Genomic DNA, 114,262 nt, shown 5'->3' with positions numbered 1-114,262 from the left:
CAGCAGTCCTTCCACATATCCTCTGCGCACGCCCTCATTCACTGCCTGCTCAAAAGAACCGCCTGTCAGGTGAACCTCTTGCCCAATTTCAGCGAACACCACCGCCATGCCGGTGTCTTGGCAGATGGGAAGATTCAGCTGACGGGCAGCATCCAGATTTTCGCAGATATCCTGCAAAATGGATTTTCCCAGGGGATTGCTCTCTTGCTGGGGGGATCGGCGGATGCACTGCTCCAAATCCTCAGACAACTCCCGGTTGGCTTCAATAAACATTTGGCAAAGCGCTTCGCTGATGCGGGATACGGAAACCTCTCTCATCGAATTCCACACTCCTTCTGTATCATACCTGTCTTTTTTGGGAACAGGCCTTTAAACCATCCGGCGTCCGGATACGAACACCATGTCCGGCTTGGCGCTGATTTGCAGCGGATCTGTAGAAAACACCACAAAATCCGCATCTTTTCCCGGCTCCAAAGATCCCACCCTGTCCTCAATATGGCAAATCTGGGCCGGATAAATGGTAATTGCCCGAAGAGCCTGTTCCCTCTCCAATCCTTCCCGCACGGCCAGCGCCGCACACACCGGCAGATACTGAATGGGAATCACCGGATGATCGGTAACAATGGCAATGCGCACCCCATTGCGGAATAGAATACCGGGGCTGGCGGGGGTCAGATTTTTCATTTCCGGCTTGGCACGATCGCATAAAATAGGGCCGGAAAGCACCGGAACATCTTCTTCTGCCAGTTCATCGGCAATCAGGTGCCCTTCTGTGCCGTGAATAATGACATAATCCAAATCAAATTCTTTGCCCAAACGCATAGCGGTGAAAATATCGTCCGCCCGGTGAGCGTGAAAATGCACGGGAAGCTGCCGGTTCAGCACCGGCAGCAGCGCTTCACATTTCATATCGTATTCCGGCGGATCAATCTCTTCGTCTTTCTTAGAAAGCTCCAGCTCTTCCAAATATCGCCGGGTTTTGTACAGTTCTTCCCGAATCAATGCGGCCGTGGCCATGCGGGTAGAAGGAGCCTGACCTTTTCCGTGATAGATAGATTTTGGGTTTTCCCCCAGCGCCATCTTCATGGCAATCGGAGCCCTAATAATCATTTTATCAATTCGGCGCCCTGCCGTTTTTAATGCAGCCAACTGGCCGCCAATGGGGTTGGCGCTGCCCGGCCCGGTTACCACAGTGGTGATGCCCGCAGCATAAGCTTCTTCAAAGCAGCGATCCAAAGGGTTCACCGCATCAATCCCCCGCAGATGCGGCGTCACGGGATCGGTATCTTCGTTGCCGTCATCCCCTTCAAAGGTCAGGCCATCTTCCCACATTCCAAGGTGGGTATGGACATCAATGAATCCGGGATACACCTGGGCGCCCTTTAAGTCCAGCACCTCTTCTCCCTCAGCAGATGGTGCCGGCATGGGGCCTATCTGCTGGATTTTCCCATCCTTCACCAACAGATAACCGCTGTCAATCGGGTCACCCGCCATGGTGTAAATTTTTGCGTTTTGTATCAGCATATATTCCCTCCGAAAAAGCGGAGCCATAACTCCGCGAGCCTGAATGGCATTTGCATATGTTCCTTTGACGTTGCCATATCAACAATAAAACAACAAAAGAAAAGCGGAGTGTATCCACTCCGCCTGCTTTATTTAGATGGGCCGCCGTGCTTCGTAAAGCCGCCGCGTTTGGAATCAATGCACCTTTTGAGGTCGGACATTTTTTCATCGCTGGACTGCTTAAACCGGGACATCATCTCTTCAAAACTGGCAGCCTCCGGTTTTCTGCTGGCCTGCCACTCGTAATTACCCGGCCGTGCAGGGCGTGGGTTGCCGGCAGGACGTGGCCCCCCCGCAGAACGCGGGCCACCAGCAAAACGCGGGCCTCCGGCGGGGCGCGAAGGATACCGCGCAGGTGAACCGCCTTCCCGTGGCGGGGGCGGAACGGCCTTTTTCATAGAAAGGCTTACCTTGCCGTCATCACTAATGCTAAGCACCTTAACCTTGACCATCTGATTTTCCGTAACATAATCGCGGATTTCCTTGACAAAGGTTGGGGCTACCTCCGAAATATGCACCATTCCGGTTTTGCCCTCAGGAAGTTCCACAAAAGCACCAAACTTTGTGATCCCCGTGACCTTCCCCTCAAGAATCGTTCCTACCTCAAGTTGCATACAGTAAAAATATCCTCCTCTTAATTTTAGAGCCGTTTAATTACCCGCAATATTAACAAAAACACGTTCGCCGGGCTTCGCGTAATCCAAGCCTTCTCGCGCAACACGCTCTATATACTCTTCATCTACGGTGTCACCCGACGCCAAACTATGTTTTAAGTCCTCGTTCTTGATTTCTTGAATTTGAATCTGCTGTTTTAATTCTTCCAGCTGCCGCTTTTTTTCGCTGATTTGAATCTGCTGATTAATCAAAGCAACTGTAATGTAAGCCGCAAAGGAAAAAATGGCAAATCGAAGCAAAAAACTCTTTTTTTGCTTTTTGGTTTTCAAAACTTTCATAAAACCAAACCGCTCTCCCTTCCGCAGCCCCACATCTTTTGGCAGCATTCAGAATCTATATAGTTGATTATACACTATCGGGAGGGGTGGTTTCAAGCTGTTTTTTGCTTTTATTCTTATTTTTTACGGTATTTTTCACGGTTCTTCCCATTTTTTGGCCAATTGCCTTCCCTACATGCCAGATCTTGCGGGCCAGCCATTTTATGGGACGCATAACCCAGCGCATGAAAAACCGTTTCAGCGCGGCAAGCAGACGCAAAATCCAACGGGACAGGCACAACGTAACCTCACCCAACGTCAGAAAATAAGCGCACAGGCCGATGCCTTCTCCCGCCAGCAAATAAAAGCGGATTTCTCCCCAATTAATTGCCAAAGCCAAAAGAAAGCTGGCAACCGCCGCGATAAAGCAGAAAAAGATATCCTGGCAAATCACCTGACGTTTTTCGCTGCGGACAAACACCCGCCAGATACGAAAAATATCATAAAATGCGCCCAATGCAAAACCGGTGGCCAAGGCGTATAAAAAGCCCTGGCCTTGCTCCGCCAGAGTCAGATCCAAAAAACATCACCCCGCTATCGGAACAGTTTGGAGAACATTCCGCCGCTGCTTTGCTTTTGGTCCGTATAAGACATAGAGCAGATTTCCCCCGAAATGGTCAACTCACCGGTTTCCGTATTCAGCTTTCCGATTTGCAGATTTTTGCCGCGGATCACCAGTTCCCCTAAGTCGGTATAAGCCACCACCGTCTGATCGTCAAAGCTATCCACATTGGACACACCGGTGGCCGTCACTGCTTTTCGATTATCCACAATCAGGCTGTGCGGTGCCTTGATGGTTTTCGTTGTTTTCTTTTCTTCCGCCATACCGTTCCCCCCTGAAATATAGTTATTACACTATATGCGCCACAGAGAGGACATATTCAAAATGCCGCTTAGGAAACCACCTCATACAGCTGGGATGCGTCCCCTTTTGCGGTATGTTCGCTGATTTGAACCACCTTCACCTTCAGGGTGCGTGCGCCCAGAGTAAGCTCGAGCACATCCCCTTCCTTCACCTCATAAGAAGCTCTGGCCACTTTGCCGTTTACCGTAACACGCCCGGCGTCACAGGCTTCGTTGGCTATGGTGCGCCGCTTAATCAGGCGGGAAACTTTCAGGTATTTGTCCAATCTCATCGCTATGCTCTCCTTTCGATAATACAAAAGGCCGCGGCAAACGCAAAACGCCTGTCCGCAGCCTTTAATCATCGGTAAAAATTTATTTATCCGTTGCGTCCTTAAACGCCTTACCGGCCTTGAACGCCGGAATCTTAGACGCAGGAATGGTGATGGGAGAATTGGTTCTGGGATCACGGCCCTGTCTTTCATTGCGATAGCGAACTTCAAAAGTACCAAAGCCAACCAGCTGGACCTTTTCTTCTTTCGCAACTGTTTCAATAATAACATCAATAATAGCATTTACTGCGCTATCAGCATCTTTCTTGGAAATAGCAGCTTTCTCCGCCACCGCAGAAATTAATTCTGTTTTGTTCATAAGATTTTTACCTCCAAAATTTTTATTCTTCAGTCTGGTTTTCCAGCTGGGGAACGTAACACTGTTTGGCCTCATTCCAAAGCCTGTCCAATTCCTCAGGCGACAAGGCGCTCAGCTTCTGTCCCCGCTCCTGGGCCAAATTTTCCGCAGCGGAAAACCGCCCGATAAACTTGTTGCAGGAAACCGTCAGCGCCTGTTCCGGCTCTGTTTTTAAATGTCGGGCCACATTGACCACCGAAAACAGAAGATCTCCAACCTCCTGCCGGCAGTTTTCAGCCTCGCCCTTCCGGATCGCCTCCTTCAGTTCCGCGGTTTCTTCTTCCACCTTTTGCAATGCCTGCCAGACATCCGCAAAATCATATCCCGATTTGGCCGCTTTCTGCTGCACCTTGGCGCTTCGCATCAGCGCCGGCAACGCCGGGGACACGCTTTCGAGCACCTGTGTCTGAGTGGACTGATGCTTGGTGCGTTTTTTAATCGCGTCCCAGTTTTTGAGTACCTCTTCGGAATTTTGAACCTCAACATCCCCAAATACATGCGGATGCCGTATGATCAGTTTTTTGCAAATGCCGTCGGCAACCTGTTCAAAATCAAACCTGCCTGCTTCTTCTTCCAGATTCGCATGGAATACCACCTGAAGCAGTACATCCCCAAGCTCTTCTTTTAGCAATTCCACGTTCCCGGTGTCAATGGCCTCGATTGCCTCATAGGTTTCTTCTATCAGACAGGCCCGAATGCTCCGGTGGGTTTGTTCCCGATCCCAAGGGCAACCGCCCGGGGAACGCAGAATATTCACGATTTGAAGCAGATCCTGAATCGTATATTTTTCTTTTCTTTCAAAATCCAACCTCTACAGGTCCTTTCCTGGAATATATCCGGCGAAAACTAGTACTATATTACCCTATCCAGCCATGTTTTTCAAGTATTTTTGCAATTTTTTGCCCCTTAGGCAGCATCAAAATATCATCGCGGCAAATTGCCCGCAAACACAGCAAAGAAAGCGCATACACCAGCATTGCACCAGCCACGGCGCAAACGGTGGAAAGGTTCTCTGAAATGGTTCGGGAAAGCAGGCCGTACAACGCCCAGGCAGCGGTACAGCACAGAATAGACGCCAACAGGGGTTTTCCGAAAATCGACAGAAAATCAGGGACAATTTTGGTTTGTTTGCAAAGGCAGAACAGCGCCGCTACTGTCAGAAACAAATAACAGACAACCGTGCCCGCACCGGCTCCCAGTACATTGATTTGAGGGATTCCCACCAAATAATAATTAAGGGTTACTTTAATGGTCAGCCCCACCGCCAGCAGTTTTACCGGCAGATCCACCCGACCCACTGCCTGCAGCATACTGTTGACCGGTGTGCTGAAGGAAGCAAAAATCGCGCCTATCCCCATGATGACCAGCACCCGAGAGGTAATGGGCAGCGAGGGGCGCACACCGAACACAAGCCGCGCCACCGGGCCAGACATAACCGCCAGCCCCATGCCGGCAGGAATGCTAAAGAGTGCGGTCACACGCAAAACTGCTTCTATGCTGCGTTTCAGGTGTGATTTTTCCCCTCTGGTCCAGGCGGCTGTCACATTGGGCAGCGCACTGATGCCAAAGGCCTGGGTAATGGCGGGAACCAACATAAACAGGGTCAAAGCCATCGAGAAACATCCAAACAGAAAATTAGGGACCGTGTCTGTTTCGATGTTTATCTGTGGTATCATTCCCTGATACATGGAAAGTAATACCTCTGGTTCTTTCTCCATTACCTTATGAATTCGTGTTTGCAAAAAGGTGGTATCCACCATGGCTGCCACATTGACTGCCATTGCTCCCACACCGATGGGAATCGCCGTTTTAACCAGCCGCGAAACGGTTTTGCGCATAGTGCGGGGCGGCGGCGAATTCTTCAGATTTTCTTTCGTGATTCCATCGCCCACCACTTTATGGCGCAAAAACAAAAATACAAAGCTGAAAAGAGAACCCACGGTAACGCCAAAAATCGCCCCTGCGGCAGCATAGGGCAAAATGGCGCTTCGGGCATAATCCCGAGAAGCAACAGCTATGCCGAATACAGTTCCCAGACTTTCGTATTCCTTCATTCCGTAATTTAAGATCAAACAGGCGCCTGTCAGGCCAACCACCAGTTTGCACAACGCTTCAATAATCTCAGATATGGCAGTGGGATACATGTTGCGCAGCCCTTCATAGTATCCCCGATAAATGGCGGTTAAACAGCTGAATAAAATCGCCGGAGCCAGCGCGTACAGCGCAGGAAGGGCGTTTTCGTTTCCGATAATTTTGGCATAGGTGGCCGCACCGGCCACCATCAGCACAAATCCAACCGTGCCGGTTCCCACAAAAATGGGGGCGCTGGCTCGATGAATGCGCCGGATATCCCGATAGGCCCCTCGGGTATAACTTTCAGATACTAGCCGTGAAATCGCAATGGGGAATCCGGCTGTGGCCAAACTGTAAATCGGCCCATAGAAATTATAAGCCGTATTAAAATAACCCAAACCATCTTCGGTAATGATCCAGGTAAGCGGCACCTTAAACAGCGCACCAATCAACTTTACCACTAAAATACTTGCCGTTAAAATCAAAGCGCCATGCAAAAAGCTTTGACTCTTTCGCGGGGAAGCTTTACCCATATCAGCACATCCATTCCCTTCACAAAATCCATCCCTATGAATGAATTATATTAACCCCCGGGAATGGTTATGCCCACACAAAACGTGAGAGAAAAGAAAGGCCCCTCCCCCAAAATGCCCCCAAAGCAAAAAAAGCCCGAATCCGGCTTTAAACCGGATTCGAGCTTTTCATCATCGAAAAAGAAATCAAACGGATTACAACTGGGTGGAAGCGTCTTTGATCTGTTCGTTAAGCGCATCAAGCTGCTCTTGCAGTTCATCAATGGCTACCATTGCCTCCGCCACCAAATCCGCCGGATCGCTGTCTGCTTTTTTGGCATCATAAACCGCTTTACCCAAAGCTTCGTACTTTTTGTTGATTTCGATATTCAGCTCAGCCGCACTGATTTTCAGTTTGGACACATCAACAAGCTGGCCTGCTTTTTTTCCAACAGCATTCGCTGCCGTCTTTGCATTAATGACAACATCTTCAAAAAGGCCCATCGTAGACACGCTCCTTCGGTAGTTAGTTTCTTAAATTATACCATTAATTTATCAAACAATGCAAGAATATGACCCATGAACAAATTATAAATTATTTATACTCTTCTTCCAGTGGATCCATTTCCTCGTGGTAAACACTGCCGCCCACAAATTCACGCAAAATTGAATTGTGGGGAACCAGTGTTTCTTCCATGGGAACAAAACGCTCGAGCTGTGAAATCAGCCAGCAGGCATAATTGTAATGGGGGCTTTCGGGCGGAATCTGCCGGAGCAGGGGAATCGCTTTTCCGCGCAGAACACAAGGCTCATACATATGAATGGAGTTGATGGTAATATTGCTGACGCTTTTAAAAGGACGAATGTATTTGTTTTCGCCGTCCAGCACATTCTTCCACATATCGAAGGTGCGCTCCGGCCCGGTTCCGCGAAAGCTGTAATCACGAACCACACGGCGAACAAAACGCAGATCATTGTGAGACAGCACAACCCCCGCACTGTCTTTAATATCCTGCTTCACACTGATATAAAGCTTTAAAAGACGATCTTTCGGCAGATGGGCGCTGACACGGGGGTTCAGCCCGTGAATCCCCTCAAAAATAGCAACTCCCTTTTCCGGCAGAGCCACCGGCAGTGTTTGGCTGGAGGGCCGGCGATTCATGAAGTCAAACACCGGAATTTCACAGTGCCCCTTGCCGATAAGATCTAACAGGCACCCTTCCAAAACAGGAAGATTCAGCGCATCCACAGATTCATAATCCCGTTCGCCGCTTTCCAAAAGAGGCGCCTGGTTTTCTCCCCGATAAAAATTATCCAGAGAAATGGTTGCACAGCGCACACCCTGACGCTCCAGCATTTCCTTTAAAATTTCCATGGTGGTGGTCTTGCCGCTGCTGGAAGGCCCCGCCAGCAAGATGATTTTATACCGCTCGGGATTTTCCGTAATTGTCATGGCAATGGAGCTCAAATACCGGCGATAAGCAGATTCGATTTGCTCTACCATGCCGACGGGATCGGTCTTTGCCGCTTCGTTGATTTGTTCCATATGATCCACATATTTCACATAGCTATTCGCGAAATAGTTCATAAAGCTCTTTCACCTGCTTCTTTCTTAAAATCATTTCCTCATGTCTGCTGACATATTCATAGGGAAATTTAAAGTTAAAAATACGCCGCAGAGTATCGGAATTCGGATCCTTTATTTTAGACACAGCGCCTGCACCGCAGGCCAGAATCGTATGGGTTTCATCCATAATATAAACATTATAGTCACTGTAATAGCCGGGCTTCGCCCAGCCGGTGTTCTCCAGATTGCCTACCATACGGCTTTGGCGATACAGGTAATAGGGCTCAAAACCTGCCGCAAACAGCTTTTCTGCAGTTTCGTCCAGCATTTGAGAAGCCCCGCCGGCATCGGGAGAAAAACCGTCCCGCTCCGATTGATTTAACCGGGATGAGCGCTTTAAGGCCAATGTATGCACCGTCACACTCTCCGGATCCAATAAAAGCACCTGTTTTAGTGTATTCCGGTAACTGCTTACCGTGTCACCGGGCAGCCCCGCAATCAAGTCCATATTAATATTGTCAAAGCCCATACTGCGAGCCAGCCGGAAGGCAGAAATCGTCTGTTCGGTGGTATGCCGCCGGCCTATGTTTTCCAGAACATTGTCGTTCATGGTTTGGGGATTGATGCTGATTCGCGTTACCCCGAATTCTTTCAGCACCTGCAAACGCTCCGGCGTTACCGTGTCCGGACGGCCCGCTTCTACGGTAAATTCCCGGCAGGAAAGCACCGGAAAATATGTGCAAACGGTTGAAAGCAGCTGCCGAAGCTGCTCTGGGGAAAGAGTGGTGGGTGTGCCGCCGCCAATGTAAACCGATTCCAGATTCAAGCCTAATTCTTCAGCCACCTGTGCGGTGCAAATCAGCTCTTTACAAAGCAAGTCCACATATTCCGGCATCAGCCGCACCGCCTTGTCCACCGACTGGGACACAAAGGAACAGTAGGCGCACCGGGTGGGACAAAAGGGAATGGACACATAAAGGCTATAGGACTCCGCACGGGAACGACACAAAATCGTCTGCTCATTGTCCATAGTAATAGCGCTGAGCTTTGTTTTCTGGGGCGTAACCAAAAAGCCGGACTGAAAATGCTGGATGGCCTGCTCCAGCCCCATCTGCTCCGCCAGACGGCGCAAAAGCTTAATGGGGCGCACCCCGGTTAAAATCCCCCACTTGGGACGGTACCCGCACCGCTGGGCAAACAATTCAAACAGCATCACCGCCAAAAGGCGCTCGGCTTCCTTTTCCTCATCCAGCACTGAAAGAGGAACCGTCTGCTCGCTTTTTTCCATTTGTCCGCCCATATGCAGGCGGACAGACAGCCGAAGCTGACCGTCCTGCTGCTCGATTCCGGTGTATACAACGGTTTCTGATTCCGGGGTATCCGCCTTTTTCTCATATACAGTTTTGATTTCTTCATAGGGCAAAAACACCCGGCACAGGTTTTCCATTTCATAGTGATACGGGTGTCCGTCAACCAGCAGAATCATTAATAAAATCCCTCGTCATTCAAAAACGGATTAAAACGCCGTTCTTTTTCTAAAGTGGTCGCATCGCCGTGTCCAGGCAGCACATGATAATCGCCGGGCAATTCCTTTAAAAGCTTTAAGGATCGTTCCATGGCCCGCATATCCCCAGTGGGAAGATCCGTGCGGCCAATGGTTCCCTGCATTAGCGTATCACCGCTGAAAATCACATCCTCCACAATCAGGCAGCTGCTGCCGGCCGTATGGCCCGGAGTATACATCACCCGGATTTTCAGGCTGCCCAGCTCCACCACTTCCCCGTCCTCCAAAAACCGATCTGCCTCAAAGGCTGTGTCTTTCGAAGAATACATTTTTTCCATGGGGCTAAGATTGGTTTTAAGCGTATAGTGGGCGTCCGGTTTCGGGATGCAGATGGGTGCTCCCGTCAGTTCCTTAATGCGGGGCGCTCCGTCAATGTGGTCGAAATGCCCGTGGGTCAAAAGGCACAGTGCCACCTTTTGTGCGGGCAGCTCCTGAATCAGGCTGTCCAGCTGGGGGGACGAAAAGCCGGGATCGATAACAGCAGACAAGCCGGTTTCTTCGTCGGTCAGAATATAGCAGTTGGTCCCCAGCATTCCGCCGGGAATTGCAGTGATTTTCATAGCCATCCTCCTAAAAAGCCGTCAGGAACGGCGAATTGAAATAATTCCTTCAATACTGTTAAGCCTTCCGATTACTCCGGTTAAATGGTCGATGCCATTAACGGTGATCGTCGCAGAGATAATCGTTTTTCCATCCTTGGTTTCTCTGGAATTCAAAGAGTGGATAAACAGGCGCATAGTAAACATCTGTTGGGTCAAATCTGCCAAAAGACCCGGACGGGCCTCGGCAATAATTTCTAAAGTAGATTTGAATTCCTCTTTGACTTCGCCCTCCCAATGGGCATTGACCCAGCGTTCCGGCTCGGCAGAATCCGCCACATTCACCGGCACATTGGGGCAGGAACGCTTGTGGACAGACACGCCGAATCCCCTGGTAATAAAGCCGATAACCTCATCGCCGGGCAATGGATTGCAGCAGCGGGAAAATTTAATCAGGCAGTTATCCATTCCCTCAATCAGCACACCGCCGGCAGCTCGTTTCAAGGTTGTTTGCGGCTGCTTCCGCTCTGTGATTTGAACCTGTTTTTTGTTTTTCAGGTATTCTTCACGCAAGCGGGGCATGCTCTTCCAAAGCTGAATTCCGCCGTAGCCGATAGCGGCATACACATCATCCGACGTGGAACAGCTGATTTTGCGGCCAATGCTGAACAAGAAGTTTTTCAGTTCCTCATCGGTCAGCACAATCCCATTGCGTTTGAGCTCCCGCTCCACTTCGGCGCGGCCTTCCACAATGTTTTCTTCCCGGCGTTCCTTTTTGAACCACTGGCGAATTTTATTGCGGGCTTCACTGGTCTTAACGATTTTCAGCCAGTCACGGCTGGGGCCGTGGCTTGTTTCTTTGGTCGTTAAAATCTCGATAATTTCGCCGTTTTTCACCTTGTAATCAATGGGAACAATGCGGCGATCCACCTTGGCGCCGATCATCCGATTGCCAACCGCACTGTGAATGGCATAGGCAAAGTCAATGACGGTGGAGCCCATGGGCAAATTGATAACCTCACCCTTCGGCGTAAAGACAAAGACTTCTTCCGGCACCAAGTCAGATTTAATATTGCGAACAATATCGGTGGCGTCTTCGCTGTCTTTCTGGTTTTCCAGCATCTGGCGAATCCAGGCCAAGCGAGTTTCGAGCGAATCGCCTTTGCCGCCAAGACCCAGCTTGTATTTCCAGTGAGCCGCGATACCATATTCGGCAGTATGGTGCATTTCCCAAGTGCGGATCTGTACTTCAAACGGAATTCCCTCTTTGCCGATCACCGTGGAGTGAAGGGACTGATACATATTCGGCTTGGGAGTGGAAATATAATCTTTAAACCGGTTGGGAAGCGGGCGGAACATGTCATGAATGATACCCAGCACATTATAGCAATCATTGACTGTATCCACGATAACCCGAACGGCATAAATGTCATAGATTTCATCCATATTGCGTCCCTGCATAAATACCTTGCGGTAAATGCCGTGGATGCTTTTCACCCGGCCCTGCAAAAACACATTGGGAATCATTTGGGAAACCCTGTCATACACCAGCTTTTTGGTGGAGTCAATGAAATGATCCCGGTCTTTTTTGCGCAGTTCCAACGTGTCTTCAATTTCCTGATACGCAATGGGATCCAAGTAGCGAAGGGACAGATCCTCCAGCTCTTCTTTGATGGCCCGGATACCAAGGCGGTGCGCAATGGGGGCATAAACCTCCATATTCTCCAGCGCCTTGTCGCGCTGTTTTTGCGGTGTCATATATTCCAGCGTTCGCATGTTATGCAGGCGATCCGCCAATTTGATAATAATAACCCGAATGTCTTCCGCCATAGCGATCAGCATTTTGCGAATGTTTTCTGCCTGCTGTTCTTCGCGGGAAGAGAAGGGAATTCGGCCCAGCTTAGTAACGCCGTCTATCAGGTTGGCAATCCCCACGCCAAACTGCTTTTTAATTTGATCCAGTTCTACCGAGGTATCTTCCACCACGTCATGCAGCAGCCCGGCGGCCACAGATTCGGAATCCATGCCCAATTCCACCAGAATATACGCCACAGAAACCGGGTGAATGATATAGGGTTGGCCAGACAGACGTTTCTGCCCGGTATGTGAGCTTTCTGCAAGCAGATAAGCCCGCTCAATTAAATTCAGGTCAAATTCATGCCCGCTGGCTTTCATTGCCTGTAATAAGTCTTCATAAGTTTTAGAAGTTGAAGTTTCAGTCATGTGCAGCACCATCTTCTTTGATTTGGTTAATATGACATAATATTTGCGATTCAAACAAATTGACCTTTTCTGCGGTCTCGCAAAGCCGTATGTTCACAAGTTCTCCGTCCCAATTCATTGTCAAAAGCCCCCGTTCCGCAAACACATCCAAAGCGGTTAAAAGGCGGGCATACCCCATAACGCCGCCATCGAGCCGATACAGCAAAAGCACCGGGCTTTTTGACCAGCCGCCTCTTTCCCGCAGGAACCGATAAATGCGCGCAAAATCCTCATAACCGGGTAAAAGGCCTTCCGCTTCTGCCAAAGTCAGGCTTTCTCCCCGTTTGTACTTCTCATAAGTTAGCTTGCCCCAAAGGAATGCCTCGGTATCCAGTTTTGACAGTTTCATCTCCCGGATAAACACCGACAGCTGATTTTCCCCTTTATATTCCTTGGCATCCAGCGTCACCGCCAAATCCAGTTCATCGCCCACTTCATAGGGAAATTCCTGGGGTGTGGTGCGAAATTGCATGCAAACCGTGTGGGTTCCCTCCCGGGAAAACAGCAGGCGCAGATGCTTCCCTTCCCCCACGGGAGTGATTTTTTCCAGGCGCATCTGATATAGCCCGAACAGCGGCGCCGGATTGTCCGTTCCGAAAGGCTCCAGTGCCTGCAAAAGCCCCGGCAGATCCGGGGTCAGCGTAGCCGGCCGCAGCTTGCAGTCCAAGCGCAGCACCGGCACCGGATCGGGCACACTGGCCGCATAGCGGTTGATTGCCTCACGAAATGCCTCAATGCGCTCCGTGGACAACGCAATTCCTGCCGCCATGGGGTGTCCGCCGAATTTGGTAAACAGCTCAGAACAAGAACAAAGGGCATCAAATAAAGAAAACCCTTCCACACTTCGCCCGGAGCCCTTGGCTTCTTCGCCGGAATAAGAAATCACCACGCAAGGCTTGCCGAAATGATCCACCAAACGCGCCGCCACAATGCCAATGACCCCGTGATGCCAGTCCTGCCCAGCCACCACCAACACCCGGTCATAGCGCCACTGCGGATTTTCCTGAATATCCTGCAAGGCGCTTTGATATAATTCCGCTTCAATCTGTCTGCGGTAGTCGTTGTCGTCGCAGATATCCTCGGCCAGCGCACCGGCTTCTTCCGGATCTTCACTGACCAAAAGCCGAACCGCTCGATCCGGCACGCCGATTCGCCCAGTGGCGTTGATGCGGGGCACAACGGTAAAGGCCACATTCCCGGCGTTCAGCTGTCGCCCCAACACCCCGGCATGCTCCAGCAGTTCCCGAAGCCCCAGCCGATCCGTGCGGGACAACAGCCGAAGCCCGGCTTTGACCAAAGCCCGGTTTTCGCCGGTTAACGGAACCACATCGCCGATGGTTCCCACCGCTACCAAATCCGCATAGTTTTCCAGCAGGCCTTCAGTGTCGCGCTCCTCGCCTTCCAAAGCCATAATCAGTTTAAAAGCAACACCTACTCCGGCAAACTGCTTATAAGGGGATGTATCGTCTGCCCGGTGGGGATCAATCACCGCCACTGCCTGAGGAAGCTGCTCTTGGGGACGGTGATGATCGGTTACAATCAAGTCCATTCCCAGTTCTTTGACATATTCGGCTTCTTTCACCGACGCAATTCCGTTGTCTACGGTGATGATCAGTTTTACCTGCTGATTATGCAAAAATTCCACTGCCGTCAGGTTCAGGCCATAGCCCTCCCCCTCCCGCTCCGGAATGTAATACATCACATTGCCGCCGCAAGACTCCAGATAAGAATACAATATGGCCGTGGCCGTCACTCCGTCCGCGTCATAGTCCCCGTATACCGCAATTTTTTCAAAAGAATCCAGGGCTTTATGGATCCGCTCCACCGCCAGGTGCATATCTGCTATTAAAAATGGGTCGGACAGCTCCGACCTTTCCTCCAATAACTCTTCGATCTGTTCCCGTTCCCGAATGCCCCGAATTTCCAGCATCATCGCCAAAAAAAACGGAAGGCCGTATTCTTCCGCAATTTGTGCCGCATGTTCCTTATTCAGGGAGGAAACCAACCACTGTTTCAGCTTCAAGCCGTTCACCTGCCTCATGAAGATTAATTGTATCATTTTGCGGCGCAATATTCAATCTTTTGACAGAAAATCTGCGACGGATTCTTAGGAATGACTACGTAAGATCCAAAAGCATTTCAAAATGAACTATGTGCCACAATGCACTCTTCGATTTCAGGGAAGAAACGCACCTTGTTTTTTCTGTAACGCTGTACAAAGAAAAACTCAAATGTTATGATAAAGAAAATGAAGAAGCAGAAATGGAGGAAGCAGCATGAATCCATTGTTATTCAAATGGCAGGAAGTTTATTTCTGTACGGATTTGACCCAGTTGTATCAGGCACAGAATCGTTTGCAGGAACAAGGCATTCCCTTTAAAACCAAGACAGAGAATAATTCCATCCGGCTTTCCATGAATAATCTGGATGGCCGCAATGCGACTTTGTCCCGAACACAAGTCGGCTCTGTGCCCAAAGATTCTTACCGGATTTTGGTTCGCAAAGACGATGCCCATGCAGCAGAATTCCTTTTGCGGCAAAACGGGTAAGTCTTTGATTTTTTCTCATCCCTTTTCTGATCTTTTTGAAAGCAAGCAGGCCCGAAACCGGAAAATGCTATCCGGTTTCGGGCCTGCTTCTTGCTCTTTTTTCTCTATGGAATATCGCCTGTTTCCAAACACGATGAGCCATAAAATCATTCCTTAAAATGAACTTTTGTCGCATCGTAAATCACAAGCAAGCCAAGAACAAAAGAACTCGACCGTATTACTAGGTTTGCGGTTAGAAAAGGGTCTAAATCCGCACGGTCGTACATCTCGCCTGTAATGATGCTTGGTGCAAACATAATGCACATGCCCAATGCAATGCTAATTAGCAGCGAAATTATTTTTTGCTTTTTTGATTCCATCAGAATTCTTTCGATACATTTTAGAACGCTGTGAAAGCTCCTATCAAAAGCACACCACATTTTTATTCCTTTAAAAGAATCTCTCGCGTTATTGTATTATGCAGATAAGTTTTTAAAATAGAATGCGGCCATCCTTATAACAATACGCATAAAAATTAGTTGCATTTGACGCATGGAATTCCGCCGAGGAACCTTCTCCAACACCAATTTTGATACTTCCACCACCCATGGTTGTACCATTATTATAAAAATCCCCTTCCACTATATAATAGATTCGATTAGAATCTTCTAAATTGGTATAGACAGTACCACCGAATTGCTTAGATATTCCTTTATAATTCCGATCCATACTAACATTTAATATTTTTACAATTGCATGGAAATAACCGCCCTCTTCCGTTTGGCAGTAGAAACTAAGTTTTGGTTTATATGCTGATGTAACTGTAATGATAGTGCTTATAGTTCTATATGTGGCCGATGCCGCAGCTATTCTTGCGTCCTATATAATTTGTGTTAATTGTGTGGATTTAACAGTAAGAAAAGATTTATCAGAATCATCAATGAAGCTAGAAACAACTTGATTAGCAGCCTGCTGTTTCGAGATATTGTTGTCTTTCGCAATCGCTTCGACAACCTCATCAAAGGTTAAAACTTCGCTGACGACAGTCTGGGAATCTTCCACATCAACCAAATCACTAATAGCGGCAGTTGATGTTTTTTGTATAGCAAAGGTCGGTACACTTGCTACCAGATTTTCAAAGAGCAGCTTCCGCACCGCTGTTGAAATGGATATGCTCATACGAATGGTCGCATCCGTTCTCCACATTTCCAAAAATGATTATGATAAGCTGCGGGTTAAGGCGATTCGTAATGTGAAAGAGACAAACGGTTCAATTAATATCATGGAAGCAATCAATGAAGCTGAGGATAATTTAATTCCACTATTTTGTGATTTTTATCCATATATAAGAAAAAACTAATTTAATTTTCTGCACATATTGTGGAATATCAAATATGTTTTTATACTTCTTTATTAAAAATATAAAAAATTACCATATATTATAATTAATTTATACAAAATTCAAGGAGGTGATTCCAATGTGGGATTGAGTTAATGTTATCATTAAGTTTAGATTTATAATTTGATTAACAGGAGATGTGTAAATTGAACAGAAACGTCAAGATCTCACGCAAATTCGGATAAGTTTTTAGTCTGTTTTTAGCAATTTTGATGATAGTAAACTCTTCATCAATAGTTTTTGCATCAAGTCCACACCTCAAGAGTAAAAAAGACACTATAAGTTATTCCGAAAAAAAGATAAACGGTAAGTTGATCGACAGTCAAACTGATTGTTACACTATTGATCGCAATGGTAATATTAACCCACTGACGGATGGTATAAGGTCACGTAATTGGACTAATACTCTCACAGTAGTCTATAACTTTTATGACATGGGAGAATGGGATAATAGATATCATTACGAGGTACAAATGACAGCATCCTCAAGCGACCCTACAGCCTATTTTACTTACCACACAATGAAAATCCAGGCAAGTGGAAATTCGGAATGGTGGCCGCATAATATACCACATGATGCCTACTTGCGTAAAACTGTAATTGATGATACCTTTCAATATGACTATAGCGAAAAACAATCAAATCCTAAAGTGAAAGTAAAGTTGTCTGTTATGACTTCATTTGGAGGTAAAACTTTTCCGCAAAAAACTCTAAGTAAACCCATAGAAATTTAAAAAATCTAAGAACTTGTATTCAACCTACAATTAAGATAAAATGAACATATGGAAAATAAAGAATTTAACCCAACAAACTACCCGAGTGACCTGACAGACACACAATGGGAGAAAATAGCGGAATACTTTCCGCAGGGGCCGAACAGCACACATCACAAGCGGTCATTGGTGAATGCTGTGCTGTACCTTGTAAATAACGGTTGCAAATGGCGGGCTCTGCCTCACGATTTTCCACCGTATTCCACGGTACACAGCTTCTACCGGCGTGCACGACGGAGTGGGCTATGGGAAAAGGTGCTTGACGCGGTTGTGCAAAAGACGCGTCTTGCGGCAGAACGAGACGCCACACCCAGCTACGGCATTATTGACTCGCAAAGTGTGAAAACAGTGTATGCAAGCGAGGAACATGGTATTGACGGTGGGAAAAAACGAAAGGGCGAAAACGTCATATAGTTGTTGACACAATGGGCAATATGCTCGCAGTTGTAGTCCATACCGCCAATATTCACGATACAAAGTCGGGGATACATCCTGCGACCAAAGCTTTTGAAAAATCCCCGTCCATCAAGAGATTCTGTGCCGATGCGGGGTATCGTAAAGCCTTTGAGGAGGATGTTTGAGAAGTACTTGGGCTGGGCGTGGATATTTCTGAGAAAATCAAGCCTCACGAATGGGAAAAGCTCCCCTGGCGGTGGATCGTGGAACGTACCTTGGCCTGGCTCGGAAATTCTCGCTGCCTTTCCAAGGACTATGAATTATGCGTTGCTTCCGCGGAAACTATGGTGCGAATTTCTCATTTACATACACTTTTGCGTAGGTGGTAGTTATAGGTTGAATACAGCTTCTAAATGGATTGGTGTTAGTATATAATGCCAATCCATTTAAAAATGATAAGGGAGTATTACAATGGAATTAACAAAAACAAATCGAGAAGCTATATTTCTATTTGAATCCGAATCTGTACTTAATGATTGTGGTGAAAATATCGATCATTCGTCGAGAAGAGTATATTCAAAAAAATTTCAAGGAAAAGACTTGGCTTCTATTCCACTAAACAAGGTTTTATCTAATAACCCTTTAATGCAAATAATTTTACTAATTAGATTTGCATCACCAAAGGATGAAGGACTTTCCTATCCGATTTTTTCACCTATTCAGATTTCTAATTTATTAAATAATCCAATTTTACAATTACTTAATGATATATTTTCTTATGTAAATATCAGTGCCGACACAAAAAAAAAATTGGTCTATGATATAACTTGTGGTCCATTGAAACCCGAAATTCGAAAAGAATTATCTCTATTACTAAACTCCGACTTCTTTAATCCTGATCTAAAATCATTTTTTCCTGAATATAACTTTTCAAACTTATCAGTAGAAGATAGATATCAAGAAATATTTGAAATTCACTCAGTACCACAAAAACAAGATCACAACTTGGACATTTCATCACATCCTTTATTATACTATATTGCATGGACTTTGTCTTGTTTTAAAATTCCAATTTGTGAAATGCCCTACTATGGTAGAACTATAACCCAAATTCAAAATGATTCTTTGCTGCAAAAAATTATTAATATTTCCAAAACGTGTTATATAAGTGGTAATACAGATAAAGGTGAATGGTTAAGTTGTAATTTAATCATAAAGCAATTATCACCTAAGGCTTTGGAAAACTTCGAACGAAGGCTTTGGATCTGATTTATGGCTCAAAAACTTACTAGTCAGAAACAAAAGAAGAAGCGGGGATCACAAGTGATCCCCGCTTCTTCTTTTGTTAAATGGCCACGCTATTCTGCTGCGTGCCACGATTCAGTTTTCGTTTAAGAAACCTTTACCACACCGAAGGAGGTAGTTTCTCCATTTACATCCCACTCGGCGGTAAAGCCGTCGATTTCACCCAAATGGATTTCGTCGGCCAAAACCTCACTGCTGATTTCTTCTCGGTTATTCCACAGCAAATCGGCAATCTTTTCGCTGCCGGTCTGATAAATCACAATGCGATCGGTCACCTCAAAGCCGGCGTCTTTGCGCATGGACTGGATTTTGCTGACGATTTCGCGCACAAAGCCTTCTTCAATCAGTTCCGGAGTCAAGGTGGTATCCAAAACGATGGTAACCCCTTTGTCAGACAAAGACTCAAAGCCTTCCTTCTGGGCGGTTTCAATCAAAAGCTCTTCCGCAGTCAGCTGAATTTCCCCGGTGGAAATGGTCAGAGCAATGGAACCGTTTTTGTCCAGTTCTTTCTTCGCGACGGAACCGTTCAGGGCAGCCAAAGCCTCGCGCACTTCGTTAATCTGCTTGCCGTACTTTTTGCCAAGCAGTTTGAGCTGCGGCTTAAAGCGGTAATCAGAGAAATCGGAAGCATCCGATACAAAGTGAACGGTTTTAATGTTGAGCTCTTGGCGAATGATCTCGCGGTAAGCTTCGCCCAAGTCCCGCTCTGCATGGATAAACAGATTCGCCAAAGGCTGGCGATTCTTGATGCTGACGGCGTTTCTGGCCGCACGGCCCAAGGTCACAATCTGCATCGCCTGCTTCATATCTTCTTCCATCGCAGAATCAATTAAAGCTTCCTCCACCTGAGGGAACTCGCAGAGATGCACGCTTTCCGGCGCGCTGGAATCCACACTGCAAACCAGATTGCGGTAAATTTGCTCGGTCATGAAAGGAATCATGGGTGCGGCTGCCTTTGCCACAGTCACCAAAGCGGTGTACAAAGTCAGGTAAGCACAAACCTTATCCTGAGGCATGCCCTCCACCCAAAAACGTTCGCGGCTGCAGCGCACATACCAGTTGCTCATGTCGTCCACAAACTCCTGAAGCACCCGGGCGGCTTCCGGAATCCGATAATGAGCCAGATGATCGTCCACATCCCGCACCATGGAATTCAGGCGGGACAAAAGCCATTTATCCAGCAAAGTCAGGTGATCGGTTTCCAACTGATACTGGGTGGCATCAAACTCGTCAATGTTGGCATACAGCACAAAGAACGCATAGGTATTCCACAAAGTGGAAAGGAACTTGCGCTGGCCTTCCACCACTGCTTTGCCATGGAAGCGATTGGGCAGCCAAGGCGCGGAATTGCTATAAAAATACCAGCGAATGGCGTCTGCGCCATAGGTTTCCAATGCATCAAAAGGATCCACGGCGTTACCCTTGGATTTAGACATCTTCTGTCCATTTTCATCCTGCACGTGGCCCAGCACAATAACATTCTTAAAGGGGGCCTTGTCAAAAAGCAAAGTGGAAATCGCAAGCAGCGAATAGAACCAGCCGCGGGTCTGATCCACTGCCTCTGAGATAAAGTCCGCCGGGAACTGCTGATGGAACAGATCGTGATTTTCAAAAGGATAGTGATGCTGGGCAAACGGCATAGCGCCGGAATCGAACCAGCAGTCGATTACTTCTGGAACACGGTGCATCTGTTTTTCACATTCGGGGCAGGTGATGGTTACCTCATCCACATAGGGGCGGTGCAATTCAATATTTTCCGGGCAGTTGGGTGACATTTCTTTCAGTTCCTCAATGCTGCCGACAGCGTGGCGGTGTCCACATTCGCACTCCCAAATATTCAGCGGAGTCCCCCAGTAACGATTGCGGCTGATGCCCCAATCCTGCACGTTTTCCAGCCAGTCGCCAAAGCGGCCTTTGCCAATGCTTTGGGGAATCCAGTTTACAGTGTTATTATTTTTAATCAGATTCTCCCGCATGGCGGTCATCTTGATAAACCAAGATTCTCTTGCGTAATACAAAAGAGGAGTATCACAGCGCCAGCAGAAAGGATAGCTGTGTTCAAAACTGGGCGCTGCAAACAGCAGGCCGTTGTCTTTGAGTTCTTTTAAAATCTGCGGATCCGCATCCTTACAGAACACGCCGGGCCACAGGGTTTCTTTGGTCATTTCGCCCTTGCTGTCCACCAGCTGAACAAAAGGCAGGCCATAAGTGCGCCCCACGCGGGCATCATCCTCGCCGAAAGCAGGGGCAATGTGAACCACGCCGGTGCCGTCAGACAAAGTAACATACCGGTCACAGGTGATAAACCAGCATTTTTCTTTGGGCTGCACAAAGCGGAACAGCGGCTCGTATTCCTTATATTCCAAATCGGTACCCACATAGCTTTCCAGAATCTCGGTGCCCTCGCCCAAAACGGATTCCACCAATTCCGCCGCCATATAATAAACGGTGCCGTCTTTTTTCACTTTCACATACTTTTCATCGGGGTTCACGCACAAGCCCACGTTGGACGGCAAAGTCCAGGGGGTTGTGGTCCAAGCCAAGATATAAGCAACCTCATCTTTTACCTTAAACTTTACCACTGCAGACTTTTCTTTTACATCCTTATAGCCCTGAGCCACCTCATGGCTGGAAAGGGGGGTTCCGCAGCGGGGGCAGTAAGGCACAATTTTAAAGCCTTTATACAGCAGATCTTTTTCCCAAATCTGCTTTAAGGCCCACCATTCCGATTCAATAAAGTTATTGTCATAGGTCACATAAGGGTTGTCCATGTCTACCCAGAAACCTACCGTACGGGAGAAATCCTCCCACATTTCTTTATACTTCCAAACGCTTTCCTTGCACTGGCCAATAAAAGGTTCCAGTCCATAGGCTTCGATTTGATCTTTCCCGTTAATGTTCAGCAACTTTTCCACTTCCAGCTCTACCGGCAGGCCGTGGGTATCCCAGCCGGCTTTACGCGGAACCTGGCAGCCTTTCATTGTCTGATAGCGGGGCAGCAAATCTTTAATCACGCGGGTCAGCACATGGCCGATGTGCGGTTTGCCGTTGGCCGTGGGCGGGCCGTCATAAAAAATATAAGGTTTGCCTTTCTGACGGGTTTCCACGCTCTTTTCAAACACCTGGTTTTCCTGCCAAAATGCTTCCACTTCTTTTTCCCTGTCCACAAAATGAAGATCTGTGGATACTTTTTGATACATATTCTGTACCTCCTACCATATTACAGCTCAATGAAATAAAAAACCTCCGTCCCGAATCAGGACGAAGGAAAAGACTTCGTTATACCACCCTACCATACTAACATATGAGGTCCCTGTAACGGAGGACTCCCGGCGCGGCTTACTCAAATAACTTTCAGCCTGCGGCTCCAGAGTGATTTTCTGTCTTCTCTACTTTGACCGGGCTTGCACTGTCCCCGGCTCGCTTTGCATTTGGAAGAAGACCTACTCTCTCTATCGTAGCCTTTTCTATATTTTATTCTGCTTTAAGGCTACCACCAAACAGGCATTTTGTCAAGAATTCATCGGGTCTTTTCCCGCCTTGCTTTTCTTGACAATCATCTGGCATTTAGTATACTATTTGTATAATATATTCAAACAATTCAATTTGTATTGTAAAAATCATTTGGCAAATTGAAAATAAAAATGTCTGCCAATGGGATGCTTAAAAACCGCCGAACATGTACGCTTTCTATTTTTTAGATGCCTTGGCGCAAAGCCGTCTGCTTTTTATTCCAGAAAAACCATTGTTACCTAAAGAAAGGGAACTCTACAAACCGTAGATTGCTCTTTCTTAGCCCATGCGCTATCCTTAAAAATAGAAAACAGAAAGGAAGGAAACGTAACATGACAAATTATGTTACCGGAAGCACCATTAAACAACTCCGGGAGAAAAAAGGCTATACCCAGAAGCAGCTGGCAGATTTGCTTTTGGTCAGCGACAAAGCGGTTTCCAAATGGGAAACCCAAAAGGGGCTCCCAGACATTTCACTGCTGGAACCGCTGGCCAAGGTTCTTTCTGTGTCGGTGGCAGAGCTTTTGTCCGGCGAATACGTCACAAACCGCAACCGGGCCGGCAACATGATGCGAACCAAATTCTATGTATGCCCGGTTTGTGGGAACGTGATCCATTCTATGGGAGAAGGCTCCTTTAGCTGCTGCGGCATCCTTTTGCCGGTGCTGGAAGCAGAAACAACAGATGAAACTCATTCCATCTGTGTGGAGTGCATCGAAAATGATTATTACGTCACCATGAATCATCCGATGAGAAAAGATCACTTTCTCTCATTTTTCGCCTATATCACACCCAATCAGGTTCAGCTGAAAAAACTGTATCCGGAGCAAAATCCGGAAGCCCGTTTCTTCAGAACAGGACAAGGAATTTTATACGCATACTGCAATCAGCACGGCCTGTTTCAAATTAATACAGCAGAGTCCCAGAAAAACGGCTAATAGATCTATCAAAAAACAAAGCACTAATCTCAACCCACCTATTTTTCAAAAAACAATATGCAACAAAGCGTAACCTGCTTTGTTGCATATTGTTTTGCTATTCTGTGCAGCCACGGATGAATTGATCCCCCACTCCCCCAAATAATCAGGCTTTAAAACGGCTTTCTAGAAAAAATAAAATCCTGGAAAATCTTAAAATTCCTTCTTGTCATCTGCATTAGAATCTGGTATAATTCGTTTGTTAGTTTCTTCTAACCTATTTGGGTTAGATTCTTAAATGAAATCATTTTGGTATCAGCACAAGTTAGCAATAACTAACTGTTCCAAATATGATGAAACAAGTAAAGGAGAAAACAAGAATGGCAACAAGAAGAGGCCCACGTTTCAAAGAATGCAGACGGTTGGGGGTTAATGTTTGCGGACACCCCAAAGCAATGAACCGGGCAGGTGCTCCGGCATTTAACAAAAGAAGAAAAGTTTCAGAGTATGGTCTGCAGCTGACCGAAAAGCAAAAGGTAAAAGCATATTACGGTATTTTGGAAAAGCAGATGCTCCGATATTACCGTGCAGCCGAAAAAGCACCGGGTAAAACCGGCGATGCTTTGATGCAGTCTCTGGAATGCCGTCTGGACAACATGGTTTATCGGATTGGATTTGCCAATTCCATCCGTCTGGCTCGCCAGCAGGTAACCCATGGCCACATTCGGGTAAACGGCCAAAAAATCACCATCCCTTCCTATGCTTTGCGTGCGGGTGATGTGATTTCTTTGTGCGAAAAATCCAGAAGCAACGAGGCCTTCCGCACTAATTTCTTAGACGGCAAGGGCTTCCCTGTTCCTTATGTAGAAAGAAATTTTGAGGCCTTCAGCGGCACATTGATTCGTCTGCCCCTGCGTGAAGAAATTCCGGTAGAGATTGATGATCAGCTGGTCGTTGAGCATTATTCGAGGTAATTACTATGAACAGCCCGGCCTGCAAATACAGTCAGCTTGGATATTGGGAATGGACACTTGAAAAACAAGATGTGTGGAACAATCTGTTTGTTCCGCCGGAACAGCTTAGTTCCCCTGTTTTCGTCAACGCCTGCGTGATTGACGACCGACGTGTTCTTCTTGACAGCAATTGGGCATGTTACCCCGATTCCGAATCGGTGCTGGGGTTTGTGCAATATATTTTTCTTCCCACTGTTTTTTACTATGCAATGAATCCGGAAACCGATCATCTGGTGACGCCGATTGTTTCAACTCCTGAATTTTTAGAGTTGATTCAAAAGACCGACACGCCTCACCGGCTGGCCATGAGCGGATTTGTTTATGAACTGTGCGCCGTTTGGAAGCACACGGGGCAAAAACAATGGGATGCTCTTTTGCGGTTCTGCACCCGCTTTAACCAATATTGGAAGGAACAGGGGTTTCTTTTCTGCCTGAACATGTTTTCTGGTGCAGAAGAGGTTGCTTCCTATTTGAAAGAACTGGTGTGGTGCGAAGAACTGTTTGAGGAAGAATTTGGATATTCCTTTCAGCAGCTGGATGAATTATGCCAACGCTTTGAAGAAGAGCCTTTTGCCAAACACCTGCTGCTGCATTGGCTAAATACCCGGGTAGGTACTTTAGAGTAATTAAAAAAGCTTATAACGAAAAGAAATGATAAAAAGCTGAAAAACACCGCCTGGCAATCTAAATTGTCGGGCGGTGTTTTTATTTTGATAAAAGAGTCTATCAGGGGCTTGTTTTCCCTTTGGTTCTCTTCCATTTGGACATTTTTCCTTTGAGCCAATACCAGGCATCCTCTTTTTGGTATTCTATCATCTGGACTCTGGCATCACACACTTTATCCTTTTCTGACAAAGCTGGTTTTCCGCAAAACAGCCGCCATTCTCTTTTGGCCCACCGGAATACATCAGACAACATTATGATAAGCAGCGGAACAAAAAAGGTAGAGAAATATGGCAGATCAGAAATCCAGCCAATCCAGCGAAACACAACGTTCAGCACGATTAAAAAGATACAATCAAAAAAATATTTTTTCAGCTGATTTTTCATGCGGATTTGCCTCCCCAAAGCATCGATTGTTCTATCCTATGAACGCTGATTTTCAAAAATAAAATCGATTTTTTACTTCTTGATTTACCTTACCGCTTTACGGCCGAATTGTCAACTATTCCCTGTTCTTTGCTAAATGCTCCAGATAAAATACAAGGCCTGCCCTTGTTTATGTTGCCTTTATCATATCTTAATGAGTCAACAACTTCAGCCCTACGATCCCGCTGACGATCAAGGCCACGCAAAAAATTTGAGGAAGAGCGATGGCTTCCCGAAACCAAATCACTCCGAAAATTAAGGTTCCCACCGTTCCGATTCCCGTCCAGATGGCATACGCTGTGCCCAGCGGCAGTTCTTTCAGCGCCAAAGATAGAAAATAAAAGCTTAAAATCATGCCCACAATCGTTACCCCGCTGGGGATTAGCCGGCTAAAGCCCTCTGACATTTTAAGCCCCACAGCCCACACAACTTCCAGCAGTCCGGCAATGAGTAAAAAGCACCATTTCATAAAAAAACACTCTCCTTTTTGAATATAAAACGTCAAAAAAGCCTGAGAAATCACAATTGATCTCCCAGGCTTTTATCCTTCCGTGAACACAGTATCCTGTGCGTTTTATCTTGGTCCAGTCCGGCACTGCCGCGGAACCCTATAAAACTATATTGTCAGTATAGCAAAGGGGTGTTTCTTTGTCAAACATCCTTTTCTTACTTGTTTTTCTCATACAGAATCCGCAAACCTTCCAACAAAAGGTTGCAGCTATAAATAATATCGCGCTTGCAATAAGCAACAATCTCCCGAGCCAAACCGCCGGTTGCAATCACCTTGCAGCGAACACCCAGTTCTTCTTCGATTCGGTCACACATCCCGTCTATCATGCAGGCTTGTCCATAAATTAAGCCTGAGCGCATACAATCCACCGTATTTGTTCCAATCACCCGTTCCGGAGCCTCCATGCTGATAGCCGGCAGCTGCGCTGTTCGGGTGGTAAGCGCCTCCATACTGATTCCCACACCGGGAATAATACATCCACCGCGCATACTGCCCTGACTGTCGATGACAGAAACAGTGGTTGCAGTGCCCATGTCCCAAATAATGCAAGGGCCGTCATACAGTTCAAGAGCTGCCACGCAGCCCGCAATCAAGTCTGCGCCCAAAGCCTCCGGCGGGTTCAGCAAAACATTTAAATCAGACACCGTTTTGCTGTCCACAACCAAGGGTTCCAACCCCGTTATTTTTTTAATCGCCTTTGTAATATAGGTGGTCACCGGCGGAACCACAGAACCAATGATAGTTCCTGTGACATCCTCCGCCCGAAGGCCATATATATCCAAAATATCCCGCAGTTCAATGGCATACTGATCTTCCATACGAGATCGGTCTGTTGCCATGCGGGATACGAAGCTCAGCCTTTTTCCTTCATAGCAGCCTATCGTGATATTGGTATTCCCAATATCCAGCGTCAAAAGCATGAATTTTCTTCCCCCCTCTACGTTTTTCACGAACGTTATTATACCCAAATACCGACTAATGCGCAATACCTTTGCTGTTTAATTTCGACACAAAGTCTGTTTTTTTATAAAAAAGGGGTATTTCCAGTGAATTTTTCATTATTTGCTGTCTTTTTTCACTTTAAAAAATAAAAATCGGCAGAACCCCGCTTTTTCAGGTCTGCCGTTTTCTTTCTGATTTCATTGTATTTTGCGGCCGGTATTTTTATAAAAACAGGATTCGCACTGCCCACACAGACGCCACATACCCTGCCAAATCTGCCGTCAGTGCTGCGGGAATGGTGTGCCTTGTCTTTTTAATTCCCACTGCCCCAAAATAGACAGCAATTGCGTAAAAAGTGGTTTCTGTGGAGCCGTTCATGACCGAGGCCACACGGCCGATAAAACTGTCGGGGCCATAGGTTTCAAACAGCTGAAGCAAAAGCGCGTTGGATCCGCTTCCCGAAACAGGACGCATCATGGCCAGGGGCATCACCTCAGACGGAAGCCCCAAAAGTTCGGCCATGGGCTTTAAAAAGGAAGAAAGCAGATCCAGTGCGCCAGATGCACTGAGCATATTAACGGCAAGCATCAATCCCACCAAAGACGGCAGAACCTCAAAACAGGAAATTGCCCCTTCTTTCGCCCCCATGACAAAGGTGTCAAACACCGGTACTTTTCGGACAAATCCGAACACAATAATAAAGAATACGGTGGCGGGAACGATCACCACCCCAAACTCAGCCAAGCTTTTCACGCCCTTCCAGCACTTTTGCAGCCAGAATCCCCAGCCCAAGCGATAAAATCGAGGCCAGCCACACAGCCGGCACAATATCAAACGGGTTTGCGGAACCGTACTGCGCCCGCAGCGTCCCCATAAATGTGGGAATCAGCTGAATAGAAGCCGTGTTGATGACCACAAACATTACCATATTATTATCCGCTTCGGGCTTTCCCCCATTTACCTTACTCATTTCTTTCATGGCGGCAATTCCCAATGGGGTGGCTGCATTGCCCAGCCCCAGCAGGTTGGCGGTAATATTCATGCAAATTGCTTTCATGGCCGGGCTGTCTTTGGAATAACGCGGGAACAACCGTTTCATAACCGGATAAAACAATCGGCTTAACAGGCTGGTCATTCCGCCGGCATCGGCAATCTTCATCAGCCCTGTCCAAACACACATCATCCCCAACAACACAATAACCAGCTGCACTGCTCCCGCAGCCCCCGACAAAACGGCATCTGAAAGTTCCGGAAGCCGTCCCGTCAAAAGTGCGCAAACACAGCTGAAAAGAATCATACCTGCCCAAATGTAATTCATCATTTTTCTCACCCATACTATACATATGTACGGACTTTCGGTTCCATTCCTACGGGGATTCTGTCGAAAATAGTAGGCAAAATTTGGTAAAATTAGTATGTTTTTACAAACAGTTCCGCCGAAATTTAAAAATTATTCACTTATTATCAATTGACAGAAATGCCAAAAAAAGGTATTATAGAAGCATAATACAACGGTATTTGACATCTTTACTTGTATTATTTAGGAGGAATGACGATGAAGTCTACGGGAATTGTTCGGCCGGTCGATATGTTCGGACGTATCGTTCTGCCGAAGGAACTGAGGTCCACTTTAAGCATCACAGAAAAGGATTCGTTGGAAATTTTTGTGGAGGATAACGCGATTGTACTGAAAAAGTACCAACCTTCCTGCATCTTCTGTGGCAGCATGGACCGCATCAACAAATTTAAGGAACATAACGTCTGTCACAAATGCATGGAAAGACTAGCAAAAAGGTTAGAGGAAGAAACAGAATAATCTGTGTTCTCTGCAAGCAGCATTAACAGATTGTAAAATCCTCCGACCTAGGCCATTTCGGAGGATTTTTCCTAACTTAATGTTTTTAGCCCAAGGTATATTGCAAGAAACGGCATGTTTGGTCGTTTTTTTTTTGCGCCTCAAGTCATCTCTGTCGTATTTTGATGGGATTTTTTGTGCTTCGGGTGCTGTCAGCATCCGAAATATTCCCATCCTCTTCGGGATTTCGCAGCCAATTGATAAAATTACCCTTGCGAGTTTGTCCCTTTTATGCTACAATGGAACGACATTTTTCATGAGGGAGTAGTTAGCGCAGATTCTGCGTGGCAAATCAACACACTGACCAAGATTTTGGTCTGGTTTGTCTTTAATAACGAGACTCATGTATGGCGATACGGCTGTACATGCGTCTATTCTTCCAAAACAGAGTAGGTATGGCGTCAGCCGTATCTACTATTTTTTTGGAGGTAAAAAGAATGAGTTTGCAAGAATTGTTTTTGGTCGCCATAGGACTTTCGATGGATGCCTTTGCGGTGGCGTTATGTAAGGGGCTGTCCATGAAAACACTAAGCTATCGAAAAGCAACGATCATTGCGGTGTTCTTTGGCGGATTCCAAGCCTTAATGCCCTTTGTGGGGTGGCTGGTGGGCCGTCAGTTTCAACACTTGATTGTACAGGTAGATCATTGGATCGCTTTCTTTCTTTTGGCAGTAATCGGCGGCAAAATGCTGTATGATGCTTTTCAGAAAGAGGACGTGGAAAACTGTCCACAGGATTTGCCTTTATGGGAACTGCTGGTGCTGGCAATTGCCACTAGCATTGACGCTTTGGCCGTTGGAATTACCTTTGCATTTTTGCAGGTAGATATTGCTGTCTCTGTATTTTTAATCGGAATCATTACATTGACCATTTCGTTTGCCGGAGTCCTTCTGGGGAATCGCTTCGGTGCCGCAGCCAGAAACAAAGCACAGCTGCTGGGCGGGTGCACTCTGGTTTTAATTGGAACCAAAATTCTTTTAGAGCACCTAAACGTTATTTAAGAAAAACATTTCATCAAGAGAGCGAAAAAAAGCATCCTTTTCTGATAAGATTCTTAAGATCCACCATAAAATAACCACTTTTTATTGATTTTTATAGTGCAAACTGTTATGCTGAAACTATATTAATGTGGTAAAGGAAAGTACATTGGATTTCTTTTTGTGAAACTGAGGCTCGGTTAAGGGGGATTTGATCATGGGAAACCGGAACTTGCCGCAATGGGACGGTACCCTGCCAATCCGCTTTCAGCTGGAACAGCTGGCGGACGAGCCTTACCGGGAATTTATCGCAAAGCTTTTGCCTGGAACCCCCAATCTGTTAGGGGTGCGGCTTCCTCTGCTTCGGCAGCTGGCACGGCAAATCGCAAAAGAAGACTGGCGCACTTATCTGGCGAATGCAGCAGACGATACTTTTGAGGAAACCATGCTTCAGGGGCTGGTGATCAGCTATGCCAAAGCAGATCCTTTCGAGCTGCTTGCCCATACCGCGGATTTTGTTCCTAAAATTAACAATTGGTCGGTATGCGACAGTTTCTGTGCCGGATTCCGTCTGGCAAAGCGCGAGCCGGAACTTGTCTGGGATTTTTTACAGCCGTATCTGGCCAGTGAACAGGAATTTCACTGCCGATTTGGGGTTGTAATGCTGCTGGATCACTATTGCAGCGAACAAAACCTGGAACGTATTTTTCTGAAAATGAACCAAGTTCGGTCCACAGGGTATTATGCCAAAATGGCGGTGGCATGGAATCTTTCCATGTGCTGCGCAGTCAATCCGGAGCTTGCCCTTCGTTACTTCAAACAAAATACTCTGGACGATTTTACCCATAATAAAGCACTGCAAAAGATTGTGGAGTCTCGTCAAATTGATGAAAATGTAAAGTCGGTGATTCGGACATTAAAACGTCCGTCCGATTTTTCCCGGTAAAGTTACCGGTTTTTTCACCGCTTTCTTTTTACACCTCATTTTGTGGTTCCTTCGGCTGGAGCAATCGGCGGCCATGCCCAAGGAAGCAATTGATAGGATCATGGTGAATTGCATAACAGGAAAAAGGGAAAAGGAGGTTTTTTATGGAACCGCAGCTGGATCTAGCGATTGACTGCACATACGCTGATTCTGACATGCCCATTCAGCAGCTGTATTTTAATGTTTACCGCCAGATTTATATTAAGCGGGGGAAAATTCGGCTGACCGTAAATGGAGTAAATTATATTGTGAGCGAAGGATATATGTTATTTCTCAGCAACCTGGATGAGTGTTCTCTGGAAGTATTGGAGCTTCCTTATCAAAGGTATCTGGTGACAATTCAGCCGTCAAAAATTCACGATATTTTGCCGGACAGCCCTTTTATGTCGGTATTCCAGCACCATTCCCCAGAAAGCTTTACTGCCTTTAACTTGAATGACTGCCGGCAGGATGCTGAGATCCTCTTTGCAGGAATGGAAAGGGAAAGTTCTCGTTTTCGCCCCTATCGGGGGGATTATATGATTTCTTTTCTTCAGCAATCTCTCATTTTGGCTTACCGCCGTTCGGCAAGCCAGTTTGCTTCTCACGAAGGCAGACATTCCTCTCATATTTATGAAGTGAAAAAATATTTAGAGGAACACTATTTGGAAGATATCCAAATCAAAGATTTAGCGGAACAGTTTTACATCAGTGTATTTTATTTGTCCCACAGCTTTAAAGCGCTAACCGGCTACAGCCCCAAGCAGTTTTTGCTTATGAACCGCCTTTCCTATGCCAAAGATCTGTTGTGGAACACCAATAAGCCCATTGCAGAAATCGCTGTGGAATGTGGGTTTGGCAACTCCAATAATTTCATTCGTGCGTTTAAAAAACATACCGGCGTTGCTCCCGGAAAGTTTCGTTCTTCCACAGCCAATGTGAATCGGCTGTAAGCTGTAATTAAATTAAATACAGAAAAAAGTCCCGGAATCACATCCGGGACTTTTTTATTTTATTTAAGATTCCGTTAATTTCCCATTACTTTAAAAAATAAGCCACAATCACAGCACCGGGGCCTGCGTGGGTTCCAACCACACTTCCCATCTCAAAGGTTTCCCCTTCGCCCAACGCTTGTTTTAAAAAGGCAATATCCTGCAAATTAAAGCTGTGAGCATAAGCAATGGGCATCGAATTCTCCAGATTCTCCATCCGGCCAAGCCGTTCCACAACAAAGTCGCATGCTTTTTTCATGCCGCGTTCTTTGCCAATCGGTTCCAACACTCCGTCTTTCACCTGAATAATCGGCTTGATTCCAAGCAGGTTGCCCAGCACTCCTTTGGTGCTGGAAATCCGGCCGCCCTTCACCAGATATTTCATGGTGTTAAATACAGCCATCATTTCCACTTTTTGAGTCAAAGCAGTAATTTTTTCGCTGATCTCTTTGCCGCTGAGGCCCTCATCCCGCAGGCGCACCGCTTCGCGCACCAACAAAGCCATGCCGGCAGTAACCGTTGCGGAATCAATGGGATAAATATTATCCCGGCCGCATTCTTCTTTTGCAATCACAGCCGATTGATAGGTTCCGCTAAGCTTTTGAGAAATAAAAATCCCCACAATATCGTCATCGGGATATTCCGCATAAACGTCCAAAAAGCTTTGGGGGCTCACCTGTGTGGTGGTGGGCATCACATCTCCATTGAGCTTTTCATAAAATTCCTCATTGGTAATGGTGAACTTATCCACATACTGTTCGTCGCCAAAATGAACTGTCAGCGGAACAATTTGTATCCCGGCCTTTTGGGCCTCTTCCACCGAAATATCTGCCGTGCTGTCCGTAATGATTTTTACGCTCATGCTGTGTCTCCGCCTTCCTTTTTCTGATCAAAAAAATGACTCAAAATTTTCAGGGATTCCAGCAAAGAGTTCAGCCGCTCTTCTGAAAGGGAATTCCCTATCATCTGAACCATCTCTTGATGAAATCTGCGATGCTGACGCTCCGCTCTTTTTCCCTTTTCTGTCAGAACCACCTGCACTACCCGCCTGTCATCGGGACAGCTTCGACGTTCCAAACATCCTTTTCCCACCAAAACACCCACGGCTGTGGTCAGTGCGCCCACACTGATGGCCAGCCGCGCAGCAATTTTAGACATGGTGTTTTCATTTTTTTCCTGCAAATGTGCCACAGCTTCCAATGTATGCAGTTCCTTTACGCTCAGACCTGCCGCATCCCCATAAGAAAGTGCTGCTTCCTCATATTGCAAAATTTTATTAAACGTTTCTGCAAAAAAGTAATTCAGCTCTTCTTGCTGAAGAGAATTCATTTTTCATACTCCTAAAAAAGTTTTAAGTTAAAAGTATTTTACTTTAAAACAAAAGAAATTGTCAAGTTTTTAAAAATTACTTTACTTGTCGTAGTAGTTGTGTTATAGTGTAATTACTTCATCAGACGTAGTAGTGAAGGGAGAGCGAATAGTGTTGATTGGCAGCGATGTCATGCGCGGCTATAACGATATCATCATCCTGTTTTTGCTGCTGGAGCATGATTCTTATGGATATGAAATTTCAAAAGAAATTCAAACGCGTACTAAGGGAAATTACAGCATGAAAGAAACCACCTTGTATTCCGCCATTAACCGATTAGAAAAAAATGGTTATATTGCCAGCTACCATGGATCCGAATCCTTTGGAAAGCCCCGAACGTATTTTACGATTACCGCTGCGGGCCGGGCCTATTATCAAGAAAAATGCGCCGAATGGCAGCTGACAAAGCAAGTGGTTGATTATTTTACATCTGAGAAAGAGGAGAAAAGCCATGAGTAAAATCCGAATTTATGTAGAAAATTCTTTTTCCTCTCTGCCTCGTACCAAAGAAGTGGTTGAAATGAAACTGCACATTATCGAGAGCATGGAGGAAGCATATGAGAATTTGATCCGGGAAGGAAAAAATGAAAACGAAGCCTTTGGCCTGGTCATAGCAGAATTTGGAAGCATCGAAGAAATTCGCCGAGAGTTGGGAATCCCGGAAGGCTCGGAATTTGTCCCACCCTCCTATCCGGCGGTTCCCGAAGATTTTCGTATTCGGTATGAACAGTTCAACCGTATTTTTGCCGTTGCAGTGACCGTGGGGGTTCTATGCTGTATTCTGGCCATTATTTTTCAGCAGGCTTTTGAAGCTATGTTTGGCGACGGCTACCTTTCTACCATTGCATTTTTCATCATGATCGCCATCGGCGTTGGCATTTTTGTATTTTTCGGGATTCAGAAAAATCATCTGGATGAACAAATGGAATCATATACCCGCTCTTCTGCCACTTTTGGGGACTCCCCCAAAAACAGCCCCCAAAACGAACTGGTCGGGCGGCTCAGCGGAGCCATTATGCTGACAGCAACCGCCGTATATTTGATTTTAGGTTTTCTGTTCCAATTGTGGCATCCGGGATGGGTTGTATTCCCCATCGGTGGAATCCTGTGCGGAATTCTCTCTGTTATTTTAGGTGATCGGTAATTGCCGTTTTGCCCAAAAACGGCAGAAAATTGCTGAACGGTATTTTGCTTTTAAACAATTTTTCTTTTTCTGTTTCGCTTTGCTTGACAAATTACGGCACAGCGCATATGATTGTTAATAATAAAAAATTGCTTTGAAAGGGACACGAATGCAAAGTACCGTCCTTCCAGAGAGCTGTCGGTTGGTGCGAGACAGCGGGGCGTTTGCAGGACATCACCCTGGAGCAGGCAGCTGAACCCTTTGGGTAGTAAGTGTTGCCCGGCCTCCCTCCGTTACCGGGGAGCATATTGTTGGATATGCAGCGAGTGACTGCCAAATGGCAGTAATACAGAGTGGTACCGCGGGAGCTTTCAGCCCTCGCCTCTGGTTTTCCAGAGGCGAGGGCTTTTTTCGTTTTTAAAAGTTTCCTGACCCTATAATCGCCGAATCAGAAAAAACGCTACAGGAGGAAAAAACATGCTGTTAACCGGTGCGCAAATCATTATGGAATGCTTGTTGGAACAGGACGCCACCACCGTATTTGGATATCCCGGTGGAGCCGTGCTAAACATTTACGACGCCCTGTACGAATACCAGGGCCGGATTACTCATGTGGAAACCGCCCACGAACAAGGCGCGGCACATGCCGCCGACGGTTATGCCAGAGCCAGCGGAAAAACCGGAGTGTGCATTGCCACTTCCGGCCCGGGCGCCACTAATCTGGTCACCGGGCTGGCCACCGCCTATATGGATTCGGTACCCGTGGTGGCAATTACCGGCAATGTAAACCGGAATTTGTTGGGGCTGGACAGTTTTCAGGAAGTGGATATCACCGGAATTACCATGCCAATTACCAAACACAATTTTATTGTAAAAGACGTAGAAAATCTGGCCCACACGATTCGGGAAGCCTTCCGCATTGCAGGCAGCGGACGCAAAGGCCCGGTTTTGGTAGATATTCCCAAAGACATTACCACACACCGCTGCGAATTCACCGCTGCGCCTAACCCCATAATAGAAATCCCCTTGGCTCCGCCGGAATCTCGGCTCAATCAGGCTCTGAAGCTGCTTACAGAAAGCCGGCGCCCCTTTGTGTATGCCGGCGGCGGTGTGATTGCCTCTGATGCTTCTGAAGCGCTTGATGCCTTTCTTCGTAAGCTGGACGCCCCTGTTTCCTGCTCCCTCATGTGCCAGGGCGGATTTGACCAAACCGATTCCCGGTATTTGGGCATGCTGGGGATGCACGGAACCATCCCCTCTGCCATGGCGCTGAAACACTGCGATTTGCTGGTGGCGGTGGGAACCCGTTTTTCTGACCGTGTGATCTGCAATTCCGATTTATTTGCCCGGGGCTGCCGTATTATCCACATCGACATTGATTCCGCAGAGTTTAATAAAAACATTACGGCCGATGTCAAACTAAAAGGGGATGCCCGCACTGTTTTGGAACAACTGAATCAACATTTAGAGCAATCCGCACATCCGGGCTGGATGGAGCAGGTTAGGGCATGGCAGCAGGAATACCCCTTAATCCAAACAGCGGCGTGTGACGAGGGAGTAACGCCCCAATATCTGTTCCAAACTTTGCACCGGCTGGCAGGTGAAGATTTGATTCTTACCACCGAGGTGGGTCAGCATCAAATGTGGGCCGCACAGTTTTACCCTTTTCAGCATCCCCGCAGAATGGTTACCTCTGGCGGGCTGGGAACCATGGGTTTTGGTCTGGGCGCCGCACTGGGAGCCCAGCTGGCAAAGCCGGGGCTTCGCGTGGTAAACGCGGCCGGCGACGGAAGCTTTCATATGAACTGCAATGAACTTTCCACTGCTGCCAAATATAACATTCCGATTATCGAGCTGATTTTAAATAACAATGTGCTGGGCATGGTGCGGCAATGGCAAAAGCTTTTCTATGACAGCCGCTTTTCCCAAACCACCTTGGATAAGTCCACCAATTATGAACTGCTGGCACAGGCTTTCGGCATCAAAGCATTTACCATCCGCACCTGTGATGAAGTGGAGCCTGTCCTGCGTCAGGCGCTGGATTACAAAGGGCCGTCGCTGATCAACTGCCTGATTCACAGCGACCTGAATGTACTGCCCATGGTTCCTGCGGGAGCCGCAGCAGAAGATGCCATTATCGAAATTCCGGAAAAGGAGCAAAAATGATGAGTGTGACAAAAGAAAGCGAATACATCCTGTCCGTTCGTGCCCGGAACACCCCGGGGGTGCTTCTGCGCATCGCGGGACTGTTCAGCCGCCGCTGCTATAATATCCTCAGCATTGTGGCTTCTCAAACAGAAGACGAACAGTATTCTGAAATGATAATCGTGGTGCAGGGGGATGACCGAATTGTGCGTCAGGTGGATAAACAGCTGAGCAAGCTTCAAGAAATCGAACAGGTGAATGTGCTGTCCCAAGAGAAGGCAGTGGTAAGGGAGCACCTGTTGCTGCGAGTGAAAAGAACCCCGGAAAACAGCGAATTTCTGGTCACGCTGGCCAATGCATTTCACGCTTCGATTTTGCAGGTTTCCCCCAACCGCATGATTTTAGAACTGGTGGGCGACGCCGCCGCGCTGAACAGCTTGATTGAATTGTGCAGGCCCTATCAGATTGAACAGATTCTTCGCACCGGTGCTATGGCCATGAGCACACAGGAGGAAGAAGTATGCTGACTTTGGATAAAATCTATCATGCCGCCTTTGTCTTAAAAGACGTGATTCGCCAAACAGATTTGATCTATGCCCCCAAAATTCGTTCGGACTGTGAAGTGTACCTAAAAACAGAGAATCTTCAAATTACCGGATCTTTTAAGGTGCGGGGTGCCTATTATAAAATGTCACGCCTGAGCCAGCAGGAACGGGCAAAAGGAGTCCTTGCCTGCTCTGCGGGTAACCATGCCCAGGGCGTGGCTCTGGCTGCCGCCCGCAGCGGCATCCCGGCGCTGATCTGTATTCCAGACACTGCCCCCATCTCTAAGGTGGAATCCACCCGGGCTTATGGTGCGCAGGTGGAACTGGTCAGCGGCGTATATGATGATGCCTATCAGCGGGCCCTTCAAATTCAGCAGGAAACCGGGCGATCCTTTCTCCATCCCTTCGATGACGAAGATGTAATAGCGGGCCAAGGCACGATTGGGCTGGAAATTTTGACCCAACTGCCCGACGTGGACGCCGTGATTGTTCCGGTTGGCGGCGGCGGGCTGATTTCCGGCGTGGCATTTGCTATAAAATCCTTGAATCCCAACTGTAAAGTCTATGGCGTTCAGGCCTGCGGTGCCCCTTCTATGGTGCAGTCTTTATCAGGACACAAGGTGGAATGTCTTGGCGGCGTGTCCACCATCGCTGACGGAATCGCCGTCAAACAGCCCGGCGAACTCACCTATGAACTGTGCCATCAATATGTGGATAAAGTGGTCACCGTAACCGACGACGAAATTTCCACTGCCATTCTGACGTTGATTGAACAGCAAAAACTGATTGCCGAGGGAGCCGGGGCTGTTTCTGTTGCCGCCGCTTTGTTTGACAAACTGGATCTGAAAGGCAAAAAAGTAGTGTGTCTGCTATCCGGCGGCAATATTGACGTCACCATTCTGTCCCGTATTATCAGCCGGGGCCTGCTCAAAGCAGGCCGGTCTGCCGATATGACACTGGAACTTCTCGACAAACCGGGGCAGCTCAAAGAAGTGGCCGGCATCATCGCCGATTTGGGAGGAAATGTGGTGGCAGTCCGCCACGATCATTCCGGTGAAGGCAGTGATATTAACGGCTGCACCCTGCGAATTGTGATGGAAACCCGCAACCACCAGCACATCGAAGAAATTCGAAATGCGCTTTTAAATGCCGGGTATCATATGATAGAGCATTCGTAAGGAAGAATACAAAAAACGGCGGCTCCCTTTTCTGGCTGGAAGAAAAGGGAGCTGCCGGTCTTTTTTCGGTACACTCTGTCCGGGCGGTCCGGACCTTGGAATTACACAGCCATCTCAATCCTTTTTGTATTTCATTCTGGTTGCCATGCCGCCGCGAATATGACGCTGCGCCTTGTTGATTTCCAGTACATTCTTGACTTCTTTGTACAGCTGCGGATCGACATACTTCAGCCGTTCGGCCACATCTTTATGTACTGTGGATTTGCTGACGCCGAATTTTTTTGCAGCTTTACGCACGGTTGCGTTATTTTCTATGATGTATTCTCCCAGCTCTACGGCTCGCTCTTCTACTATGCCTTTCACAGCTCTGCCTCCCAAACTAAATCTGATTAGTTCATAGATATGCGCTTAGAAATGAGAATATGAAAAAAGCGGGAAAGAATCCGGGCTTTTCCCAAAAGAGCGAAATCCATATCAGCAATTGCAATCCCCTTTCTTGTATGTTATAACTAACATAACAGAAGCCGATTCTGGCAACAGGAATACACGACAAATACAGTCCGGGAGGGATTGCAATGAAAGTCAGCCATATGATTTTAAAAACAAAGGATTTGAAGCAGGCAGTAAATGAGTACCGCGAAAAGGGGTTTGAGGTGGAGTACGGCTCCGCAAAAAATCCGTACAATGCCATCATCTATTTTTCTGAAGGGCCGTATTTGGAGCTGCTGGCCTCCACCGGTATGCCGGGCTTTGTTAAAAAGCTGCTGCGGCTGGCGGGAAAGGGCAAATTTGTGGATCGAATGGACTTTTGGGAAAACCACCCCGGCGGGCTTTGCGGCCTTGCTTTAGAAACTTATGAACCCACATTAGAAAAGGAACAAAAGTTGTTGGAACAGGAAAATCAGGGGTATTTTATGACCAATTCCCGAAGGGATGACACCAAGGGCAGAAAGCTGCGCTTTACCTGCCTGTTCCCCTATGACCTGCAGATTCCGTTCCTGATGACTTATTTTAATATTGATCCCAAACCCAAAAACTTTGTTCACCCCAACGGGGCAAAAAAGATTACCAGCGTTGCATTCGGCACAAAAAAGGAATACATCCCTTTCATTCAATCTTTGTGTGACGACCCCACTCTGGCGTTATTTGTGGGGGATGGAATTCGGGATATGGAAATCGAATATGAAACGAAAAGTAAAGAAAACGAAAACAATTTCTAAATAAAAAAATCCGGAACCAGGCATCTATGCCCCGTTCCGGATTTTATTTTCTTTTATTCGCCCATTTTAATATCAAGATAGGCTTTAACCAGCTGAACACACTGTTCCCAGCTTAGTTCACTGCTGTTAAAACTCAAATCATAATTGTCTGCATCTTTCCAGTTGCGCCCGGTGAAATACTGGTAATATTCCGCGCGGCGCTTATCGATCTTTTGAATCAAACGGCGCAGCTCATCATCGGACAAATGCGGGTGAAATTCCCGAGCCCGTTCCATACAGGATTCCATCGGTGCATGAACATAAAGGCTCAGCACATGATCCATATCCCTCAAAATATAATCTGCACAGCGCCCGATAATCACGCAGGATTCTTCCGCAGCGAGTTCGCGGATCACCTTTGCCTGAAACTGGAACAGGTTTTGGTTCGATACAAAATCCTCACTGTCCGGGGGAATCAATTCCCCAGAATACGATTTACGAAATGCCCGCCACAACAAAGTACCCTTTATTTTTTCATCGGCCTTTGCAAATAATGTTTCACTGATACCGCTTTCGTCTGATGCCAGCCGCATCAGTTCTCTATCATAAAAGGGAACCCCCAGTTCTTCTGCCAGCATTCTGCCAACTGTTCTTCCTCCGCTGCCATATTCGCGAGCGATTGTAATCACAAATTTTTTCATTGTATCACTCTCCTGCCTGTTTCGTGTGATGGATGGTATTCCCAGTATAAAACATTCCTCTGTCCGGGTCAACAGAAAAAAGGGTTCTTTCAGTCTTGTTACTTTTCTTGCATAATTTACCAACCCGTGTTAAATTATAAATGTATTGATTTGCTTTATAATTCTTTATAGAATAAATAAATAAGGGAGCGTGTTTCTATGAAAAAATACAAGCTGCTGACCCTGGTCATCGGTTTTGTATTGGCCGCCGTGGCTTTTGCGCCAGCGTCCGTTTTCGCTGCCAGCAGCGATTTTAAAATGTCAGGCAGTACTTTGGTAAAGTACTCCGGAACCGATACGTCTATTAAAATTCCCAACACCGTCCGTTACATAGGGGATGGGGCTTTTCAGGGAAACAACCGAATTATTTCTGTCACCATTCCCGATTCGGTAGAATCCATCGGCAGCAAAGCCTTTTATGACTGCGGGCGCCTTGCCTCGGTTTCTATTCCGAATTCCGTCACCGAAATCGGCTCCAGAGCCTTTGCAGAAAGCCCCAAGCTTTCTCGTGTGACTCTTCCCAAAAAACTGACTGTGGTTAACGAGGGGATGTTCAGCGGCTGCACCGGCCTGCACGAAGTTTCTCTTCCCACCGATCTGGAAGTTATCGAGGAAGCAGCGTTTTATAACTCCGGTTTGACCAGTGTTTCCATTCCGCCTTCTGTCAAAACCATTGAGAAAAAAGCGTTCAGTTACAGCGGAAAACTGGCCAGCGTTACCTTCCGAAATGGACTTACCACTTTAGAAGAAGAAGCCTTTAGCTATTGTAAAGCTTTAACCTCGGCTTCTCTTCCCCGCACCATTTCACACATGGGCAGTTCGGTCTTTTACAGCTGTACCGCACTGAAAAGTGCCAGCCTGCCAGACGGCATGGAAGTCTTGCCGCCGAAAACTTTCTTTAACTGCACCGCGCTGACCAGTGTGAGTCTGCCCCGTTCTCTTTATTCGATTGAAGAAAGAGCCTTTTACAACTGCCGGGCGCTGACCACCATTAATTTGCCTTCCATGCTGGATGAAATCAAATCCGAAGCTTTTGCTTATTGTGTAAACCTGGTTTCGGTTCACCTTCCGGAATATCTTTCGCGTTTGGGCGAAGCCGCCTTTTCTTATTGTTCCCGTTTGCAGCAGGTAAATATTCCCTCAGAACTGGGAACCTTGGAAGACGATATGTTTGCCTATAATCAGCAGCTGACCACCGTTACCATCCAAAACGGGTTAAAAGGCTTAGGTGACGGCGTATTCTATGACTGCCCGCGCCTATATACTCTGGTCGTTCCGGACAGTGTGGATGACATTGGACGCAATACGTTCTCTGACAACACAACGCTGAGAGGCACTTCTAACTCTTATGTTCGTTTTTATGCGGAAAGCAAGGGTTATAAATTCAAGCTGACCAGTGATCCTTCTTCCGATATTCCTGCCGGCGTAACGCCGCCAACTACCAATCCAACAAATCCCACCAATCCTGTGAACACCGATTTAATTTATAACGGAATTCAGTACGCCGGTTCCGTCATGATTGATACCAACGCTTACACCATGGCGCCTAATAATATTTATGACATCGGTGTATCGTTGGCCGGAAATGCATATACTAAGACCATCAACGTTTATTCCAGCCGAACCGGAATTGCAACTGTTCAGCGGCTGGCAAACGGCAATTACCGCGTAACCGGCAAGTCCCCGGGCACCTGTTATGTGGTGGTGGAGGTTCTGGATGGCTCAAGGGTTCTCAATCATGTCTCCATTCGTTTTGATGTGGCTTACAATGTTGTTCAGCATGGCCAGGCGGCAAGAAATCGCAGCTATTTTAACTGACAATTTGCCGTAAGTACAAAACCATGCAAAACGGACAATCCAATGACTGAATCTAAAAAGCTTCCGGTTTTCCGGAAGCTTTTTTTGTTTCTTTTTTAAAAAGTCTTCACTTTTTAACATCAAATGGGAAAGCTAAAAAACAACTGGTTGAGATTTTGGATTTTTTATGACAGAAACCCAGAATAAGAAATTTGATTTTAAATTGGAAGGATTGTTACAATGAAAAAATTACTGTCTTTGGTTCTGGCCTGCCTGTTGTGTTTTGGAATCACCGCCTGTAATCAGGGCAACCATTCATCTTCTTCAGGAACAGAAACCGATGAATCCTGGAAGAAGATAGAACAATCCGGAACGCTGATTGTTGGCACGGATGGGACTTTCCCCCCTATGGGATATACTGACGAAAACGGTGAATTGGTTGGATTTGATATTGATGTAGCCAAAGAAGCTGGAAAATACCTGGGAGTGGATATCAAATTTCAAATAATTGACTGGGCAAAAAAAGAGGAAGTTCTGGATAATTACGAGGTGGATGTTCTGTGGAATGGTTTTAGTAAAACACCGGAAAGCGCCCGAAATTTTTCGATGAGTATCCCTTATTTAAGCAGCAATCAAGCCATTTTAGTCAAAGGTAACTCTACCTATTATTCCCTAAAAGATTTAAGCGGAGCAACAATTGGTGTGCAAAATAATTCCTCTGCCAAATATGCACTGAATTCCACACAAAACCGTGATTTTAAACATTCCTTAAAAAAGATTGTAGAAATCGAAAGTTACCCGGAAGCCACAACCCAAGTTGAAAAAGGTATGATTGATGCAATTGCCATCGACGAAGTCTCTGCCCGCTTTTTTATGAATAATCAGCCGGGCACCTTTCGCATGTTAGATGAAGGCGGAACCCCCATTTCACTGGCCGATGAAGATTATGTAATTGGAATGCGTAAAAACGACGAGGCTTTAACTGAAAAAATGAATGAAGTGCTAATGAAATTAGAAAAAAATGGGACTTTAAAGGATATCTCATACAAGTGGTTTGGCGAAGATATTACGACTGTAGAAAGAAGTTAAGAACATTTAATATCAGACCCAAACAAACCGATAGTTTATCGGCAACTACACAAAAAGCAGAGCCATCCCTCTTAAAAGTGTTTTTACCGGTTCTTTGCGTTCTGATTAGGGCTAATGTACGCCAAAATAATACTTTAGAATAAAACAAAACCGAAAAGATTTGCCACCTGACAGATACAGGCAAACAATTCCTTTCGGTTTTAAAACGAAACAAATTAAAGATAATCCAAGGATGATTTTAGAATGTTTTAATTGTATGTCAGAACAAAAAACTAATTTTTTTCATCTCTGTTCTGTTCATGTAATACCCGCCGCAGCCAATGGCTGTGGGGTTGGGCTTTTATAATTCACAGGATAAATATTATATACGATCTCCTCTTTCGACACCATGGAAATCGGAATCCTGGGGACTAGACTATGCAATACTTCAATGAATCCGGTATAAGGAACTCCTGCCATACCAGTTACAACATGAACTGCCCCAATCTGACGAATAAATCCGGCTGCAATCAAAGGGCTGTCATCGTGAAAAATCACTGTCATTTCTGCTGCGGCCTCTCGTGCTGTCTGGTATAGATATTCCAATTCGTCACCACAAGCGCTGTATCCTGCGGCCTCCGGTTGCACACACAGAACCTGCATTGGCAAATTTCGTTCTTCGGCCAACCGTTTTCCCGCCCGAATCAGACGATCGCAGTCACGCTGCCCGGTCACACATACAAGAAGAGCAGCCTTCTTTTTGGTCACCATTTTACCTCCTTTCAACTCTGGCTTTTGCTCTTGGAACCATCTTTAGTATAATGCTTTTTTACAAATTATCAATGGATAAATTATGAACTCAATGTAAAATTCATTGTTGATTGTCCACAAAATACCAGCTGATTCAAGCAAGCGTTCTTGATATAATGACAGCAAAAAGGGCATTTCACTGCGTGAAATGCCCTTTTTTTCAAGAAAGATTCAAATGTATTTCAGTAAACCGGTGTGCATACAGCCTTTATAAAATCAAAGAAAATACAAAAGAGAAACACCAAAATCCGGTTCCTTTTCAGAAGCGAAAATCAAGCGATTTGCTTCATTCAAAAATCTTTAAGAAAGATTCGCCTTCCAAAGGCCATGCAGATTGCAGTACTCATAAACCGCCACAGGCTTTTCGCCCTCTGTCAGCGCAAATACCGCTGTGGGGGCCTGACCCGGCTCCAATGCTTTGCGGTGGCCGCCATCTTCTGTCTGCAAATAAATCCACTGAATGTAATGCTCCGGCAGCATCGGGTGATCCACACTGCCAACGGTTACCGTCACCAGATTCCCTTCCACTGTGACTACGGGGACGTGTTTTTCCTTTGCGGCATCGGTGGTGTTGGCAACCAGCTCTGTCATTTTTTCGCCACAGCAAACGGTGGGAACCCCAGAACTAAACACCATTCCAACCAGATTTCCGCAATGCTTACAGATGAAAAATTTTTGTTCTTTATTCATTTTTCTACTCCTTTCAAAATGTCCTTTTCTGGTAAAAACCGGTAAAGGACTGCCTTCCTGTTGATTATAGCGCAACGCCTCATCAAAATCCATAGAAAGCCAAGAAAAGGAAAAAGAAAAATCGGAAAGCTTCTCATCTTACATCCTGAGCATTTAACTGCTTTGCCACAATCAACAGCCGGCCATCCTCCCGGGAATATTCACAAGTGGATAAAATCAGCAGACGGTCACCAAATTGGGCTGTTTCTCCGGTTTCATACAGCGCTCCCTTTTTGCAGGCATTTTGAAATTCCTCATATTCCTGTTGATTCGCAAAGGAAGCAGAACGCGTATAATCAAAAGCATCGGAATCCCCAACGGCCACATTGATTTTCGATACCATCACAATTTGATAGCGGCCAAACTGGTCCAACGTATCAAACTGAATCACAGGATGTTCCCGGTAATAAGATTCCTCTTCATAAGAAGTCAACGCACCAAACATTCCCTTGCCCTTGGTGTGGTGCCCATACACAATCACATTGCCGCCACCGGCGGATAAATCACAGCTTGCATCTGCATAAGGAACACCGAATGAGCTGTGTTTTTTATGAAATCCATGGTTTAAATAATAGTTTGGATCCAGAGGTGTCTGCATGACCGGGTAATCAATGGCAGTGCCCTCAATGCGAATCCAGCCCGCCATATCCGGATTCTGAGAAATCAAATCCCCATACACCTGCCGGGGTGTTTGGGGCCGATCTGCTGCTGCCGGGAAAGAAGCTTCCCCGGCAGCCTGCGGTAAAACAGAAGATAACTGCATACGCAGATCCTGAAAATTCTGGTCGGCTGTTTTTTGTTCCAAATGATCCCGAAGCAACAGCCCCCCCGAAAGGAGAATCAGCATGCTGAAAAAGATACATCCGGCAACAGCCATTCTGCGCTTTGTAAAAGGGTTATTTGCGGACATGCCGGCCTTCTGAACGATTTGTCACCAGCAGGTTCACGCAAAATCCCAATCCGGCTAAGGACAGAACCAACACAAACGCCCACATGGGGGAAATTCCCATATAACCGGTTTTGGGTCCGTACACTTCTTTGCCGGGTCCGGCAGGGGGATTCTCGTCGTCGATCTGCTCGGTATTTTCGGGCTCAGGAGCTGTGGGAGTGCCGGGTGAAACGGGCACTTCCTCAGGCGGAATCCACTCAGTGGCCAGTTCGTTATAGAAACTTACTTTTACTCCACTGCCTGACAAGGACACCGTCTGTTCGCCGGGCAGCTGATAACGCCCATTGGTCAAAGCCGTTCCCTTTTCACGAATGGTATACCTGCCCCTGGGCAGATTATCAATCATAATGCGGCCATCCTGATCCGTTACAAATTCTTGGCTATAGCTCATGCCATCGCTTACCACAAAGGTAAAGCCTTCCAGACGGCCGTCTTCTGAGCTTTTCTGAATCGCAATAAATCCGGTGTCAGAAGGATTGCCGGGCTTTCCGCCTCCGCCGCCTCCGCCGGGCTTACCGGGCTTACCCGGTGTAACAGGAGGAGTAACGGGTATCTTTTCATTTTTAATGAGAATTTCAGTTACCTCTGCCGGGTGAATCACCGTCATTTTTCCATCTTCTGCAACATTCACCGTAAAAATAGCTTCTGTATTTTTCTCATAACCGGAAGGTGCAGAAATCTCAGCGATGAGATACGAACCGGGCGCTTCCTTAAATTCAAAGGAACCATCATTGTTGCTCAGCATCATCTGCTTTGCATTTTCTTTGGTGAACTCTGTCGTTCCTTCTTCAAACAAACCAATCAGCGCGCCGGGCAAAGCCCGGTTTAAAGTATCTGTTTTCTTTCCGGTAATGGTTCCGGAAGTTTTACTGTTTTCCACTTCGATAATCGGGAAGTTTCCGGAATCCAACTTCATTTCTTTGGTTCCCTGCGGATAATCCGCCAAAGTGGTTGTGGCTAGGAATACAAAATACTGGGGTCTGCCGTCTAAAGCATAGCCTTCGGGCGCCTTGGTTTCTTTGATCTGATAAAGCGTATCTCGTTTCAGAAACAAGAAGTTCGCATTGCCGGTTTCTTGCGATGTGGTTTTCACCTTGCTGTTGCCGACAACCCATTGCTCACCAGATTTTGTCATGGTACTAAGGGTAAAGGCCGCGCCTCCCAACGGCGTTTTTCCATTGGAATCTATTTTCTTTACCTGCACATAAGGTGTTTTTGCTCCGGTCGCATAGTTAGAAAGATCAAAATCTTCCGTCGCCCCGGGGTTCGATCCACCTGTATTCGTGCTGTCGTCTTTATTCCATTTCAAGGAAACGGTATTGATCATATCATCCTTGCTGACATTGTCGACTAAAACCGTATCAAATGTGACAATCAGCGGGGTTATGGCATATTGTTTCGGAATCGTAAAGCTAAATTTGTTATCGAGCTTTACCATATTCAAAGTCTGATCCGAAATGGATTCTCCCTCGGGCTCCACCTTTGTACCATCCTGAGAAACCGTTGCTTTGTGTACTTTCAAAGATTCCGGAACCAGTTGGAAGAAAGATTTGAGATCATCCACCAGCTGTGCGCCTTCCATATTGACCCCATCCCGATTCAGTACAATTGTCCAATGAGCGTAAGACACCGTTCCATAATCGGGGTAATCCTTCATATGAAAATATTCACCGGTTTTGGTGATAGAAGGAAGATTCACATCATGTGTGACCGAAGCAGAAGCTTCAATCGCAACACCAGGGCCATCCTTATCCGTGGGATCCTGAACAAATCCATTCAATTTTACTTCGTTCGTAAAGGAATACCACGGGTTTAATACTCCGGATTCGTCCTTCTGCTTCGCAATTTTTTCCCGAAGCGCGTCATCTACAACGGTAGTAAATAAGAATTCAAAGGTATCATCAAATTCTTTATCAACCGTAAATGTCACTTTGCCCTTGGCAGGATCCGCATTCTTTACCGTAACTTTCTGTCCATTTTCAAATGTTACGGTAGTGCCATGAATCGTTCCTTTTTGGGATACTCCTGTACTGGAAATTCTGGTTACTTCCTTTAACTCGCCAAAGGTCGTCTCGTCAGGCAAAGTATCCGTCAGCACCGCACCGGCAAGAATGGACGCATGACTGCGGTTCATTTTCACCTTCCAATAGAGCTGATGATTTTCATAATCATAATAATTGCCTTGTTTTCCCTCAGAATCCACATTCTCTTTTTCCAGAATCGTGTTGGGAATCTTTTTTTCTGCTTTTCCCTTACCCGTTACTGGCTTTTCTTTAATCTCTCCTGTAAATGTGGCTTCATTTTCTAGAACCTTACTGCCATTTTGATTTAAAATGGAAGGGTCAACAACGCGAGTGATGAATTGCAGTTCATAAACCTGGCTTTCTAAAATCTTATCCAGATGAATTTGATATGTGGTCGTATCATCATTTTTATTCTTTGTTTCCGTATAATAAGGTTTTTCGCTGGTATCGGTATCTGCTTTTATTTCTATCCATCCAGAACCGTACTTCCGATTTTTCAAATCAGTTGTTCTGGTCAGTATCCGGTAATTAATGCTTTCCAGCTGCTGTTCCTTATTGTTCAGAATATCGGTAATGACCGCATCGGTAATTTCCTGACTGCTCATATTCACTGTGAAATTCCAAGTCAGCAGTCTGGCATCCTCGTGATGCTTGCCATCCTCATTCTCTTGGTAGCTGCCTTTTGATTTTTGGAACAGGCTGTAATCCAAGGTGCCTTCCTTAGAAATATTAAATGCGAAATCATCAGACCATTCATTTCCTGGCCCCGGGCCATATTCGACAGTGCCAGACTTCCACAGCATTGTGGCTTCATTCTGCAGCTGTACATTTTTGGTATCCTCTGTAATAGCCTTTTTAACCTCGGTTCGGTAGGTTACGATAAGGGGTTTATTCAAATCATCCTTCTTTAAAGGAATGATCATAACAGCTTCGTTCTTGTCGTCATTGACATAATAAACCGCTTTCGCGCCATCATTTGTCAACTGATCTAAACTTTCAAAAACTGTCTCTCTTTGTTCTTTCGTCAACTCCATTAACTTAGAAAGATCAGAATAAGGAATATATTTGGAAGATTTTGTTTCTTTGGTTGCTTCACCAGAGGTTCCATTGACTGTGAATGGAACTTTGCCGGATACTTCTTCATACATATGGGTATCCTTGACCCCTTGTATGGAATCTATCAGATATACCGTGCCATTGATTCCGGTAAAATAGGTGTTGGCCTGAATCGTCCAATTATAATACGGGCTGTTCAGTTCACCACGCTTGCCTTCCTTCGTCATAAAAGAACCGGAAAGCTTTGAGGTAACCTTATTCGATACCGCATCGGGATCCGTAGAGTTTTCACCCCATAATTCGGCCTGATTGGTAAAGGTAAAGGAAGGACTTTTTTCAGCTAAATACTTTTGATACATTTCAGCCGTCATCATTGTGGTGACGACGAAAGTAGCTTCGGTAAGATCCTTTGCCTCTTCGCCGAAGGTGTATTTCAACACATTGGAAGAATTCTCTTCTTCACCAGAAGCCGCCGGATAACTATATTTACCGTTTCCTGTTTCAGCATCTTTTTCTAATGGCACTTCATTTAACTCGACAGCGGTTACCATTAACCCCTCCGGAATGGGGTCTACCAACGTCATTCCCTCCAGTGTTTTCTCTTTGGGTGCAGTCGCTTTGATGGTATAAGTCAAAAAGTGATCCGAATCTGCTTCTGTAATCGCAGAAGCTTCTTTTGTCAGCTGATATTTGTCCTTTTCCCCGCCGCCGGGTTCACTGCCGCCAGAAAAGGTCACGTTAACGCTGATAATGCCATCCTCTAAATCTAAATTTGGCTGTGTTTCACCATCTCCCTCTTTGGTAATGGTGACATTTAATTCTCCACCAGCAGCAACTTCATCTCGATTATAAATAATCTTATTTAAACTGCCTTTTATTGTAAGAGTATCCTCACCGTCTGCCTGAATCGTATATTCTCCGATTTTCAATTTACCCTTAGGAGCATTCGCCTCATCAAATTCCAACGGAAAGGTCCCTTTTAGTTGTTCCAGAGAACCAAAAGTATCTTTATCGAATTTCAAAGAAAACTCAAAGGTAATTGGGGGGAAGTTTTCATCATCTTCCGCCAGTGCCCCCTTTGTCAGTAAATCATCTACAGCCTTTCGAAAGTCATCTGCCTCTTCTATTGGATCTGGCAGTTTCAGCTCTTCTAAATAAGACTCTAAATATTCCCCTACTGATGCTTTCACTTCAGAATCATCATTCAGTTTCATATCAAAATTAAGCGTTAGCTTTTTGTCTGTTACCGAAGCGATTAAGTCGAATGCCTCAAACATTTCTGGGGTTGTAAATTTGCCGCCTTCGACAAGTAAATTCACTTCTTTATTTCCAGTGTCGCCTTCCTCTTCTCCCTCTGCACCTAACGCCGTTAGCGGCAGCAATTGAAAAGACAGCAAAAAGCATAAAAATAGGGCTATTGCTCTTTTCCCTGTCCAATTTTTCATCAAAAATCCTCCTCATCCTAATCGGTTGTGCTTATAAAACAATTGATTTCTTTTGCCATTTTTACGTTTCTTTTCCCTTGAAAAGAACCTAAGACGTAATTCTGTTTTCTATTCTAAATCATACGCAAAATTATTGTAATTGATAATCATTCTTTTTATCGTAATCACCATTTTGCTGGTAACAAATTGATTTTTCTTCCAATACAAATTAGTCGATTCTCTAACTTTGGAAGAAAACTAACCAATTTTTATTTTGTTATTTATTTCCATTTATTTTGTTTTTTGTTTATTCTTATATTTAAACCGATTTTTTCAATTCAAAATTTTCGAAATAGCCTGACTGGTCTTTCAATCCGGCCATTTTGTAAACAAGTAAAACAAAGGGCTTCCTCACCAGTCCTTTGTTGCTGTCACAACGCAGCAATAACCCCGTCATTCGATTGGACTGTACAGTAAAAAAACGGGGCGCAAAGCGCTTTGCACATCCCATTCATTTGAGATTCGCTTCTTTGGGATTCAAATTCAAGTCACTATATGCCATTCCACTGAACTGAGCAATGGATTTTCACTATTTTTTCGATGGATTCCTTCTATCATGAAACATATCCCAAGAGAAATGACTCACAATAAAAAAAAACGGTTTGTGTCAAAGATCTTGACACAAACCGTTTTTGTGAATAATCGGCTCTGTTTTTTAAAATAGAAAGTGAACATCAATTGCGCAACATTGGATGCCCACCCAACAAGAAGCATCCTCAGTTCAAAATCAGCCACCAGCACTGTGTTTTTCGGCCAGTCGAAGAAGCGGTTTTTCATGCCCTTTTGGCCATCTTGTTCCGGTAATTCGCATGCGGTAACAATTCATCACATTATCTTTCAGCCGGTTCATTAAATTATAGTTGGCAGCACCCCCGGCCACACTTCCAATCACCGGCATCAACTGCAAAAGCTTTGCCAAATCCAGATAATCCCGGTATTCCATCTGGAATTTTTCCCAATCCACTGAAGGAGTCGGCCTGAATTCCCAATCCTGCAAAACCCGAAAAGCACGCAGCCGGTGCTTTCTGCTGGAAAAAGCCAGTTGAAAGATATAAAGAAGGTACAAGCGTTCTTCCTGCCGGCTGGTATCAAAGCCATACAATCGGGCGCAGTCAAACAAAAACTTTATCTTAATGCTCATCAGCACCGGCAAATCGGCCAAGCCTATCAAAACACCGCCTGCCCCCAAAGCAACCCCTTCGGTAACCGCTGTTTTTTGATAAGTTTGAAACAGATTCTGAACTAAAAAATCCCGTTCTGCCAGTGATAGGTCTGAGGTATCTTCCTCAATCGAAAGCATAACCGAACCGGACAAAACTGCCTGCACCATCTTTTCCACCGAAACAGTAATGGCGTCCTGCACTTTTTGGGGAATCAGTTTGTTTGCCTGCCTTTGAATCTCTTTCGAGGTTTTTTCAAACATTCCGGCACTCTTTACAATGTCGCTGTGCCAGCGTTCCAGTTCTTCCTGAACATGTTTTTCATATAGATTCATTTGTGTATTTCTCCATAAATCACGTTGCGGTTCTTGCCGAAACAAAAAGCTGTTTTCATAAAACCTTTTGCCGTCAGGCTTTTTTATCCGCAGATTGTCCGGGGGCTTTCTGCCAGCTTCTGCTGTTTTATATTAATTTTATTCTATTACAGAAGAAATATTCTGTCAAATTACAGCCGTGTCACTTCCTGCTCTTTCGCCTCTTTTCAAAAGACCGGATATCCCTTATAATAAGGGTATTACAATGCAGGAAAGGTCTGGTGTGAAACAATGTTCCTGATTATGGGAGTAACCCCCGGGGAAAAAAAGCTAAATTTTGAGCAGAAAATAACTTGCCCCTGCTGTGGCCGATATGGAAGCCTGGAAGCAACAATGACCTATCAAAGCCTGCATGTGTTTTTTCTTCCGCTTCTGAAATGGGAGAAGCGATATTTTATCAAAACCACCTGTTGCCAATCTGTCAGCGAAATCAACCCCGATTTGGGAACTCAAATTGCCAAGGGCTATGTAACAGAGCTAAACCCCAGCTATCTTCAATTTTTTCATGGCCAGCCCATGGGAAAACGATGTGCATACTGTGGGTATTCGACAGAGCAAAATTTTTCTTACTGCCCCAAGTGCGGCCGGCCTTTTTAAATTCGGCTGAGAAACCAATCGAATCGTCCATGCCCCATAAAGAAACTACACTTGTTTGTAACAACAGGATTTGAATGATAAAAATGCCAAAGGAACGGCTCTGCCCTAAAATTACATATGTAAATAAGGCCACCCCAAAATGGGGTGGCCTTATTACACGAATTTCATTTATTTCTCAAAACGCAAATGAACAAACTTCATCATCTTCGTCCAGTCAAACAGTTTTACAATCAGCCGCATTTTCATACCCAATTGTTTGCTCAAAGGAACCCCTTCAAATCCGCCTTCACAGGCAACCAAATGGATCCGCGGCGACCATGACTCCAACATCTTGGCATCATTAACGTAGAAATACATCATAGCGCCCATATTCCCCGTTTTTTGTACCATAGCGTTAGATTTCTTTACCGCCCCTTTGGATTCCGCATCAAAATACAGCTCTCCGCCGGGGAAGCGCTTTGCCATAGCGCTGAAGATTTCACGCAGCTGTTCTTCTTTAAAATAAAAGAATACACCCCCGGAAACAAAAAAGATTCCATCTTCCGGTGAGAAAATCACATCATCAAACCAACTGGTATCCATCAGTGATTTGGCAACACTCACATTGCGCTCCGAATCCGGCAGAAAGCGGCGACGAAACGCAATGGAATCGGGTAAATCCAGGTTATACCAACGAATGCTTCCATTATCTATTCGGGAAAAAGCCGTATCCAGACCTGCACCGATATTGACAATGGTAGCCCGCGGATGCATTTGAATAAAACGGCGAACCGCATCTTCTATTTTTCGAGCACGCACCACATAACAAAGTCCGCTGAATTCACCGAACGTACTGGCAATGCTGCTAAAATCGAAATCATAGTTGTCAATGATTTCAATGGCTTGTTCATCATACAAAATATCCGAATGCCTTTTACTGGCTGTCGCACGGCCCCAAAGGGGCAACAGCATGGTGCTTTGCACCGTTTGGCTTTCCAAGTTCGGTTTTTGCTCCATAAATTTGGGCTCCTTTCTTATGACACAACGCTGTCACACCAAGTTCTCTCCCTTTTAAAAAGGCATTTCATGTGTTAACTTAAACTAACAAAAATAGTATAACAGATAAACTTCTGAATGAAAAGAGCCATAAAAAAATAAAAATAGATCCCCGAAAGCTCTATTTGCTATATTTTTATGATAAAAAATCTTTCTGATCCGTTGATTTTTACTCTGTCACTGGCTGAATTTTTTCATAAAATTGGACATTCTAAAGTTGAGGTGATTTTTATGGCATATATTGACCCGAAGATACGGAGCCGTTTTGATTCTTTGCCAATCGATTTAAAAGATGAAATTATGAAACGTGAGGTAAAGCTTTATACACTAAACGACTTAATGCGATGTCTGCAAAATATTGTAGATGGGAAATAAATTCTGCGGCTCTTGTCAAATGGCAAGGGCCGTTTTTCCTGTATGTTTACAGAATCCCAGGCATTACACTCTCATAAAACAAGGGATGATCTACCAGCACAAATCAGCAATGGCTAAAAAGCACACATATTTATGCTGCTCTGTCCACTGTGACAGGAATTTCGTTTTTGGCTCTTAAAAATTCCCCTTCCAGCCGCTGAACATACTCATTATTCCGCTGGAAATCATGCAGAATATGTGTTATAATTCTCACAGTTAGAATCCGCTAACTAATGCGGAAGATTGGATTACAGTCCAAGGTAACACAAGAAAGGAGCTTGTCCATGGAAATAGAGTTCCACATCCATTCAAAAAACGGATATGATGCCATGCTGGAGCAATATACCGCCATGCATGAGCAAATTGGGGATGCTCGTTTCTTGCCCAATCATCATTTAAGCAAAGGAACAGTTTACGACATCAAACCCGAATACGGAACCGGCACAATACAGATTTATAATTTGCTGGGTAACGTGATGCTGCTACTGTTTGATTTTGTGTTTTCCAAAGATATCGTAACCGTGTTCGATTTGACAGAAGACTATTTTGAAATCGAATACTGCATGGACGGGTGGATGGATATTACAGAAGAAAAAGCCGGTGACACTCGCTTTGGCCCCAACCATTTGTCTGTGTCTTTATCGCAGGATATGAAGGGAACCATCAAACGCCGGGCCGGCCAAAAATATCAGGGCGTTTCGATTACAGCCAATAAACAGGCTCTGCCATTCTATTTTGGAAGCGCCGGCATCGACGTGTGGAATGACACAATAGAAGCCTTGGAAGAGCGGCTTCGTTCGGAATATTATCTGGGCCTGAACACTCCGCCGGAGATCGCCAATATTTTTCTTCAAATATACAATTGCCGCCTGCCTGTAAAATCCCGCACTCTGTTTTATGAAAGCAAGGTCATGGAAGTGCTGTCTTTAATCGTATCAGATGAAGTGATGAAATACGAAACCGTTCAAATGACGGCACTCAGTCCTTATGAATTGCAAAAAATCAAAGAGATCCCTCAAATCCTGTTGGAACAGCCGTTTGAATTGCCCAGCATTCCCGCTTTGTCAGAAATGCTGGTGATGAACCCCAAAAAGCTGACCAAAGGATTTAAACTGGTTTATGGCGATACCATATTCAGCTATCACCGAAAACTGGCCTTACAGCGTGCCGCTACCATGCTGTTAAGCACCGAAAAAACCATCCATGAAATCGCTTATGACAGCGGCTATTCCACCCCCAGTAATTTCTGCGCTGCCTTTAAACGGCAGTATCAGGTTACTCCGCTCAAATACCGCGAAGCTTCTCTGCTGCGCAATCCGGAATAAAATTCAAATTCACTTTTTCACCACAGGCTTTTGGCCTGTGGTTTTTTTATGAATCCGATGCGGGATTTCTCTCAACATAAATCGGCATGGCAAGAAGTATAGCCCGAAGGCCCCTGTGCGGTACAATATCCTACGCATGATAAGCGGACATGTTTTCGCATAAGGTTAGCCAACCCTAACCAATAGGATAGAGGAGGAGTATACATGTTTAAAAAGACGGCATCAGTTTTATTGGCAATCGCCCTTTGCTTCCCTGCATTGGCAGCTTGTTCCCAACCGATTCAGACCGAACAGAAGGCTTCGGTTTCTCAAAGCCAAACCCAGCAGGATAGTCAATACCCAAGGGAATTAACCATTTATGATGATAAGGGAAAACTCATCGAGCAAACCATTCCCAAAGAGCCGGAGCGGATTGTGGTAATCGGGCAGGGCCTTGCGGAGCTTATGATTCATTTTGAAGAACAAGACCGAATTGTGGGTCTGGCGTATCTGGACAAATCCTATTCCAAATATGAGGAATCGATTCATCAGCTTCCTCTTCTTACGGATATGTGGCCTTCCAAAGAATCGATTCTTGCCCTAAATCCGGATTTAATTGTCGCCATGTCCTCAGCGTTTACCGACGAACGCCTGGGAAGTATTGCTTTCTGGAATGACCGGGGAATTCCCGTTCTGACCGGCATTAATTATACGGTGGGACGTACCATAGGCAGTTTTTTTGATGACATCAGCAATCTGGGAACAGCACTGAATATGGAAGACAAAACAAATGCTTTTATCCGGGATCAGGAAACACGCATTGAGGCAATCAAAAGCCAAGCGGCACAAGCCAGCCAAAAGCCGCGGGTTCTGCTGTTTGCCGGTGGCCAGAACGACACCTATTACTATTACGGGCCCAGTCTCTGCATCATAGATGAAATGGTGGAAGATGCGGGCGGTGAGTACATAAAAGTGTCCGAAGACACCTATGTGGAAATGTCTGCCGAATCAATTCTCTCGGTAAATCCCGATAAAATCATTATTACGGAATTTCAAAAGTCAGACAGCAGCGCCGCAAAGGATTTGCTGATGCAGAATCCCAGCTTAAAAAATGTTACGGCAATTCAAACAGGGAATGTCATGGTGGCGGATTATACCAATGCAATCCGGGGGAGCCTTGACCTCTCAGATTTATACGAGGATGTTGCCGCATTTATCCACCCCGAATTGTTTCAGGGAGAGTAAGGCATGAATTCATCGCAACAAAGAAAAAATCAACCTGTCCCAAACCGCTGTGACAGCATCCTGCAAAAGCAGTCTGTCTTTTCTGTGATTTGTATTCTGTTACTGGCCGCTGTTTTTGTGTCGATTGTGCTTTCCGTATCCATCGGACAAGTTTCGATTCCGTTTCAGCAGTCCCTGCAAATATTGATTCACCAGCTAACCGGAGGACAAATTGGATTCCCCGGGGAACTGTCAGAGGGAATGTTTACCGATATTATCTGGCAAATCCGATTCCCCAGGGTATTGCTGGCAATGGTGATGGGGGCCGGACTGGCACTTTGCGGAGCAGTGATGCAGGCCTCGGTTCAAAATCCTTTGGCAGACCCTTATATTTTGGGAATTTCGTCCGGTGCCGCTTTGGGGGCAACCTTTTCCATTATGCTGGGTTTTGGCGTAGGTGGTCTGCTGGGGGAATTCGGCGTGGCTTCTTGGGCATTTATCGGCGCGCTGGGTGCAGCGGCTTTGGTGTTAGGGCTGGCCAGCATGGGTGGAAAAACATCTTCGGTCAAGCTGGTGTTAGCCGGAACGGTAATCAATGCCCTTTGCAATGCCTTTTCTAATTTTATTATTTACTTCGCAAAAAATTCAGACGGAATCCGCTCAGTGTCCTTCTGGACCATGGGAAGCCTGGCTTCGGCAGAATGGGGCACATTGCCCCTTGTGTCAGTTACGGTCATTGCAGCATATGTATTTTTTCTGTTTCAGTTCCGGGTGATGAACATCATGCTCATGGGGGAAGAAACGGCCATTACCCTGGGCGTAGATTTGAATTTCCACCGGCGGTTATACATGGTGATTTCCTCTGTGGTGACAGGCGTTTTGGTTTCTACCTGTGGAATCATTGGGTTTGTAGGGCTCATTATTCCTCATATTGTACGAAGTGTTGTGGGATCGGATCATAAAAGGCTCATTCCCGCGGCGGCTTTGTTCGGTTCCCTGTTCATGATATGGACAGATGTGTTTGCCCGAACGATTGTCCCGAACGGAGAACTGCCCATCGGCACCGTCACCTCCCTGCTCGGCGCGCCTGTATTTATGTACATGTTGATTCGCAAAAGCTACGGGTTTGGAGGAAAATAAGTTGAACTTAACAGCAGAACACCTATCGGTATCCCTCACCGGCACCGATATCGTAAAGGACATCAGTCTTCAGGTGAAAGAAAAACAGTTTGTTGGAATTATCGGGCCAAACGGTTGCGGAAAGTCCACTTTGCTGAAAAGCATCTATAAAGTAATTCATCCGCAGAAAGGCACTGTTTTTTTAGGCCAGAAAGATGTGCTGAAATCATCTGCCCGAATGATTGCAAAAGATTTGGGGGTGGTGGGGCAATTCAATGATTTAAGCTTTGATTTTACCGTTCATGAAATGGTGATGATGGGCAGGGCGCCCCACAAACGCCGCATGGAATCAGATTATGTTGAGGATTACAAAATTGTGGCAGAAGCTTTGGAACGGGTAAACCTGACCGAATATGCAAACAGAAGCTATCTGACCTTGTCCGGCGGAGAAAAACAACGAGTCATACTGGCACGGGCAATTGCACAAGAACCGAAGTTCCTTATTTTGGATGAACCCACAAACCATTTGGACATGAAGTATCAATTGCAGATTTTATCTGTTGTGAAATCTTTAAACATCGGGGTTCTTGCAGCCTTGCACGATCTTCCCATGGCTTCACTGTACTGCGATGTTCTTTATGTTATGAAAAATGGCAGAATTTTCGCTTCGGGAACGCCAAAAGAAGTATTGACCAAAGAACTCATCCGGCAGGTGTATGAAATAGATTGTGAAGTTTACAGTAATCCAGTCACAGGCGATTTAGCCATCGCATATCTGCCTTTTGAATCAGAAGGAGATAAAAAATATGGAACTTGATATGACACAAGGAAACCCCTCACGGGTGATCCTAAAGTTTTTTATTCCGTTATTTATCGGAGATTTGTTTCAACAGCTCTATAGCATTATTGACGCGGTTGTTGTGGGAAAATTTGTTGGAATGGATGCATTCGCGGCAGTTGGCTCTTCCAGCGCCGTCACGGTATTTATCACCTCGATTATGATTGGCCTGGCCATGGGTGCCTCTGCCATCTTTTCTCAGCTTTATGGTGCCAAACGGTACGACGAACTAAAGCAAACCATTTCTACCGCACTGATTTTTCTATTTAGCGTCAGTGTTCTCATTACCATTGTGACCTTGGTGTTTTTGCCGCAGATTATCATTTTCTACCAGATGCCAAAAGAAACAGCCGTATATGCCACACAGTTTTTAACGTTTAGTTTTGCAGGCTTACTCTTTATTGGCATGTACAACGCTTTTGCCTTCCTGCTGCGATCCTTTGGGGATTCCAAGTCGCCGCTGTATTTCTTAATCGGCTCTTGCGTATTAAATATTATTTTGGATCTGCTCTTTGTGTTAGTGTTCCATATGGAAGTGTTAGGCGTGGCAATTGCAACCTTTATCTCGCAAGGTGTGGCTGCGGTTTGCTGCGGAATCTATACCATAAAACGAATGAAGTTTTTACAATTTGAGCGAAAGGACTTTGTGTTTCGCGCTTCCGCATTCAAAAAAGTTGCCGGTTATTCTCTTTTAACAGCGCTTCAGCAGTCTGTTTCCAGCTTTGGAATGATGCTGATTCAAGGGCTTGTGAATACATTCGGCGCCACCGTAATGGCCGCATTTGCCGCATGCTCCAAAATTGACAGTCTTGCCAATTGCCCCTTGCAGGACTTAGGAAACGCATTTTCCACTTATACGGCTCAGAATCAAGGTGCGGGCGAAAGCAAAAGGATCCGCGAAGGATTTCGCACCACAACAAAACTGATTCTAATTCTATCGGCAGTCATCAGTGCCATTGCATTTATTTTTGCCCCCAGTCTAATCACCCTTTTCGTAAGCAAAGATGCGGTCGAGGTAATCGCTGTGGGTGTCGGCTACCTGAGAATTGTTTCGGTATTTTATGTATTACTGGGATTCATCGTTATGTTTTACGGATTTTTCAGAGGCCTTGGCGCCATCCGAATTTCTCTTGTCATGACCATAGTGTCACAAGGGCTAAGGGTACTGTTTGCCTATTCTTTCGCGCCTATCCGGGGGTTTTCCGGCGTTTGCTGGGCAATTGTCATCGGCTGGTTCCTTTCAGACCTTTTAGGATTTTATATGTATAAAAAAATCATGTCACAGAAAGCCGATTAAGAAAGACAAACGCAGGCCAGCTAAAGCATACCTGCCCCTTAAAACAATACAGAAAAATTGTTGATGTTAAAGCTGTTTTGCCCTTTAAACAGATTCGTTTAAAGGGCAATGTCTGCAATATAGATTTCATGTAGCGCATGTCTGTTATGCAGCCCTATCATAACAATTATTCACTCACATTCGAAACAAAAAAAGACTATGTGGATATATCCGTTGCCTGTATGATAGAGTTTCATTTTAAAAATATCCCCTATCGTATATTGAGGCTCCGTTTCATTTCGATATCGCACTAAAAAAATCAGTACTTATCCGGTTGGATAAGCGCTGATTTTTTAGTTGCTTGTTCAAATTAGCATCTGCGCTCACATAATAATCTGTCAATTAAGCTATCCAGCAAACGCAAATCTGAATTGTTCAGATCGTCAAGCTGAGCAATAATCTTTTTTAATGCTTTTGAACTTTCACGGTCACAGCCAGATCCGCGGTTACCGCTGGCTTCAACATTATTAGAAAACTGTTCGTTCCAAAAATCTGCTGATGTTCTTCCCATATTAAATTCCCCCCTTTTTTTTGGAGTTCATTTTATAATATGCGGTTGTCCTTAACATGTCCGTTAAATTTATCAGCAGATTCTAAAAATGCCAATAATAAAAAGAGACTGCACAAGAAAAAGCACTGGCATTAGGTCAGTGCTTCACTTTTGTCGGGTACCTTGTACAAAACTGAATCCCGAAATTACAAAGGAGTATTGCAATTGGATTGCCTGAATTCTTCAATCAATGATTCCAGATACGCCAGATGCCGCTCTTCATCCATAATAATTCGTTTAAAAAGTTCCTGCATGCTTTGATTGGGAATGGTTTGGATTAACAGCTTATAATGTGCAATGGCGTTTCTTTCTTCTTGCGCGTCAGATTCAAATATGGGGAGCAGCTGACTTCTGTAATGAATAAATCCGCCGTTCCAATAACAGTTTGTGATTCGGGAAGAAAGTTTGGGGGCTACGCCCAGCCTTATCACAATGTCACCTAATAGTTCTTGGTGAATCATTTCTGCTGAGGCGAGAATCTGATACGCTTCATAAATTTCAGGAAGCTTTTTCAAATAAAATCGATGAACCTTATATTGATTGAAGGCGGTTGTTTCGGAACCTTTTCCGGCATAGGCGTCTGAAATCGTAGCAGCATACTTGCAATCATTTTTCGTTAACGTTACAGGCGGATACGGTAAGTCGATCGTCAGCTTCTTTAATAAACTGGAAGTATCTTTCATATGTAATCCCCCTAGGCAGTAGTTTCTATAAACAATATGCATAGGAAGCAAAAATTATGGTTAGAATCGAAATTCAAAATTTATAACATTTGGAGTTTGGGCATAAAAAAGCGCCTGCTTGCTGCGGGCGCTTTGCCATACGAACTTTTATAGGACTTTTACCGTAAACAAAACAGTATCGTTTGTAACAGCATATTCATATTGGTACCCACCCATTTTAACGGTAAATGTACTCGGTTCTTGTATATTGCTCATCCCTAATATTTGCTCAATTTTTTCGGACGAACCTACATTAAACATACGAATTGTTGCGTCTGCGCATTTAGAATAATATTCTATTCCGCTTTTTGTCGCATCCAGTTTGGAAACAGAATATTGAAACGCTGCAATTTTATCACTTTCTTGGTCGGTATAAATAGATAATAAAATACCTTTCTCCAAATCATACTGACTTCTTAACGTTTTGGTATCAGTAATGGTTTCTTCTTTCACCTCAGGAACCAGATCCGCTAAGGCCTTCCCACTAGGTGACAGTGCTTCTTGATCGATAAACGCTAATAATTCCGGAACGGTTGCATCAGCTATTTTTTGATTTTGTTCCAGATTTTCCAACTGATCCGGATCAATTTGCAAGCCACTGTTTGAACTGACTGGTTCGGCGCTATTTTCAATCGTTTTTACAGTCTCCTGTGAATTGCAGGATGTAAATGAAACAAGCGTTATTACCAGTAAAGCCATAACAAATTTATTCAATACAATCCCTCCTGTTAACATTCCCAATATCAACACACGTCAACAGCAAGAATCCAGCTGCATCAGAAACTTTCATAAAAAAATTTACTCGCAATACGCGAGATTCTTGAAATGTAATATGTGGTATTGGTGTTATTTTACAATTTCATTTTATCACAGCATAGTAGAAAATGTTGTAAAATAAGAAAAATACATAAAATATTTTGTGATATTTTGGATATTTTTCTTAAATTTAATGCTTTCTAAAACATCAGCCTCATTCCACCTGTAAAATAAAACCGAATTTTCCTTCTTAATTACCCGCGTAAAGATTTCTTTTCTTCCAATTCACACCTGTGGCAGTAAACAAACCATAGGGTGTAATGTAAGGTGTAATAGTAAACCATTTTATTTAATTTTCCACCATTAGATGCCACAAAAAGGCAAAAAGAAAAATCCGCACAAACTTAAAGTTCATGCGGATTTTGGCGGAGAAAGAGGGATTTGAACCCTCGCGCCGGTTACCCGACCTACTCCCTTAGCAGGGGAGCCCCTTCACCACTTGGGTATTTCTCCAAACATATATATCAACTGACAAAGCATGTTTTACGAATGGCGGAGGGGAAGAGATTCGAACTCTTGGTCCCTTGCGGGATCACTAGTTTTCAAGACTAGCTCCTTAAACCACTCGGACACCCCTCCATAAACAGGTGCGGATGTTATGATACCATAAGAAACAAGCTATGTCAATGGATTCTGGAAAAAAATCGTGCAAAAAAACCATTTTTATACCAAAAAAGATCAATCCTATGACATTCCCGCTATTCTTTTAACATCTGCCAGCGTTCTTTATAATCAGGCAGCACCGATTCCACCAACGCATAAAACTCTTTTCCGTGGTTTTTATGAACAATATGCGCCAACTCATGCACCACCACATAATCCACTGCTTCTTGCGGATACTGCATCAGCCGCCAAGAAAAACACAGGCGATTTTTGGCGCTGCAGCTGCCAAAACGGGTAGCCGCACCTGTAATGGTGATGCCTGTTGGAGAAAGCCCCATCTGTTTTGCGTAATATGCCACCCGTTCCGGTAACTGCTCCTGTGCCTGCTGTAGAAGCATTTTCTGCTGTTCTAAATCCGGTTTCGGGTGATTTTCCAGTCTTTGACGCTGTTTTTCCAAGCCACAAAGAATCCACTCTTCCTTTTGCTTAACAAAGCGATCAATTTCTGCCTGCGGCAATCGTTGGGGAGCACGCACCACTAAAATGGATTCTTTGGTAATTTCCAAAGCCAAGGTCTTTCGTTTGGAACGAATCAGGGTATACGGAATCATAACCGAACCTCCACAAAATCGTTGGCAACAATGCTATTTTCCGTCACCCGGCAGTCCAAAGCCAAAATTTGCACCCCCGCTGCCGCTGCTTTTCGCATTGCATCGCCAAACTCCCGATGCGTATTCCAGTTTGGTTCCAAATACCGAACCCCCTGCATCTGAATTACAAATACCGCATAGGCTCCATAGCCTTCCTTTAAACACTGAATTAACCCATTCAGATGCTTGACTCCCCGCTCTGTGGGTGCATCCGGAAAACGAACCACTCCTTCTTGTTCCAGAGTGACTCCTTTCATTTCTGCAAAAGCGGCCTTTCCCCCAAATTCCAAATAGAAATCAAAACGGGAATCCCCATGTTTTTGTTCCGGCTGAATTTTCGTTAGCTCAGGAAATGGACTTTTCGTTAGAACCCATTCTTGAAACACTCGGCTGGGGGCCGAAGAATCAATATTAATCAGGCGGGTTCCCTTTTGGACAGAAATCAAATCGTATTTGGTTTTTCGCTCGGGCTTATCAGATTCCTGCACAAAAATGGGAGCATTCGGAACCAACAGTTCCCGGCAGCGCCCCGTATTCTTAACATGACAAATCTGTTGTTTCCCTTCGATCTCAATCTGGGCAATAAATCGGTTGGGGCGGCTTAAAAAGACCGCCGGCCGAATATTCTCATAAACCATGTGTTACCCTTGTGTTCCCTGGGAACCCCTTTCTTTTCGTCGTCCGCTTTGGATGAGTTCCTCCAGCTTTTGCTGAAAAGCCAGATTCTGTTCCTGCATACGTTTTTTCGGCCCCCTCAGCCTTCCGCCGCCTCGGCGAATTCGTTGAGATGTATGGCGGGCCAACAGCAATCCATCTATATTCTCTGGTGTATATTCCATTCCGTCCTGACTGATGGGCACCGCCACCCGGGAAAGACACAGAGCCGCCAGGCCATAGTCCTGAGTGACCACAATATCACCGGGGCAAACTCTTTGCAGCAAAGCGAAATCGGCGCTGTCGGCACCTTTACTCACCGTTATGGTAGTGGCTCCGCTTTTTTGTATTTCATGAGAAGTATCACAGAAAATCAGGCACTCCAGTTCGTGCTTGCGGGCAGCCTGAACGGCCAGCTCCACCACGGGGCAGCCATCTGCATCAATCAGCAGCTTCATTCTCTCCCCCTCCTTTCTGTCTATTTTATCATGTTGCCTGTGTTTTTTCCATCGGATTCTAAAAAGCAGCGAGCTCTGAAATAAATCAAAAAGCTCTGCTGAATAGGACAAGCGGCTCAAACGGTTGCCGGCCAAAGCATTTGACTCACAAAGAAACATTTTAATTCGCCCGCTTAGTTGGAAAACACACGAGACTCCTTTTTCGTATATTTTTTTACACAATACTTCTAAAATCGAATTTATTTGTCTTGTCCCAAAGGGGAAGATCCGCTATAATTGGAAAGGTGAAAAAAATGAATCAACTCATTCGTAAAACAATAGAAGAGCTTCAGCGCAACCACATGGCAGGCTATTGTGTTGCAGATAAACAAGAACTGCTGTTACTGCTTTCTGATCTGATTCCCAAAGGGCAAACCGTGGGTTGCGGTGATTCCGTTACGCTGGAAGAAATGGGAGTATATGATTTTTTGCGCAGCAAAAATTATGTGTTCCATGACAAATACCTGCCGGGGCTCACATCCAAAGAAAAGCGCAGACTTTACATTCAAAACTTTGATGCAGATACCTTCGTAACCGGCACAAACGCAATCACAACAGACGGCAAACTGTTTAACATCGACGGCAACGGAAGCCGTGTCGCGCCGATGATTTATGGCCCCCGCCAAGTCATTGTGGTTGCAGGCGTTAATAAAATTACAGAAGATGTGGACAGCGCCATCCGGCGGGCCAGACAAATAGCCGCACCGCAAGATGCCGTTCGGCTGCAAAAAGACACTCCCTGCACACGGCTGAATCGGTGTGTGGACTGCCGGCATCCCCAACGAATCTGCAATGATTTTGTTCTGATAGCAGGGCAATTTATCAAAGATCGAATTAAAGTCATTCTGGTGGAAAAGGAATTGGGTTATTAACGCAGGCTCCATTTGAAATATTACAACCCTGACTATTGTATCCCATTTGTTCCTAAGCTGAAACTGTTTGGAACCTGAAAGGAGTGTTTTTTTGCGTTTTGACGGGCTTATCATTGGAATTGGAACCTTTCTTATCATCGGCCTTTTACATCCGGTGGTCATTAAAGCCGAATATTACTGGAGCACCAGATCCTGGCCATGGTTTTTAATTTCAGGCTTATTGTGTGCATCCGCAGCCCTTTTTGTAAATAACACCATTGCGTCATCCCTTTTGTCGGTGTTAGGGTTTTCCCTGTTGTGGTCCATTAAAGAATTATTTGAACAAAAACAAAGGGTGGAAAAAGGCTGGTTCCCCAAAAATCCAAATCGCACAGAAAAATAAAATCAGTTTGCTGCCAAAAACAAAGTAATTTTGAGACAAACATAGAAAAAGAGAAGCTTGGCCCAAATGGCCGGGCTTCTCTTTTTTGTTTTCTAAAACAAATATAAAGTCAAAGAGCCAATGAAAAAAAGATTTCTTGGCCGTTAAAGGAACTCCATGAAAATGCCAAAAGAAAAACAATAGCAACCACCAAGCATAACGAACCTGCAAACCCGGTTATTACTCCCCCTGTTCTTTTGGCAACGTAACGGTAAAACGGCTTCCTTTCCCTTCTCGGCTCTCTGCCGAAAGAGAACCACCGTGAGCCTCCACAATCGATTTGGCAATGGTCAGCCCAATTCCGGCGCCGCCGGTTTTGCGGCTTCGGGAGCGATCTGCCCGGTAAAACCGCTCAAAGATCAAATCCAGCTCTTCGCTGGGAATTCCAATTCCGTTGTCCTCCACCAAAATGAAAGCGTTCTCGCCGTTGTCTTTGACCTCAATGCGTATCCGCCCGCCATCCCGGGTGTATTTAATGGCATTGGACAGCAGATTGGTAATCACCTGACTCATTCGGTTCGGATCCGCTTCTATAAAAACAGATTGACCCTTAATCTGAAAATCCAGATGTTTTTTGTTTCGTTCCGCTTCCAGAGTTTCGCCGACCGTTTGAACTGTTTCCATCAAATTGACTCTGGATTTTTCCAGACGAAGATTCTCATTTTCCACCTTTGACAGATGTTCCAAATCCATCACCAGGCTGCCCAACCGCAAAACCTCTTCGTGGCAGCTTCTCAGCCGCTGGGGCGTTGGATCCCATAATCCATCCAGCATTGCTTCCAAGTGCGAACCAATCGCGGTTAGCGGTGTGCGCAGTTCATGGGCCACATCAGTGGTCAGTCGCTTTCTCAGTTTTTCCTGCTCGCTCAGGCTATAGGAGAAGTGATTGATCGCCGAAATCAGATTCGAAAGTTCTTTGGTGCGGGGTTTCGCTTCCAACTGAATGTCGTAATTGCCCTGTGCGATTTCTTGAGTCAATTCCGCGGTTTTTGAAATGGGCTGCGCAATGCGGCGTGCTAAAAACCAGCCCACAGCTAATGAAAAAACACAGGCGACAGAGCCGATCCCCCATAAAATGATATTAAACGTATCCAGAAACCGCAGTTCATTTTCACTGAAAAAATAGGGGCCGTAATATGTGATGGAAACCGAACCGATTTTCTGCCCCCCCTGTGTCAGCGGATAGGTGTGCTCCACAAATGCTCCCGGGCGTTTGCGCTTACTCATCCGCTGAGAGATATCGTCCATAATCTGCCGGCACAGCGTCATATCATGGTTTTCCGCATCCCACAGCATCTCGTTCTGGGCATCATAGACTTTCAGCAAAAAACCGTCATACAAGGAATACATTCCGATGGTGTGCAGAAAATCCCGGCTCCAGTTTTTCGTCATGCCGTTATATTGGACAATTAAGTCACTGACTATTTTTTCGCTTCTTTCCTGTTCCTGATTTCGGATATATTCTTCAAACTGACGGTTGACTGTTACGTTTGCAAACACACTGACCAGAGTAACCGTCATCAGAATCAAAAACAGAATGGAAAAAGACAGTTGAGAACGCAGACTTCTCATTTGCTGGACTCCCCCCCGAATTTGTAGCCAAAACCGTGAACGGTAAGAATGTACACGGGATTTTTGGGCTCGTCCTCAATTTTTTGCCGAATGTTTTTGATGTGGCTGTCAATGGCCCGGTCATAGCTTTCAAACCCGCTGTCTAAAGCAGTTTCGATCAGTTCTTCCCGGGTAAACACCTTGCCGGGGTACTTAATGAGTGCAGACAGAATCTTCCATTCACTGGGGGTCAGCGACTGGATGTTTCCCTTTTTCCTCAGTTCGTTTTTTTCAAAATCCAAAAACAAATCCCCGTTTCCCCAAGAATTGCGCACGGCCAAAGGGATCAAATCCTTTTCGGTGCGGCGCAGCACCGCTTCTATTCGGGCATACAGTTCCTTTAATCCAAACGGTTTGGAAAGATAGTCATCGGCCCCCAAACCCAACCCCTCTACAATATCGTTTTCTTCTGCCTTGGCGGTCAGCATAATCACCGGCACACGAGACTTTTTGCGGATGGCACGGCAGACCTCTTCCCCCGAGCAATCCGGCAGCATTAAATCTAAAAGGACCAAAGCGATATTTTCCGCATCAAACAATTCCAATGCCTTTTTGCCGTTTTCCGCAGGAAATACATGAAAACCCTTACTTTCCAAAAGGGAGCAAACTACCTCTAAAATTTTTGGCTCGTCATCCACCACCAGAATGTTCTTTATTGCTTTGGCCACCCAACGTCACTCCCATTCAATTTGCTGCAAATTATCAAAATAACCCAAGCTCTGCTTTAGGCTGTTAGATTCTTTTATTTAACCTTTTCTTATTTTGCATGTCAAGAGCGGCGGTATTCCAGAGTTCCCCGGAAAACCGCCGCCAAACCGCCCCTATTTGCATAATTGGGGGGAAAAATCTTTAAAAAACTAATAGGAACCCTTCCAGTTAGAAAAAATGCCCGTGGATTCTTTCAAAAAATCATAGGGAATGGTGATTGAATCTGCTGTAACTGTCTTATTGTCTGCAAAAATCGGCCACGGATTACACCCTCCCGCTGCCACTTCAACCTGACTCATCGAAAACTGGTTCCCGCAGTTTTGACACACCAACGCATCCCCTTGCTGCTGATAATATCCCTTGCCGGAATCATAACACACCTGGCAGGTGTTAAACGCCGTGCGAATTGTGCCATCCCCGGCTTTCACCGCAATGATCTCTAACGAAGTACCGTCAACTTCCACCGGATAAAAGGTTGCCGTTTCTGATATTTCTGCCACGGGGAGGATAACATCCTGATCTTTCTGAACCGCAGGCTGCTTTGCCCCGGCTTCTTTGCCCGAGCTGCAAGCGGTCAATGCCAAAGTGAGAGCAAAGACCATAGCTGCCGCAGATACTATCCATCCGTTTCGCAAAGCCTTTCTTTGAATTCCCTTTTCATTTTTGCCCTGTCTATTTAAATTTTTAATCATTTGCTTTTCCTCCTGCTTCCCAATTTTCTTTCTCTTGCAAATATGCCGAAGTAATTTCCTCATTAAATTCCTTTTCCTTCGGTTGACGAAGAAGAAGAAGAATTCCCACCAGAATTCCAATACTCGGTAAAATACAATGCCAATGACTCCATAAAAATCCCATGCCCATTTTCTCCTTTTTCCAGTGTCAAATCAATGACAGCTTGGAGCCTCACCCTCTGCTTCAAAAAGCTCTGCCGGCCAAATCATCGTCTGAATCTGAGCCACTTCTTGTTGAATTGCTTTTTTGTCAACGGAACCAATATCTGGAACTACTTTTACATAGCCGTAAGCCGTGTTATCCCCGTTGGAAAAATCAAAACTGTCTGTGGGGTAAAAATACAGCAAATTTTCACTCACACCCAGCTGGGCTTGTGCCCGGTAATACGGAACCAATAGTTTGGAATCTCCCGGCCGGGCCGACTGGTTTTGAACCACCCACTGAACATCCAAATTTGACTGAACCACAAGAATTGCCGGAGAAAATCCTTTATCAGTTAGTTTCACAGTCACCTGCTGATACGTATCCTTAAAAACGGCCACTGCAATTTGATCCGTTGGAATGGTGCGATTGGCAGGAGTTCCCTTTAAAATTGTTTTACTGTTTTCGGCCTCCCCCGCAGAAGAAGATTCCTCTTCTGCGGTTTGTGTGGGGGCCTCCCCTTCTGTATTCACCACACGGATGGTTCCGCGAATCATCCCCATCCAGCAGCTGTAGGAAAACTGGCCTTCCTTAGAAGGCATAAATTCAATGAAATTTTCTCCGGTTTGAAACTGGTGCTCAACGTCATATTCCGGAATAAACATCCGATTATTGCACCCGTTGATACTGCCTTTTGGGGCATCAATCGACCATTTCACCGGAATTCCTGCCTGAACGGTAATAGAAGGATATTTACCGGAATCCAAAGTGCTTTTTACCACCTGAACCCCGTTTTCCACTTTCGGCGTACCGGCCGAAACCTGCCCGCCACCCGTTAAAAAAGCCGGAAACGAAAGGCCAGACAGGCTCCAACCCTGCGACAGCATAGAAAGGCCAAGCACCACAACCAGAACCGCCCCTGCACTCCTGATTTTAGAAGTTCCCTTTTTCCCCAATAAAGAGCTCAGGCTGCCAAGGCCGAACATCAGGGGAACGGTTCCCAGACTGAACAAAAGCATCGACAAAGCCCCCCGCCAGGGGCTGCCGGTGGACAAAGCGTAAATCTGCATTGCCTGCAGCGGCCCGCAGGGCATCAATCCATTGAGCAACCCCACCATCAGCGGACTGCCGCTCCCCTTCTTTTTGTCGATGAAACGGGCAAATATTCGTGGCAAGTGGGGATTGATTTTGCGCAGCCATGGAAAAATCCCCAGCATGTTTATTCCCATGACAACCATAAACAGCCCGGCAACCAGTTTGAGCGCCCCCTGCATGGCATTGGAAAAGGTAATCACCGAACCCAGCCCGCCCACGGCAAAACCGACGGCAGTATACGAAAGAACCCGCCCCAAATTATATAGTACAGCCGGCCGCAAAGCTGAAAACCGCTCGTTCTCTTCTTGGCCTTCTTTTTGGGGGATACATTGAGAAAGATTGATGCCGCCGCACATGGCCACACAGTGAACAGACGTCATCAAACCGATGAAAAAAAGCATTCCGTAGCTCATATCGGTTTGTGCCAGCTGCCCGGGCACCAGCAAATTAAGAATTCCAAACTGGCGCAGCAGCAGATACAAAGCAGCAATCACAATCAGAAGCCCTGCCATTCGGCTGGTGTCCGGCGACTGCGGCTTTGCCTTCTTCCCCACCGAATAGCCCAGCTTTTGAATGGATTCTGCAATTTCTTTCAGGGTAATTTGATCCGCATCATAGGCCACTTGGGCAGTTCCGTTTCCATAACTTACCTTCGCTTCCCTGATTCCCGCCAGATTCCGAAGCTGTTTTTCTATCGTTTCTTGGCAGTTGACGCAAGTCATGCCGCCAATAAACAGTTTTTGTGTTTTGATGCCAGATTCCATTTGGGTATCCCCTTCCATAACTGCCTGATATCATAACAAACAAATTTGTAAAAGTTATGTAGAAACCTTATTTCCTGCATTTTCCGAATCAAAAACTCCGCTTCCCATTTTGATTTGTGGGTATTGATTAGATAGAATAAAAGGTTTGGCTGTAAATAAAAAAACACCTGCCGGATTTGACCCGGCAGGCGAAACACAAAACATATTTGATTGCGGCCAACAGAACCGTTGCCGCACTCTTTTCACAGACACAACAAAGCAAATTCGCAGGTCAATCCTCAGCCAATTGCCGTTTCAGATCCCCAAAACTATGGTTTCCCATTGGGCTCTTTTACTCAAGGGTTTGGGAGCCCAGAGTAACAATCACAATTTCCGGGCGGTTAAAAATCCGAAGCGGAAACAGGCTGTTTCCAAGCCCCCGGCTGACAAACATAGTGGAATGATTTTGGGTATGGCTCCCGCTGGTATATTGGGGGAAAAACCCCTGATCCGGCGCAATCAGCGGGCCAATCAACGGCAGTCTGATTTGGCCGCCATGGGCATGTCCGGAAAAGATTAAGTCTATATTGTTATTTGCATACAAATCAAAGAGTTCCGGCCGGTGAGAAAGCAGAATCTGAAATTCTTCACTGGATGACCACTCTTGTAAATAGGTCATCATAGGAGTACTATCTGTTTTTCTGGCAGATTCCGACGTGTAAAAAGCAGGATCCTTTGCCCCAAGCAGTCGGATGGAGTTTTCCCCAATTGTCACCTGCTCTGTGGAATCTTCCAGAACTGAAACACCTGCGTCTAAAAGACTTTGCCTGATTTCTTCATAATGACCAGACCATGCTTCGTGATTTCCAGATACATAAAAAACCGGCGCAAGTGACACTGCACCCCGTACAAAACGCATTGCCGCATCTAAATCATAGCGGCGCCGATCAACTAAATCACCGGTAATCAGAATTAAATTCGGAGAAGTGCTCTTTAATTTTTGTAATATTTTTTGCTGGTCGGCCCCGAACTCTTTGTTATGCAAATCTGAAATATGGGCAATCACATAACCGTCAAATTCTCGTGGAATTTTGGCACTGCTGTAAGTGGATTTTGTGATGACAATGCTGTTGTTCTGCCAATAGAAAAACACAGCGAGCACCAGACAAACCAAAAGAAAAATTATCATTTTTCGCCTCTTCTTTGTGGGTACTTTCACACTCGCTCCCCTTTCAAACAACTTTTCTGACTTTCTTATTCTAATTTTCTTATAAAGTAATTTGTGATTGTAACAACTCCTGCTTTTGCATCAGGGCAAATTCATAGGCCGATTTGGTGGCATCATCAAAGCAAACCATAATTACTTCTTGTATCACGTTTGTCCGTCCTAAAAAATTCAGAATTTCCCTTACAGCGATTTCTGCGGCATGATTCAGCGGAAAACGATAGACCCCCGTGCTGATCGAAGGAAATGCCACACTGACACAGCCGTTTTCTTCTGCAAGCTGCAGGCAGCTGCGGTAACAAGAAGCCAAAAGCAAATCTTCGCTGTACATGCCGCCCCGCCAAATGGGGCCGGGTGTGTGAATCACATATTTTGCGGGCAAACGGTAGCCGACTGTGACTTTTGCCTGTCCGGTTTCACAGCCATTAAGCGTCCGGCATTCCTTTAAAAGTTCCGGCCCGGCCGCGCGATGAATGGCCCCGTCTACCCCACCCCCACCCAACAGGGATGTATTGGCAGCATTCACAATGGCGTCCACCTCAAAAGTGGTAATATCTCCTTTTACAATTGAAAATCCCATATTAGAACCTCCCGTTGTGTTGCTTTCTCTCACCTAATTCGGGCTCTGTTCTGCCCGCGAAATCGGCACGCAGTCCATTTACTCTTGGTATTATCATACTTCCTGGCACACCGTTTTTCAAGTCTGGCTGATGTTTCACTCGTTTCAAGATAGGCTGCCCACGTTCCTCTTCCTTTTTAGAATCAAAATGGAAAGAGGAGCAAAAAGCATCACAAAAACACATCTGCAATACTTTTTGCTCCAGTTTGGATGAGTGGGAAAGAACTGTTGCGTTTTTCGCATTTGGGGCTGCCCGTTTTCACTTCTTTTTTACCATCCCCCATGGTTGTGATCCGCATCGGCAATCACAATCATGCTGGCTTTGAGCGGTTCAACCGAAGAATAAAACAGGGTATCCTCACTGGCATTTACCAATGACACAGTTACCGGTGTTTCCGGAACCTCAATCACGCCCTTGCCAATCACTTCTCCGTTTTTGGCCGGACACTCTCCCTCCAGAAAATCCCCTTGCGAAGTGGACAATGCCAATTCAATTTCCTTTGCGGAAAGAGACGGCTGTGCAGCCACCCACCAATGGAACAGATACCGTCCGGGTTCACTGAGCGTCATCACTCCGGTTACAGGATTATAGCGAATATTACCGACCAATAAAGGGGTATTGTCAAAGACAACCTTACCAGATTCGGCGATAGCGCCCGCACCGGTTCGCTCAATTTGAAGTGCAATATGATTCATGATTTTTTCTCCTGTCTCGCTGTAATACGATTGATCCGCGCTTTTCGCCTAAATTCTCCTTTTCTCATACGACGATAGCGGCGTTCACTGTTTAATTATATGTCAATGCGGATTCAGCGGTTCCGGCACAGAAAAGTGTATTTTCGTAATCTTTTTTGAAATTTTGAATTTTTATTGGATGAAATCATGTGCAAAATTCTTTTTTAAAGCACCCAAAACAAGAAAAATAACCTATCAAACAGTTGTCCCTTTGAACGAAAAGATGACATATTTCTTGCTATTTTTTAAGTCTCAATTCTGGAACTCCATTTTAGAAGGAATTTGCTTTTGCTTCCCTTTTCTTAAATTAAAACTCGAATCCTTTTCTTAAAAAACAGCCTGATATCCGCACCAAATCTGGATTTTTCAAGGGACAACCCACGGGTTTCATCCTCCATTTTTACGTGTTTTGCAGCTGTAAAACATGTAAAAACAACTTTCCTGTGTTTCTTTAAAAGGAACAGTTCACAGGAAGAGCGCGAAAAATCTGATTTTTTCCATTGCGAAAAACGAAACACTCATAATACTGAAAAATGAATTCTTTCTTGCCCTTCCCAAAGGGAAATAAAAACAAAAAAATAAATAAAAAATTTTTTTAATATTACGCTGTAGAATAAAAAATCAGGCAAAGCCATTCAGAAAAAATGCAAAAAAGAAAAACAGGCAACCGGGCCACCCTTCCCAATTGCCTGTTCTGTATTCTCTGAAAAATTATGTTTGCTTGGAATCCATCAAAAAACAGAAGAATGATTCGTTCCTAAAATAGGCAAGAACTTTTGCTGCGTTGGTGTTCGGTTTTACCCCGGGCGTTCTTAATTTCACCATTCCCATTTCATCAATCAGGCATAAGTGAAACAGGTAACCTCTTACCAGTTTGCCGCATTTTTCTCTTCTACTTTGAGAAAGACAAAATTCTGTGAATCTGAAAAATCTTCCCGATAAGTATATCCCAAACGATCAAAGTTTTTTATGTCCTGAGGATTCGTTATATTTTTTTCGGCCAAAAAGCGCACCATCTCGCCGCGAGCCATCTTGCACAAGGTTCCCTTCTCTATGACCTTGCCCTCTTTCAGTTCCCCAAAGGTGCAGGTGAGAAAACGAATGGATTTGGGCAGCCTGGCAAGCACTGCCTTGCTGTATTCCTTCGATGCTAAATTGAGCAGAAAATCTGTTTCAGAACACAATTGATTTGCCAGCTTTTCTCCCCAAAATTCATACAGATCCCGCTCCCCGTTTACCGCCAGCTTTGCCTGCATCTCTAGCCGATAGGGCGTAACCCCGTCAAATGGACAAAGCAACCCATAAAATCCAGAAAGAATGCGCAAATGCTTCTGAATATACAGAAACTGCTTGTCCTCAAACACGCTGGGAGCCATATACTGATACTGAATTCCCTCAAAGGCCAAAATAGCCGGGGTAAGGTCACGGCGCAAATTCATCGCCTTCACACGCTCATAATTCAGTGTGGCAATCGAGTCGTTGCAACGCCACAATGCTTTCAGTCCGGCGTAATCCATCCCTTGCAGGCATTGCAGAATGGCCTGTGTTTCTTCTAAAAACTGCGGCAAATTCTCATACGGCAAACTGTCGGTATCTATCTTCATTTTCTTTGCGGGAGAAATTAAGATTCTCACTGCATCACCTTCCTTTGTTTCCATGGGATATCCGTGCAGAATGTGGGAAACCAACAGACCCTTTTCTAATCCTTTTGACGTTCTGCGGCAACGAAAAGAACACGAAGTTCTTGTGAACCCAATAAATACCTTTGGCTCTATCGTTAATCCGCCACTCTTTGGCTGTCTTGGTTCAGCGCATAAATCAGATGCGGCATTTCTTTGCCTTCCACATTTTTTACATGCCGGCCGATCACACGCATTCCCAGCCGCTCCGCAACCTTGCAGGAAGCAGTATTCTCTGGGCGGATGTCTGCAATCACTTGCTCTGCCCCCAAGGTATCAAAGCAATAGTCCAGCCACCCTTTTGCCCCTTCGCATGCATAGCCCTTGTGCCAATGACGTTTTGCCACAATATAGCCGATGCCAAGCTGAATGTTTCCCTCAATGGATTCATTCAGTGGACCCATCATACCAATCAGTTCACCGCTTTCTTTGTCAATGGCCGCAAAATAGGCATACCCTTCGTTGGAATACCGCGTCTGGCATTTTTCAATCCATTCTTTGATTTGAAAATCGCTAAAACCGTATTCCCATGCATACATTGTCTGCTCATCGCCCAAAATGGAGCGCAATGCATTCTGATCCCCAAAATAAAGGCGGCGAAACCCCAACCGCGGTGTTTCCATCACCCACAACGGGCGTTTTAATACCACCATATCAACGAGTTGTACTCCGCCCTCTACAATAGGATGATCATAGTGATCGGTAAAAAAGTTCCGGATTCGATGACTCTCCTGAAATCCGCACCGGTGATAGAAAGGCAAGGTTTTCGGGCTATCTCCCGTTCCCACCAGCATTGTATGAAAAAGAACCCCATAGCGGCGAGCAAGATAGTCCACCATTTGTCTTCCATAGCCCTTCCCCTGATTTTCAGGGGATACCGCAAGGTTTTTCAGTTCGCAGATCCCCTCGCCTTCCTCAGTGACTACGGCCACGGCAAGGGGTTCCCCGCCGTCAGTCATCACAAACAGTTCCCCCCGGTTCAGGTATCGATCGATCATATCCTCCTGCTCGTCAGCCAGCAGCAAAAGATTTAGATATGTTTTTTTGTTTTCTAAAACCTGCTGAATTTCCATAACTTCTCACTTCCTGCAATACTGCTCTGTATAAACTAACTTTCCATTCACTCGCTGCGATAACATCAACGAAATGGCATCTGCCTGTGATGAAAAAGATTGCCCTAACAACCAGTTTGAATCTGGCTGTTCCGTCAGGTGTATCTGGCGTGCCAGCGTGATGTGCGGGGAAAACCGGCGGGATTCCAGCAAAAATCCCTGTGAAGCCAAATTCGCCAGCAACTCCTTTTGCAAAGAAAGCAATTCTTTGTTTTCCCGAAGCCCAATCCACCAAATATCTCCGCCATCACGATGAAAACAGCCCACACGATCAAAGGTTAAAGTCATGGGCCTAACGAAAGTATTATCCATCGCGCGGCGCACAGCCGTCATCCTGGCCGCAGGAACCTCCCCCAAAAAAGCCAATGTCAGGTGAAAATTTTCGGGCTGCGAAAAATTCCCATGACCCAATTGCCGAAGTCGATTCTGTACCTCAAGAATGGACTGTTTGGTTTGCTCATCAAAATGAACCGCAAGAAAAAGCCGCATTAAAATTCCTCCTGACGCATCATGCCCGAAGGCTCGTCCCGTTGCCTCATACCATTCATCGATTTTTATCCATATCACTCATTTAAAATCGCCGTAAACAGCACCAGACTGTCAGTTTCATTCGATAAAAATTGCTCTATAAAAGTCAAATCTCATTTTGCTTGTGTTGTATTCTGAAAAATTCTAATTGTATTATAAGGGATTTCCCAAAAAGTGCAACAGGGTAGCCCTGCAAAGATCTTTCAATACCTTCTTCCTTTTTGTTTGCACATACTTTTCGTATCCTCTGTTTTTTAAAATAACATTCCATTTTATCATTTTAAAAAATAAAAAATGTAGACTCTAATTCAATCTGCTCATTCCTTTTTAGGCGGCTTACATTTTTGTAAGTCTAACGTAATGGTTTCTTTATGGTGCATTGAGCTCTAATCCGTTATGATAGATACGCTGAAGAAAACAAATTTAAAATTGGAATGAAAAATCGTTTTATTCCATCAAAAAAGATAAGAGAGGGAAATATTGAGTATGGGAGAAAAATTACAAGCAAAATCGTATCAATGCCTAAACAGCAATGTACTGAAGCTAATTGGTATTATCCTTATGGTCTTCGATCATCTGCACCAAATGTTTTATATGTTTGGGGCACCCATGTGGTTTACCATGTTGGGCCGAGTTGTGGCTCCAATCTTTCTTTTTATGGCATCAGAAGGTTTTTATTACACAAAAAACCGAAAAAAATATATGCTGCGCCTGCTGATCGGATTTTGGTTTATGGGAATTGCATCCATGGCAATTCAAAAGCAATTTCCTTTAGAAGATGTCATGCTGATGAACAGCATTTTCGGCACCCTGTTTTTATGTGTATATTACATGTGGATTGTAGATTCTTTGCGCAACGGAATCAAACAGCGAAAAGCCATGCAAATTGTGTTGAGCATTTTGGGTCTGATAATTCCTTTTGCTTTAGGCCTATTGCTATTTGCATTGATTAACATCAATATCACCTTGTTCCAGATTTTCATGATTCTGGTTCCCACTTTCGTTACTGTGGAAGGTGGATTCGTATTTATTCTGCTGGCCGTGGCATTCTACCTGCTGCGAAAAAACAGATGGCTGCAAGTTCTGGCACTTGAAATTGTGGCCGTATACTCCTTCTTTGCCGGCAATGGTATTCAATGGATAATGGGTTTTGCGGCGATTCCGATTCTTCTTTATAACCAAAAGCCCGGCAAAAAGAGTACGTTTCACAAGTATTTCTTTTATCTCTTTTACCCGGCGCACATCTACCTGTTTTATCTGATTTCTTATTATTTGCATTGATTGTCCAAAAGAAAAATTTCAAAAAAGCTGCTGCCATTTATTTTGAATCACCGGCCATGCCGTTTTAAAAACCGCAGTTTTTACGAAGAAAGACCCTGCATAAACATTTGGTTTATGCAGGGTCTTTTCATTTCTACCCAATCGATGCGATAATTCTGAATCCAGTGACCCATAGAATTAAAATATAATGATGCAGGACATTTGCTAAAAATCGCTTCCCATAATCGATTCATGTAGCCCCGACAAAGGAATTACTCGATATCAAAGCCATTGGACTTTCCGTCCTCCCAGTTCTTGGTGAGCCTGACAACCACTCCCCCAAGAATAATTAACGCCAAAATGTTGGGAATAACCATTAATCCGTTAAATAAATCTGCCAAGTTCCAGACCAAGTCTACCTTCAAAGCACAGCCGATTCCTACAAAAGCCGAAACCAATATGGCATACACAGGAACCGCTTTTTTCCCAAAAAGATATTTGATATTAGAAAGGCCAAAAAAGTACCAGCCCATAATCGTTGCAAAAGCAAAGAACAGCACACAAATGGCAATAATGACGTAACCGAACTGGCCGAACACCTGAGCAAAAGCCGATTGTGTCAGTTGAATTCCGGTGACAAACTCGCCTGTTGCATCTGCAGTACCCAACACACCGGTCGTTAAAATGGCCAGAACGGTTAAGGGCAGCAAAACAATGGTATCAATAAAAACGCCCATCATGGCAACCAGGCCCTGCTCGCAGGGATCTTTCACGCGTGCCAAAGCATGCGCATGGGGTGTGGAACCCATACCGGCCTCATGAGTAAACAGTCCACGGGCAACACCGAACCGGATAGCCTGCTGCACGCTGACACCCAACACACCGCCCAGCACAGCATCCGGATTAAATGCACCCACAAAAATAGCCTCAAAAGCAGGAATAATGTTTTTGAAGTTTACCGCTATCACGATTAACGACGCTATGGTAAAGAAAATTGCCATAAACGGAACCACCTTTTCCGCCACCGCAACAATCCGTTTTACACCGCCCAGAAAAACCAACAAAGAAATCAGTGCCAAAGCGATTCCAATATATTCCGAAGGAATCCCGAAGGCTGCTTCCATAGCTCCGCCCACTGAGTTCGCCTGCACCATATTCCCCATGAAGCCCAAGGCGATAATAATTAAAAAGGCAAAAATAGCCGCAACTACTTTTCCCACAGGGCCTTTGATGGCCGCACGAATGTAATAGGCCGGCCCGCCGACCAGTTCCCCATTTTCAGTTGTTTTATAACGCTGGGCAAGCGTGGCTTCCGCATAAATGGTTGCCATGCCTAAAATAGCACTCACCCACATCCAGAACACGGCGCCCGGGCCGCCTGAAACCATTGCTGTGGCCACACCTGCCAGATTTCCGGTTCCGATTTGCGCCGCCACCGAAGTCATCAAGGACTGAAACGACGTCATTCCCTCTTGATCACTTGCGGACTTTCCTCGAAACGTAATGGAACCGAATGTTGATTTAAAGCTCTGTTTGAATTTGCGAAACTGAATTCCTTTGGTCAGAATCGTAAAATAAATACCAACACCGCATAATAAAAGGATTAAAAACACATCCCATAACACTGCATTGATGCTGACGACTAAATCTGAAAACCACTCCATAATAAATGACTCCTCCTAAAAATTTGCGCATAAGCTGTTGTTGCAATTACCAAAATTGCTTTCTTTCCCCTCTTTTTTGACAAACAAAAAAGTCAAACCATAAAATTATGGTTTGACTCTGGAAATACACAAAAAGACCCAAAACGCCTGGGTAACGGGTTCTCTGTCCTTTTGCCTGAGAGATTAGCATGAATCGTTCATGCCTTACACCTTCGGCACCCAAAAATGGGATTCTCCAGAGTTACATCCATTCATAGTCCTCGCCTGAATTCAGGCACCTGAGAGTGTTACTCCTTCGGTAGGCAGCCGCCGTTTTCCTACGAACTTCACTTGTAAGTATTCAGTTGTCGATTTATAATATCACGCGATTTCAGTAAAGTCAAATGCGTTTTTCTAACTTTTCGACTTTTTTCTTCGCAAAACATCATAACTTTTCATGCAATCGCTTCTTTTTATCAGTCCGAACAAATCCACAATCTTCCATTGCCGAAACAGAATTCCAAATCGCTGGTGATCCCCTTTTCCAATCAAACCAACAATAAAAGCAAAATCTCTGGCACTTTTCTTTATGGATAGTTTGTTGTATCATATGATTAACTTTCACTTGGGTTCCTTAAAATTTTAATTCAGTAAAATAAAAGGAGATTCAGAAACCCACACAGAAAGATTCAATCAAAACATATGCTTCTAGATCTCAAAATAGTAGAAATAAAAGTAATAAACCGATATGCGCGGATTCTTCCGGCGGCCATGCCGCTGGCATATTGCTTAAGAAATTCAGCTCATGGTGCACAGAACCATTTTTTCACTCCATTTGAGTTTGTAAGATTATTTGCTTTGTGGGGAATAGTGCGTTATCAGAAATTAAGAGATAAGTCTGCCGAAAAAACCATATGATGTATGCATGCACCTATACAAACAAATGGAGATTCGATTCTTAGCCAACCGCAGAATTGTACCATTTTGCGCTGTTGAACCGATACTGAAAGAGGAAAGTTTCCGTTTCAGTAAGGGAAACGACCTGGGGTTGGCGCCTGTCTATAAATGAGTGAAAAAACGGAAGAAACTTTAACGGTTCAAAACAAGAAAGAGGAATGGCCGCACATTTATGGCAATAAGATCATTCCCAATGAACCGCTCCCGCAGGATTGGAGGTGGTACCATGAAGCATGCTGTAACAAGCCAATGTTTCTTTTGGACTTATCTTGGACTGATTAGCTTTATTTTTGTTTTGGGATATCAAAGCGGCTCTTTCTTCGCAATGTCCTGTGCCATCTGTGCGGCTCTCTTTTGGCTGACCCAGCTTTGGCTCACGCTTCTGTTAGAAAAACAGGAAAACAGGCAAAGAAAATTTGGAAAACCGATTGGATTTTTTCTGTTGCTTCCCGCAGCGGGAATTCTCACGGCGGGCATTTGGATTCTGTTTCAGCCCGTTGAAACCATCTCGAGGGCAGCAGAATATTTCATCATTGTACTTTCCGGGGTTCTGGCTGTGTGTCTGTCCTATCAGCTGATTCTATTGCGGAAAAACAATTCTCCCGCAGGAAGATTATTAAAATCGACTCTCACGGCATCACTGTCAGCCCCATTTTCTTTGATTGTCGTACTTATTTTAAAAGTAACCGAAACAGGCGAACGCAACATATTTAGCGGTATTTCAGTGATCTGTTTTGGAAGCCTGGCCTTTCTTCTGGCCGTTCATGCCATTTTGATTTCATTTTGCGGATACCAAAGCACAAAAGACAGCCTTAAAACAACCTCTGATTTTATCAAAAGCAAAAAGCTTATTTTTGCACGAATCACTATTTTAAAAGACGCTTTTCTTGTGGCTGTAAAATCACTTCTCAGCATTCTTTCCTTGTCTTTTTTCATGTTCGTGAATGCTCTGTACAGTGTCGGCATGGGAACCGCCCGGTTGATTGCCGTCCGAATGCATACCCAAAGCAGAGCACAGCAGATAACCAGCTATCGCTATGTGGGAATCATTGTATCTGCCGCTGGTATTTGCTATGTATTGTATTCGATTCGCCTGTTTTTCGGTGGCAGCACAGGTATCTATTCCATGCACATTGCGCTTGTGATTGCCCTTTACACCTTTGTTGAATTCGGCATCAATCTTCGTGATTTGCTGCGCCTGCGCAAAAGCAAAGCTTTAGAAGCCAAAGCGTTAAGAGCCATCAGCTTTTCGTCCACACTTATTTGCTTTGTATTGACGCAAACAGCCATTCTGTCATTTGCTTCAGAAGGGGATAACCGTTTTGCCAACGCCCTTGCCGGAGTAGTGTTCGGCACATTGGGTGCGCTGATCGGTTTGTATGTTATTTTAGATAGCTTTCTTCATCAAAAATTATTAACATCGGAATAACAGAATTCTGAATTTCTAAATTACATGAAAAACAGTCCAGTTAACCGGACTGTTTTTCTTTTTTTATTGTAATTTCTTTCTGTAAATGAAACAGTTTCGTTCTGCCGCAATCATTTCAGGATATAACAGGATTCAGGAAGGCATCGCTGCGCCTGATTTCCAGTCCAGTGCATCACCTCGTATGTTAGCAGCAGTGCTGCCTTTGCATATCTGGAGGGGAAAAATACTAGAGCTTGCCACCGCTTTTGCGAATGAAGTAATCCTGAAAAAAGATATGTCTGCCGTGCGCCGAGAATTAAGCATTTCTGATAGCGCAGCCTTCGCACGAATCAGAAGAATTATTGACGAAACCTTTACGGATTCAATTGCGCCTTTCGGCATACAATCAAATTCATTATTAAGGTCAAATGATCTCTGCTAATACCCTGCAAGGTAATCCGGTGGCTTTTGGATGTTCCAGCCACATCGTGTAAATATTCTTAATCTTCTGATTTTTATCGATTAGCTGATCCAAATTGCATAAGTTTTCAATTACATAGCAGCCATTTAATTCGCACAGCTCATCTGCCGCTTGATGTTCCTCACCCCTGCGAATACCAGAACAGTCGATCCCAATAAACCTTATTTTCTTTTCTAACAAATAATCTATTAATTCATGAGAGAGTTGAGGGTGATTTGCAAAGTATTGATCACTGCCATATTCAAATTCATTGATTCTTCCCGTGTGAAAAAGCACAAAACCATTTAAGGGGATTTCTATTTCTTTCATATCTTCTATTGTAATATCCCGTTGATTGGCAATTTTCTCAACATCTATTACAACTGCTTTGGTTCTAAAGGCTTCCATTGGAATATCGCTTTTTTTATAAATATCTAAATGGGTGCCAATATGCCCACTATCTACATGTTTATTTTTTGGAAAACTTTCAATCCATTCCAAAAATTCCTTGGATATTTTTGTTGTTAAATCAATTATCATCTTTAAATACCTCCATTTTTTCTAAGATATAGTGATTAAAATCTTTCAGCACACGCAGCATTATTTTTTTCTCTGCCTCGTCAACTGTTTTTAAAAATTCTTGATCTCGTATGAGCCAGGCGTTATGGGCTTTTTCGTGTTTACAATAAATCTCTTGCCCTTGTTCTGTCAAACGATAAAAAACCTCTTTATGGTTGTTTGCTTTTTTATAGCCTTGGATATACCCCTTTTTTTCTAGCCGAGTTGTAATTTTACTGATTGCGCTGCGTGTTAACCCTAGATTCGCAGAAATCTGTACTCCATTGGCTTCTTGAACCGTTCCAATAAAATTAATGCAGTGGGTGTCGGTAGTACCCAGAGCATCGTAAAGATCTTTTGTTGAAAGCTGGGCTATCGTTTCTTGAAGTTGATATAGTTTTTCAAACTCTTTGAGTAATTCCATTTCCATCATGATTTCCCTTTCCTACCGTATGATCGGTGACAATCGATCAAATGGTCTTGATTCCGTTGACTTTATTGTTGACACAGGAAACAATTGTGATTATACAACAGATTGTTTCCTGTGTCAACATTTATTATTTTAAGGTTGAATCGGATTGGAATGAGGGGTGAATAGCGGGGCAATTGCAGAAACAAAATCAGCCAATGATAAAAATGGCGCGAAAAAAGCATGGCAGGTGCAGCTGCCATGCTTGAAATCGTCACTCAATCCATAATGAAAAAACTAAATTGTATTTTCATTTTTTCAGTATTCTTTTTAAATAGGCAATATCTAACAAATTGACTGTCTCAAAATTTCCTTTATAAAACACACCCCAGTTATTGAAAACACAGGGCAATTCCTTTGCTTTTTGAAGCGTATCTACTGGAACCAAAGATACAGGAATGCCATTCATTTCACAATACTGTTTTATGGAATCAATGCTTTGATAGACATAAGGACACTGCACATCATAATAAATGGTTAGCTCTTTGCTTTCAATTTCTTGGTTTTTAACATTTTGTGCAAACTTTGGCGTTGTTCCGTCAAACGAAAGTGCAAGTAATTCATATTCACTGTCGGTAGTATCAACAACCTGAAAGCCAAACCTTTTCGCAAATGATTGGTCAGTAAGCCAAGATTTTTGCTTTTTTGCCCCAAGCATACAAACTCCGGATTTCCCCTTTTCCTTGGCGTCGGCCAAGCAATACTCCATCAATAATTTCCCATATCCTTTTCCTTTGTAACTGCCCAAAACCCATAAGCAATACACATAATAATAGTTGTCACCAGTTATGGGAACCCAGGCTGTTTCAAGAGGAGCATATTCAATAAAAACCGTAGCTTTTGCGTTTAACTTCCGAAAGACATGACCTTCCTTTAGTCGCTCTGAAAGCCATTGCCGCTTTGCTTCAACACCCGGATGGAGCTTTTTACTGCGGATAATGCAGCATAAATGCTCATCCGCAAGATTATCTGCTGTTAAATTTATAAAATCAGTATTCATGTGCCCCACTCCCCATTTTCAATAATAATATGTCACGCCTTAAAGGTGACATTCTTTTCACTCATCTTACCACAAACACTCCCCGAAAAGAAGGAACTCCCGATTTCAGCCCAAATATATGCCCTCATACAGGGGCCACGTTGAACGGGGCATTAAACCATTGGAATGGATGGACTGCAACGGGTGTTTTGATAATGCTCGTGATTCTATTCTGCCGCCTTAAAGTTATAAAGCGGCTTGATGGTGTTGATGATTTCCACTGTGTCGCCGATATTGGCAACGATCTCTTCCATCGGTTTATAGGCAAACGGAGCTTCGTCAATCGTGCTTTTGTTGACGGTAGACGAGTAAACACCCTGCATCGACTGCTTGAATTGTGTAAGCGTGATGCTTGCCTTGGCAACCGAACGGCTCATCAGGCGTCCCGCGCCGTGGGGTGCCGAACAATTCCAGTCGGGGTTACCCTTGCCGACACAAATAAGGCTGCCGTCCCGCATATTCATTGGGATCAGCACGCGTTCGCCCGCCTTAGCCGAGATGGCGCCCTTGCGCAGGATCATGGCATCGAGGTCGATATAATTGTGGATGGTCGTAAAACTGTCAGAAATTTTGAATTTCATCTGCTTGACAATCTCTTGAACAATCGCTCGGCGATTCAGTTCGGCATATCGCTGGACAATAGCCATGTCGTGAAGGTAGTCGTCAAACAGCTGGCCCTCGCAGAAAGCGAGATTTTTATCGACCTTGCGCACACCAAGCTTTTTAAGTTCCGTCTGAATTTCGGTTTCGCGCCCCTGCCGTTTGAAATCGGCGATTAGTTTGTTCATTTCTTTGGCTTTATCGTTGAGATCCCGTGCGGCGGCACGCTGATAGTGTTCCGCCACCTGCTTGCCAAGGTTGCGGCTGCCTGAGTGTACGACAAGGTAGAGCCGGCCATCGTCGTCATGGTCAAGCTCGATAAAGTGGTTACCGCCGCCCAACGTGCCAAGGCTCAACTTGGCGCGGTTGAGATTGACATTGTCCACACAGCGCAGTGCAGCAAGGTCGATGTCGTGAAGATAGGGATGCGCCTTCTCACGAATGGAAAACCCGGCGGGAACATAAAAGTGGATCACCTTGTCAAGCTTTTGCAGCTCGACGTGCGTATCTTCCAAAAGAACGGTCTCCATACCGCAGCCGATATCTACACCCACCAAGTTTGGTACAACCTTGTCGGCGATGGTCATAGTGGTACCAATGGTGCAACCCGCGCCGGCATGGGTATCCGGCATGATGCGTATTTTACTGCCGGACACAAATTCCTGATTCAAAAGATTGATGATCTGTAAAATAGCCTCGTTCTCTACGGTATCGGTAAAAACCTTGGCGGTATTGTATTTGCCTTGTAATTCAATCATAAAAAACCTCATTTTCTGTATTTAGACGCAAAAAGGCCCGGAACCTCAGTTCCGGGCCTTGGTTATCGACAAATAAGCGCTACAAAACGCCATGCCGAAAAAAGCATGAACTGATGGTGCTATTCTTACTGCTTATTGTTGGTTGATATAGATCCTGCATGACGTTCACCTACCTTTTCAAAATATAACTGGAGCATAGCACACATTACGCGGTTTGTCAATCCATACACTAACGACACAAAAAACAAGGCAGAACCCCAACCCCACCCTCGCCGAAAAAGCCAACCGGTATGTGGTCATAAAGCGTAATTCATCAGATGTACGCGTGTAATTGGTATTGGACTGAACTGTCATATGAGGAATCGAACCCCTGAGCTGTCCCACGCCCGCCAATTCAAATGCCCCGAAGGGACTTTTTCATACCCACTTTGGTGTTTTCGGTTACCTGCTGCCTGTTATTCTTTCAGTTCCACCGTCCAGTTGGCGGCCTGAATCTGAGTATCTAACTCCCGAAAGCTGCGGGAAAGACTGTCAATTTGCTTTTGCAGTTCGCGGATCGGCAGCGTCACGCACATTTTGACCTCAGTATGGGTGAAGCGATAATCTTGTTCATTGGCTTTTGCTGCGGCAGCTGCCAGCAGGTTACGCTTTTTCATCAGCATGTCCCGGTCGGCAAGAGCTTCCGACAAGGTTTGGCCATTCGACAGCGTGGTAGCGTTGTTGCACGCGTTAATCTGCTTCACCAACGCACAGAGCTACTCGTTAAGATCAAAAGCCTCTTTCAGAAGCTCCTCTGGATTCTCATGCGGTTTATCATCTTCTTGCACTTTAAGGTTGACCATGATCCGGCTTTGCAGGTTTTCAAGCTTTTTTTGATATTCGGAACGCAGTAAAAGTGCTTCTGCCAATTTCATATGGATGCCGCCTTTCTCTGTACATTGATTTTCATAAACCAAATATATTTCTGGAGTAAAAGGGCTTTTTACCCTAAATCGCTTTTTTCGGTCCTTACAGAAATACCGATTCCTGTTCTGGGCTTGGCTCAGATTGCAATGGATTGATTGCTGACACGAAAGCAAGCGTAAGCTATGATTCAATGTTCTGTTAGGCATCGAAAGCTTTGCTTTCGATTATGCCGTAAGGTTATTATATCATAAATGGAGCAGCAAAACTGGTTGCACTTTAGGAATTTGGGCCAAGTTGCCCCGAAGTGAAACAAGGAATGAGTGACAGTAAAATGACGCAACATAGCTGGGTTTGGGGAAACTCAGAATGCCCATAAATAACAGCGTGAAAATTTAATTTAGTTTCCTCCTTGACAAGTGAGCGATTGTTCACTATCATTATAGTGAACAACTGATCACCGATTTATTACTGGAGGTTCTTATGCCAAAAAACGAAACCCGGGATACAAAGGAAGTTATTTTGACAGTTGCACTAAAATTGTTTTCTAAAAGAGGTTATGACGGCGTTGGTATCCGTGACATATCAAAAGAAATCGGAATACGAGAGAGCGCCCTTTACAAGCATTATAGCGGAAAACAAGACATTTTTAATTCCATTCTCAAAGACATTGAGCGTCGTTATCAAGAGGAAGTTTCTACTTTTATTCCCTCTGGAAACATGGCCAATATTCTCTCAGAAGAAAGTGATGTAAGAGAGGAATTATTTCGTATTAGCGTTACGATGTTTCAGTTCTATCTCAAAACAGAGTACGGTTCACAACTGCGTAGGATGTTGACAATGGAACAGTATAGAACTTCGGAAACAAGCAAGTTTTTTAGGGAATTGATAATAGACAAGGGGTTAGATTATATCGCAGGTGTGTTCACTAATTTAATAAATGATGGGGTTTATGTTGATGCCGACCCAATGGTAATGGCCTTGCAGTTTTATTCCCCTCTGTATTTGCTGTTATCCAAATACGACAATCAGCCCGAAAAATATGAAGAAGCTTCATCTTTTTTAGAAAGACATATTACGATGTTCAATAAAATCTATTTAAAGGGTGATAAACAATGAAAGGATTTGGAATATTGCTGGCAGAGTGGTTGATAACCAGCCTGATTGTTTATGCAGGACTATCTGGCAAGCAAATCTTATTCATGAATGGACCGAGATCGGCTGTTATTACTTTAGGCACAATCGGATTTGCAATGTGCATGATTATGCCAACAATCGGAAAATTCATCAGCAATGCACCTGCTCACCCGCTCACCATCATGGGGTACCTCTTTGGAACAATCGCATTACTTACAACAGCAACACAAATATTCAAATGGAAAATCCCCATCCTTTATGACCCCAAAATTGCACTTTTTGTAGTTGCTGGCTGCATTGTCATAAAGTCGATTATTGGTAGGTTTGCACCGTTGATCGTGAAATAAACAGCTAAAAAGAGGGTGTTTTATGAATATTGAAGTGCGTTATTATTCAAAATCAGGTAATACAAAGAAAATTGCAGATGCTATCGCTAAACAAACAGGGGGATCTGCAAAGTCAATCCACGAGCCGATACAAGGCGAAGTCGATTTGTTGTTTTTAGGAACAGGCATATATGCTTTTGACATTGACCCGGAGCTAAAGGAATATATATTGACCCTAAATCCAGCGAATATCAAAAAGGTTGTAGTATTCAGCACAGCGGCTATCGTGAAGTCTGCTTATGAAAAGACCAAAAGGTATCTTCAAGCGCAAGGGCTTAATGTATCAGATCAAGAATATCATTGCCCCGGTCATTATACGATTTTGCGGAAAGGGCGTCCAAATGCTGATGATATGAAAAAAGCTGAGCAGTTTGCAAAATCAATAATCAACAGTTTATAAAATGATTCGTTTAGAGCGATAACCAATGGCTTCGAGCCAAGTTAGACCGAAGTTATTTCTAACAAAATAGTAAAAACATACCTGCCGCGTATGCGAAAAAGAAAAAACCGTTGGATAGATCATTCCAACGGTTTTTCATATAACACCAGCTTTTATTTTATATATTCGTTCAGGGAACGAGATAGATATGCATTGTTGGGCATTTTATCGGTGGAAATGTACCCAGGCTCAGCAGCAATAAGAGCCGGAATACGATTGACCAAATTTGCGCAGGTCAGCTGCACTGTTGCCGGACGGTTTACATTGATAGTTGTTTCGGGCTCACCAAAGAAAGTCCAATCATTTCGGTCAAATTCTCCAGTTGCATACACTTTGCCAATGCATTCCGTTTCCAGAGTAATCCCTTCTTTTGTCTCTGTTGTAACAACCGCCGACATGCCGGTGGGCTGGCCAGCCTTTATTGTCATGTTCAATGTTGTGGAATGAATATCCTCTGAATGGGTTGTGGGAACACATTTTTGTACTTGTGAAATAGCGGTAAGGCCCATTTTACTGCACAGCCACCCATTCTGGTTCCACATATAGCTGGGTACATACTCGCCGCTCTCAACAAGCTTTTTCTGTTCATCCGAAGAAAGGCTGTTATATTTGCCGATTTCCTGCTCAAACGCTTGTGAGGATAACCCGGCACCATGCCCTTTGGCTAATGCAATGCCGTAATCTTCCACATTGTAGCTGCTGGAACCCTTAATTTTTGTAATCTTATGCATGGAGCCTGACAGTGTATCAATTAACACGCCCCAAAACATATCGGGATAACCGCTTCCAGCCAAAGTTACTCCATTTTCTTTGGCCAGTTCATCCAGTTCTTGTGTAATGGACGGCGATGAGTTCCAAGGATATAGAGATTCTTCGCAGGTAGAGATGGCATTGACACCATTTTTAGCGCATAAGGCAAAGGAGTTTTTAATGTCGGCTATTGTACTTAGCGTCGCCACCACACAAACATCGGGTTTTAGCTGTGCCATCATTCTATCGGCATCTTTCGCATCCGAGACCAAAATCCCGGTTTTTTCACCGCCGATGATATCACCGATATCCTTACCGATTACAGTGGGATTTGCATCAAACGCAGCAACGAGCTCAACATCTTTTTCCAGCATATAGCGCATCAGGTACACACTCATTTTTCCACACCCATACTGGACTGCCCTAACTTTTCGATTCATGCTATTACCTCCTACTTAAATTTAGTTGTGGCTGCAATATATCAGTGAACTGTTAAGAATAGTATAAACCCTTTTGTTACAAAAATGTCAAGTCTTATTTTAAAGCTGTACGACTGGTATCTGTATCTTAAAAAACAAATGACGCAGTGCATCATTCAGGCATGGTAATTCTTCAATAACTTCACACACATAATCACCAGCTATGGTATATCCCGATTTCTCAACTTGATTCAAAAGATAACGGGCATAATCCATTTCTTTTGAAAAGTCGTTTGCACACAAGCAGATATAAAGCCCATCCCTGAGTGTCTCCACATTTCCGGGGCCTGCATAATCATCCTCAACAAAGAAGAACGCTTCATTTGAAAACAAGTTCCTCCCTTTCAGATGTTCTTGCCGTATCATCGTGCCCACATTGCGAAAATAGGTAAAGGGAAGATTATGTACTACAATATCCTGTTTTAATTCGCGCAGCATTAACTCATAGCCAGTTTCATTCTGGTCGAAGAAGTTGATGGAAGATTTATGGACAAATATGTTTCGCTTGGGGATGTATTCATAAAATATCGTGCCGGCAGGGGGAAGATTCCTATGGTGCTCATGGTTCCTAATCATTCGTTCAATCGCTTTGCGGCTTAATTTAAGATCCTCGATCCTTTTATCGATTAATCGCATCTGTTCACTCAGCAAGGTGCATAACGAATTGAAATCATTCGTGTCAAGCTGCAAACGAATTTCTTCAAGTGATACGCCATAAGCCCGTAAATACTGAATCATATCAAGCCGAGCGCTTTGGTTAATATGGTAGTACCGGTATCCGGTTTTTTTATCGATCAGCCAGGGGCTCAACAATCCTGTTCGGTCATAGTGGCGCAAAGTTTCTGATGTTACTCTGTTTAGTTTTGCCATCTGCCCTACTGTCAGTCTTTGTATATCCATTGCAGCCCCCAAACCTTTGTGCTAGACAAATTTTTTCTTCATTGTATCATACTTTTTTGTTTTGCAAAAGGACATCGTAAATAAACGCCTTTGCCATAAGCCTTGGTGTCATAGGCAGGACGATTTATGGCACCAAGGCACCTTCTTCCGTAACGCGAAACTTGATTTTCACTGTCTCTTTTCGCCCGTCCATCCCCCGCCGCTTCTTTCCGGTTTTAGACACTGGCCAACAAACATGGCAAAATGCAGAAGTGATCGCCCTATGCTTAATAAGAAACTTTACTTTCACTACCAATTCCCAAAGAAGCACAAAAAACGCTGCAACCCTCAAAAGACTGCAACGCTTTTCCTTCCATATTTTGTTTTGGACATTTATTCGCCCTCTGTTTCGGCTGCCTGAATCTCTTATGATTACATCAAACGTATCATGGATAAGAATAAATCAGATTAATTGTGCCTGCACATTGATAGGATTCGGCTGTCCGTATATAATTGATTGGTAACATTGTTTGCAAACGAAGGGACGGTCATGTGATGGAATCTATTTTTTCCTTCGAAACTGCGAAAAAATCAAGCATTTCAGAGCGTCGGGCACAAAAGCTATGTGAAGGAAACCGCATACCAGGGGTTGCCTGTTTCAGCCGTATGCGGCCGATTCCAAAAGGCGCGGAAAAGCCTATGAATAGACGGCACCCCCTTTAAAAAAGAAAGGACGTTGAAAACAAATGAAACGCATTTTCTTTGTTGAAGATGATTTGAGTTTAATTCATGGGTTATCTTTTGCTATGAAAAAGCAAGAATACGAAATAGAGGTTGCCCGTACAAATCTTGAAGCAGAAACGTTATGGAAAAACGGAACATATGATTTGGTCATTTTGGACGTGTCGCTTCCCGATGGCTCTGGCTATGATTTATGCAGAAAAATTCGTCAAACCTCAAAAGTACCGATTATGTTTCTGACGGCGGCCGATGAAGAAACCGACATTATAATGGGACTGGATATAGGAGGCGACGATTATATCACAAAGCCTTTCAAACTGGCAGTGTTTCTATCAAGAATCAATGCTTTACTTCGCAGAAGCGATCATTTTAATCAAGCAGAGCCGGAACTAAATTCTAATGGCATAAAAATGCAATTGTTAAAAAGAGAAGTCTATAAAAAGGAAGAACAGCTTGACTTAACAGCAAGTGAATATAAATTATTGTACCTGTTTATGGAAAATCCCGATATTGTTCTTTCGCCGGAACAGATTTTAAGCCAATTATGGGATTGTGATGAAAACTATATAGACAGCAATACTCTTACGGTGTATATACGCAGACTGCGTACAAAAATTGAGGACGATCCGAGCAAACCTCAAAAAATAGTGACGGTTCGGCGCATGGGATATAAATGGAATACTGTGAATTGAGGTGTACGATGAAACTACTGATAAACAGGAAAATCAAAGAACTTTTTTGTTTGGTACTGCTGCTGACAGCAGCATTCACCTTGATTTCTGTTATTTTCATAAGTTTGAAATTTGAAAATGCAGCATTGTATGTATTAATATGTTCCTTGTGCATGAGCCTCTTGATATTGGCAATCGTTTATCGGTATTTCAAGGAACAAAATATCATCATGGAAAATGCGGTAATGCAAATTAAAGAATATATTTCTGGAAATCAAAATGCACGTATTGAATGTGATGAGGAAGGCGAGCTATATCGGCTATTCCATGAAGTAAATTCCTTAGTTTCTATTTTGAATGCCCACGCTGAAAATGAAGAAAACGCAAAAAAGTTTTTAAAAGATACCCTATCCGATATTTCTCACCAGTTGAAAACTCCGCTTGCTGCTCTTAATATTTATAACGGGCTTCTGCAGGAAGAAGCAAAAGATTTACCGACAATCAAAGGGTTTGCTGTTCTTTCAGAGCAGGAACTTGACAGAATAGAAATCCTTGTGCAGAACCTCTTGAAAATCACGAAACTCGATGCCGGAACAATCATGATTGTGAAAGCGAGAGAAAACGTATCTGAAATAATGGGTAATATAGAAAAGCACTTTTCATTCCGGGCCAAGCAAGAGGAAAAGGAATTATTTTTGTCTGGCGATAATGACATCACGTTATTCTGTGACCGTAATTGGCTGATGGAAGCAATCAGTAATATTGTTAAAAACGCTTTTGACCATACGAAAAAAGGAAATGCGATTCATATGGAATGGAAACAACTTACGTCTGTGATTCAAGTAGTGATAAAAGACAACGGAAGCGGTATTCACCCAGAGGACTTACATCATATTTTCAAACGATTTTATCGCAGTCGTTTTTCGAAAGATACACAAGGCATCGGGCTTGGGCTGCCACTTGCAAAAGCGATTGTTGAAGCACACAACGGAACCATTGAGGTTGACAGCGAATTAGAAATTGGCACTGCTTTTACAATCAATTTTTTAATTCCTACAAAATTGTAGGTTCAGTGTCATATGACAGTAAGGTTGACATGATAATCTTTCAACATCAAGAAAGAAAGAGGATACCTATGAATTTATTGGAAGTGAAATCAATTTCTAAAACCTATGGCAGCGGTGAAGCTGCCGTACATGCGCTAAAAGATATCAGCTTTTCTGTTCCGAAAGGTGAATTTGTAGCAATCGTCGGGGAATCCGGCTCCGGCAAGAGTACACTTCTAAATATGGTAGGTGCGCTCGATGTGCCCACTTCCGGCAAGGTGTTTATCGACGGTAAAGATATTTTTTCCATGAAAGACAGCAGCTTGACCATTTTTCGGCGCAGAAATATTGGATTTATTTTTCAAAGCTTTAATCTGATTCCAGAATTGAATGTGGAGCAAAACATCATATTTCCCGTACTTCTTGATTATCAAAAGCCCGATAAAAAGCATCTTGAAGAACTACTTACGGTACTGAATTTAAAAGAACGCCGCCACCATTTACCCAGTCAATTATCAGGTGGACAGCAACAGCGTGTAGCAATCGGCCGTGCGCTCATTACGCGGCCATCGCTGATTCTTGCGGACGAGCCGACAGGTAATTTGGACACGCAAAACAGCAGTGAAGTGATTACTTTGCTAAAAGAAGCTGCAAGAAAGTATCAGCAGACCATTGTTATGATTACCCATAGCCGAAGTATCGCACAGACCGCAGACCGGATACTGCAAGTGTCAGACGGCATACTAACCGATTTAGGAGGTGCCGTGAATGAAAAGCTATCTTAGCCTTATTCCGATTTCTGCAAAAGTACACAAACGGCAGAACCGCATGACGCTTCTGTGTATCATCTTTTCTGTGTTCATGGTAACAGCCGTGTTCAGCATGGCCGAAATGGGCGCCAAAATGGAGCAAGCAAGACTGCTGAAGAAACATGGCAACCTGTCGTTTCAAGACTTGTTCAGCAGTATAATGGGACAAACACTTTTATTGATTTCGGCTGTGTTGTTTTTCCTGATACTGATTGCCGGGGTACTGATGATTTCAAGCAGCATCAATAGCAGTGTAGCCCAGAGAACAAAGTTTTTTGGCATGATGCGCTGTATTGGAATGAGCAAACAGCAAATTATCCGTTTTGTCAGGCTGGAAGCTCTAAATTGGTGTAAAACTGCGGTTCCGATTGGTATTGTGCTTGGAATTGTAACCTCATGGGGCTTGTGCGCTGCTTTGCGCCTCCTTGTCAGTGAAGAATTTTCTCATATTCCTCTGTTCGGGATCAGCATCATTGGCATTGTCAGCGGAATGATTGTGGGTGTTGTTACCGTTCTTATCGCCGCCAGTTCTCCGGCAAAACGAGCTGCTAAAGTATCGCCCGTAACAGCAGTATCGGGCAATTCAGAAAACACAAATATTCGCCATGCAGTAAAGAGCCGTTCTTTCAAAATTGAAACTGCCCTTGGGATTCACCATGCAATATCAGTAAAGAAAAACTTAATACTTATGACGAGCTCTTTTGCACTTAGTATTATTCTTTTTTTGAGCTTTTCTGTTTTCATCGAGTTTATCAGCTACCTTATACCGCAGTCGTCGAATACTTCTGACATTAACATTTTCAGTAGTGACAGTTCCAATTCAGTAGACAGCAAATTGCTTGATACGGTTAGCGGAATGGAAGGGGTAGAACGTGTTTTTGGGCGCAGGAGCAATTTTGATATTCCGGCAGAAATCAAAAAAGAGAATGTTTTATCAAGTACGATTGATTTGATTTCTTATGATAAATTTGATTTAGATTGTCTGAGAAAGGATCAGCAGCTTAGAAAAGGCAGTGATATTTCAAAGGTATATGGTAACAGCCATTATGTACTTGCAACTTGGGACAAAGATAGCCCCTTAGAGATAGGCGATAAAATAAGGGTCGGCAATGAGGAATTTGAAATTGCCGGTTTGCTGAAATATGACCCTTTCAGCAGTGATGGCAACACAAATGGTAAAATAACGGTTATTACTTCTGGTGAAACTTTTGCACATCTGACTGGTATCACTGATTATTCTCTTATTATGATACAGACAACGAAAGACGCAACGGACGAGAACGTGACAGCCATCCGTAATGCAGTCGGTGAAAAATACACGTTTAGTGACAAGCGTGAGCACCGTACCACCAGCACTTATCTGGCATTTTTGTTCTTTGTCTATGGATTTTTGGCAATTATTACTTTGGTTACCGTACTCAATATTATGAACAGTATTTCTATGAGTGTGTCTGCAAGAATAAAGCAGTATGGAGCCATGCGTGCCGTTGGTATGGACGAACACCAGTTAACAAAAATGATTGCTGCCGAGGCATTTACCTATGCTGTCTCTGGGGGTATCGTTGGCTGTGTAGCGGGTTTGCTGCTTAGCAAGTTGTTATATGACCATCTTATTACCTCTCACTTTAACTACGCCACTTGGAGTATCCCCATTCTTCCTATTATAATAATCATCTTGTTTGTTTTCATTGCCGCTATTGCTGCGGTCTATGTTCCTTCAAAACGGATTCGGAATATGGCGATAACTGATACGATAAATGAACTGTAGCGTTCTTGAAACCGATCACAAAGCATTGCAGCCCTAAAAAGCAGAACCGCTAAAAGATAGTCCTGTTAAAGTCCCTGTGAAAAAAGCAAAAAAGCAGCGAAATGGAGCTATAACGACATATCACTTTATAGCTTCACGCCGCTTTTTCTATATTTTCAGGGAATGTGAACATCAAAAAATGATAGAGAAAAACCCGCACAGAACGTGTTCCTGTGCGGGTTTGTGGATTAATCGTGCAAAAAGAATTTTTGTTTATATGGCTGCCAGAATATCAGCAAAATCCAACTGCGGTTTTTGATAATCCCGTGGTGTAAAAATTTCTTCTTGCATTTGTCGGTTTGATATGCGGGATAGTTTGAATTGGCGAAAATCAGTTCTTTTTGCGACATCACGCTGAAAGCAAAAACCTCACCGGGTGAAACTCTATAATGAACAGCAGGTCAAATAAAAGTATTTTTAGGGAGTAATTCCATTGGTTTAAGAGCAATGAGTTCCAAGTCAAACATACCAAAATTATAATAAAAATTTAGAAAGCCAGGAATTATATAAAAAGTTGACTACTAAGATGCTAAGCTTTATACTGACACTATCAATGGTATTGAGCTTAAGTGTTCCGGCTTTTGCCGCTGAAAACAGCACCATTACTCTTAAACAAAGTTATGATACTTCTGTAACAATTCCTGAACGATTTTTAAATTTAGATTTAAGCCAAACAGGTTATGATCGAAACAAAATGTCAGAAGAAGAAGCGGCCTTTTTTGACTATTTACTTAACGAAGCTGTTGACAATCATTACAATACCGGAAATAAAGAGCAGTTCAAAAATGATGTTGAAGCAATGTTAAAAAGTAGCTATTCATCATCTCGCTCCGCATCCAAATATACTTTAAATAGCGATGCTCCATGGTGGCATCTAAATACTGTTGAAAAAGTTGGTGCTGCAATTGATATTGTGATAGGTGGGGGACTTAGTAAATTAGGTGCAACCAGTATTCGTGCATTAATTAAACAAGTTGGTGAGGCGGAAGCCAAAAAGCTTGTAAAAAGTGTAATTATTAGTAAAGTCAAATCCACTTTACTGCGTTGGGGAATGGTACAAGGTGCCACATGGGTTGAAGCTTATGGTGTTAAATTCATATTTGCTGCAATAGATTTTTCACCAGGATTAATTATAGCAAAGGGAATTGATTCTATTGATGCAAGGCCAAACAATGGATATATTGAATTTTGGTAATTTAGTTGGGGTGATTGGTTTATGAATTCAGCCACAAAATACAGTGTTTTGATAATATCAATTATGTATCATATAGCTTTTATAATTGTTTGGTCAGCAACATTAGTGCTTAAACTGAACGAGTTGTTTCTTTGGTTGTTCCTTTTATTAGGAATGTTAATTAGCTTTATAATAAATAAGGCTTTCTCAGATAGTATAAAACTAAGTAATAAACTTTTTTTAATATTCCTTATCGTATCAATTATCTTACTATTCATAGCCAGTGGAATAGCAGAAATGATAACAGGCCAAGCCTTTTCATACCCTAAAGAAAGATTTATAGATAAAGTTTATTTGTTGCTGATTCCAGTTTCACTGATGGGACTGTATAATTCAATTAAATCAATTAAGCAAGTCAAACGTAGATGATTTATAACTTAGAGAAAGTCGCAACATTGATAGTTGCGACTTTCTTTTTTTAATAGGTGAAATCCGAATAACACACAAGGAAGATTTTATTATGAAATAGAAAAAAGCATTTGCAGTTGCCGGCATGGTTGTGCTGACCATGCCGGCAGTTCCGGTATCGGCCGCTTCGCTGGAGCGATCCAGTTCAAAGCCAATAGCATTAAACCCTATTATTACACCCCATTGGTTAAACAAAACACTTATGGTGTTGTTGTGGTGCCATCCATATCAAAATCGAAACGCAGCATCTCAGTCCCACTTTTGATTACACCAAAGAAAAGTACAGCGGAGGCTGCTGGAAAGAGGTAAAGTCATGGTCAATCAGTGCAAATGGTACAGTGGATATTACCAAATCCTACACCGGGAAAAGCAAGATAAAAATACCTCACAAAGGTTACTATCACCACAGGATCAGATAAAACCACTGCTACATCAAGTGAAATTACATTCTAAATAAAACCTGAAAAAGTTTGTCCCCCTTTTCAAAGTTCCTGCGCTATATAAGTACAGAAGTCAAATAAAAGTATTTTTAGGGGGGGATTCCACTGGTTTAAGAACATTGAGTTTCAAGTCAAACATACCAAAATTATAATAAAAATTTAGAAAGCCAGGAATTATATGAAAAGTTGACTACTAAGATGCTAAGCTTTATACTGACACTATCAATGGTATTGAGCTTAAGTGTTCCGGCTTTTGCCGTTAAAAATTACAATATTTTAAATACATAAGGGAGGCGACCTTATGGAGTATTCATTTAATAAAATGTTGAATGATTTAAAAATTGGTAGAGAAATTGAATTTGACTACAAAGGTCAGCATTATTCAATTGTAAATGGAAATGGGAAATGGTTTTTTTGTGAAGATAAACAGAGTGTTGAATTGTGTAATTTTGAAGAAGTGAACATCCTGCTTGATAAGATTAAAAAGTTAATTCTCCAAAACGAACCCATTGAGAACGTCATCGACAGAAAGCTATATACCCAAGACACACTGTACATTTTGTAATGCATCAGCATTTTTAAATCATCTGTGTGGCACAGAATGAAGGATACCGAGCAATTGCTCGGTATCCTTCATTTTTGTGACTTGTATTCGAAATTTTTATGGATGATGAATTCTCAATAATTTGATTGACGACCTTGAGTTTCCTTACAAAGTTCCCATCGGACTACCGTAGCGTAAACCAGTCAAAGGAAGTCTCAAAAAGCCTTTGGCCAAATCCAGCTTCCGTACACTCCCCTTTGCTGCCTTCTGTTGAAAAACTACTGCTTGCTGAGAAAGACAAACAAGAAAGGTACCATAGGCTATTTAAACGCTCCTATTGCCGGGATTACCTTGATTATATTTGCCTCGATCAAACGGGAAAGCTTATACGCCCTAATTATGTTACCGAGCATTTCATCTGACTTCTTGAAAAATTCGGACTCAAAAAGATTCGCTTCCACGATCTCAGACATAGCTGCGCCAGCCTGCTATTTGTAAGCGGCATATCTATGAAGCAAATCCAGATCTGGCTGGGACACAGCACGTTCTCGACTACAGCAGACATTTACTCTCATCTGGACTTCCACGCACAGATCGAATCTGGCTTGGTTATGGATGGGATGTTTGAAAGAAACCCAGTGGTCGAACCGAGCGGACTTGAACCGAGTGAATAATTTTCTACAGATTGCTTCATAAAAACACTTCAAAGCCTTGTATACAAAGGATTCAGGCGCACTCCTTTTCTACAGAAAAGAAAAAACGCCCTCAAAAGAGAGCGTAGAAATTCGGAAAAAAGGAAGAGCCTGCTGCGGACATTGACCGCAAACAGGCTCATGGCGGAGACGGTGAGATTCGAACTCACGTGCCCTTGCGGACAACCTGATTTCGAGTCAGGCTCGTTATGACCACTTCGATACGTCTCCATTTTTATAATGATTCAGTTGTCAACGCCCAGAACAAGCAACTTGATGTTTCTCAACATCTGCATCTACTCAAACTTCTTTGCTCGACCTGTGCTTATTTATTTTATAGAGATTCAGAAGAAAAGTCAAGCACTTTTGTTGACAGGCCCTCAGAAAGAAAGGTAAAATAAGTCTAACCACATGGGAAAGGGGCAATATTATGAATCCAATAGAAGAAGCTGTTATAAAAACAGCTTCACTGTCGATTTATCGGGGGCTTCTGCAAAGAAGCATACCCAAGGCTTTGTTTCGATTGCTTTGCGCTGCCAGAGGAAACAACTTTTTGGGTTTTGTGCAGACTTGGGGTGATTTCTTTTCTGTATTGGGTCAAAAAAATGCAGAAACTTGTTTTGCACACGCTTTTACAGAAACCGTATTATACGATGAAAACGCTTTTTCCAAGGCCGCGGCTTCGGAAAAAGAGATATCTTCCCCTTTGCGGGCTGCCGTTTTGCGGGATCTGCAGATTGTGCTGGATCTGGCCGCAATTACGCCCCGGGATCTGCTGGCCGGCTGCTCCTTTCCACAGGCAGCAGATTTGAATTTGCCCTTTTGGGAAAACGGACAAACCATTCCTCAAATGCGCCAGAATCCGGAAGAATGCCTGAATCAGCTAAAAGCTTTTTATCAGCAGAACGGCTGCGGCCGGTTTGCCCGTTATCATGCCTTTATCTGGAGAAACAGACGGCTTACCCCGGTAAAATACCCTGATTCCATTCGTCTTGAGGACCTGAAAGGCTATGAACTGCAGCGGAATCTGGTGCTGGAAAATACCAAAGCGTTTCTTCAGGATTTGCCTGCCAACAATTGCCTGCTATATGGTGACCGCGGCACGGGAAAATCCTCCACCGTAAAAGCTTTGCTTCATGAATTTCCTGCTTTGCGGCTCATTGAAATGCCGAAAATCGAGATTCCTCATTTTCCGGAGCTGGTGGAACTGCTGGCCGAACTCCCCATGAAATTTATTATCTTTATCGACGATCTTTCTTTTTCCAAGCAGGATGATACCTATGCGGCACTCAAAGCCGTGCTGGAAGGGGGGCTTGCTGCTCGCCCGGAAAACACGTTAATTTATGCCACTTCAAACCGGCGCCATTTGCTGCGAGAAACCTTTTCAGACCGGGAGGGCGACGAGATTCACCGGGTAGATACCATTCAGGAAAGCCTGTCGCTTGCAGACCGATTTGGTCTTTCTGTACGGTTTATGCTGCCCGACAAGGCTCAATTTCTGGATATCGTGGAAAAGCTGGCTCGCCAGCGGGGATTGGAAAGCCATCTTCCCCAGCTATTTATCGGTGCAGAGCGTTTTGCCACAGAACGAGCCGGGTGTTCCCCCCGCTGTGCACGCCAATATGTGCGTCTGGCTGAGGCAAAAATCAAGCAAGGGAAAAGCCTTCTGTAAAAAAACCGGCTTCATATTTTATTTATATTTTCATGGTACAATACAAAGCAAATGAATCATCAGGGAGGATTCTATGGGACAGTTGAAACGAATGATTGCGGGAGTGCTATCGGCGGCACTGGTTGTATCTCTTTTCGCCGGATGCTCTAATAAGGGAGACATCAGTTCCGGAGCTGCGGAAAAGGATTACCCCGTTACGATAGGAACCACTACTTTAAAAACAGAACCCCAGGGGGTTGCCGTATTTTCCCCCAATCTGGCAGACGTCATTTTGGCTATGAATTATGAAATCTCATTAAAATCAAAGTCAGAGGATTGCAATCAGGAAGAGTTATCGGTTCTTCCTAACGTAAGCGCTTCCGATCCCGCGGCTGTGAAAGCCACCGGTGCTACTTTGGCACTGTTTGAATCGGATCCGGGGGAGGAAGTCACCACCGCTCTGCAAAAGGAAGGAATCCTTTCCATCGTAATAGCACCGGCTACTGATCGGTCTGATTTAGAGAGGATGTATTCTGAGGCGGGCGCAGCACTGAAGGGTGCCTCTACCGGCTACAAAAAAGGAGAAAAAACCGCACAGAGCATCTTCTTAACCTTGGACGATATTACCCGAGTGATTCCGCAAACGGATTCGCCCATCACCGCCTGTTACTTATATGACGCCAAAGGAAAGGCGGCCACCGGTGATATGCTGGCCGGAAAATTGATTGAAAGCGCCGGGCTCGCCAACGCTTTCGCCGGGAATACCGCTGGACAGGCCAATGCCGAAGCCATGAAAATTTCCAATCCCCAGTACATTTTCTGTGCGGCGGGAGTAAAGAAAGAACTGCAGGAATCCGAAGAATACAAAAATTTGGAAGCAGTCAAAGCAAACCGGGTCTACGAAATGGATTCCGCTTACATGGCACGGCAAGGACGCGGGATGATTCAGGCGGTCAGCTTTATGGCCGGCACCGTATACCCTGAGTTGTTGGAAGGAACGATGCCTTCTTCCTCCGCTCCGTCTGCTTCTTCCAGTGCGCCGCCCGCCAGTTCCTCTTCCCCATCCTCCAGTAAGCCTTCCACTTCCAGCCAGCCGGCGTCTTCCTCAGCCGGGCAAGCGGCTGGCGCGGTACCGTCCGGCACTTACAAACGGGGGGATTCCGGGGATAACGTAAAAGCACTGCAAACCCGTTTGGATCAGCTGGGCTATATGTTTGTTGCCATCAGCGGGGAATTTACAGCCGGCACCGAGCAAGCCGTAAAGGATTTTCAATATCTGAACGGAATGGAAGTCACCGGAATTGCAGACGCCAACACCATTGCCAAATTAAATTCGTCTGACGCAAAAAAGCGGGAAGACTAAAAAAGCAAATAAAAAAAGCCACCGGTATAACCGGTGGTTTTTCTTTTCCGCGAGGGCAGACAAAGATATGTTTTAAAAACCATACAGCATTTTCGCCAATCCAAACTCATGAAACAGAAAGAAATGACCTAAAAAGCTGTAAATCAAATAGAGTGCCCACGCCAGTTTAATAAATCGAAATCTATCTATCGTTTTTCTTAAATAAAGAAACACTATTGATTAATATGGATACTATTGTAAGAATCCATAACACTTTTGACATCGTAGGAACAACATCCATCAATGCAGACCAATCTTCATTTAAAACCCATTTTGCATTTGCACTATAAAATGCGCATAGTGTGAAAGCGGTCAGTGATAAACTGATAAATCGAAACCACTTTGCATCTTGACTTCTTACCCCCCAAACAACATTTAATATTGCTGTGATGATTGCAGCGATTCCGAATACCATCCACATAAGTTTATCCTCCCACAAATTATAATTTATCAATATCCTAATTGTAACACATAGGTGTTATCTTGTTATTTCTTCTTTTTCTGCCCTACCGGTATCGCCAATGATTGTCCTAAAAAGAAAAGGACCCCATCGTGAAATCGACGCGTTCCTTTTCTTGATCGCACACTCCTGCTTTCAAAATCAAGAAGAAGCTACAAAATCCACTTTGCTGGGTTACTCTTCGATTTTGGGCCGTTTTAGAACCATGATATTTAGGGTTAGAAAAAGCTCAAAAAACATAAAAATATAATACATCGGATAAGGTGCTTCGCTGATTGGAAAACGCATAAACGGCAAAGAGTCTTGGGCAACAAACAACGGTAATCCTAATAGAAAAAACATTCCGATTAAAAAAACAATATCCCAAACCGAAATTTTCCGCTCTCTTTTTTTATGCCCGTTAATAAGAAAAAAACACAAACCAGAATAATAGAATTACCACAAAATCAATCATTTCCGGCCCGCTCACTTGCACCCAGCTCAGTAACAAATAAAAATTAAATAGCAGCCACAAAAACCAAGAACCTTTTTTCCCCATTATTGTTTCTGAAATTTTGTTGTAAGTGTCCATGAAAGAATCCTTTCAAAATCATCTGTTTCGATTCAGCCGTTCAATATTCAAAATATTTCTATAAAAACAGGAGTTGCCTCAAAAGAACTGAAATCGGTCTGTACCAATTTGAGATCCCCAACCATAGTAATTGCAGCCATTGACCACGTTAGAAATATTCTTGGAATTTTATTGAAATCACAAACTAAATGGCACATGGGTACTACCCTCTTTCTGTTCGAATGTCTTCAATACATATAGACCAACCAGAAGGTGTTTTTGTGACAGATTATTTAAATTTTAAACTGTCTTATCCAAAACAGTTTAAAAGAGCTTGTTCTATTTTCCCGAAACAGAATAAGAAAGCTGAATCAGAAACCGGCAGACACCTCTAACCGTATGAATGAAAGAACAGAGGTATGAAAAACAACTAAAAAATGAGGGCGTTTCCAAAAGCGGAAACGCCCTCATTTTATTGTGGCATCAGAATAGGCTGCATTTGTTTGCCTTGCACTGCAGACAATGCCGCGGGCAAAAGCAGATCAAAGTTCGCCACCATCGAATTCGGTTTGTTTTCGGGATCATCCTGTGCCATAGGCACAAAATAAATATTCTTGCTGTTCAGCAACCGCCCCATATTCTGCGCTGCTATACTGAGTGCATCGTTGGTTGAGATCGCCAACAAAACGGGGCCGCCCACCCGCAAATGCGATTTTACCGCCATGGTTACGGCGGTATCGGTAACGCCATGGGCCATTTTCGCCATGGTATTGCCCGTACAAGGGGCAACCAACATTAAATCCACCAGTTTTTTGGGGCCAATGGGTTCGACCTGAACAATGGTGTGCCAGATTTCATGTCCACACAGTTCTTCGATTTGGCGGTTCCAATCCTTTGCCTTGCCAAACCGGGTGTCTGTGGAATAGGCAGTTTCCGATAGAATCGGAATCAGCCGATGTCCTTCTTCTATCAAACGGCGCATTTGTACCAGTGCCTTTTCAAAGGTACAAAACGAGCCTGTCAGTGCATAGCCTATGGTCAATCCGCTCAAGGCTCTCACTCCTCCATCATGTTGTAAATGGTTCCTTTAATCACTTCTCCCGCTGCCTTGGGCGCAACTTTTCCGGGCAAAGAAAGCGCCGGAATTACACGAATCCCCAATTTTTCGGCAGCTTCTATGTCTACACCTCCAGGAGCAGATGCCAGATCGATCAAAATTGTTTCCGCGGGCAGTCTGGACAAAACTCTGCGGGTAAAAACCCGAGACGGGATAGTATTAAAAATAATGTCGTAAGGTTCTTTTTGACAGATGTTTCCTGTTTGAACCGGTTCATATCCATAAACTTCAATCCACGCAAAATCTTCAGGCCTGCGGGCGCTGACAATCACTGTTGCTCCCAAGCCGCGCAGCATATATGCAAGTGCCTTTCCAATTCGGCCAAAGCCGGCAACCAGACACCTGGATTTTCCAATGGAGCCCGGATATTCCTTCATAGCGATTTCTATGCTTCCTTCCGCTGTCAGTGCTGCATTTCGCACCGCCAGCTCTTCCCTGGTAAAATAATCGCGGGAATCCACTTCTTGCCACAGTCCGCTGGTCTGGTAAAGTTTTTCCATCATGCCGCCAAACACCTTTTTGTTCCGCATCATCATAGCAAAATCTTCATCCAGTGCAATCTGCTCGCTGTGCAGAGGAGTATTCAAACACTGCCCATCCCGGGTTACGGGAAGAGGCAGCACGATTGTATCACAAATCAGGGCCAGATCACTTAACGTGGTTTGTCTGACCCCTTTGATTTCTCCCACTCTATCAAAACCGCAGGCATATACTGCATATCCATCCGCTGCAATTGATTCAGCCAGTGCAATCTGTCTTTGATCGCCGCCAATCACTCCAAAGCTGTTCAATTCCACCATTCATAACCTCCAATTTCTTCTGCTAAAATATAGTATGGATTTTTCCTATCGTATGTGATTGCATATGAAGAATATCAAAAAGGATTTTATTGTATTAAAATCAAAAAATATGTTTATTTTATCATACAAAAGCAATATAATAGATAGGTAAGCCTTTAAAATGGCAAGGAAATTCTAATTACGATTTAGCCGCACAGCGACTTTCAGGATAAAAGGAGTCCTATTTTTATGAATCAGGATATTTTAGATCAAGTGAAGCGAATCCACTTTATTGGGATTGGCGGTTCCGGCATGTGTCCTTTGGCAGAAATTCTGCACCACGAAGACTTTACACTCACCGGTTCCGACATGAATGAATCTGACACACTGGAACGAATCCGTTCTTATGGCATCCCCGTTGCGATGGGCCACCGCGCCGAAAACATAGGCGATGCACAGCTGGTGGTGTATACCGCCGCTGTAAAAAATGACAACCCGGAGCTTCTGGCCGCAGAGGAAAAAGGAATTCCCACAGTCGAACGTTCCGTTATGCTGGGCATCGTAACCCGGCGGTATCAAAATTCCATTGCGGTTTCCGGAACACACGGAAAAACCACCACCACCGCCATGATTACTCAGGTGTGTATTGACGGCGGAAAAGATCCCTCGGCCATTATCGGCGGAAAGCTGCCTTATATCGGCGGCAACGGGCGTGTGGGAAAAAGCCACACCATGATCTGTGAAGCCTGTGAATATGTGGACACCTTTTTGCAGCTGACCCCATCGATTTCGGTAATCCTGAATATCGATGCAGATCATCTGGATTATTTCGGCACTTTAGAAAACATCATAAAATCCTTCCACCAGTTTTCTTCTCAAACCGGAAAAGCACTCATTATCAACGGCGATGACCCCAACTGTTTAAAAGCAGTCGAGGGGCTTGAAAACACCACCGTTCTGACTTTTGGAATGGAGCCTCACAACGATTATCAGGCACAGGGGATTTCTGACCTTCCAAAAGCCTGTGAAAGTTTCTCTCTTTTGAAAAAAGGGAAGAAAATCTCTGAAATTTCACTTTCCGTTCCCGGAAAGCACAATATTTATAATGCATTGGCGGCGGCAGCCACCGCTGACTATTTGGGAATTGACCCGCAAACAGCGGCAGACAGCCTGCATCGTTTTACCGGAGTTCACCGTCGGTTTGAAATTTTGGGCCAGTACGGCGGCATTACGGTAGCCGACGATTTTGCCCATCACCCCACTGAGCTGACCGCCACGTTGACTGCGGCTTCTCAAATGGGTTTTGGTGCTGTTTGGGCGCTGTTCCAGCCCCATACCTATTCCCGCACTTACCTGTTTTTAGAGGATTTCGCCAAGGCACTTTCCATTCCCGAACATGTGGTGCTCTCGCAGATTCTTGCAGTGCGGGAAACCAACTCTTACAACATTTATGCCAAAGATCTGGCGGATAAAATTCCGAACTGTGTTTGCCTGGACACCTTTGAAGAAATGGCAGATTACGCTATCACCCATGCAAAACCCGGTGATTTAATTCTAACCCTTGGCGGCGGTGACATTTACAAATGTGCTAATTTAATTGTAGAAAAATATCAGAATCTTGTAAAGAAATAAGCGCTGCCTCACCTGTGTACCAAATGGTTGAAAAAGGCGCAATGATTTTTTATCATTGCGCCTTTTGTCGATGCCAAAAATAAAAACGGAAAGCATGAAAAGCCCAGCTGTTCTTGATGAAATCAAAAAATTGGAACATAAACCCTCAAACCTTTGAATCCATTGCAGGCGTTTTGCTTTTGCCCGGCAGGCTAATCCTCCACAATCCCTGTGGGGGATTTTTACTACCCTTTGACAACCAGGCCCAAAAGCCCGGCCAAATTCACCGCCTGCATCGCGCTGACCACCGCACCTTTTAATTCCGTGGGCGGAAAGGATACGGTGGGCGCTGCAAATTCATTCTCTGTAAAATCCACCCCGGCAAGTGCCGTGTGGAAAAAATTATTCCGAATGAACTGACATTCCTTTGCAGTAAACCGTTTCAGCTGAACTTCGGAAAAAGATGCTTCCCTTAAATCCACCTGTTGAAATAGAACATCGGTCATTTTACTTTGATCAAAACAGGAATACCGAAATTGAGAACGTTCAAAAACGGTTTTCTTCATCACGGTTTCACAAAAATCGGCACCCACACATTTGCAATTAAGGAATCGGCAATTTTCAAAATAAGATTCCCGAAACGAACTGTTAGAAAAATCGCAGGACTCAAAAACAACATTTTTAAAGCTGGCCTTTTCAAAAGAACAACCGTGAAACGCGCTGTTTTCAAGAACGCCTGTGCGAAGATCCAAACCCCCAAAATTGCCATTTTCTATTTGCTGGGTACTGCTTGTAATATTGGAAACAGGCAATTCTTCCAATAAAAATTCCTGCACATATGTATCAAAATCTTCTATCAGGAACAGATCATTGGGAATGGATAAACCCGCCATATTCCTAAAACTCCCCTTTCTGTGACTGGATGGAACCATCCGACATTTTTTGAACATGAAAAAACGGCCCGTATCAAACGAAGCCGATTTTTCATGCAGATGATAAAAGTATTCTATCTGTCTGGTTTTAATAAGCGGCGCTCAGCGGATTGAGGACACCGTAATTTTTATTTTCCATATCGTCGATAAAGGGAATGGCTTTGCCTGCCCCCTTGGCGACACAGCTTTCTGGTTCTTCTGGGACAAAAACTTTCATTTTGGTCTTTTTTCCAATCAGCGTATCAAACCCAAACAGCTGCGCGGAACCACCGGTCAGAATAATGCCGTCTGTATAAATATCGCCCATCAGTTCCGGCGGCGTTTGCTCCAACACTTCCTGAGCGGCACGAATAATCTGCATGGCAGGCTCTAAAAGAGATTCCAGAACCTCGTCACAGGTGATATCTGCCCATTGGGGAAGTCCGGTCAGCATATTGCGTCCTTTTACCCGGAACGAGGTTACCTCTTGGCGAGGATACACACAGCCAATAGCCTTTTTCGCTTCCTCTGCCATACGGCTGCCAATCAAAAGGTTATGCTTGCGGCGCACGAGTTTGATAATGGCCTCGTCAAAGGTGTTGCCCGCCACCTTAATCGAACGAGAAATGGCAACACCGCTCAAAGAAATAACCCCCATGTCGGTGGTTCCCCCGCCAATATCAATGACAAAACAGCCATGCGGCACCGAAATGTCCACACCCGCGCCCATAGCCGCGGCCACAGGTTCTTCAATCAGGCAGATTTTTCGTACCCCGGCAGAACTGATTGCATCCACCACAGCGCGCTTTTGCACCTCGGTGATGCCGCAGGGCACGCTAACCACAACCCGGGGCATAAACACCTTGCTGCCGCTGATTTTCTTTAAATAATGATTAATGACATACTGCGCCAGAGCAAAATCTGAAATTACCCCGTTGCACAGCGGATGCACCACCGATATTTTAGAGGAAGTCCGCCCAACCATAGCATAGGCTTCCTGTCCGATGGCAACAATGTCGTCTGTTTCCTGATCGTATGCAATGACGGACGGCTCATTTAAAATAATGCCTTTTCCGTCCAGATATATTTTTACGGATGATGTACCAAGATCAATTGCAATATCTGTACCAAGCACTGCGAGGATCACCTGCCCCTTTTCACAATTAGAAGGCTTCACGCCCAAAAGGGACGCACGCCAAATAAAACTATAGTATTATATTATAGAACATTTTAGTTCTTTTTTCAACAGGAAACATCTTCCAACAACACTCTGGCTGCTGCGGCACAAAGCACAAGCGTTGCCTCTTCCTGAAACAGCACCCCCGCACATTCGTCCAAAGTGGAACCCGTCGTCATAATATCATCCACCAGCAAAAAATGCCGGCCCTTAATTTCTGCCATAGGGAGCGGCTGATAGACCCCTTCTACATTTTTGCGGCGCTCCCGGCTGTGCAGCTTGTGCTGCTCGTGATTTTCCACTGTTTTTTCCAATACAGTGGAATATGGAATCTGTGTCAAAAACGCCAGTTCCCGGGCAATCAGTTCCGACTGATTATAGCCGCGCTGCTTTTTCCGGTTGGGTGACAAAGGAACCGAGGTAATGACATCCACCTCGCCCAAAAGCTGTTCCTGCTTCAGCTGTTCTAAAATTCTTCGAGCAAAGAATTTCGCATGTTTTTGCTTGCCGCGAAACTTAAAAGCCAACATGGCCTTGCGAATCTGCGATTCATAAACATCCGGCGCAATACAGTAAAAAGTCTTCCCGGTTTGGCTTTGCATCATACGAGAATGCCAAAATACCGGCACAACATTCTCAAAACAGCCAGAACAGCACTGTTGACCGGGAGGCACCACTTTTGAGCAAAAGATGCACCGCGGCGGATACACATACTCTAACACCGTATTCCACCATTGTTTAAATTTCATGGACGCTTTCCTCCGATAAAAACCAGGAAAGTCCGGAATACCGCAATGTTTTGCGGTTATTGTTTACCATGGCGGAAATGACCTGTTCCATACCCACCAAAATCAAAAGGGACTTGGCACGGGTAATCGCCGTGTACAAAAGATTCCGGTAGCTCAGCTGAGATGGCCCTGAAAACATGGGAATCACAACGGCCTGAAATTCGTTGCCCTGACTTTTGTGTACCGTCATCGCATAGGCCAAATCCAATTCTCCGGCGTTATCCATGGGGTAAAGCACATACCGGTCGTCCATCTGCACAGTCAACGTCGCTGCTCTTTTATCAATTTCCAGCAGGATTCCCACGTCGCCGTTATAAACGCCTTCGCCTCCGGTTCCGTCTGATTTCATCCAGGTCAAATTGTAATCGTTGCGAATCTGCATCACCTTGTCGCCGGTTCGCAGGGTAATGCCGTTAACGGTAATTTCTTTTTTATTCGGTCCCGGCGGGTTTACCGCCTGCTGCAAACGGCGGTTCATTTCCACCGTTCCCACCTCGCCCCTTTTGCCGGGGCAAAGCACCTGAATGTCTGTGGTGGGCTCATACCCATAGGTTTTGGGAAGGCGCTGAGTATACAGCCCCACAATGGTTTCGGAAATTTGCGTCCCCTGCCGCATGGGCATAAAGAAGAAATCCCCGGTTCGGTCAAACAATTCCGGCATTTCCCCGGCCACCACCCGGTGGGCATTTCGAACAATCAGGCTGTTCATAGACTGCCGGAACACCTCTTGCAGCTGCACCACGGGAAATTTTTCACACCGAATTAAATCCCCCAGCACATTCCCGGCACCCACAGACGGCAGCTGATCGCAATCCCCCACCAAAATCAGCCGACACCCCAAAGGAAGCGCCCGCAGCACGTTTTCAAACAGCTGCACATCTACCATAGAAAGTTCGTCCAACACCAGCGAATCGCAGTCCAGCAGATTCTTTTCGTTGCGGGCAAAGGTAGGAGTATCCCGGTCATTCCACTCCACCTGAAGCAGCCGGTGAATGGTCTTTGCTTCTTTGCCCGTCACTTCAGACATCCGTTTGGCTGCCCGGCCGGTGGGTGCCGCCAAAAGCACCTTTTCGCCCTGCTGCTCCAAAATAGAAATAATCGCATTCAAAGCCGTGGTTTTTCCCGTGCCCGGGCCGCCGGTCAAAATCAGCATTCCCTTAGACAGCGCTTCCCGCATCGCCATTTTCTGCCCTTCGGCATACTCGATGCCCAACCGTTCCTCCACAGCCGAAATGTGCCCGTCAATTCCCCGAATGGACTGAGCAGGGTAACGCAAAAGCATTAACAGCCGCCCGGCGCAGTAGGCTTCGGACTGATAATAACGGGGCAGATAAATATATTCTCTCTCCTGAAACAGCTGGGGAATCAAAACATGTTCTTCTTTCAACTCCTGCAAAGCGGAGGCCACCCGTTCCGGCTCTACCCCCAAAAGTCGGGCAGCGGCGGGAATCAGCTTGTCCGCGGGCAGGCAGGTGTGTCCGTTATTGGTATTGTGCCGCAGCACATAGTGCAGGCCTGCCCGAAGCCGAGAAAAGTCGTCCTGTTCCACGCTGGCGGATTCCGCAATCAAATCCGCACGCCCAAAGTCGATATCCACTCCATCGGCACACAGTAAAAATGGATCCGTTTGAATCAGTTCCGCCGCGGAAGGACCGTATTGCTTCCAAACCCGAAGGGCTTCTTCCGGGGTGATGCCAAACCGGCTTAGATACAGCATAACCTCCCGAATTCCATAAATACGCTGAAACTCCTGAGCAATTTTTGTCGCCTTGGCTTTGGTGATTCCCTTAACAGCACACAGGCGCTCCGGCTCGTTCTCCAGAATTTCCAGCGTGTTTTCCCCAAAGGTTTCTACCAAGCGGGTGGCAGTTGCTACCCCCACCCCTTTAATGGCGCCGGAGGATAAATATTTCAGGATGGCATCCACTGTTGTGGGCTTAAACCGTTCAAACGCTTCTGCCTTAAACTGCTGGCCAAAGCTGGGGTGATGAATCCATGTGCCAATGACACGCAGCTCTTCCCCACAGCTGACCCAGGGAAGGGTTCCCACCACAGTGACAAGCTCCTCCCCTGCTTTCAGCTCCAGTATTTTATATCCGTTATTTTCATTGCTAAAGACGATCTCTTCCACCGAACCGGTCATTTCCAGCAATTGTTTTTCCTGCATAACTCCATCCTCAGTCGTACATCTGTTTTCTTTTCAGTATAATCCTTTTTCTATGTATTTGCAAATTCCACACGCAGTGTTTTCGGTAATTCCTCTGCCATACACAGGCGCACACAGGGATGGGCGTTTGCAAATGCTTCACAGATTTGTCTGGTTTCGGCATCCATGCCGCAATCCACGCACAAAATCTCTTTTTGTCCCCCATGGCGCATCCAACGCAGTTTTTCCAGCGCTCCGCGAATTCGGTATTCCACCGTGTCATCTTTTCCCGACACACAGACCAATACCGTCATTTTTTCTTCTTTTCTGGGGCGGATCAGCCAGAACAATACGACACGGCACAGCTCCGTCAGGCCAATCACCGCGAAAAATGCCACCAGAATTCTGCCAATCATATCCGGCATCATTATCACCTCAATTTATGTTATGCCAGAAAAGAAAAAATGACAGTAATAGCAAAGGCTGTGCATTCGGAAATTCCGAAAACACAGCCTTGATGGTGTAGAATAATCCAGAAAAAATCAGGCCAAAGCGGCTTTAAGCAGCCCCACTTTGTCAGTTTTTTCCCATGCGACTCCCAAATCTTCGCGTCCCATGTGGCCATAGGCGGCCAAAGAGCGGTAAATGGGCCGACTGAGCCCCAACGATTTGATCAGTGCGGTGGGGCGCAAATCAAACACCCAGTTAATCGCTGCTTCCAGCTGTTCACTGGTGTAAGAAGAAGTGCCAAAGGTTTCCACTAAAATAGATACCGGGCGCGCTACACCAATGGCATAGGCCAACTGAACCTCGCATTTTTTGGCAAGACCGGCAGCAACAATATTTTTCGCCACATAGCGGGCAGCATAAGCGGCCGAACGATCCACCTTGGTCGGATCCTTACCGGAAAAAGCACCGCCGCCATGACGGCCATATCCGCCATAGGTATCCACGATAATTTTGCGTCCAGTCAGTCCGCTGTCACCCACCGGGCCGCCCACCACGAAACGACCGGTGGGGTTAATATAATATTTGGTGTTTTGATCCAAAAGCTCGGGGGCAATCACCGGGCGGATTACTTTTTCTAAAATGTCTTTTTGAATCTGCTCCTGAGTCACATCCGGGTCATGTTGGGTGGATACCACAACTGCCTCTACACGCCGGGGGATGTCCCCATCATACTCAATGGTAACCTGAGTTTTTCCGTCCGGGCGAAGATAAGACAACGTGCCGTCTTTTCTTACCTTGGCCAGCTGTTTGGCCAAAGCATGAGCCAGATAAATCGAAAGCGGCATCAAAGTGGGGGTTTCATCGCAGGCATAACCAAACATAATGCCCTGATCCCCGGCACCGGTCAAATCATTTTCGTCCGTGGCACCGCTTCTTGCTTCTAAGGACTGATTGACGCCCATGGCGATATCCGGCGACTGTACATCAATGGATGTAATCACGCCGCAGGAATTGCCGTCAAAACCATATTGGGGATTATCATACCCAATCTCACGGATTACTCCGCGGGCAATGGCGGGAATATCCACATAGCATTCTGTAGAGATTTCACCCATCACATGAACCAAACCGGTTGTGGCGGTTACTTCGCAAGCCACATGGGCTTTTTCATCCTGAGCCAGAATCTCATCCAAGACAGCATCCGCTATCTGGTCGCACACTTTATCGGGATGTCCTTCTGTCACCGATTCCGATGTAAAGAAATATTTTGACATGAATACGCCTCCTGTAACGAATAACTAAAATTGAATAGAATCAATAAAAAAACCACCGCTTGGAAAGCCAAACGGTGGAAACTAACCTCATCTGTCGGCTTTATCCGCAGGAATTGGCACCTTGCGCCTAACGCGCAGGTTGCCGGACATCACAGGGCCTGTTCCCTCCGTCACTCTTGATAAGGATCTATTCTATTGTGATTACTTATAGTATAGCATATTTTGTTTGCAATTGATAACAAAAATCAAAAAAATATCTGCTAAATCGGATGAAACATCTCTCGATTTTTTTGAACAAATGGCTGCAGAGAACGAAACAGCACCGCTGCAATTCCGCTGTTCAGCGAAGCTTTCAGCAAATTAAACGGAATAATGCCGGGCAGCATCATTGCATCCACCACCGTTTTGGGCACGCCGAAAAAGTGAACGGTAAAGATGTAATTCATTGGAATCATAATCAATGTCATTGCAATACTGCCTAATACCATACCGATAATGGCATCAGAAAATTTATGTTTTCTTTTATAAAACTCGCCGGCCAGCAGCACCAAAGCGCCAGAAGAAATAAAATGCATGACCAGGCCAATCCATCCATTGCCGCCGAACAAAAAAGCCTGAATGGTAGAAACCACAAAAAGAACTGCCAGCGCAGGGCCGGAACCAAACAAAAGAGCTCCAATCAAAATGGGCGCATCGGCCATATCGTACTCCAGAAACGGTGCGGCCGGAACCAAAGGAATTCTTACAAAAGCGATTAAGACCAAAGAAATCGCCGCCAGCATGGCAAGCTGAGCCATATGGACAATCTTCTTTCTGGACATGGGTTTGTGCATCGTGTTTTCTCTCCTTTTTTTCGCTGTCAACGAAAAAAAATCCCGCAGAAATCTGCGGGACAAACAAGCGCAAATGCGCAGTTCTTCTTCCATCCGGACTATACCGTCGGCTTTGGGATCTCACCAAAATCTGCAAATGCTCGCGGGCTAACGGCTCATGGCCGCATTACCGCCGGTGGGGAATCACACCCCGCCCCGAAGACAGCTTATTAATTTGTTGTTCTTATTATATTCTAATGATAACATTTTGTCAATATGCCCGTTTGTTTTTCGCAAAGAAATCACAGGCAAATTGCTTTATAATGTTGACTGCATAAACGACAACAGATCGAATGATTCATTGAAAGAATTCTTAAAAATCATTAATACATAGAATATCGTCTGAAAAAAGAATAAAATTATCAAAAGAGCCTTTGCAAAAGATTGCCTTCTAACTCATTTCGTAATACAATAGTACCAGAATGTGACAATTACTGAATGCGGTTAC

General features: G+C 44.7%; 115 protein-coding genes, 3 tRNA genes, 3 pseudogenes, 4 riboswitches and 1 other annotated feature (1 of these 126 cut by a window edge). Of the genes and pseudogenes, 47 read left to right on the top strand and 74 right to left on the bottom strand.

Translation table 11 applies throughout. The annotated features are described in order from the left end of the window. The 16 genes from C1A02_RS01675 to recJ form a co-directional block, all read right to left on the bottom strand. Positions 1–318 carry the 5' end (the start) of a fumarate hydratase gene (locus C1A02_RS01675; RefSeq protein ID WP_101696467.1) on the bottom strand. It extends 525 nt beyond the left edge of the window, so the window shows 318 of its 843 coding nt (coding positions 1–318); the start codon lies at positions 316–318; its stop codon lies off the left edge, out of view. Between the two features lie 51 nt (positions 319–369). Continuing rightward, positions 370–1,524 (bottom strand): amidohydrolase, encoded by a 1,155-nt coding sequence (locus C1A02_RS01670; protein ID WP_101696466.1) that lies wholly within the window; start codon positions 1,522–1,524, stop codon positions 370–372. 128 nt (positions 1,525–1,652) lie between these two features. Further along, the gene (locus C1A02_RS01665) at positions 1,653–2,177 is read right to left on the bottom strand and encodes a S1 RNA-binding domain-containing protein (protein WP_101696465.1); all 525 of its coding nucleotides are present in this window, start codon (positions 2,175–2,177) and stop codon (positions 1,653–1,655) included. 36 nt (positions 2,178–2,213) lie between these two features. Next, complete coding sequence (locus C1A02_RS01660; protein ID WP_101696464.1) at positions 2,214–2,516, bottom strand: FtsB family cell division protein; 303 nt, start codon at positions 2,514–2,516, stop codon at positions 2,214–2,216. 67 nt (positions 2,517–2,583) lie between these two features. Further along, the gene (gene yabQ, locus C1A02_RS01655; RefSeq protein ID WP_101696463.1) at positions 2,584–3,075 is read right to left on the bottom strand and encodes a spore cortex biosynthesis protein YabQ; all 492 of its coding nucleotides are present in this window, start codon (positions 3,073–3,075) and stop codon (positions 2,584–2,586) included. 14 nt (positions 3,076–3,089) lie between these two features. After that, positions 3,090–3,380 carry a sporulation protein YabP gene (gene yabP, locus C1A02_RS01650; RefSeq protein WP_101696462.1) on the bottom strand — a complete coding sequence of 97 codons (291 nt, stop codon included), beginning with the start codon at positions 3,378–3,380 and terminating at the stop codon, positions 3,090–3,092. Between the two features lie 68 nt (positions 3,381–3,448). Beyond that, positions 3,449–3,691: an RNA-binding S4 domain-containing protein gene (locus C1A02_RS01645; protein ID WP_101696461.1), complete on the bottom strand. Its 243-nt coding sequence runs from the start codon at positions 3,689–3,691 to the stop codon at positions 3,449–3,451. 82 nt (positions 3,692–3,773) lie between these two features. Continuing rightward, entirely contained in the window at positions 3,774–4,049 is a 276-nt protein-coding gene (hbs, locus tag C1A02_RS01640) for a non-specific DNA-binding protein Hbs (RefSeq protein ID WP_101696460.1), read from the bottom strand. A 22-nt stretch (positions 4,050–4,071) separates the two neighbouring features. Further along, positions 4,072–4,896 carry a nucleoside triphosphate pyrophosphohydrolase gene (mazG, locus tag C1A02_RS01635; RefSeq protein ID WP_101696459.1) on the bottom strand — a complete coding sequence of 275 codons (825 nt, stop codon included), beginning with the start codon at positions 4,894–4,896 and terminating at the stop codon, positions 4,072–4,074. 49 nt (positions 4,897–4,945) lie between these two features. Then, positions 4,946–6,694, bottom strand: a complete 1,749-nt coding sequence (locus tag C1A02_RS01630) for a putative polysaccharide biosynthesis protein (RefSeq protein WP_101696458.1) — start codon at positions 6,692–6,694, stop codon at positions 4,946–4,948. 195 nt (positions 6,695–6,889) lie between these two features. Beyond that, a complete protein-coding gene (locus C1A02_RS01625) occupies positions 6,890–7,177 on the bottom strand; it encodes a hypothetical protein (protein WP_101696457.1) in 288 nt (95 codons plus the stop codon). A gap of 91 nt (positions 7,178–7,268) precedes the next feature. After that, complete coding sequence (locus C1A02_RS01620) at positions 7,269–8,261, bottom strand: uridine kinase family protein (protein ID WP_101696456.1); 993 nt, start codon at positions 8,259–8,261, stop codon at positions 7,269–7,271. Further along, on the bottom strand, positions 8,242–9,726 hold the full coding sequence (gene hemZ, locus C1A02_RS01615) for a coproporphyrinogen dehydrogenase HemZ (protein WP_101696455.1): 1,485 nt from the start codon (positions 9,724–9,726) through the stop codon (positions 8,242–8,244). Before hemZ ends, C1A02_RS01620 begins: the two co-directional genes overlap by 20 nt. Then, positions 9,726–10,364 (bottom strand): MBL fold metallo-hydrolase, encoded by a 639-nt coding sequence (locus C1A02_RS01610; protein ID WP_101696454.1) that lies wholly within the window; start codon positions 10,362–10,364, stop codon positions 9,726–9,728. Before C1A02_RS01610 ends, hemZ begins: the two co-directional genes overlap by 1 nt. Positions 10,365–10,385: 21 nt before the next feature. After that, positions 10,386–12,566, bottom strand: a complete 2,181-nt coding sequence (locus C1A02_RS01605) for a RelA/SpoT family protein (protein WP_101696453.1) — start codon at positions 12,564–12,566, stop codon at positions 10,386–10,388. Continuing rightward, a complete protein-coding gene (recJ, locus tag C1A02_RS01600) occupies positions 12,559–14,637 on the bottom strand; it encodes a single-stranded-DNA-specific exonuclease RecJ (RefSeq protein ID WP_243577905.1) in 2,079 nt (692 codons plus the stop codon). The genes C1A02_RS01605 and recJ overlap by 8 nt, the downstream gene beginning before the upstream one ends. Positions 14,638–14,881: 244 nt before the next feature. Here recJ and C1A02_RS01595 point away from each other — a divergent pair, with 244 nt between their 5' ends. Continuing rightward, positions 14,882–15,154, top strand: a complete 273-nt coding sequence (locus C1A02_RS01595) for a putative signal transducing protein (protein ID WP_101696452.1) — start codon at positions 14,882–14,884, stop codon at positions 15,152–15,154. An 858-nt stretch (positions 15,155–16,012) separates the two neighbouring features. On the opposite strand, the gene C1A02_RS01580 is transcribed toward C1A02_RS01595, so the two are convergent. Next, entirely contained in the window at positions 16,013–16,312 is a 300-nt protein-coding gene (locus C1A02_RS01580; protein WP_101696449.1) for a hypothetical protein, read from the bottom strand. Between the two features lie 693 nt (positions 16,313–17,005). Between C1A02_RS01580 and C1A02_RS13300 the strand changes: the two genes are divergently transcribed. From C1A02_RS13300 to C1A02_RS01555, 5 genes and pseudogenes are all read left to right on the top strand, one after another. After that, positions 17,006–17,266, top strand: a complete 261-nt coding sequence (locus tag C1A02_RS13300) for a hypothetical protein (RefSeq protein ID WP_129588134.1) — start codon at positions 17,006–17,008, stop codon at positions 17,264–17,266. A gap of 48 nt (positions 17,267–17,314) precedes the next feature. Then, positions 17,315–17,551 (top strand): annotated as a pseudogene (locus C1A02_RS13900) (transposase); the annotation flags it as partial. Positions 17,552–17,575: 24 nt separating this feature from the next. Then, entirely contained in the window at positions 17,576–17,719 is a 144-nt protein-coding gene (locus tag C1A02_RS13710) for a hypothetical protein (protein WP_243577881.1), read from the top strand. Between the two features lie 11 nt (positions 17,720–17,730). Beyond that, positions 17,731–17,886 carry a hypothetical protein gene (locus tag C1A02_RS13895; RefSeq protein WP_101696446.1) on the top strand — a complete coding sequence of 52 codons (156 nt, stop codon included), beginning with the start codon at positions 17,731–17,733 and terminating at the stop codon, positions 17,884–17,886. A gap of 286 nt (positions 17,887–18,172) precedes the next feature. Next, positions 18,173–18,970 (top strand): hypothetical protein, encoded by a 798-nt coding sequence (locus C1A02_RS01555; RefSeq protein WP_101696444.1) that lies wholly within the window; start codon positions 18,173–18,175, stop codon positions 18,968–18,970. 122 nt (positions 18,971–19,092) lie between these two features. On the opposite strand, the gene ileS is transcribed toward C1A02_RS01555, so the two are convergent. Continuing rightward, positions 19,093–22,206, bottom strand: a complete 3,114-nt coding sequence (gene ileS / locus C1A02_RS01550; RefSeq protein WP_101696443.1) for an isoleucine--tRNA ligase — start codon at positions 22,204–22,206, stop codon at positions 19,093–19,095. Positions 22,207–22,851: 645 nt separating this feature from the next. Between ileS and C1A02_RS01545 the strand changes: the two genes are divergently transcribed. From C1A02_RS01545 to C1A02_RS01535, 3 genes are all read left to right on the top strand, one after another. Further along, complete coding sequence (locus C1A02_RS01545; RefSeq protein ID WP_101696442.1) at positions 22,852–23,457, top strand: helix-turn-helix domain-containing protein; 606 nt, start codon at positions 22,852–22,854, stop codon at positions 23,455–23,457. A gap of 359 nt (positions 23,458–23,816) precedes the next feature. After that, entirely contained in the window at positions 23,817–24,410 is a 594-nt protein-coding gene (gene rpsD / locus C1A02_RS01540; RefSeq protein ID WP_101696441.1) for a 30S ribosomal protein S4, read from the top strand. Between the two features lie 5 nt (positions 24,411–24,415). Continuing rightward, on the top strand, positions 24,416–25,075 hold the full coding sequence (locus tag C1A02_RS01535) for a hypothetical protein (RefSeq protein ID WP_101696440.1): 660 nt from the start codon (positions 24,416–24,418) through the stop codon (positions 25,073–25,075). A gap of 100 nt (positions 25,076–25,175) precedes the next feature. On the opposite strand, the gene C1A02_RS01530 is transcribed toward C1A02_RS01535, so the two are convergent. The 5 genes from C1A02_RS01530 to C1A02_RS01510 all read right to left on the bottom strand — a co-directional run bounded on the left by C1A02_RS01530 (position 25,176) and on the right by C1A02_RS01510 (position 28,312). Next, positions 25,176–25,499: a hypothetical protein gene (locus C1A02_RS01530; RefSeq protein WP_101696439.1), complete on the bottom strand. Its 324-nt coding sequence runs from the start codon at positions 25,497–25,499 to the stop codon at positions 25,176–25,178. A gap of 190 nt (positions 25,500–25,689) precedes the next feature. After that, on the bottom strand, positions 25,690–26,007 hold the full coding sequence (locus C1A02_RS01525) for a DMT family transporter (RefSeq protein ID WP_101696866.1): 318 nt from the start codon (positions 26,005–26,007) through the stop codon (positions 25,690–25,692). 59 nt (positions 26,008–26,066) lie between these two features. Beyond that, positions 26,067–26,161: riboswitch (guanidine-I (ykkC/yxkD leader) on the bottom strand. A gap of 43 nt (positions 26,162–26,204) precedes the next feature. Further along, a complete protein-coding gene (locus C1A02_RS01520; RefSeq protein WP_101696438.1) occupies positions 26,205–26,969 on the bottom strand; it encodes a type III pantothenate kinase in 765 nt (254 codons plus the stop codon). A 244-nt stretch (positions 26,970–27,213) separates the two neighbouring features. After that, the gene (locus C1A02_RS01515) at positions 27,214–27,735 is read right to left on the bottom strand and encodes a spore maturation protein (RefSeq protein WP_101696865.1); all 522 of its coding nucleotides are present in this window, start codon (positions 27,733–27,735) and stop codon (positions 27,214–27,216) included. Next, complete coding sequence (locus tag C1A02_RS01510; protein ID WP_101696437.1) at positions 27,728–28,312, bottom strand: nucleoside recognition domain-containing protein; 585 nt, start codon at positions 28,310–28,312, stop codon at positions 27,728–27,730. Before C1A02_RS01510 ends, C1A02_RS01515 begins: the two co-directional genes overlap by 8 nt. 234 nt (positions 28,313–28,546) lie before the next feature. Here C1A02_RS01510 and C1A02_RS01505 point away from each other — a divergent pair, with 234 nt between their 5' ends. The 4 genes from C1A02_RS01505 (at position 28,547) to C1A02_RS01490 (ending at position 31,740) form a co-directional block, all read left to right on the top strand. Then, positions 28,547–28,807: an AbrB/MazE/SpoVT family DNA-binding domain-containing protein gene (locus C1A02_RS01505; protein WP_101696436.1), complete on the top strand. Its 261-nt coding sequence runs from the start codon at positions 28,547–28,549 to the stop codon at positions 28,805–28,807. 476 nt (positions 28,808–29,283) lie between these two features. Beyond that, entirely contained in the window at positions 29,284–29,847 is a 564-nt protein-coding gene (locus C1A02_RS01500; RefSeq protein ID WP_101696435.1) for a manganese efflux pump MntP, read from the top strand. A gap of 193 nt (positions 29,848–30,040) precedes the next feature. Further along, on the top strand, positions 30,041–30,769 hold the full coding sequence (locus tag C1A02_RS01495; protein ID WP_101696434.1) for a DNA alkylation repair protein: 729 nt from the start codon (positions 30,041–30,043) through the stop codon (positions 30,767–30,769). A gap of 143 nt (positions 30,770–30,912) precedes the next feature. Next, the gene (locus tag C1A02_RS01490) at positions 30,913–31,740 is read left to right on the top strand and encodes a helix-turn-helix transcriptional regulator (RefSeq protein WP_101696433.1); all 828 of its coding nucleotides are present in this window, start codon (positions 30,913–30,915) and stop codon (positions 31,738–31,740) included. Positions 31,741–31,825: 85 nt separating this feature from the next. Here C1A02_RS01490 and C1A02_RS01485 read toward each other — a convergent pair whose 3' ends face one another. Together C1A02_RS01485 and C1A02_RS01480 are read right to left on the bottom strand one after the other, a co-directional pair. Then, a complete protein-coding gene (locus C1A02_RS01485) occupies positions 31,826–32,641 on the bottom strand; it encodes a DegV family protein (protein WP_101696432.1) in 816 nt (271 codons plus the stop codon). Further along, positions 32,638–33,108 (bottom strand): MarR family winged helix-turn-helix transcriptional regulator, encoded by a 471-nt coding sequence (locus tag C1A02_RS01480; RefSeq protein WP_101696431.1) that lies wholly within the window; start codon positions 33,106–33,108, stop codon positions 32,638–32,640. Before C1A02_RS01480 ends, C1A02_RS01485 begins: the two co-directional genes overlap by 4 nt. A gap of 151 nt (positions 33,109–33,259) precedes the next feature. On the opposite strand from C1A02_RS01480, the gene C1A02_RS01475 reads away from it, so the two are divergent. The 5 genes from C1A02_RS01475 to ilvA all read left to right on the top strand — a co-directional run bounded on the left by C1A02_RS01475 (position 33,260) and on the right by ilvA (position 38,139). Continuing rightward, entirely contained in the window at positions 33,260–33,607 is a 348-nt protein-coding gene (locus C1A02_RS01475; protein ID WP_503089922.1) for a PadR family transcriptional regulator, read from the top strand. Beyond that, positions 33,600–34,292 (top strand): permease prefix domain 1-containing protein, encoded by a 693-nt coding sequence (locus C1A02_RS01470; protein ID WP_101696430.1) that lies wholly within the window; start codon positions 33,600–33,602, stop codon positions 34,290–34,292. The genes C1A02_RS01475 and C1A02_RS01470 overlap by 8 nt, the downstream gene beginning before the upstream one ends. 124 nt (positions 34,293–34,416) lie before the next feature. Next, positions 34,417–34,660: a binding site (T-box leader), on the top strand. Positions 34,661–34,748: 88 nt separating this feature from the next. Then, complete coding sequence (ilvB, locus tag C1A02_RS01465; protein ID WP_101696429.1) at positions 34,749–36,437, top strand: biosynthetic-type acetolactate synthase large subunit; 1,689 nt, start codon at positions 34,749–34,751, stop codon at positions 36,435–36,437. Beyond that, positions 36,437–36,943, top strand: coding sequence for an acetolactate synthase small subunit (gene ilvN, locus C1A02_RS01460; RefSeq protein ID WP_101696428.1), 507 nt, complete (start codon positions 36,437–36,439; stop codon positions 36,941–36,943). The genes ilvB and ilvN overlap by 1 nt, the downstream gene beginning before the upstream one ends. Beyond that, entirely contained in the window at positions 36,937–38,139 is a 1,203-nt protein-coding gene (gene ilvA, locus C1A02_RS01455) for a threonine ammonia-lyase (RefSeq protein ID WP_101696427.1), read from the top strand. The genes ilvN and ilvA overlap by 7 nt, the downstream gene beginning before the upstream one ends. Before the next feature lie 114 nt (positions 38,140–38,253). Here ilvA and spoIIID read toward each other — a convergent pair whose 3' ends face one another. Beyond that, positions 38,254–38,502 carry a sporulation transcriptional regulator SpoIIID gene (spoIIID, locus tag C1A02_RS01450; RefSeq protein ID WP_009066041.1) on the bottom strand — a complete coding sequence of 83 codons (249 nt, stop codon included), beginning with the start codon at positions 38,500–38,502 and terminating at the stop codon, positions 38,254–38,256. A gap of 212 nt (positions 38,503–38,714) precedes the next feature. Here spoIIID and C1A02_RS01445 point away from each other — a divergent pair, with 212 nt between their 5' ends. Continuing rightward, on the top strand, positions 38,715–39,359 hold the full coding sequence (locus C1A02_RS01445) for a VOC family protein (RefSeq protein ID WP_101696426.1): 645 nt from the start codon (positions 38,715–38,717) through the stop codon (positions 39,357–39,359). Positions 39,360–39,412: 53 nt separating this feature from the next. Here C1A02_RS01445 and C1A02_RS01440 read toward each other — a convergent pair whose 3' ends face one another. Then, entirely contained in the window at positions 39,413–40,039 is a 627-nt protein-coding gene (locus C1A02_RS01440) for a cytidylate kinase-like family protein (protein WP_101696425.1), read from the bottom strand. 198 nt (positions 40,040–40,237) lie between these two features. On the opposite strand from C1A02_RS01440, the gene C1A02_RS01435 reads away from it, so the two are divergent. Together C1A02_RS01435 and C1A02_RS01430 are read left to right on the top strand one after the other, a co-directional pair. After that, entirely contained in the window at positions 40,238–41,896 is a 1,659-nt protein-coding gene (locus C1A02_RS01435; protein WP_101696424.1) for a leucine-rich repeat domain-containing protein, read from the top strand. Between the two features lie 219 nt (positions 41,897–42,115). Beyond that, entirely contained in the window at positions 42,116–42,964 is an 849-nt protein-coding gene (locus C1A02_RS01430; protein WP_101696423.1) for a transporter substrate-binding domain-containing protein, read from the top strand. 297 nt (positions 42,965–43,261) lie between these two features. Here the strand turns inward: C1A02_RS01430 and C1A02_RS01425 are convergent, their stop codons facing one another. From C1A02_RS01425 to C1A02_RS01400, 5 genes are all read right to left on the bottom strand, one after another. After that, complete coding sequence (locus C1A02_RS01425; RefSeq protein ID WP_243577879.1) at positions 43,262–43,714, bottom strand: adenine nucleotide alpha hydrolase family protein; 453 nt, start codon at positions 43,712–43,714, stop codon at positions 43,262–43,264. A gap of 339 nt (positions 43,715–44,053) precedes the next feature. Then, complete coding sequence (locus C1A02_RS01420; protein ID WP_101696422.1) at positions 44,054–44,443, bottom strand: desulfoferrodoxin family protein; 390 nt, start codon at positions 44,441–44,443, stop codon at positions 44,054–44,056. Positions 44,444–44,576: 133 nt separating this feature from the next. Continuing rightward, positions 44,577–45,392, bottom strand: a complete 816-nt coding sequence (locus tag C1A02_RS01415) for a class B sortase (RefSeq protein ID WP_101696421.1) — start codon at positions 45,390–45,392, stop codon at positions 44,577–44,579. After that, positions 45,379–49,956 carry an MSCRAMM family protein gene (locus tag C1A02_RS01410; RefSeq protein WP_101696420.1) on the bottom strand — a complete coding sequence of 1,526 codons (4,578 nt, stop codon included), beginning with the start codon at positions 49,954–49,956 and terminating at the stop codon, positions 45,379–45,381. The genes C1A02_RS01415 and C1A02_RS01410 overlap by 14 nt, the downstream gene beginning before the upstream one ends. 766 nt (positions 49,957–50,722) lie before the next feature. Then, positions 50,723–51,490, bottom strand: coding sequence for an EcsC family protein (locus C1A02_RS01400; RefSeq protein WP_101696418.1), 768 nt, complete (start codon positions 51,488–51,490; stop codon positions 50,723–50,725). Positions 51,491–51,760: 270 nt separating this feature from the next. On the opposite strand from C1A02_RS01400, the gene C1A02_RS01395 reads away from it, so the two are divergent. Then, positions 51,761–52,126, top strand: a complete 366-nt coding sequence (locus tag C1A02_RS01395) for a zinc ribbon domain-containing protein (protein ID WP_101696417.1) — start codon at positions 51,761–51,763, stop codon at positions 52,124–52,126. Positions 52,127–52,294: 168 nt separating this feature from the next. Here the strand turns inward: C1A02_RS01395 and C1A02_RS01390 are convergent, their stop codons facing one another. Beyond that, positions 52,295–53,122 carry a class I SAM-dependent methyltransferase gene (locus tag C1A02_RS01390; protein WP_101696416.1) on the bottom strand — a complete coding sequence of 276 codons (828 nt, stop codon included), beginning with the start codon at positions 53,120–53,122 and terminating at the stop codon, positions 52,295–52,297. Positions 53,123–53,392: 270 nt separating this feature from the next. Between C1A02_RS01390 and C1A02_RS13385 the strand changes: the two genes are divergently transcribed. Further along, positions 53,393–53,536 (top strand): hypothetical protein, encoded by a 144-nt coding sequence (locus C1A02_RS13385; protein ID WP_164997126.1) that lies wholly within the window; start codon positions 53,393–53,395, stop codon positions 53,534–53,536. Positions 53,537–53,666: 130 nt separating this feature from the next. On the opposite strand, the gene C1A02_RS13815 is transcribed toward C1A02_RS13385, so the two are convergent. Beyond that, on the bottom strand, positions 53,667–53,789 hold the full coding sequence (locus C1A02_RS13815) for a hypothetical protein (RefSeq protein ID WP_279385491.1): 123 nt from the start codon (positions 53,787–53,789) through the stop codon (positions 53,667–53,669). A gap of 70 nt (positions 53,790–53,859) precedes the next feature. Here C1A02_RS13815 and C1A02_RS01380 point away from each other — a divergent pair, with 70 nt between their 5' ends. From C1A02_RS01380 to C1A02_RS01360, 5 genes are all read left to right on the top strand, one after another. Then, positions 53,860–54,900, top strand: a complete 1,041-nt coding sequence (locus tag C1A02_RS01380; RefSeq protein WP_101696414.1) for a helix-turn-helix domain-containing protein — start codon at positions 53,860–53,862, stop codon at positions 54,898–54,900. A gap of 204 nt (positions 54,901–55,104) precedes the next feature. Then, entirely contained in the window at positions 55,105–56,124 is a 1,020-nt protein-coding gene (locus tag C1A02_RS01375) for an ABC transporter substrate-binding protein (RefSeq protein WP_101696413.1), read from the top strand. A gap of 3 nt (positions 56,125–56,127) precedes the next feature. Then, the gene (locus C1A02_RS01370) at positions 56,128–57,243 is read left to right on the top strand and encodes a FecCD family ABC transporter permease (protein ID WP_101696412.1); all 1,116 of its coding nucleotides are present in this window, start codon (positions 56,128–56,130) and stop codon (positions 57,241–57,243) included. A gap of 1 nt (position 57,244) precedes the next feature. Next, positions 57,245–58,039 (top strand): ABC transporter ATP-binding protein, encoded by a 795-nt coding sequence (locus tag C1A02_RS01365; protein WP_101696411.1) that lies wholly within the window; start codon positions 57,245–57,247, stop codon positions 58,037–58,039. Then, positions 58,029–59,357 (top strand): MATE family efflux transporter, encoded by a 1,329-nt coding sequence (locus C1A02_RS01360; RefSeq protein ID WP_101696410.1) that lies wholly within the window; start codon positions 58,029–58,031, stop codon positions 59,355–59,357. The genes C1A02_RS01365 and C1A02_RS01360 overlap by 11 nt, the downstream gene beginning before the upstream one ends. Before the next feature lie 349 nt (positions 59,358–59,706). Here the strand turns inward: C1A02_RS01360 and C1A02_RS01355 are convergent, their stop codons facing one another. The 8 genes from C1A02_RS01355 to C1A02_RS01320 all read right to left on the bottom strand — a co-directional run bounded on the left by C1A02_RS01355 (position 59,707) and on the right by C1A02_RS01320 (position 63,849). Then, positions 59,707–59,907 (bottom strand): hypothetical protein, encoded by a 201-nt coding sequence (locus C1A02_RS01355; RefSeq protein WP_101696409.1) that lies wholly within the window; start codon positions 59,905–59,907, stop codon positions 59,707–59,709. Between the two features lie 185 nt (positions 59,908–60,092). Continuing rightward, positions 60,093–60,629 (bottom strand): ferritin family protein, encoded by a 537-nt coding sequence (locus C1A02_RS01350; RefSeq protein WP_164997125.1) that lies wholly within the window; start codon positions 60,627–60,629, stop codon positions 60,093–60,095. A 147-nt stretch (positions 60,630–60,776) separates the two neighbouring features. Further along, a complete protein-coding gene (locus tag C1A02_RS01345; protein WP_101696407.1) occupies positions 60,777–61,382 on the bottom strand; it encodes a hypothetical protein in 606 nt (201 codons plus the stop codon). A 465-nt stretch (positions 61,383–61,847) separates the two neighbouring features. Further along, positions 61,848–61,937 (bottom strand) — tRNA-Ser (locus C1A02_RS01340). A gap of 37 nt (positions 61,938–61,974) precedes the next feature. Next, positions 61,975–62,063, bottom strand: a tRNA-Ser gene (locus tag C1A02_RS01335). A 119-nt stretch (positions 62,064–62,182) separates the two neighbouring features. Further along, positions 62,183–62,698 (bottom strand): M48 family metallopeptidase, encoded by a 516-nt coding sequence (locus tag C1A02_RS01330; protein WP_101696406.1) that lies wholly within the window; start codon positions 62,696–62,698, stop codon positions 62,183–62,185. Then, the gene (gene sfsA, locus C1A02_RS01325; RefSeq protein ID WP_101696405.1) at positions 62,695–63,375 is read right to left on the bottom strand and encodes a DNA/RNA nuclease SfsA; all 681 of its coding nucleotides are present in this window, start codon (positions 63,373–63,375) and stop codon (positions 62,695–62,697) included. Before sfsA ends, C1A02_RS01330 begins: the two co-directional genes overlap by 4 nt. Positions 63,376–63,378: 3 nt before the next feature. Continuing rightward, positions 63,379–63,849 (bottom strand): YaiI/YqxD family protein, encoded by a 471-nt coding sequence (locus C1A02_RS01320; RefSeq protein WP_101696404.1) that lies wholly within the window; start codon positions 63,847–63,849, stop codon positions 63,379–63,381. A gap of 293 nt (positions 63,850–64,142) precedes the next feature. Between C1A02_RS01320 and C1A02_RS01315 the strand changes: the two genes are divergently transcribed. Both C1A02_RS01315 and C1A02_RS01310 read left to right on the top strand, forming a co-directional pair. Further along, positions 64,143–64,760 (top strand): lactate utilization protein, encoded by a 618-nt coding sequence (locus C1A02_RS01315; RefSeq protein WP_101696403.1) that lies wholly within the window; start codon positions 64,143–64,145, stop codon positions 64,758–64,760. Positions 64,761–64,914: 154 nt separating this feature from the next. Continuing rightward, complete coding sequence (locus tag C1A02_RS01310) at positions 64,915–65,142, top strand: DUF4491 family protein (RefSeq protein ID WP_306437205.1); 228 nt, start codon at positions 64,915–64,917, stop codon at positions 65,140–65,142. Here the strand turns inward: C1A02_RS01310 and C1A02_RS13380 are convergent. The 12 genes from C1A02_RS13380 to thpR form a co-directional block, all read right to left on the bottom strand. Continuing rightward, the gene (locus tag C1A02_RS13380; RefSeq protein WP_164997115.1) at positions 65,074–65,352 is read right to left on the bottom strand and encodes a hypothetical protein; all 279 of its coding nucleotides are present in this window, start codon (positions 65,350–65,352) and stop codon (positions 65,074–65,076) included. The two genes, C1A02_RS01310 and C1A02_RS13380, sit on opposite strands and share 69 nt — an antisense overlap. 9 nt (positions 65,353–65,361) lie before the next feature. Further along, entirely contained in the window at positions 65,362–66,753 is a 1,392-nt protein-coding gene (locus C1A02_RS01305) for a HAMP domain-containing sensor histidine kinase (RefSeq protein WP_101696401.1), read from the bottom strand. Beyond that, a complete protein-coding gene (locus C1A02_RS01300; RefSeq protein WP_101696400.1) occupies positions 66,750–67,460 on the bottom strand; it encodes a response regulator transcription factor in 711 nt (236 codons plus the stop codon). Before C1A02_RS01300 ends, C1A02_RS01305 begins: the two co-directional genes overlap by 4 nt. A 189-nt stretch (positions 67,461–67,649) precedes the next feature. Next, on the bottom strand, positions 67,650–68,192 hold the full coding sequence (locus tag C1A02_RS01295) for a DUF2318 domain-containing protein (RefSeq protein WP_101696399.1): 543 nt from the start codon (positions 68,190–68,192) through the stop codon (positions 67,650–67,652). Continuing rightward, positions 68,185–68,355: a hypothetical protein gene (locus C1A02_RS13375; protein ID WP_164997124.1), complete on the bottom strand. Its 171-nt coding sequence runs from the start codon at positions 68,353–68,355 to the stop codon at positions 68,185–68,187. The genes C1A02_RS01295 and C1A02_RS13375 overlap by 8 nt, the downstream gene beginning before the upstream one ends. Before the next feature lie 29 nt (positions 68,356–68,384). Continuing rightward, positions 68,385–70,232 (bottom strand): urease accessory protein UreH domain-containing protein, encoded by a 1,848-nt coding sequence (locus C1A02_RS01290; RefSeq protein ID WP_101696398.1) that lies wholly within the window; start codon positions 70,230–70,232, stop codon positions 68,385–68,387. A 331-nt stretch (positions 70,233–70,563) separates the two neighbouring features. After that, the gene (locus C1A02_RS01285) at positions 70,564–71,400 is read right to left on the bottom strand and encodes a metallophosphoesterase (protein WP_101696397.1); all 837 of its coding nucleotides are present in this window, start codon (positions 71,398–71,400) and stop codon (positions 70,564–70,566) included. A gap of 79 nt (positions 71,401–71,479) precedes the next feature. Next, on the bottom strand, positions 71,480–72,016 hold the full coding sequence (locus C1A02_RS01280; protein WP_101696396.1) for an O-acetyl-ADP-ribose deacetylase: 537 nt from the start codon (positions 72,014–72,016) through the stop codon (positions 71,480–71,482). Positions 72,017–72,325: 309 nt separating this feature from the next. Further along, a complete protein-coding gene (locus tag C1A02_RS01270; protein ID WP_101696394.1) occupies positions 72,326–72,751 on the bottom strand; it encodes a hypothetical protein in 426 nt (141 codons plus the stop codon). A gap of 905 nt (positions 72,752–73,656) precedes the next feature. Next, positions 73,657–74,424, bottom strand: coding sequence for a peroxide stress protein YaaA (gene yaaA, locus C1A02_RS01260; RefSeq protein WP_101696862.1), 768 nt, complete (start codon positions 74,422–74,424; stop codon positions 73,657–73,659). Between the two features lie 143 nt (positions 74,425–74,567). Continuing rightward, the gene (locus C1A02_RS13880) at positions 74,568–75,542 is read right to left on the bottom strand and encodes a GNAT family N-acetyltransferase (RefSeq protein ID WP_101696392.1); all 975 of its coding nucleotides are present in this window, start codon (positions 75,540–75,542) and stop codon (positions 74,568–74,570) included. Between the two features lie 6 nt (positions 75,543–75,548). Continuing rightward, positions 75,549–76,148: an RNA 2',3'-cyclic phosphodiesterase gene (thpR, locus tag C1A02_RS01250; protein WP_243577877.1), complete on the bottom strand. Its 600-nt coding sequence runs from the start codon at positions 76,146–76,148 to the stop codon at positions 75,549–75,551. Positions 76,149–76,595: 447 nt separating this feature from the next. On the opposite strand from thpR, the gene C1A02_RS01245 reads away from it, so the two are divergent. Continuing rightward, positions 76,596–77,390 carry a TraX family protein gene (locus C1A02_RS01245; protein ID WP_101696390.1) on the top strand — a complete coding sequence of 265 codons (795 nt, stop codon included), beginning with the start codon at positions 76,596–76,598 and terminating at the stop codon, positions 77,388–77,390. Positions 77,391–77,641: 251 nt separating this feature from the next. Here C1A02_RS01245 and C1A02_RS01240 read toward each other — a convergent pair whose 3' ends face one another. Then, entirely contained in the window at positions 77,642–79,033 is a 1,392-nt protein-coding gene (locus tag C1A02_RS01240; RefSeq protein ID WP_101696389.1) for an alanine/glycine:cation symporter family protein, read from the bottom strand. A gap of 153 nt (positions 79,034–79,186) precedes the next feature. Further along, a riboswitch (glycine riboswitch) is annotated at positions 79,187–79,282 on the bottom strand. A gap of 913 nt (positions 79,283–80,195) precedes the next feature. Between C1A02_RS01240 and C1A02_RS01235 the strand changes: the two genes are divergently transcribed. Both C1A02_RS01235 and C1A02_RS13295 read left to right on the top strand, forming a co-directional pair. Beyond that, positions 80,196–81,398, top strand: coding sequence for a hypothetical protein (locus C1A02_RS01235; RefSeq protein WP_101696388.1), 1,203 nt, complete (start codon positions 80,196–80,198; stop codon positions 81,396–81,398). Between the two features lie 85 nt (positions 81,399–81,483). Further along, the gene (locus C1A02_RS13295) at positions 81,484–81,819 is read left to right on the top strand and encodes a hypothetical protein (protein WP_129588133.1); all 336 of its coding nucleotides are present in this window, start codon (positions 81,484–81,486) and stop codon (positions 81,817–81,819) included. Here C1A02_RS13295 and C1A02_RS01225 read toward each other — a convergent pair. The 5 genes and pseudogenes from C1A02_RS01225 to C1A02_RS13890 form a co-directional block, all read right to left on the bottom strand. Beyond that, positions 81,802–82,377 (bottom strand): cyclase family protein, encoded by a 576-nt coding sequence (locus tag C1A02_RS01225; protein ID WP_101696386.1) that lies wholly within the window; start codon positions 82,375–82,377, stop codon positions 81,802–81,804. The two genes, C1A02_RS13295 and C1A02_RS01225, sit on opposite strands and share 18 nt — an antisense overlap. Beyond that, entirely contained in the window at positions 82,367–82,828 is a 462-nt protein-coding gene (locus C1A02_RS01220; protein ID WP_101696385.1) for a MarR family winged helix-turn-helix transcriptional regulator, read from the bottom strand. Before C1A02_RS01220 ends, C1A02_RS01225 begins: the two co-directional genes overlap by 11 nt. 286 nt (positions 82,829–83,114) lie before the next feature. After that, the gene (locus C1A02_RS01215) at positions 83,115–83,864 is read right to left on the bottom strand and encodes a GNAT family N-acetyltransferase (RefSeq protein WP_101696384.1); all 750 of its coding nucleotides are present in this window, start codon (positions 83,862–83,864) and stop codon (positions 83,115–83,117) included. 206 nt (positions 83,865–84,070) lie between these two features. Further along, positions 84,071–85,261, bottom strand: a complete 1,191-nt coding sequence (locus C1A02_RS01210; protein ID WP_101696383.1) for an RtcB family protein — start codon at positions 85,259–85,261, stop codon at positions 84,071–84,073. Between the two features lie 455 nt (positions 85,262–85,716). Continuing rightward, positions 85,717–86,175, bottom strand: a pseudogene (locus C1A02_RS13890) (DIP1984 family protein). A gap of 472 nt (positions 86,176–86,647) precedes the next feature. Between C1A02_RS13890 and C1A02_RS01200 the strand changes: the two are divergent. The 3 genes from C1A02_RS01200 to C1A02_RS01190 are packed head-to-tail and all read left to right on the top strand — an operon-like array spanning position 86,648 to position 88,087. Then, entirely contained in the window at positions 86,648–87,283 is a 636-nt protein-coding gene (locus C1A02_RS01200; protein WP_101696381.1) for a TetR/AcrR family transcriptional regulator, read from the top strand. Beyond that, the gene (locus tag C1A02_RS01195) at positions 87,280–87,648 is read left to right on the top strand and encodes a hypothetical protein (RefSeq protein WP_101696380.1); all 369 of its coding nucleotides are present in this window, start codon (positions 87,280–87,282) and stop codon (positions 87,646–87,648) included. The genes C1A02_RS01200 and C1A02_RS01195 overlap by 4 nt, the downstream gene beginning before the upstream one ends. Before the next feature lie 22 nt (positions 87,649–87,670). Next, positions 87,671–88,087, top strand: coding sequence for a flavodoxin domain-containing protein (locus tag C1A02_RS01190; protein ID WP_101696379.1), 417 nt, complete (start codon positions 87,671–87,673; stop codon positions 88,085–88,087). 152 nt (positions 88,088–88,239) lie between these two features. On the opposite strand, the gene C1A02_RS01185 is transcribed toward C1A02_RS01190, so the two are convergent. Together C1A02_RS01185 and C1A02_RS01180 are read right to left on the bottom strand one after the other, a co-directional pair. Beyond that, on the bottom strand, positions 88,240–89,316 hold the full coding sequence (locus C1A02_RS01185; RefSeq protein WP_101696378.1) for an NAD(P)H-dependent amine dehydrogenase family protein: 1,077 nt from the start codon (positions 89,314–89,316) through the stop codon (positions 88,240–88,242). A gap of 99 nt (positions 89,317–89,415) precedes the next feature. Then, positions 89,416–90,255, bottom strand: a complete 840-nt coding sequence (locus C1A02_RS01180) for a MerR family transcriptional regulator (protein ID WP_101696377.1) — start codon at positions 90,253–90,255, stop codon at positions 89,416–89,418. 725 nt (positions 90,256–90,980) lie between these two features. On the opposite strand from C1A02_RS01180, the gene C1A02_RS01165 reads away from it, so the two are divergent. The 4 genes from C1A02_RS01165 (at position 90,981) to C1A02_RS01150 (ending at position 95,269) form a co-directional block, all read left to right on the top strand. After that, a complete protein-coding gene (locus C1A02_RS01165) occupies positions 90,981–91,667 on the top strand; it encodes a response regulator transcription factor (protein WP_101696374.1) in 687 nt (228 codons plus the stop codon). Between the two features lie 8 nt (positions 91,668–91,675). Next, positions 91,676–92,713 (top strand): sensor histidine kinase, encoded by a 1,038-nt coding sequence (locus C1A02_RS01160; RefSeq protein WP_101696373.1) that lies wholly within the window; start codon positions 91,676–91,678, stop codon positions 92,711–92,713. Between the two features lie 68 nt (positions 92,714–92,781). Next, entirely contained in the window at positions 92,782–93,477 is a 696-nt protein-coding gene (locus tag C1A02_RS01155) for an ABC transporter ATP-binding protein (protein WP_101696372.1), read from the top strand. Further along, positions 93,461–95,269, top strand: coding sequence for an ABC transporter permease (locus tag C1A02_RS01150; RefSeq protein ID WP_101696371.1), 1,809 nt, complete (start codon positions 93,461–93,463; stop codon positions 95,267–95,269). The genes C1A02_RS01155 and C1A02_RS01150 overlap by 17 nt, the downstream gene beginning before the upstream one ends. Positions 95,270–95,524: 255 nt before the next feature. Here the strand turns inward: C1A02_RS01150 and C1A02_RS13690 are convergent. Next, positions 95,525–95,650 (bottom strand): annotated as a pseudogene (locus C1A02_RS13690) (helix-turn-helix transcriptional regulator); the annotation flags it as partial. Between the two features lie 172 nt (positions 95,651–95,822). On the opposite strand from C1A02_RS13690, the gene C1A02_RS01140 reads away from it, so the two are divergent. The 4 genes from C1A02_RS01140 to C1A02_RS13685 all read left to right on the top strand — a co-directional run bounded on the left by C1A02_RS01140 (position 95,823) and on the right by C1A02_RS13685 (position 98,608). Continuing rightward, complete coding sequence (locus C1A02_RS01140) at positions 95,823–96,503, top strand: hypothetical protein (protein WP_101696370.1); 681 nt, start codon at positions 95,823–95,825, stop codon at positions 96,501–96,503. A 21-nt stretch (positions 96,504–96,524) separates the two neighbouring features. After that, positions 96,525–96,911: a hypothetical protein gene (locus tag C1A02_RS01135; protein WP_101696369.1), complete on the top strand. Its 387-nt coding sequence runs from the start codon at positions 96,525–96,527 to the stop codon at positions 96,909–96,911. A gap of 780 nt (positions 96,912–97,691) precedes the next feature. Continuing rightward, positions 97,692–97,955, top strand: a complete 264-nt coding sequence (locus C1A02_RS01130) for a hypothetical protein (RefSeq protein WP_101696368.1) — start codon at positions 97,692–97,694, stop codon at positions 97,953–97,955. 428 nt (positions 97,956–98,383) lie between these two features. Beyond that, positions 98,384–98,608 carry a tyrosine-type recombinase/integrase gene (locus tag C1A02_RS13685; RefSeq protein ID WP_306437204.1) on the top strand — a complete coding sequence of 75 codons (225 nt, stop codon included), beginning with the start codon at positions 98,384–98,386 and terminating at the stop codon, positions 98,606–98,608. Positions 98,609–98,768: 160 nt separating this feature from the next. On the opposite strand, the gene C1A02_RS01120 is transcribed toward C1A02_RS13685, so the two are convergent. Next, positions 98,769–98,857: transfer RNA gene (locus C1A02_RS01120), tRNA-Ser, on the bottom strand. Between the two features lie 199 nt (positions 98,858–99,056). Here C1A02_RS01120 and C1A02_RS01115 point away from each other — a divergent pair. Beyond that, positions 99,057–100,298, top strand: a complete 1,242-nt coding sequence (locus C1A02_RS01115) for an ATP-binding protein (protein ID WP_101696367.1) — start codon at positions 99,057–99,059, stop codon at positions 100,296–100,298. Between the two features lie 73 nt (positions 100,299–100,371). Next, positions 100,372–101,640, top strand: a complete 1,269-nt coding sequence (locus C1A02_RS01110; RefSeq protein WP_101696366.1) for a peptidoglycan-binding protein — start codon at positions 100,372–100,374, stop codon at positions 101,638–101,640. Positions 101,641–101,821: 181 nt separating this feature from the next. Here C1A02_RS01110 and C1A02_RS01105 read toward each other — a convergent pair whose 3' ends face one another. The 3 genes from C1A02_RS01105 to C1A02_RS01090 all read right to left on the bottom strand — a co-directional run bounded on the left by C1A02_RS01105 (position 101,822) and on the right by C1A02_RS01090 (position 104,606). Further along, entirely contained in the window at positions 101,822–102,100 is a 279-nt protein-coding gene (locus C1A02_RS01105; protein ID WP_101696365.1) for a hypothetical protein, read from the bottom strand. Positions 102,101–103,161: 1,061 nt separating this feature from the next. Further along, the gene (locus C1A02_RS01095) at positions 103,162–103,740 is read right to left on the bottom strand and encodes a dipicolinate synthase subunit B (protein ID WP_101696363.1); all 579 of its coding nucleotides are present in this window, start codon (positions 103,738–103,740) and stop codon (positions 103,162–103,164) included. A gap of 5 nt (positions 103,741–103,745) precedes the next feature. Further along, positions 103,746–104,606, bottom strand: a complete 861-nt coding sequence (locus C1A02_RS01090) for a dipicolinate synthase subunit DpsA (RefSeq protein WP_243577875.1) — start codon at positions 104,604–104,606, stop codon at positions 103,746–103,748. Between the two features lie 228 nt (positions 104,607–104,834). Here C1A02_RS01090 and murC point away from each other — a divergent pair, with 228 nt between their 5' ends. Next, positions 104,835–106,217, top strand: coding sequence for a UDP-N-acetylmuramate--L-alanine ligase (gene murC / locus C1A02_RS01085; protein ID WP_101696362.1), 1,383 nt, complete (start codon positions 104,835–104,837; stop codon positions 106,215–106,217). Between the two features lie 224 nt (positions 106,218–106,441). Here the strand turns inward: murC and C1A02_RS01080 are convergent, their stop codons facing one another. From C1A02_RS01080 to C1A02_RS01050, 7 genes are all read right to left on the bottom strand, one after another. Next, positions 106,442–107,089 (bottom strand): pentapeptide repeat-containing protein, encoded by a 648-nt coding sequence (locus tag C1A02_RS01080; RefSeq protein ID WP_101696361.1) that lies wholly within the window; start codon positions 107,087–107,089, stop codon positions 106,442–106,444. Between the two features lie 127 nt (positions 107,090–107,216). Next, entirely contained in the window at positions 107,217–108,242 is a 1,026-nt protein-coding gene (locus C1A02_RS01075; RefSeq protein ID WP_101696860.1) for a rod shape-determining protein, read from the bottom strand. Positions 108,243–108,349: 107 nt separating this feature from the next. Next, on the bottom strand, positions 108,350–109,033 hold the full coding sequence (locus C1A02_RS01070; protein ID WP_101696360.1) for a ComF family protein: 684 nt from the start codon (positions 109,031–109,033) through the stop codon (positions 108,350–108,352). Continuing rightward, positions 109,023–111,239: an SF1B family DNA helicase RecD2 gene (gene recD2 / locus C1A02_RS01065; protein ID WP_101696359.1), complete on the bottom strand. Its 2,217-nt coding sequence runs from the start codon at positions 111,237–111,239 to the stop codon at positions 109,023–109,025. Before recD2 ends, C1A02_RS01070 begins: the two co-directional genes overlap by 11 nt. A gap of 50 nt (positions 111,240–111,289) precedes the next feature. After that, the gene (locus tag C1A02_RS01060) at positions 111,290–111,634 is read right to left on the bottom strand and encodes a glycosyltransferase family 2 protein (RefSeq protein ID WP_243577874.1); all 345 of its coding nucleotides are present in this window, start codon (positions 111,632–111,634) and stop codon (positions 111,290–111,292) included. A 126-nt stretch (positions 111,635–111,760) separates the two neighbouring features. Next, on the bottom strand, positions 111,761–112,942 hold the full coding sequence (metK, locus tag C1A02_RS01055; RefSeq protein ID WP_101696357.1) for a methionine adenosyltransferase: 1,182 nt from the start codon (positions 112,940–112,942) through the stop codon (positions 111,761–111,763). Between the two features lie 84 nt (positions 112,943–113,026). Continuing rightward, a riboswitch (SAM riboswitch) is annotated at positions 113,027–113,128 on the bottom strand. A 74-nt stretch (positions 113,129–113,202) separates the two neighbouring features. Beyond that, positions 113,203–113,775, bottom strand: a complete 573-nt coding sequence (locus tag C1A02_RS01050) for an ECF transporter S component (RefSeq protein WP_101696356.1) — start codon at positions 113,773–113,775, stop codon at positions 113,203–113,205. Positions 113,776–113,852: 77 nt separating this feature from the next. Further along, positions 113,853–113,982, bottom strand: a riboswitch (FMN riboswitch). Positions 113,983–114,262: the final 280 nt, after the last annotated feature.

Source organism: Clostridium minihomine (assembly GCF_900240385.1).
Classification (GTDB): Bacteria; Bacillota; Clostridia; order Oscillospirales; family Acutalibacteraceae; genus Faecalispora; species Faecalispora minihomine.
Note: the sequence above shows the minus strand (reverse complement) of the source record. Positions and strands in the feature narration are given on the sequence as shown.

Excerpts from the sequence above, each read along its gene's own strand:
- C1A02_RS01670 (WP_101696466.1), bottom strand. The coding sequence starts at position 1,524 with ATGCTGATACAAAACGCAAAAATTTACACCATGGCGGGTGACCCGATT.
- C1A02_RS01665 (WP_101696465.1), bottom strand. The coding sequence starts at position 2,177 with ATGCAACTTGAGGTAGGAACGATTCTTGAGGGGAAGGTCACGGGGATC.
- C1A02_RS01660 (WP_101696464.1), bottom strand. The coding sequence starts at position 2,516 with ATGAAAGTTTTGAAAACCAAAAAGCAAAAAAAGAGTTTTTTGCTTCGA.
- yabP (WP_101696462.1), bottom strand. The coding sequence starts at position 3,380 with ATGGCGGAAGAAAAGAAAACAACGAAAACCATCAAGGCACCGCACAGC.
- C1A02_RS01645 (WP_101696461.1), bottom strand. The coding sequence starts at position 3,691 with ATGAGATTGGACAAATACCTGAAAGTTTCCCGCCTGATTAAGCGGCGC.
- hbs (WP_101696460.1), bottom strand. The coding sequence starts at position 4,049 with ATGAACAAAACAGAATTAATTTCTGCGGTGGCGGAGAAAGCTGCTATT.
- C1A02_RS01630 (WP_101696458.1), bottom strand. The coding sequence starts at position 6,694 with ATGGGTAAAGCTTCCCCGCGAAAGAGTCAAAGCTTTTTGCATGGCGCT.
- C1A02_RS01625 (WP_101696457.1), bottom strand. The coding sequence starts at position 7,177 with ATGGGCCTTTTTGAAGATGTTGTCATTAATGCAAAGACGGCAGCGAAT.
- C1A02_RS01620 (WP_101696456.1), bottom strand. The coding sequence starts at position 8,261 with ATGAACTATTTCGCGAATAGCTATGTGAAATATGTGGATCATATGGAA.
- hemZ (WP_101696455.1), bottom strand. The coding sequence starts at position 9,726 with ATGATTCTGCTGGTTGACGGACACCCGTATCACTATGAAATGGAAAAC.
- C1A02_RS01610 (WP_101696454.1), bottom strand. The coding sequence starts at position 10,364 with ATGAAAATCACTGCAATTCCCGGCGGAATGCTGGGGACCAACTGCTAT.
- C1A02_RS01605 (WP_101696453.1), bottom strand. The coding sequence starts at position 12,566 with ATGACTGAAACTTCAACTTCTAAAACTTATGAAGACTTATTACAGGCA.
- C1A02_RS01595 (WP_101696452.1), top strand. The coding sequence starts at position 14,882 with ATGAATCCATTGTTATTCAAATGGCAGGAAGTTTATTTCTGTACGGAT.
- C1A02_RS01580 (WP_101696449.1), bottom strand. The coding sequence starts at position 16,312 with ATGAGCATATCCATTTCAACAGCGGTGCGGAAGCTGCTCTTTGAAAAT.
- C1A02_RS13300 (WP_129588134.1), top strand. The coding sequence starts at position 17,006 with ATGACAGCATCCTCAAGCGACCCTACAGCCTATTTTACTTACCACACA.
- C1A02_RS13895 (WP_101696446.1), top strand. The coding sequence starts at position 17,731 with ATGGGCAATATGCTCGCAGTTGTAGTCCATACCGCCAATATTCACGAT.
- C1A02_RS01555 (WP_101696444.1), top strand. The coding sequence starts at position 18,173 with ATGGAATTAACAAAAACAAATCGAGAAGCTATATTTCTATTTGAATCC.
- ileS (WP_101696443.1), bottom strand. The coding sequence starts at position 22,206 with ATGTATCAAAAAGTATCCACAGATCTTCATTTTGTGGACAGGGAAAAA.
- C1A02_RS01545 (WP_101696442.1), top strand. The coding sequence starts at position 22,852 with ATGACAAATTATGTTACCGGAAGCACCATTAAACAACTCCGGGAGAAA.
- rpsD (WP_101696441.1), top strand. The coding sequence starts at position 23,817 with ATGGCAACAAGAAGAGGCCCACGTTTCAAAGAATGCAGACGGTTGGGG.
- C1A02_RS01535 (WP_101696440.1), top strand. The coding sequence starts at position 24,416 with ATGAACAGCCCGGCCTGCAAATACAGTCAGCTTGGATATTGGGAATGG.
- C1A02_RS01530 (WP_101696439.1), bottom strand. The coding sequence starts at position 25,499 with ATGAAAAATCAGCTGAAAAAATATTTTTTTGATTGTATCTTTTTAATC.
- C1A02_RS01525 (WP_101696866.1), bottom strand. The coding sequence starts at position 26,007 with ATGAAATGGTGCTTTTTACTCATTGCCGGACTGCTGGAAGTTGTGTGG.
- C1A02_RS01520 (WP_101696438.1), bottom strand. The coding sequence starts at position 26,969 with ATGCTTTTGACGCTGGATATTGGGAATACCAATATCACGATAGGCTGC.
- C1A02_RS01510 (WP_101696437.1), bottom strand. The coding sequence starts at position 28,312 with ATGATGAATTACATTTGGGCAGGTATGATTCTTTTCAGCTGTGTTTGC.
- C1A02_RS01505 (WP_101696436.1), top strand. The coding sequence starts at position 28,547 with ATGAAGTCTACGGGAATTGTTCGGCCGGTCGATATGTTCGGACGTATC.
- C1A02_RS01500 (WP_101696435.1), top strand. The coding sequence starts at position 29,284 with ATGAGTTTGCAAGAATTGTTTTTGGTCGCCATAGGACTTTCGATGGAT.
- C1A02_RS01495 (WP_101696434.1), top strand. The coding sequence starts at position 30,041 with ATGGGAAACCGGAACTTGCCGCAATGGGACGGTACCCTGCCAATCCGC.
- C1A02_RS01490 (WP_101696433.1), top strand. The coding sequence starts at position 30,913 with ATGGAACCGCAGCTGGATCTAGCGATTGACTGCACATACGCTGATTCT.
- C1A02_RS01485 (WP_101696432.1), bottom strand. The coding sequence starts at position 32,641 with ATGAGCGTAAAAATCATTACGGACAGCACGGCAGATATTTCGGTGGAA.
- C1A02_RS01480 (WP_101696431.1), bottom strand. The coding sequence starts at position 33,108 with ATGAATTCTCTTCAGCAAGAAGAGCTGAATTACTTTTTTGCAGAAACG.
- C1A02_RS01470 (WP_101696430.1), top strand. The coding sequence starts at position 33,600 with ATGAGTAAAATCCGAATTTATGTAGAAAATTCTTTTTCCTCTCTGCCT.
- ilvB (WP_101696429.1), top strand. The coding sequence starts at position 34,749 with ATGCTGTTAACCGGTGCGCAAATCATTATGGAATGCTTGTTGGAACAG.
- ilvN (WP_101696428.1), top strand. The coding sequence starts at position 36,437 with ATGAGTGTGACAAAAGAAAGCGAATACATCCTGTCCGTTCGTGCCCGG.
- ilvA (WP_101696427.1), top strand. The coding sequence starts at position 36,937 with ATGCTGACTTTGGATAAAATCTATCATGCCGCCTTTGTCTTAAAAGAC.
- C1A02_RS01445 (WP_101696426.1), top strand. The coding sequence starts at position 38,715 with ATGAAAGTCAGCCATATGATTTTAAAAACAAAGGATTTGAAGCAGGCA.
- C1A02_RS01440 (WP_101696425.1), bottom strand. The coding sequence starts at position 40,039 with ATGAAAAAATTTGTGATTACAATCGCTCGCGAATATGGCAGCGGAGGA.
- C1A02_RS01435 (WP_101696424.1), top strand. The coding sequence starts at position 40,238 with ATGAAAAAATACAAGCTGCTGACCCTGGTCATCGGTTTTGTATTGGCC.
- C1A02_RS01430 (WP_101696423.1), top strand. The coding sequence starts at position 42,116 with ATGAAAAAATTACTGTCTTTGGTTCTGGCCTGCCTGTTGTGTTTTGGA.
- C1A02_RS01425 (WP_243577879.1), bottom strand. The coding sequence starts at position 43,714 with ATGGTGACCAAAAAGAAGGCTGCTCTTCTTGTATGTGTGACCGGGCAG.
- C1A02_RS01420 (WP_101696422.1), bottom strand. The coding sequence starts at position 44,443 with ATGAATAAAGAACAAAAATTTTTCATCTGTAAGCATTGCGGAAATCTG.
- C1A02_RS01415 (WP_101696421.1), bottom strand. The coding sequence starts at position 45,392 with ATGTCCGCAAATAACCCTTTTACAAAGCGCAGAATGGCTGTTGCCGGA.
- C1A02_RS01410 (WP_101696420.1), bottom strand. The coding sequence starts at position 49,956 with ATGAAAAATTGGACAGGGAAAAGAGCAATAGCCCTATTTTTATGCTTT.
- C1A02_RS01400 (WP_101696418.1), bottom strand. The coding sequence starts at position 51,490 with ATGAATCTATATGAAAAACATGTTCAGGAAGAACTGGAACGCTGGCAC.
- C1A02_RS01395 (WP_101696417.1), top strand. The coding sequence starts at position 51,761 with ATGTTCCTGATTATGGGAGTAACCCCCGGGGAAAAAAAGCTAAATTTT.
- C1A02_RS01390 (WP_101696416.1), bottom strand. The coding sequence starts at position 53,122 with ATGGAGCAAAAACCGAACTTGGAAAGCCAAACGGTGCAAAGCACCATG.
- C1A02_RS13385 (WP_164997126.1), top strand. The coding sequence starts at position 53,393 with ATGGCATATATTGACCCGAAGATACGGAGCCGTTTTGATTCTTTGCCA.
- C1A02_RS01380 (WP_101696414.1), top strand. The coding sequence starts at position 53,860 with ATGGAAATAGAGTTCCACATCCATTCAAAAAACGGATATGATGCCATG.
- C1A02_RS01375 (WP_101696413.1), top strand. The coding sequence starts at position 55,105 with ATGTTTAAAAAGACGGCATCAGTTTTATTGGCAATCGCCCTTTGCTTC.
- C1A02_RS01370 (WP_101696412.1), top strand. The coding sequence starts at position 56,128 with ATGAATTCATCGCAACAAAGAAAAAATCAACCTGTCCCAAACCGCTGT.
- C1A02_RS01360 (WP_101696410.1), top strand. The coding sequence starts at position 58,029 with ATGGAACTTGATATGACACAAGGAAACCCCTCACGGGTGATCCTAAAG.
- C1A02_RS01355 (WP_101696409.1), bottom strand. The coding sequence starts at position 59,907 with ATGGGAAGAACATCAGCAGATTTTTGGAACGAACAGTTTTCTAATAAT.
- C1A02_RS01350 (WP_164997125.1), bottom strand. The coding sequence starts at position 60,629 with ATGAAAGATACTTCCAGTTTATTAAAGAAGCTGACGATCGACTTACCG.
- C1A02_RS01330 (WP_101696406.1), bottom strand. The coding sequence starts at position 62,698 with ATGATTCCGTATACCCTGATTCGTTCCAAACGAAAGACCTTGGCTTTG.
- sfsA (WP_101696405.1), bottom strand. The coding sequence starts at position 63,375 with ATGGTTTATGAGAATATTCGGCCGGCGGTCTTTTTAAGCCGCCCCAAC.
- C1A02_RS01320 (WP_101696404.1), bottom strand. The coding sequence starts at position 63,849 with ATGAAGCTGCTGATTGATGCAGATGGCTGCCCCGTGGTGGAGCTGGCC.
- C1A02_RS01315 (WP_101696403.1), top strand. The coding sequence starts at position 64,143 with ATGAATCAACTCATTCGTAAAACAATAGAAGAGCTTCAGCGCAACCAC.
- C1A02_RS01305 (WP_101696401.1), bottom strand. The coding sequence starts at position 66,753 with ATGAGAAGTCTGCGTTCTCAACTGTCTTTTTCCATTCTGTTTTTGATT.
- C1A02_RS01295 (WP_101696399.1), bottom strand. The coding sequence starts at position 68,192 with ATGATTAAAAATTTAAATAGACAGGGCAAAAATGAAAAGGGAATTCAA.
- C1A02_RS13375 (WP_164997124.1), bottom strand. The coding sequence starts at position 68,355 with ATGGGATTTTTATGGAGTCATTGGCATTGTATTTTACCGAGTATTGGA.
- C1A02_RS01290 (WP_101696398.1), bottom strand. The coding sequence starts at position 70,232 with ATGGAATCTGGCATCAAAACACAAAAACTGTTTATTGGCGGCATGACT.
- C1A02_RS01285 (WP_101696397.1), bottom strand. The coding sequence starts at position 71,400 with ATGATAATTTTTCTTTTGGTTTGTCTGGTGCTCGCTGTGTTTTTCTAT.
- C1A02_RS01280 (WP_101696396.1), bottom strand. The coding sequence starts at position 72,016 with ATGGGATTTTCAATTGTAAAAGGAGATATTACCACTTTTGAGGTGGAC.
- C1A02_RS01270 (WP_101696394.1), bottom strand. The coding sequence starts at position 72,751 with ATGAATCATATTGCACTTCAAATTGAGCGAACCGGTGCGGGCGCTATC.
- C1A02_RS13880 (WP_101696392.1), bottom strand. The coding sequence starts at position 75,542 with ATGGAAATTCAGCAGGTTTTAGAAAACAAAAAAACATATCTAAATCTT.
- C1A02_RS01245 (WP_101696390.1), top strand. The coding sequence starts at position 76,596 with ATGGGAGAAAAATTACAAGCAAAATCGTATCAATGCCTAAACAGCAAT.
- C1A02_RS01240 (WP_101696389.1), bottom strand. The coding sequence starts at position 79,033 with ATGGAGTGGTTTTCAGATTTAGTCGTCAGCATCAATGCAGTGTTATGG.
- C1A02_RS01235 (WP_101696388.1), top strand. The coding sequence starts at position 80,196 with ATGAAGCATGCTGTAACAAGCCAATGTTTCTTTTGGACTTATCTTGGA.
- C1A02_RS13295 (WP_129588133.1), top strand. The coding sequence starts at position 81,484 with ATGAAACAGTTTCGTTCTGCCGCAATCATTTCAGGATATAACAGGATT.
- C1A02_RS01225 (WP_101696386.1), bottom strand. The coding sequence starts at position 82,377 with ATGATAATTGATTTAACAACAAAAATATCCAAGGAATTTTTGGAATGG.
- C1A02_RS01220 (WP_101696385.1), bottom strand. The coding sequence starts at position 82,828 with ATGATGGAAATGGAATTACTCAAAGAGTTTGAAAAACTATATCAACTT.
- C1A02_RS01215 (WP_101696384.1), bottom strand. The coding sequence starts at position 83,864 with ATGAATACTGATTTTATAAATTTAACAGCAGATAATCTTGCGGATGAG.
- C1A02_RS01210 (WP_101696383.1), bottom strand. The coding sequence starts at position 85,261 with ATGATTGAATTACAAGGCAAATACAATACCGCCAAGGTTTTTACCGAT.
- C1A02_RS01200 (WP_101696381.1), top strand. The coding sequence starts at position 86,648 with ATGCCAAAAAACGAAACCCGGGATACAAAGGAAGTTATTTTGACAGTT.
- C1A02_RS01195 (WP_101696380.1), top strand. The coding sequence starts at position 87,280 with ATGAAAGGATTTGGAATATTGCTGGCAGAGTGGTTGATAACCAGCCTG.
- C1A02_RS01190 (WP_101696379.1), top strand. The coding sequence starts at position 87,671 with ATGAATATTGAAGTGCGTTATTATTCAAAATCAGGTAATACAAAGAAA.
- C1A02_RS01185 (WP_101696378.1), bottom strand. The coding sequence starts at position 89,316 with ATGAATCGAAAAGTTAGGGCAGTCCAGTATGGGTGTGGAAAAATGAGT.
- C1A02_RS01180 (WP_101696377.1), bottom strand. The coding sequence starts at position 90,255 with ATGGATATACAAAGACTGACAGTAGGGCAGATGGCAAAACTAAACAGA.
- C1A02_RS01165 (WP_101696374.1), top strand. The coding sequence starts at position 90,981 with ATGAAACGCATTTTCTTTGTTGAAGATGATTTGAGTTTAATTCATGGG.
- C1A02_RS01160 (WP_101696373.1), top strand. The coding sequence starts at position 91,676 with ATGAAACTACTGATAAACAGGAAAATCAAAGAACTTTTTTGTTTGGTA.
- C1A02_RS01155 (WP_101696372.1), top strand. The coding sequence starts at position 92,782 with ATGAATTTATTGGAAGTGAAATCAATTTCTAAAACCTATGGCAGCGGT.
- C1A02_RS01150 (WP_101696371.1), top strand. The coding sequence starts at position 93,461 with ATGAAAAGCTATCTTAGCCTTATTCCGATTTCTGCAAAAGTACACAAA.
- C1A02_RS01135 (WP_101696369.1), top strand. The coding sequence starts at position 96,525 with ATGAATTCAGCCACAAAATACAGTGTTTTGATAATATCAATTATGTAT.
- C1A02_RS01130 (WP_101696368.1), top strand. The coding sequence starts at position 97,692 with ATGGAGTATTCATTTAATAAAATGTTGAATGATTTAAAAATTGGTAGA.
- C1A02_RS01115 (WP_101696367.1), top strand. The coding sequence starts at position 99,057 with ATGAATCCAATAGAAGAAGCTGTTATAAAAACAGCTTCACTGTCGATT.
- C1A02_RS01110 (WP_101696366.1), top strand. The coding sequence starts at position 100,372 with ATGGGACAGTTGAAACGAATGATTGCGGGAGTGCTATCGGCGGCACTG.
- C1A02_RS01105 (WP_101696365.1), bottom strand. The coding sequence starts at position 102,100 with ATGTGGATGGTATTCGGAATCGCTGCAATCATCACAGCAATATTAAAT.
- C1A02_RS01090 (WP_243577875.1), bottom strand. The coding sequence starts at position 104,606 with ATGGTGGAATTGAACAGCTTTGGAGTGATTGGCGGCGATCAAAGACAG.
- murC (WP_101696362.1), top strand. The coding sequence starts at position 104,835 with ATGAATCAGGATATTTTAGATCAAGTGAAGCGAATCCACTTTATTGGG.
- C1A02_RS01080 (WP_101696361.1), bottom strand. The coding sequence starts at position 107,089 with ATGGCGGGTTTATCCATTCCCAATGATCTGTTCCTGATAGAAGATTTT.
- C1A02_RS01070 (WP_101696360.1), bottom strand. The coding sequence starts at position 109,033 with ATGAAATTTAAACAATGGTGGAATACGGTGTTAGAGTATGTGTATCCG.
- recD2 (WP_101696359.1), bottom strand. The coding sequence starts at position 111,239 with ATGCAGGAAAAACAATTGCTGGAAATGACCGGTTCGGTGGAAGAGATC.
- C1A02_RS01060 (WP_243577874.1), bottom strand. The coding sequence starts at position 111,634 with ATGATTGGCAGAATTCTGGTGGCATTTTTCGCGGTGATTGGCCTGACG.
- metK (WP_101696357.1), bottom strand. The coding sequence starts at position 112,942 with ATGTCAAAATATTTCTTTACATCGGAATCGGTGACAGAAGGACATCCC.
- C1A02_RS01050 (WP_101696356.1), bottom strand. The coding sequence starts at position 113,775 with ATGCACAAACCCATGTCCAGAAAGAAGATTGTCCATATGGCTCAGCTT.